At 33.8% G+C, this 115,343-nt stretch carries 107 protein-coding genes (1 of these 107 only partly in view); 61 read left to right on the top strand and 46 right to left on the bottom strand.

Annotated elements, in window-relative coordinates; translation table 11 throughout:
* From ACWGOQ_RS01110 to ACWGOQ_RS01085, 6 genes are all read left to right on the top strand, one after another.
* Positions 1-471: the 3' portion of a 50S ribosomal protein L25/general stress protein Ctc gene (locus ACWGOQ_RS01110; RefSeq protein ID WP_452056706.1), read on the top strand. Its footprint begins 156 nt before the window's first position; 471 of the gene's 627 nt are visible here — the last part of the coding sequence; its start codon lies beyond the left edge, outside the window; it ends in the stop codon at positions 469-471.
* Positions 472-712: 241 nt separating this feature from the next.
* Positions 713-1,087 (top strand): TM2 domain-containing protein, encoded by a 375-nt coding sequence (locus ACWGOQ_RS01105; RefSeq protein ID WP_452056705.1) that lies wholly within the window; start codon positions 713-715, stop codon positions 1,085-1,087.
* 87 nt (positions 1,088-1,174) lie between these two features.
* Positions 1,175-1,498, top strand: coding sequence for an ArsR/SmtB family transcription factor (locus ACWGOQ_RS01100; protein WP_452056704.1), 324 nt, complete (start codon positions 1,175-1,177; stop codon positions 1,496-1,498).
* Between the two features lie 31 nt (positions 1,499-1,529).
* Positions 1,530-2,015 carry a DUF6428 family protein gene (locus ACWGOQ_RS01095; protein ID WP_452056703.1) on the top strand — a complete coding sequence of 162 codons (486 nt, stop codon included), beginning with the start codon at positions 1,530-1,532 and terminating at the stop codon, positions 2,013-2,015.
* The gene (locus ACWGOQ_RS01090; protein WP_452056702.1) at positions 2,016-2,513 is read left to right on the top strand and encodes a GNAT family N-acetyltransferase; all 498 of its coding nucleotides are present in this window, start codon (positions 2,016-2,018) and stop codon (positions 2,511-2,513) included.
* A gap of 19 nt (positions 2,514-2,532) precedes the next feature.
* Positions 2,533-2,964: an arsenate reductase ArsC gene (locus ACWGOQ_RS01085; RefSeq protein WP_452056701.1), complete on the top strand. Its 432-nt coding sequence runs from the start codon at positions 2,533-2,535 to the stop codon at positions 2,962-2,964.
* 9 nt (positions 2,965-2,973) lie between these two features.
* On the opposite strand, the gene ACWGOQ_RS01080 is transcribed toward ACWGOQ_RS01085, so the two are convergent.
* The 5 genes from ACWGOQ_RS01080 to ACWGOQ_RS01060 form a co-directional block, all read right to left on the bottom strand.
* A complete protein-coding gene (locus tag ACWGOQ_RS01080; RefSeq protein ID WP_452056700.1) occupies positions 2,974-3,240 on the bottom strand; it encodes a hypothetical protein in 267 nt (88 codons plus the stop codon).
* The gene (locus ACWGOQ_RS01075) at positions 3,227-3,922 is read right to left on the bottom strand and encodes a mechanosensitive ion channel family protein (RefSeq protein ID WP_452056699.1); all 696 of its coding nucleotides are present in this window, start codon (positions 3,920-3,922) and stop codon (positions 3,227-3,229) included. The genes ACWGOQ_RS01080 and ACWGOQ_RS01075 overlap by 14 nt, the downstream gene beginning before the upstream one ends.
* Positions 3,923-4,230: 308 nt before the next feature.
* Positions 4,231-6,039, bottom strand: coding sequence for a lysophospholipid acyltransferase family protein (locus ACWGOQ_RS01070; RefSeq protein ID WP_452056698.1), 1,809 nt, complete (start codon positions 6,037-6,039; stop codon positions 4,231-4,233).
* Positions 6,040-6,092: 53 nt separating this feature from the next.
* Positions 6,093-7,346, bottom strand: coding sequence for an aspartate kinase (locus ACWGOQ_RS01065; protein WP_452056697.1), 1,254 nt, complete (start codon positions 7,344-7,346; stop codon positions 6,093-6,095).
* 45 nt (positions 7,347-7,391) lie between these two features.
* A complete protein-coding gene (locus ACWGOQ_RS01060; RefSeq protein ID WP_452056696.1) occupies positions 7,392-7,871 on the bottom strand; it encodes a GNAT family N-acetyltransferase in 480 nt (159 codons plus the stop codon).
* A 175-nt stretch (positions 7,872-8,046) separates the two neighbouring features.
* On the opposite strand from ACWGOQ_RS01060, the gene fbp reads away from it, so the two are divergent.
* The 5 genes from fbp (at position 8,047) to ACWGOQ_RS01035 (ending at position 12,484) form a co-directional block, all read left to right on the top strand.
* Positions 8,047-9,048, top strand: coding sequence for a class 1 fructose-bisphosphatase (gene fbp / locus ACWGOQ_RS01055; RefSeq protein WP_452057199.1), 1,002 nt, complete (start codon positions 8,047-8,049; stop codon positions 9,046-9,048).
* A gap of 219 nt (positions 9,049-9,267) precedes the next feature.
* Positions 9,268-9,621 (top strand): fructose 1,6-bisphosphatase, encoded by a 354-nt coding sequence (locus tag ACWGOQ_RS01050; RefSeq protein WP_452056695.1) that lies wholly within the window; start codon positions 9,268-9,270, stop codon positions 9,619-9,621.
* A gap of 17 nt (positions 9,622-9,638) precedes the next feature.
* Positions 9,639-10,463, top strand: coding sequence for a cell envelope biogenesis protein OmpA (locus ACWGOQ_RS01045; RefSeq protein ID WP_452056694.1), 825 nt, complete (start codon positions 9,639-9,641; stop codon positions 10,461-10,463).
* Positions 10,450-10,941, top strand: a complete 492-nt coding sequence (locus ACWGOQ_RS01040) for a Rab family GTPase (RefSeq protein WP_452056693.1) — start codon at positions 10,450-10,452, stop codon at positions 10,939-10,941. The genes ACWGOQ_RS01045 and ACWGOQ_RS01040 overlap by 14 nt, the downstream gene beginning before the upstream one ends.
* A gap of 4 nt (positions 10,942-10,945) precedes the next feature.
* Positions 10,946-12,484, top strand: coding sequence for an ATP-binding response regulator (locus ACWGOQ_RS01035; protein WP_452056692.1), 1,539 nt, complete (start codon positions 10,946-10,948; stop codon positions 12,482-12,484).
* A 35-nt stretch (positions 12,485-12,519) separates the two neighbouring features.
* Here ACWGOQ_RS01035 and ACWGOQ_RS01030 read toward each other — a convergent pair whose 3' ends face one another.
* On the bottom strand, positions 12,520-12,951 hold the full coding sequence (locus tag ACWGOQ_RS01030; protein WP_452056691.1) for a TerB family tellurite resistance protein: 432 nt from the start codon (positions 12,949-12,951) through the stop codon (positions 12,520-12,522).
* A 269-nt stretch (positions 12,952-13,220) separates the two neighbouring features.
* Here ACWGOQ_RS01030 and ACWGOQ_RS01025 point away from each other — a divergent pair, with 269 nt between their 5' ends.
* From ACWGOQ_RS01025 to ACWGOQ_RS01000, 6 genes are all read left to right on the top strand, one after another.
* A complete protein-coding gene (locus ACWGOQ_RS01025) occupies positions 13,221-14,249 on the top strand; it encodes a ligase-associated DNA damage response exonuclease (RefSeq protein ID WP_452056690.1) in 1,029 nt (342 codons plus the stop codon).
* Complete coding sequence (locus tag ACWGOQ_RS01020) at positions 14,246-15,901, top strand: ATP-dependent DNA ligase (RefSeq protein ID WP_452056689.1); 1,656 nt, start codon at positions 14,246-14,248, stop codon at positions 15,899-15,901. The genes ACWGOQ_RS01025 and ACWGOQ_RS01020 overlap by 4 nt, the downstream gene beginning before the upstream one ends.
* Positions 15,898-18,366 carry a ligase-associated DNA damage response DEXH box helicase gene (locus ACWGOQ_RS01015; RefSeq protein ID WP_452056688.1) on the top strand — a complete coding sequence of 823 codons (2,469 nt, stop codon included), beginning with the start codon at positions 15,898-15,900 and terminating at the stop codon, positions 18,364-18,366. The genes ACWGOQ_RS01020 and ACWGOQ_RS01015 overlap by 4 nt, the downstream gene beginning before the upstream one ends.
* Positions 18,367-18,434: 68 nt before the next feature.
* The gene (pdeM, locus tag ACWGOQ_RS01010; RefSeq protein ID WP_452056687.1) at positions 18,435-19,073 is read left to right on the top strand and encodes a ligase-associated DNA damage response endonuclease PdeM; all 639 of its coding nucleotides are present in this window, start codon (positions 18,435-18,437) and stop codon (positions 19,071-19,073) included.
* Positions 19,074-19,082: 9 nt separating this feature from the next.
* Entirely contained in the window at positions 19,083-20,222 is a 1,140-nt protein-coding gene (locus ACWGOQ_RS01005) for an aminotransferase class V-fold PLP-dependent enzyme (RefSeq protein WP_452056686.1), read from the top strand.
* 77 nt (positions 20,223-20,299) lie between these two features.
* A complete protein-coding gene (locus ACWGOQ_RS01000; protein WP_452056685.1) occupies positions 20,300-21,094 on the top strand; it encodes a TspO-related membrane protein in 795 nt (264 codons plus the stop codon).
* Between the two features lie 7 nt (positions 21,095-21,101).
* On the opposite strand, the gene ACWGOQ_RS00995 is transcribed toward ACWGOQ_RS01000, so the two are convergent.
* Positions 21,102-22,451, bottom strand: coding sequence for a dihydrolipoyl dehydrogenase family protein (locus ACWGOQ_RS00995; RefSeq protein WP_452056684.1), 1,350 nt, complete (start codon positions 22,449-22,451; stop codon positions 21,102-21,104).
* A gap of 161 nt (positions 22,452-22,612) precedes the next feature.
* Between ACWGOQ_RS00995 and mfd the strand changes: the two genes are divergently transcribed.
* The 5 genes from mfd to ACWGOQ_RS00970 all read left to right on the top strand — a co-directional run bounded on the left by mfd (position 22,613) and on the right by ACWGOQ_RS00970 (position 29,801).
* The gene (mfd, locus tag ACWGOQ_RS00990) at positions 22,613-25,966 is read left to right on the top strand and encodes a transcription-repair coupling factor (RefSeq protein ID WP_452056683.1); all 3,354 of its coding nucleotides are present in this window, start codon (positions 22,613-22,615) and stop codon (positions 25,964-25,966) included.
* Positions 25,967-26,156: 190 nt separating this feature from the next.
* The gene (locus ACWGOQ_RS00985) at positions 26,157-26,468 is read left to right on the top strand and encodes a hypothetical protein (protein ID WP_452056682.1); all 312 of its coding nucleotides are present in this window, start codon (positions 26,157-26,159) and stop codon (positions 26,466-26,468) included.
* 227 nt (positions 26,469-26,695) lie between these two features.
* Positions 26,696-27,607: a type II toxin-antitoxin system RelB family anti-toxin gene (relB, locus tag ACWGOQ_RS00980; protein ID WP_452056681.1), complete on the top strand. Its 912-nt coding sequence runs from the start codon at positions 26,696-26,698 to the stop codon at positions 27,605-27,607.
* An 88-nt stretch (positions 27,608-27,695) separates the two neighbouring features.
* The gene (locus ACWGOQ_RS00975) at positions 27,696-28,892 is read left to right on the top strand and encodes a serine hydrolase domain-containing protein (RefSeq protein WP_452056680.1); all 1,197 of its coding nucleotides are present in this window, start codon (positions 27,696-27,698) and stop codon (positions 28,890-28,892) included.
* A 3-nt stretch (positions 28,893-28,895) separates the two neighbouring features.
* Entirely contained in the window at positions 28,896-29,801 is a 906-nt protein-coding gene (locus ACWGOQ_RS00970) for a DUF2268 domain-containing putative Zn-dependent protease (protein WP_452056679.1), read from the top strand.
* Positions 29,802-30,160: 359 nt separating this feature from the next.
* Here the strand turns inward: ACWGOQ_RS00970 and ACWGOQ_RS00965 are convergent, their stop codons facing one another.
* The 9 genes from ACWGOQ_RS00965 to ACWGOQ_RS00925 all read right to left on the bottom strand — a co-directional run bounded on the left by ACWGOQ_RS00965 (position 30,161) and on the right by ACWGOQ_RS00925 (position 38,468).
* The gene (locus ACWGOQ_RS00965) at positions 30,161-32,365 is read right to left on the bottom strand and encodes a peptidase domain-containing ABC transporter (RefSeq protein ID WP_452056678.1); all 2,205 of its coding nucleotides are present in this window, start codon (positions 32,363-32,365) and stop codon (positions 30,161-30,163) included.
* Between the two features lie 46 nt (positions 32,366-32,411).
* Positions 32,412-32,927, bottom strand: coding sequence for a TlpA family protein disulfide reductase (locus ACWGOQ_RS00960; protein WP_452056677.1), 516 nt, complete (start codon positions 32,925-32,927; stop codon positions 32,412-32,414).
* A gap of 36 nt (positions 32,928-32,963) precedes the next feature.
* Positions 32,964-33,587: a hypothetical protein gene (locus tag ACWGOQ_RS00955; protein ID WP_452056676.1), complete on the bottom strand. Its 624-nt coding sequence runs from the start codon at positions 33,585-33,587 to the stop codon at positions 32,964-32,966.
* Positions 33,588-33,667: 80 nt separating this feature from the next.
* A complete protein-coding gene (locus ACWGOQ_RS00950) occupies positions 33,668-33,877 on the bottom strand; it encodes a hypothetical protein (protein WP_452056675.1) in 210 nt (69 codons plus the stop codon).
* A 203-nt stretch (positions 33,878-34,080) separates the two neighbouring features.
* Positions 34,081-35,001 (bottom strand): NHL repeat-containing protein, encoded by a 921-nt coding sequence (locus tag ACWGOQ_RS00945; RefSeq protein WP_452056674.1) that lies wholly within the window; start codon positions 34,999-35,001, stop codon positions 34,081-34,083.
* A gap of 79 nt (positions 35,002-35,080) precedes the next feature.
* Complete coding sequence (locus ACWGOQ_RS00940; RefSeq protein ID WP_452056673.1) at positions 35,081-36,199, bottom strand: helix-turn-helix domain-containing protein; 1,119 nt, start codon at positions 36,197-36,199, stop codon at positions 35,081-35,083.
* A gap of 93 nt (positions 36,200-36,292) precedes the next feature.
* Positions 36,293-37,189 (bottom strand): aldo/keto reductase, encoded by an 897-nt coding sequence (locus ACWGOQ_RS00935; RefSeq protein WP_452056672.1) that lies wholly within the window; start codon positions 37,187-37,189, stop codon positions 36,293-36,295.
* 20 nt (positions 37,190-37,209) lie between these two features.
* Positions 37,210-37,569: a YraN family protein gene (locus tag ACWGOQ_RS00930; protein WP_452056671.1), complete on the bottom strand. Its 360-nt coding sequence runs from the start codon at positions 37,567-37,569 to the stop codon at positions 37,210-37,212.
* A 2-nt stretch (positions 37,570-37,571) separates the two neighbouring features.
* On the bottom strand, positions 37,572-38,468 hold the full coding sequence (locus ACWGOQ_RS00925; RefSeq protein WP_452056670.1) for a S66 peptidase family protein: 897 nt from the start codon (positions 38,466-38,468) through the stop codon (positions 37,572-37,574).
* A gap of 103 nt (positions 38,469-38,571) precedes the next feature.
* On the opposite strand from ACWGOQ_RS00925, the gene ACWGOQ_RS00920 reads away from it, so the two are divergent.
* From ACWGOQ_RS00920 to ACWGOQ_RS00865, 12 genes are all read left to right on the top strand, one after another.
* A complete protein-coding gene (locus ACWGOQ_RS00920; RefSeq protein WP_452056669.1) occupies positions 38,572-40,116 on the top strand; it encodes a DUF1800 domain-containing protein in 1,545 nt (514 codons plus the stop codon).
* A gap of 7 nt (positions 40,117-40,123) precedes the next feature.
* Positions 40,124-41,758, top strand: a complete 1,635-nt coding sequence (locus ACWGOQ_RS00915; RefSeq protein WP_452056668.1) for a DUF1501 domain-containing protein — start codon at positions 40,124-40,126, stop codon at positions 41,756-41,758.
* Positions 41,759-42,443: 685 nt separating this feature from the next.
* Positions 42,444-43,604: a DUF1800 domain-containing protein gene (locus tag ACWGOQ_RS00910; RefSeq protein WP_458202228.1), complete on the top strand. Its 1,161-nt coding sequence runs from the start codon at positions 42,444-42,446 to the stop codon at positions 43,602-43,604.
* Between the two features lie 7 nt (positions 43,605-43,611).
* Complete coding sequence (locus tag ACWGOQ_RS00905) at positions 43,612-43,854, top strand: twin-arginine translocation signal domain-containing protein (protein WP_452056666.1); 243 nt, start codon at positions 43,612-43,614, stop codon at positions 43,852-43,854.
* Between the two features lie 101 nt (positions 43,855-43,955).
* Positions 43,956-44,153, top strand: a complete 198-nt coding sequence (locus ACWGOQ_RS00900) for a hypothetical protein (protein ID WP_452056665.1) — start codon at positions 43,956-43,958, stop codon at positions 44,151-44,153.
* Positions 44,108-45,223, top strand: a complete 1,116-nt coding sequence (locus ACWGOQ_RS00895) for a DUF1501 domain-containing protein (RefSeq protein ID WP_452056664.1) — start codon at positions 44,108-44,110, stop codon at positions 45,221-45,223. The genes ACWGOQ_RS00900 and ACWGOQ_RS00895 overlap by 46 nt, the downstream gene beginning before the upstream one ends.
* Positions 45,224-45,420: 197 nt before the next feature.
* Positions 45,421-47,487, top strand: coding sequence for a methionine--tRNA ligase (gene metG / locus ACWGOQ_RS00890; RefSeq protein WP_452056663.1), 2,067 nt, complete (start codon positions 45,421-45,423; stop codon positions 47,485-47,487).
* Between the two features lie 19 nt (positions 47,488-47,506).
* The gene (locus ACWGOQ_RS00885; protein WP_452056662.1) at positions 47,507-48,994 is read left to right on the top strand and encodes a hypothetical protein; all 1,488 of its coding nucleotides are present in this window, start codon (positions 47,507-47,509) and stop codon (positions 48,992-48,994) included.
* A 6-nt stretch (positions 48,995-49,000) separates the two neighbouring features.
* Entirely contained in the window at positions 49,001-49,903 is a 903-nt protein-coding gene (locus ACWGOQ_RS00880; protein WP_452056661.1) for a histone deacetylase family protein, read from the top strand.
* A gap of 270 nt (positions 49,904-50,173) precedes the next feature.
* Positions 50,174-51,664: a cellulase family glycosylhydrolase gene (locus tag ACWGOQ_RS00875; protein ID WP_452056660.1), complete on the top strand. Its 1,491-nt coding sequence runs from the start codon at positions 50,174-50,176 to the stop codon at positions 51,662-51,664.
* A 145-nt stretch (positions 51,665-51,809) separates the two neighbouring features.
* Entirely contained in the window at positions 51,810-52,160 is a 351-nt protein-coding gene (locus ACWGOQ_RS00870) for a hypothetical protein (protein WP_452056659.1), read from the top strand.
* A 256-nt stretch (positions 52,161-52,416) separates the two neighbouring features.
* Positions 52,417-52,713 carry a hypothetical protein gene (locus tag ACWGOQ_RS00865; RefSeq protein WP_452056658.1) on the top strand — a complete coding sequence of 99 codons (297 nt, stop codon included), beginning with the start codon at positions 52,417-52,419 and terminating at the stop codon, positions 52,711-52,713.
* A 167-nt stretch (positions 52,714-52,880) separates the two neighbouring features.
* Here the strand turns inward: ACWGOQ_RS00865 and ACWGOQ_RS00860 are convergent, their stop codons facing one another.
* Positions 52,881-53,351: a CBS domain-containing protein gene (locus tag ACWGOQ_RS00860; RefSeq protein ID WP_452056657.1), complete on the bottom strand. Its 471-nt coding sequence runs from the start codon at positions 53,349-53,351 to the stop codon at positions 52,881-52,883.
* A 315-nt stretch (positions 53,352-53,666) separates the two neighbouring features.
* Here ACWGOQ_RS00860 and ACWGOQ_RS00855 point away from each other — a divergent pair, with 315 nt between their 5' ends.
* Both ACWGOQ_RS00855 and ACWGOQ_RS00850 read left to right on the top strand, forming a co-directional pair.
* Positions 53,667-56,066: a M28 family peptidase gene (locus ACWGOQ_RS00855; RefSeq protein WP_452056656.1), complete on the top strand. Its 2,400-nt coding sequence runs from the start codon at positions 53,667-53,669 to the stop codon at positions 56,064-56,066.
* Entirely contained in the window at positions 56,050-56,862 is an 813-nt protein-coding gene (locus ACWGOQ_RS00850) for an NAD(P)H-binding protein (RefSeq protein WP_452056655.1), read from the top strand. Before ACWGOQ_RS00855 ends, ACWGOQ_RS00850 begins: the two co-directional genes overlap by 17 nt.
* Before the next feature lie 64 nt (positions 56,863-56,926).
* Here ACWGOQ_RS00850 and ACWGOQ_RS00845 read toward each other — a convergent pair whose 3' ends face one another.
* Together ACWGOQ_RS00845 and ACWGOQ_RS00840 are read right to left on the bottom strand one after the other, a co-directional pair.
* Positions 56,927-57,757: a DUF2306 domain-containing protein gene (locus ACWGOQ_RS00845; protein WP_452056654.1), complete on the bottom strand. Its 831-nt coding sequence runs from the start codon at positions 57,755-57,757 to the stop codon at positions 56,927-56,929.
* 25 nt (positions 57,758-57,782) lie between these two features.
* Positions 57,783-58,220: a hypothetical protein gene (locus ACWGOQ_RS00840; protein ID WP_452056653.1), complete on the bottom strand. Its 438-nt coding sequence runs from the start codon at positions 58,218-58,220 to the stop codon at positions 57,783-57,785.
* 248 nt (positions 58,221-58,468) lie between these two features.
* On the opposite strand from ACWGOQ_RS00840, the gene ACWGOQ_RS00835 reads away from it, so the two are divergent.
* Complete coding sequence (locus ACWGOQ_RS00835) at positions 58,469-59,620, top strand: sensor histidine kinase (RefSeq protein ID WP_452056652.1); 1,152 nt, start codon at positions 58,469-58,471, stop codon at positions 59,618-59,620.
* A 12-nt stretch (positions 59,621-59,632) separates the two neighbouring features.
* The gene (locus ACWGOQ_RS00830) at positions 59,633-60,352 is read left to right on the top strand and encodes a LytR/AlgR family response regulator transcription factor (RefSeq protein ID WP_452056651.1); all 720 of its coding nucleotides are present in this window, start codon (positions 59,633-59,635) and stop codon (positions 60,350-60,352) included.
* Between the two features lie 51 nt (positions 60,353-60,403).
* Here the strand turns inward: ACWGOQ_RS00830 and ACWGOQ_RS00825 are convergent, their stop codons facing one another.
* From ACWGOQ_RS00825 to ACWGOQ_RS00815, 3 genes are read right to left on the bottom strand one after another with little or no spacing between them, the layout of a single operon-like run.
* Positions 60,404-61,150, bottom strand: a complete 747-nt coding sequence (locus ACWGOQ_RS00825) for a succinate dehydrogenase/fumarate reductase iron-sulfur subunit (protein WP_452056650.1) — start codon at positions 61,148-61,150, stop codon at positions 60,404-60,406.
* Positions 61,151-61,157: 7 nt separating this feature from the next.
* A complete protein-coding gene (locus ACWGOQ_RS00820) occupies positions 61,158-63,161 on the bottom strand; it encodes a fumarate reductase/succinate dehydrogenase flavoprotein subunit (protein WP_452056649.1) in 2,004 nt (667 codons plus the stop codon).
* A gap of 14 nt (positions 63,162-63,175) precedes the next feature.
* Positions 63,176-63,835, bottom strand: a complete 660-nt coding sequence (locus tag ACWGOQ_RS00815) for a succinate dehydrogenase cytochrome b subunit (protein ID WP_452056648.1) — start codon at positions 63,833-63,835, stop codon at positions 63,176-63,178.
* A 397-nt stretch (positions 63,836-64,232) separates the two neighbouring features.
* Between ACWGOQ_RS00815 and ACWGOQ_RS00810 the strand changes: the two genes are divergently transcribed.
* The 4 genes from ACWGOQ_RS00810 (at position 64,233) to ACWGOQ_RS00795 (ending at position 67,833) form a co-directional block, all read left to right on the top strand.
* Positions 64,233-65,918 carry a helix-turn-helix domain-containing protein gene (locus ACWGOQ_RS00810; RefSeq protein ID WP_452056647.1) on the top strand — a complete coding sequence of 562 codons (1,686 nt, stop codon included), beginning with the start codon at positions 64,233-64,235 and terminating at the stop codon, positions 65,916-65,918.
* A gap of 133 nt (positions 65,919-66,051) precedes the next feature.
* Positions 66,052-66,210 (top strand): TIGR04149 family rSAM-modified RiPP, encoded by a 159-nt coding sequence (locus tag ACWGOQ_RS00805; protein WP_452056646.1) that lies wholly within the window; start codon positions 66,052-66,054, stop codon positions 66,208-66,210.
* Positions 66,211-66,419: 209 nt separating this feature from the next.
* Positions 66,420-66,617, top strand: coding sequence for a hypothetical protein (locus ACWGOQ_RS00800; protein ID WP_452056645.1), 198 nt, complete (start codon positions 66,420-66,422; stop codon positions 66,615-66,617).
* A 70-nt stretch (positions 66,618-66,687) separates the two neighbouring features.
* Positions 66,688-67,833, top strand: coding sequence for a methionine aminotransferase (locus tag ACWGOQ_RS00795; RefSeq protein WP_452056644.1), 1,146 nt, complete (start codon positions 66,688-66,690; stop codon positions 67,831-67,833).
* A gap of 1 nt (position 67,834) precedes the next feature.
* On the opposite strand, the gene dinB is transcribed toward ACWGOQ_RS00795, so the two are convergent.
* Positions 67,835-68,932, bottom strand: coding sequence for a DNA polymerase IV (gene dinB / locus ACWGOQ_RS00790; RefSeq protein WP_452056643.1), 1,098 nt, complete (start codon positions 68,930-68,932; stop codon positions 67,835-67,837).
* 202 nt (positions 68,933-69,134) lie between these two features.
* On the opposite strand from dinB, the gene ACWGOQ_RS00785 reads away from it, so the two are divergent.
* The 3 genes from ACWGOQ_RS00785 to ACWGOQ_RS00775 all read left to right on the top strand — a co-directional run bounded on the left by ACWGOQ_RS00785 (position 69,135) and on the right by ACWGOQ_RS00775 (position 71,556).
* Positions 69,135-69,647, top strand: a complete 513-nt coding sequence (locus tag ACWGOQ_RS00785; RefSeq protein WP_452056642.1) for a hypothetical protein — start codon at positions 69,135-69,137, stop codon at positions 69,645-69,647.
* A gap of 143 nt (positions 69,648-69,790) precedes the next feature.
* Positions 69,791-70,456 carry a Rossmann-fold NAD(P)-binding domain-containing protein gene (locus ACWGOQ_RS00780; RefSeq protein ID WP_452056641.1) on the top strand — a complete coding sequence of 222 codons (666 nt, stop codon included), beginning with the start codon at positions 69,791-69,793 and terminating at the stop codon, positions 70,454-70,456.
* Positions 70,457-71,088: 632 nt separating this feature from the next.
* Positions 71,089-71,556 (top strand): CYTH domain-containing protein, encoded by a 468-nt coding sequence (locus ACWGOQ_RS00775; RefSeq protein ID WP_452056640.1) that lies wholly within the window; start codon positions 71,089-71,091, stop codon positions 71,554-71,556.
* Positions 71,557-71,582: 26 nt separating this feature from the next.
* Here the strand turns inward: ACWGOQ_RS00775 and pbpC are convergent, their stop codons facing one another.
* Complete coding sequence (gene pbpC, locus ACWGOQ_RS00770) at positions 71,583-73,868, bottom strand: penicillin-binding protein 1C (protein ID WP_452056639.1); 2,286 nt, start codon at positions 73,866-73,868, stop codon at positions 71,583-71,585.
* 332 nt (positions 73,869-74,200) lie between these two features.
* On the opposite strand from pbpC, the gene ACWGOQ_RS00765 reads away from it, so the two are divergent.
* Positions 74,201-76,417 (top strand): response regulator, encoded by a 2,217-nt coding sequence (locus ACWGOQ_RS00765; RefSeq protein WP_452056638.1) that lies wholly within the window; start codon positions 74,201-74,203, stop codon positions 76,415-76,417.
* 42 nt (positions 76,418-76,459) lie between these two features.
* Here ACWGOQ_RS00765 and ACWGOQ_RS00760 read toward each other — a convergent pair whose 3' ends face one another.
* The 10 genes from ACWGOQ_RS00760 to ACWGOQ_RS00715 form a co-directional block, all read right to left on the bottom strand.
* Entirely contained in the window at positions 76,460-76,762 is a 303-nt protein-coding gene (locus ACWGOQ_RS00760) for a hypothetical protein (RefSeq protein ID WP_452056637.1), read from the bottom strand.
* A 62-nt stretch (positions 76,763-76,824) separates the two neighbouring features.
* The gene (gene ablB, locus ACWGOQ_RS00755; RefSeq protein WP_452056636.1) at positions 76,825-77,691 is read right to left on the bottom strand and encodes a putative beta-lysine N-acetyltransferase; all 867 of its coding nucleotides are present in this window, start codon (positions 77,689-77,691) and stop codon (positions 76,825-76,827) included.
* A 63-nt stretch (positions 77,692-77,754) separates the two neighbouring features.
* A complete protein-coding gene (locus ACWGOQ_RS00750) occupies positions 77,755-78,954 on the bottom strand; it encodes a glutamate-5-semialdehyde dehydrogenase (protein WP_452056635.1) in 1,200 nt (399 codons plus the stop codon).
* 16 nt (positions 78,955-78,970) lie between these two features.
* Entirely contained in the window at positions 78,971-79,741 is a 771-nt protein-coding gene (gene proB, locus ACWGOQ_RS00745) for a glutamate 5-kinase (RefSeq protein ID WP_452056634.1), read from the bottom strand.
* A gap of 1 nt (position 79,742) precedes the next feature.
* A complete protein-coding gene (gene proC, locus ACWGOQ_RS00740) occupies positions 79,743-80,549 on the bottom strand; it encodes a pyrroline-5-carboxylate reductase (protein WP_452056633.1) in 807 nt (268 codons plus the stop codon).
* A 54-nt stretch (positions 80,550-80,603) separates the two neighbouring features.
* Positions 80,604-80,795 carry a hypothetical protein gene (locus tag ACWGOQ_RS00735; RefSeq protein WP_452056632.1) on the bottom strand — a complete coding sequence of 64 codons (192 nt, stop codon included), beginning with the start codon at positions 80,793-80,795 and terminating at the stop codon, positions 80,604-80,606.
* 88 nt (positions 80,796-80,883) lie between these two features.
* Complete coding sequence (gene rpsU / locus ACWGOQ_RS00730) at positions 80,884-81,081, bottom strand: 30S ribosomal protein S21 (RefSeq protein WP_452056631.1); 198 nt, start codon at positions 81,079-81,081, stop codon at positions 80,884-80,886.
* A 21-nt stretch (positions 81,082-81,102) separates the two neighbouring features.
* Positions 81,103-81,966, bottom strand: a complete 864-nt coding sequence (locus tag ACWGOQ_RS00725) for a sigma-70 family RNA polymerase sigma factor (protein ID WP_452056630.1) — start codon at positions 81,964-81,966, stop codon at positions 81,103-81,105.
* A 278-nt stretch (positions 81,967-82,244) separates the two neighbouring features.
* Positions 82,245-82,400, bottom strand: a complete 156-nt coding sequence (locus tag ACWGOQ_RS00720; protein WP_452056629.1) for a hypothetical protein — start codon at positions 82,398-82,400, stop codon at positions 82,245-82,247.
* A gap of 232 nt (positions 82,401-82,632) precedes the next feature.
* Positions 82,633-83,676, bottom strand: coding sequence for a mechanosensitive ion channel family protein (locus ACWGOQ_RS00715; protein ID WP_452056628.1), 1,044 nt, complete (start codon positions 83,674-83,676; stop codon positions 82,633-82,635).
* A 407-nt stretch (positions 83,677-84,083) separates the two neighbouring features.
* On the opposite strand from ACWGOQ_RS00715, the gene ACWGOQ_RS00710 reads away from it, so the two are divergent.
* The 6 genes from ACWGOQ_RS00710 to ACWGOQ_RS00685 all read left to right on the top strand — a co-directional run bounded on the left by ACWGOQ_RS00710 (position 84,084) and on the right by ACWGOQ_RS00685 (position 87,546).
* Positions 84,084-84,578, top strand: a complete 495-nt coding sequence (locus ACWGOQ_RS00710) for a YybH family protein (RefSeq protein ID WP_452056627.1) — start codon at positions 84,084-84,086, stop codon at positions 84,576-84,578.
* Between the two features lie 190 nt (positions 84,579-84,768).
* Positions 84,769-85,206: a hypothetical protein gene (locus ACWGOQ_RS00705; RefSeq protein ID WP_458202222.1), complete on the top strand. Its 438-nt coding sequence runs from the start codon at positions 84,769-84,771 to the stop codon at positions 85,204-85,206.
* A gap of 78 nt (positions 85,207-85,284) precedes the next feature.
* Entirely contained in the window at positions 85,285-85,944 is a 660-nt protein-coding gene (locus tag ACWGOQ_RS00700) for an HAD family hydrolase (protein WP_452056625.1), read from the top strand.
* An 84-nt stretch (positions 85,945-86,028) separates the two neighbouring features.
* Complete coding sequence (locus ACWGOQ_RS00695) at positions 86,029-86,259, top strand: hypothetical protein (RefSeq protein WP_452056624.1); 231 nt, start codon at positions 86,029-86,031, stop codon at positions 86,257-86,259.
* Positions 86,260-86,331: 72 nt separating this feature from the next.
* A complete protein-coding gene (locus ACWGOQ_RS00690) occupies positions 86,332-86,616 on the top strand; it encodes a hypothetical protein (protein WP_452056623.1) in 285 nt (94 codons plus the stop codon).
* A gap of 201 nt (positions 86,617-86,817) precedes the next feature.
* The gene (locus ACWGOQ_RS00685) at positions 86,818-87,546 is read left to right on the top strand and encodes a DKNYY domain-containing protein (RefSeq protein WP_452056622.1); all 729 of its coding nucleotides are present in this window, start codon (positions 86,818-86,820) and stop codon (positions 87,544-87,546) included.
* 277 nt (positions 87,547-87,823) lie between these two features.
* On the opposite strand, the gene ACWGOQ_RS00680 is transcribed toward ACWGOQ_RS00685, so the two are convergent.
* A complete protein-coding gene (locus ACWGOQ_RS00680; RefSeq protein WP_452056621.1) occupies positions 87,824-93,352 on the bottom strand; it encodes an alpha-2-macroglobulin family protein in 5,529 nt (1,842 codons plus the stop codon).
* 140 nt (positions 93,353-93,492) lie between these two features.
* The gene (locus ACWGOQ_RS00675) at positions 93,493-94,476 is read right to left on the bottom strand and encodes a TIR domain-containing protein (RefSeq protein WP_452056620.1); all 984 of its coding nucleotides are present in this window, start codon (positions 94,474-94,476) and stop codon (positions 93,493-93,495) included.
* Positions 94,477-94,646: 170 nt separating this feature from the next.
* On the opposite strand from ACWGOQ_RS00675, the gene ACWGOQ_RS00670 reads away from it, so the two are divergent.
* The 3 genes from ACWGOQ_RS00670 (at position 94,647) to ACWGOQ_RS00660 (ending at position 98,149) form a co-directional block, all read left to right on the top strand.
* The gene (locus tag ACWGOQ_RS00670; protein WP_452056619.1) at positions 94,647-95,717 is read left to right on the top strand and encodes a PA0069 family radical SAM protein; all 1,071 of its coding nucleotides are present in this window, start codon (positions 94,647-94,649) and stop codon (positions 95,715-95,717) included.
* A 52-nt stretch (positions 95,718-95,769) separates the two neighbouring features.
* Positions 95,770-97,533: a tetratricopeptide repeat protein gene (locus tag ACWGOQ_RS00665; protein WP_452056618.1), complete on the top strand. Its 1,764-nt coding sequence runs from the start codon at positions 95,770-95,772 to the stop codon at positions 97,531-97,533.
* 235 nt (positions 97,534-97,768) lie between these two features.
* Positions 97,769-98,149 carry a hypothetical protein gene (locus ACWGOQ_RS00660; RefSeq protein ID WP_452056617.1) on the top strand — a complete coding sequence of 127 codons (381 nt, stop codon included), beginning with the start codon at positions 97,769-97,771 and terminating at the stop codon, positions 98,147-98,149.
* Between the two features lie 160 nt (positions 98,150-98,309).
* On the opposite strand, the gene ACWGOQ_RS00655 is transcribed toward ACWGOQ_RS00660, so the two are convergent.
* From ACWGOQ_RS00655 to ACWGOQ_RS00640, 4 genes are all read right to left on the bottom strand, one after another.
* A complete protein-coding gene (locus ACWGOQ_RS00655; protein WP_452056616.1) occupies positions 98,310-98,972 on the bottom strand; it encodes an HD domain-containing protein in 663 nt (220 codons plus the stop codon).
* Between the two features lie 7 nt (positions 98,973-98,979).
* Positions 98,980-99,981 carry an acyl-ACP desaturase gene (locus ACWGOQ_RS00650; protein ID WP_452056615.1) on the bottom strand — a complete coding sequence of 334 codons (1,002 nt, stop codon included), beginning with the start codon at positions 99,979-99,981 and terminating at the stop codon, positions 98,980-98,982.
* An 11-nt stretch (positions 99,982-99,992) separates the two neighbouring features.
* Positions 99,993-100,751 (bottom strand): lysophospholipid acyltransferase family protein, encoded by a 759-nt coding sequence (locus tag ACWGOQ_RS00645; RefSeq protein ID WP_458202221.1) that lies wholly within the window; start codon positions 100,749-100,751, stop codon positions 99,993-99,995.
* 188 nt (positions 100,752-100,939) lie between these two features.
* A complete protein-coding gene (locus tag ACWGOQ_RS00640) occupies positions 100,940-101,350 on the bottom strand; it encodes a BrxA/BrxB family bacilliredoxin (protein WP_452056613.1) in 411 nt (136 codons plus the stop codon).
* Between the two features lie 350 nt (positions 101,351-101,700).
* Here ACWGOQ_RS00640 and ACWGOQ_RS00635 point away from each other — a divergent pair, with 350 nt between their 5' ends.
* Both ACWGOQ_RS00635 and ACWGOQ_RS00630 read left to right on the top strand, forming a co-directional pair.
* A complete protein-coding gene (locus ACWGOQ_RS00635; protein ID WP_452056612.1) occupies positions 101,701-102,435 on the top strand; it encodes a TerB family tellurite resistance protein in 735 nt (244 codons plus the stop codon).
* 73 nt (positions 102,436-102,508) lie between these two features.
* A complete protein-coding gene (locus tag ACWGOQ_RS00630; protein ID WP_452056611.1) occupies positions 102,509-103,555 on the top strand; it encodes a transglutaminase domain-containing protein in 1,047 nt (348 codons plus the stop codon).
* Between the two features lie 5 nt (positions 103,556-103,560).
* Here ACWGOQ_RS00630 and ACWGOQ_RS00625 read toward each other — a convergent pair whose 3' ends face one another.
* From ACWGOQ_RS00625 to crtD, 3 genes are read right to left on the bottom strand one after another with little or no spacing between them, the layout of a single operon-like run.
* Positions 103,561-104,706 carry a lycopene cyclase family protein gene (locus tag ACWGOQ_RS00625; protein ID WP_452056610.1) on the bottom strand — a complete coding sequence of 382 codons (1,146 nt, stop codon included), beginning with the start codon at positions 104,704-104,706 and terminating at the stop codon, positions 103,561-103,563.
* The gene (locus ACWGOQ_RS00620; RefSeq protein WP_452056609.1) at positions 104,707-105,333 is read right to left on the bottom strand and encodes a carotenoid biosynthesis protein; all 627 of its coding nucleotides are present in this window, start codon (positions 105,331-105,333) and stop codon (positions 104,707-104,709) included.
* A 4-nt stretch (positions 105,334-105,337) separates the two neighbouring features.
* Entirely contained in the window at positions 105,338-106,819 is a 1,482-nt protein-coding gene (gene crtD, locus ACWGOQ_RS00615; RefSeq protein WP_452056608.1) for a 1-hydroxycarotenoid 3,4-desaturase CrtD, read from the bottom strand.
* Between the two features lie 99 nt (positions 106,820-106,918).
* Between crtD and ACWGOQ_RS00610 the strand changes: the two genes are divergently transcribed.
* The gene (locus ACWGOQ_RS00610; RefSeq protein WP_452056607.1) at positions 106,919-107,338 is read left to right on the top strand and encodes a hypothetical protein; all 420 of its coding nucleotides are present in this window, start codon (positions 106,919-106,921) and stop codon (positions 107,336-107,338) included.
* Positions 107,339-107,458: 120 nt separating this feature from the next.
* Entirely contained in the window at positions 107,459-108,382 is a 924-nt protein-coding gene (locus ACWGOQ_RS00605; RefSeq protein WP_452056606.1) for a DMT family transporter, read from the top strand.
* A 423-nt stretch (positions 108,383-108,805) separates the two neighbouring features.
* Here the strand turns inward: ACWGOQ_RS00605 and feoB are convergent, their stop codons facing one another.
* A complete protein-coding gene (gene feoB / locus ACWGOQ_RS00600; RefSeq protein WP_452056605.1) occupies positions 108,806-110,902 on the bottom strand; it encodes a ferrous iron transport protein B in 2,097 nt (698 codons plus the stop codon).
* Positions 110,903-110,916: 14 nt separating this feature from the next.
* On the bottom strand, positions 110,917-111,144 hold the full coding sequence (locus ACWGOQ_RS00595; protein WP_452056604.1) for a FeoA family protein: 228 nt from the start codon (positions 111,142-111,144) through the stop codon (positions 110,917-110,919).
* A 328-nt stretch (positions 111,145-111,472) separates the two neighbouring features.
* Between ACWGOQ_RS00595 and ACWGOQ_RS00590 the strand changes: the two genes are divergently transcribed.
* Positions 111,473-113,143, top strand: a complete 1,671-nt coding sequence (locus tag ACWGOQ_RS00590; RefSeq protein ID WP_452056603.1) for a hypothetical protein — start codon at positions 111,473-111,475, stop codon at positions 113,141-113,143.
* 35 nt (positions 113,144-113,178) lie between these two features.
* On the opposite strand, the gene ACWGOQ_RS00585 is transcribed toward ACWGOQ_RS00590, so the two are convergent.
* On the bottom strand, positions 113,179-113,856 hold the full coding sequence (locus ACWGOQ_RS00585) for an SCO family protein (protein ID WP_452056602.1): 678 nt from the start codon (positions 113,854-113,856) through the stop codon (positions 113,179-113,181).
* 158 nt (positions 113,857-114,014) lie between these two features.
* Between ACWGOQ_RS00585 and rseP the strand changes: the two genes are divergently transcribed.
* A complete protein-coding gene (gene rseP / locus ACWGOQ_RS00580) occupies positions 114,015-115,331 on the top strand; it encodes an RIP metalloprotease RseP (RefSeq protein ID WP_452056601.1) in 1,317 nt (438 codons plus the stop codon).
* Positions 115,332-115,343: the final 12 nt, after the last annotated feature.

The raw sequence follows: 115,343 nt of genomic DNA, 5'->3' as shown, positions 1-115,343 counted from the left end.
TACACTCCAGACGTTCATACCGTGGTAATAGCGTTGGATAATGGCACAAAGATAAACGCCATCCTACAGGATATCCAATTTCATCCTGTGACGGATCGAATTTTACACATCGACTTTATCCAAATTTTTGATGATAAACCAATCACTATTGCACTTCCTTTCAAAACGACTGGAAACTCTAAAGGTGTTCGTAACGGTGGTGTTTTGCGTTTCAATCTTAGACGTATCACAGTAAAAGGACTTGCTTCTAAATTGCCAGACTTTTTAGAAGCAGACATTACCAACCTTAAAATAGGAAACAAACTATATGTTACCGATGTAGCTAGTGAGGATTTCGCTATCCTACACCCGGATAATACTGTAATTTGTATGGTTAAAACATCTCGTACCGCTGTCGAAGACGAAGATGATGAAGAAGAAGAAACTGAAGGGGAAGCGCCAGCTGCAGAAGCACCAGCTGCAGAAGCTTAATCTCTTATTTACAGAAAAACAACCAAAAAGCACTTTGATAATATTTATCAAAGTGCTTTTTTTTATAGACATCTCTAATTAAAAGAAAAATTACTCAAATTCTGCCTTCTAAAGTATTTACATCTCAAAAATTATATAGACTTAAGCTACAAAACCTAAATAAACTATCCGTGTTTTTAGGGTGATTCGAACAAATAAATTTTGTAATTTACTCTTCAATTAACGAACGTATTACAAGTTTATGAGTGAAGAAAAAGGCAATTTAGGCGACAACATTAAAAAAGAAGCAGATGAAGCTGCTAAAAAGGTCAAGGAAACAGCAGAAAATTTCAGGGATGAAATGAAAGAAACAGTTAACAGCAACGAAAACAAAAAAATACTTGCTGGTATTCTGGCACTGGTAATTGGTGGATTAGGAATACATAAATTCATTCTGGGCTATAATAAAGAGGGTTTCATAATGCTCATTTGCACTATAATTCTGGGCACTTTAACCTGTGGACTCGCCGGATGGGTCGTTTGGGTAGTTAGCATAATAGAAGGAATTATATATCTTACCAAATCAGACGAAGAATTCTATCAAACATATCAGGCAAATAAGAAACCATGGTTCTAAAAATATAGCTAAGAGAGTAAGAAAACAATAATCTAACTTTTTTATTTAGTTTTATTATCGTAATATTGCGATATATTAATGAAAAACATGGGCATCACTAAAACTCAAATATTTGATAAACGGCAAAATGAGCTAGCTCAGTTGTTTAAAATACTAGGTCATCCGGCACGTATTGCTATACTTCAATATATCAGCAAACAAGATGCTTGTATCTGTAATGATTTGGTAGAAGAAATCGGGCTAGCACAAGCCACGATATCTCAACACCTCAAAGAATTAAAAAGTATAGGACTGCTAAAAGGAGAGATTGAAGGGAAAAGCATGTGTTACTGTATCAATATTGATCGATGGAACGAATTACAGCAAAACTTAAATACATTTTTTAATACAACCAAACAAAATTGTTGTTAGGACTACTAAAATTAATGATAATATCCATATTATGAAAACATCAGAATTTATATCTTTATTAGGAGAGCATCAAGAGAAATCGTTGCTATTCGAATATGCTCCAGGAATGTTAGTAGGTGCAAATTACCATATTACAGAGGTTAAACACCTTATTATAGACTCTGTAGATTGTGGAGCAGGAACAGACTCTTGGAAAGAAACAATAATTCAACTATGGGAAAGTCCAAGTGAATTCGGTAAACTTGATTATTTAAACGCGCATAAAGCCTTAGGTATTCTTCGTAAAGTCGGAAAAATGAAACCATATACTATGGATGCTCCTGTAAAAATTGAATATGGCAATGCCATGTTTCATACCGCTCATTTACATATCACAGGATTTACCAGCAGAGAAAGTCAGCTTATCATAAAACTTGCGGTTCAGCCTACAGACTGTAAAGCAAAAGAGACCTGTGGCGTACCTGAAACAGTCGAGGCAGAAACAGTATCTTGTGCTCCGGGAAGTGGCTGTTGCTAAATGAAACTCAAAGCCAAAATAAAACCCTTTAATCAATCAGACTGGTCTGATATTTCAAGAATCTATAAAGAAGGAATAGACACCGGTATTGCTACCTTCGAGACGACGGTTCCTGTTTGGGAACAATGGAATCGATCACATATAAAATCCTGCAGGTTAAAAGCAGTGATAAACAAGGAAATTGTAGGTTGGACTGCTTTAACTCCTATTTCAAAAAGAGAGGTGTATAAAGGGGTTGCCGAAGTTAGCATTTATATAACGTCAAAATATCAAAACTTTGGAATAGGAAAGCTACTTTTAGCGAACCTAATCGAACAAAGTGAAAAAGAAGGATTTTGGACACTGCAAGCAGGTATTTTTAGTGAAAACAAGGCAAGCATCATATTACACTCCGCTTTAGGTTTCAGAATAATTGGATATCGAGAAAAAATAGGTAAACTAAATCAAAAATGGTACGACAATACCATATTAGAAAGAAGAAGTAAAAAAATAATTTAATCACCAAAAAACCACCAGGATGAATATTTTAGTTTTATGCACGGGAAATTCTTGTAGAAGCCAAATGGCAGAAGGATATTTGAAAAATTTTGCACAAGATAATGCCACTATTTATAGTGCAGGCGTAGAAACGCACGGAGTAAATTCAAAAGCTATTGCTATTATGAAAGATGACGGCATTGATATAGCCAATCACACATCCAATAACCTAGAAGAATACTTGGATATAAATTTTGATTATATCATTACCGTTTGTGATAATGCGAAAGAAAGATGTCCGTTTTTTCCAGGTAAAGCAGAACGCTTTCATTATAACTTTTTCGATCCTTCAAAAGTAACAGGATCCGAAAAAGAAATTCATGAAGCTTTTACCAAAACTAGAAATCAAATAAAAGTATATTGTAAGGATTTTGTAGACAAAAATGTACTACAAACCATAAAAGTTAATTAAAAGGATTTTTTAATTTTCAATCTCAAATCCAGGTTTTTTATAATTTTCTGGAACATTTGAAGGCGGAACTGTTAGCATATTTCCATCTCTTACCGCATGATAATGCGGTGATAGGATTTCGATTCCGGCATGATGCAATTCATTTTTAAGATTTTCGTGTAATAACGAATAGATTACTGCAGATTTTTTAGGGTTTTTGGTGTAAGCATTGATTTCGTAATTAACATAAAAATCATCCATGCTTTTGATCAAAACAAACGGGCTAGGGTTTGACAAAATATGGTTCGTTTTTTTTAGCACCTTCAATAAGAGCTTTCAAAACTTCATTGCTCACTACATCATATCCAATAGTAACAGAAGTGTGTAGGATGATACCAACATCTTCTGTAGCATTTTTACTAAAATTTATAATATGGTTTCCTAAAATAGAAGAATTAGGAATTGTTATATCCAGGTTTTTTATAGTTTTCACTCTTGTAACTAATAGACTTCTTTCCGTAATATCTCCTATAGTTTCACCAATTTGCACTCTATCACCTACCTTAAAGGGTCTCATATAGATTATTACTATTCCCGCGACTATATTGGATATTGCAGACGTAGAACCTAATGAAAAAAGCACACCGAAAAAAATAGAAACACCCTTGAAAGCTGGCGAATTTGATCCAAGGATGTATGGAAATACGATAATGACTGCAAATGCTATAATAACCACTCTAAGCAAATTAAATGTCGGTCTTGCCCAATCTGCATGAAATCCATCAAGACGTACTGCCTCTCGTTCCAGTTCTGTTGTTACATATTTAAGGAACCGCAATAGATATTTTGTAACAAAGAAAATAACTACTATGAAAAACAAGTTGGGGATAAAGCCAATTAATCCCTCATAAATAAAAAGCAACGGCTTCTTCACATATTCCAATATTGCATCGGCATATTCTTTAGTTTGAGGGACCAAACTAAAGAAGAATGGTAAGTAAAAAATTAAAAACGTAATCCCTATCGAAATACGAAGAAGCTTGATAGCAAACTTTATGATATGACGCTCTCTTCTGGGCGTAATAAATCTAAAAAAACTGCGCTACCTTACTATTCCTGAAAAATATATTCCTTTCCTGAGAATCAGCCTTTTTTTGTAACCAACTAAAAAACTTACGTGAAAAAAAGAAAAAAAAATCCGAAAAGCGCAATTCCAAAATAAATATATTGAAGACCCAAGATATGTTATTTGTGAACGATACGTGAAGACCGCCATTTTCAGAGAAATCACTTATCCCCATTCTTAAAATATTTCTGCTCCAGTTCTGCCTGAAACTCCTCCATTACCGGTTTCACCGTACTTTCAGGCAAGTCAGCAATACGAATGTACATCAAACCATCTACTGCATTATTAAAAAGAGGATCTACATTAAATGCTACTACTTTAGCATTTTGCTTAATATATTTCTTAATTAAAACTGGTATGCGCAGACTCCCTGGTTCGATCTCGTCAATAATTTTATCAAATTTATTAAGATCACTCCTACTTTCATCAAAGACGAAATCTTTGTCGGCATCTTTCAACTTTATCTTAAACTCTTTTTTTGGTCTAACATACTGCGCTACATATGGGTCATAGTAATGCGATTTCATAAACTCTATCATCAATGACTTAGAGAAATTACTAAATTTATTGCTAATACTAACTCCTCCAATAAGGTATTTATGATCCGGAAAACGAAGTGTACAGTGTACAATACCTTTCCAAAGTAAAAACAATGGCATCGGTCGTTGCTGATACTCCTTAATAATAAATGCACGACCCATCTCAATGGATTCGCTCATCATCTTATGTAGTTCTGGCTCAAACCTAAATAAATCCTGTAAATAAAATCCATCAATACCAAAATTGGAATAAATCTCATTACCCATTCCCATCCGATACGCTCCAGCTATCTTTTTTGCTCCCGTATCCCATAAAAACATATGATGATAATAATCGTCAAACGGATCTAAATCTATAGATTGATTTGTTCCTTCCCCAATTTCTCTAAAAGTAATCTCTCGCAGTCTACCTATTTCGTGTACTACATTGGGAATCAACTCTTTTTTAGCCAGAAAAACTTCATAATTTTTACTCGCTAACAAGCGTTTATCATATTCCCGACAGTATTCTAATTCTGACTCGATAGAATTGATACTCCCTCCAGAAGCTATTTCTTTAGGTGATTTTGGTAATTTAAAGTTATGCGGAATAGACTCTCTAAGTGTCTTTTTTGCATAAGGATTAGCGAGCATGTAGGTTTTTTTTCGTAAAAAATTCGTGAAATCCTCGATCTTTTCATACTCATCCTGATCACTGACAGATACTGGGTTACCGATCCTAACTTTTATAATTCTATTTTCTTGTGAAAAAAGTTCGCTAGGTAATTTAGCTGTTCTTAAGGTATCACTTATAGAAGCCAGTTGATAAAACAATCTACTGTTTCTGGCGTGGAAATAAATAGGAATTACAGGTACTTTCGCCTTTTTTACTAATCGCATCGCTCCAGGCTCCCAAGGTTTATCAACATACTGCTTGCCATCTTTTGTTGTGGACACTTCTCCTGCAGGAAAAATCCCCAATGGTTTTCCTTCTTTAAGATGTAAAACAGCCTGTTTAACACCTGTAACACTCGATTTAGCGTTTTTCCTGTTTTCAAAAGGGTTAACAGGCATTATATATGGCTTTAATGGGGAAAAATTATGTAAAAGAAAATTTGCGATAATCTTATAGTCAGAACGATGCTCAAACATTAACTTAAGCAAAAGTATTCCATCAAGTCCTCCAAGTGGATGATTTGATAATGTTATAAAAGCACCTTCTTTAGGTAATCTTTTCAGGTCTTCTGGCGGAATTTCGAAAGTAACACCATACAGATTTAGCACCTCATTTACAAACTCAGTACCGCTAAGATGACTAATGTTATCATATTGACGATTAATCTTCGATAACCGTGTGATCTTCAGAATCAACCAGCCAACAAAAGTGCCAATAAAGCCAAGTTTATCCAATTTAAGCCCTTTGGCTACTTCCTTCGAGGTGACTACCGCCATTAAATACGTTTTGTGCTAACTACAAATATAACAAAATCATTGGATAGCATATCTTATTGTTTAGCAACCATTTGATAGGTTTCTTTAGTGCTTTGTTTAAGCAATATGTTCTTGTTTTCTTCTAAGGATTCAATAGATTCTGCATTAAAGTGTCTGATAGTAAACAAAGAGACATTCTTCTCATAGACCACCTTGAATTTTGCTTTTAAATATGGCAACAATTGTTCGAAGTGATTAAACTTATCATCCAGACATACAGAAAAACTAATTGCAGAATTCTGAATTAAATCTACTTTTAGATGATATTTGTGAAAAAGACTGAAAATTTCACTAACATTATCCTCTACAATAAAAGAAAAATCTAACGAAGAAAGTGACAGCATAATTTGGTTTTTCTTTACTATATAACAAGGCACATAAGGAACTAATCTTTGCCCTTTTTTAACAGATGTTCCTTCGTCAAGAGGATTAACGAATGATTTTACATATAAAGGGATTTCTTTTCGTTGTAATGGCTGTAACGTTTTTGGATGAATCACAGAAGCTCCGTAAAAAGCTAATTCTATAGCTTCTTCGTATGAAATTTGTGATAACAATTTTACATTATTAAAAACTCTAGGATCACCATTGAGAACGCCTGGCACATCTTTCCAGATAGACACACTATAAGCATTAGTACAGTATGCAAAAATTCCGGCGGTATAATCACTACCTTCTCTGCCTAAAGTCGTTGTGAAATTATTATCATCAGATGCTATAAAACCTTGTGTAATCGTCAAACCTTTTTTATTGACTCTTTTTGTAATGTTTTGCTGAGTAATTGCCCAATTAACAACTGCATCACGATAATCGTCATCGGTCTTAATAACATCTCTGGCATCCAACCACTTGTTTTTATAACCTTCTGAGTTCAAATACTCGCTCAGTATCGTTGTGGCAATTAACTCTCCATAACAAACAATTTGATCATACACAAAATCGTATCGTGTAGACTTATTTATTTTTAAGGTAGTTTGTAAGTCAGAAATAAGGGCATTAATCTTTTCAAAAATTGAATGTTGTTTATTTTGAAAAAGATCTTCTAGTATCTGAATATGATATTTTTTTATAAAATCTATTGAACCACTTAGTTCTTTAGTATCATTCAGATAATGATCTACAACAGTTTCCAAAGCATTGGTAGTTTTACCCATTGCAGAAACCACTATAATTATGTTAGAATCACCAACCTTTTGTAATACTCTTAATACATTTTTTACTCCATCGGCATCCTTAACTGATGCTCCACCAAACTTAAAAACCTTCATTAAAATAATAATTTAATGTTTTATTCTAATTCCAAGAGCTCTCTATTAAGTTTTTGAAACAAATACGTTTAATCCTTCTTCATCCATTTGCACCACTTGCCATCCTTCTAAAATTTTGGCACCGCTTTTAAGATAAAAATTTATAGCAGGTTTGTTCCAATCCAACACATTCCATTCTACTCTTTTTACACCTTGCTCTTTTGCATACCTCATAACCCTTTTATACAGTGCCATTCCTATACCGGTTCCTCTCTTAGATTCTCTAACAATTAGATCTTCTAAATGTACTGTTTTTCCTTTCCAGGTTGAAAACCTAAAATACACCAATGCCAAACCTACAATTTCATTTTTAGTCTGAGCAACAAAACAATGAAATAATGGTTGTTTTCCAAAACCATCCCTAACAAGTTCTTCAGTTGTAACTTCTACAGCATCTGGTTCGTTTTCAAACACCGCTAACTCTTCAATAAGTGAAAGTACTTGTGGCATATCTTTGGCCACTGCATCTCTAATTATATAGTCCATAGATCAAAAGTTTGTCAAAACTATAAAATATGTATCAGAAACCAGACAATTTTATAATCTTATGTATCGCTAGTTTAGGTTTTTATAATTCTTCAAAAAAATGACAAATTAGAAGCACGAAAACGTTATAGTTGTCTAAAAAATAATACTTTTGCACCAAATCAACGTAACCAATATGGCCGGAAAAAACCAAACCCTAGGAGAATTTATTATTGAAAACCAAAAAGATTTTCCTTATGCCAGTGGAGAACTTTCCCGATTGATCAATTCGATTCGTCTTGCTGCAAAAATGGTTAATCACCAAGTAAATAAAGCTGGTTTAGTTGATATTACCGGAGCAATCGGAGAAACTAATATACAAGGAGAAGACCAACAAAAACTAGATGTTCTAGCAAACGAAACCTTTATTAATACACTTACCAACAGGGAAATTGTTTGCGGTATTGCTTCTGAAGAAAATGATGACTTCATTACTATCAAAGGACAAAAAAGTGACCATAGAAATAATTATGTTGTTCTTATGGATCCACTTGATGGTAGTTCTAACATAGATGTCAATGTTTCGGTTGGAACGATTTTTTCCATCTACCGAAGAGTGACGCCAACAGGGACACCTGTAACATTGGATGACTTTTTGCAACCAGGTAATTTACAAGTAGCAGCCGGTTATATTATTTATGGAACTTCTACTATGCTAGTATATACCACGGGACACGGTGTTAATGGTTTTACATTGAATCCCGCTCTGGGAACTTACTATTTATCACATCCTAATATGACATTTCCTGAGGATGGAAATATTTACTCTGTAAACGAGGGTAATTATGTTCATTTTCCACAAGGAATTAAAGATTATATTAAATACTGCCAGGAAGAGAAGGAAGATCGCCCCTATACTTCCAGATATATCGGTTCTCTGGTAAGCGATATACATCGTAATATGATAAAAGGTGGGATTTATATGTATCCAAGCACATCTAAATCTCCTAACGGAAAACTTCGGTTATTATATGAATGCAATCCGATGGCGTTTATTGCAGAACAAGCCGGAGGATCAGCCATCGATGGATTCAGAAGAATTTTGGAAATCAAACCTACAGAATTACACCAGCGTACTCCTTTTATTTGTGGAAGTAAAAATATGGTAAAAAAAGCCGCCTCATTTATGAAAAAATAGTACTCATAAATACCCCTATTTCTCTAATCAATATATTCTTTACAACAAGAACTCCGAAAAGCTACTCTCTACACTTTTTTAAACTGGTTGTACTCATAAACATGTAATGGATATAAAAATAAAGAACTTTTAACATTATCCGTCTATATACCTAATTTTAGAGGTTTTTATGTTAAATTTACGTATAGCTTGTAAAACAACAACATAAATTGACCAAAAATGGCGAAAGAAAATAAGGCTGTTGAAGAAAAAGTGGCAAACGATCCTTCTTCAAAAATAGAAGCAATAAAAAACTTGATCTTCGGAGAGAATATCGCTGCCTATAATTCTGAGTTTGAGGCAGTAAAAAAGGATATCGCTGCAAAACGACAGGAACTAAGGGATTTTATCGAAGATACTAGCAAAGAATTAAATCAGGCCATTGATAATCTTAGCACTGATATAAATATCAGAATTACAGAATTAGAAGATAATCTGGCGGATAAAGTTGAAATGCTAGATGATAAAAAAGTGGATAGAAAAACATTAGGTGATCTCCTGATTGCCATGGGAGAAAAAATCAATAAGAAGTAATCCGTCCATCCAAGATTATGGAAGAGCAGGATAAACTTAAGATACTTAAAGAACTTCTTCTTACTGAGGAGAAAGAATATGCAGACTCCATTGCTAAAAAAGTTGATGCGCTCAGTAAAATCGTTTATCAGAAACAAGAACTTTCAAATAAGGTTGATCCTATCATAGATGACAAATTAGAGGAGTTTGTTCAGGAAATTCCTAAAACGTTGGGGCCAACTATTACTGCTGCTTTAAAAGAAGAAATCAAAAACTCGCAGGATGCTGTTGTAGAAGCATTGTTTCCAATCATTGGTAAAATGATCAAGAAATACATAGCTCACGAAATAAAACTATTAAGCGAAAACATCAATAAAAAAACGAGACAAGCATTTTCTTTTAAAAATTGGTTCAGACGAACGAAAGCCAGAGCAAACGGAATTAGTGACGGTGATCTGGCCCTATCGGATTATGGAAAACCAAGATTAATTCAAATGTTCGTTGTCGAAAAAGACTCTGGACTATTAATATCAGATTACAGCCCTTTACCTGATAATACAATAGACAAGGATATGGTTGCAGGGATGCTAACTGCTATAAAGAGTTTTGTAGAAGATGCTTTTCGAGGCGGGAATCAAAACTTGGAAGCTATTGAATATGAGCTATACACGATCCATGTGCAAAATTTTTATTCTTACTATATTGCCGCTGTTATTTCTGGAGCATACAATATAATGTTCAAGGAAGTGCTGGAAGATCAAATTATCGATTTTGCCCAGCATCATATTTCTAAGAAGGATTTAGAAAATAGCGAGCTTTTTACTAAAAAATTAAAAAAACATTTTGAAGATGAAATTGTCTAAAAAAGTAGTGCTTTTAGGACACTTTGGAGTTGGAAAAACGTCTTTGTTCAGGCGTTTTATTAACAACCAATTTTCTGAAGATTATAAAGTTACACTTGGGGTTCAAATTAAAAAGAAAGTAATTGAACTGCCCGATGGTCGCGAACTTTCCATGATCATTTGGGACACTGAGGGTCATACTGACATCGAAGATACCAGAAAATCCTACTTACTTGGGTCGAGTGCATTTATCTATGTATTTGACCTAACCAGGATCGAAACGTACAAGGATTTGAATGAAGACCTAGCTTATTTATCCAAAAACCACAATAAAGTAAAGATCAAAGTTATTGGTAATAAACTGGATTTGGTTAATGAAAAAGATACCATAAAGAAATTAGAACAACAGCATATTGCATTTGATTGCTTAACCAGTGCTAAGACAAATAAAAATGTGCAGGACTTCTTCCTGGATCTTGCCGAGGAAATAACAACATAAAGTGATGACATATCAAGAAAAGGTGTTGCTACATAATCAAAGAACTCAACATATTATTGTTGATCTTAATGGTATGATTAAAGAAACTGACACCAATGTATTCAAGTGGAAAGTAGCAACGTCAATATATGATGCCCATCCATTTTTTGAAATAGTAAAGAGTTTTATTGAGGTTTTTGAAAAAGAAGAAACTACATATGACTTTCCTTGTATACATCTCGAAGATACAAATCAAGAAAAAATATGCGACACTACCATTATAATAAATTCTGAAGAGGTTACTATACTTTTATTTGATTATACTTCTAAATATCATGAGCTCAATAAAATTGCTCAGCAAAAAAATGAATCAATCCTCAGAGCAAAAGAATTAGAACTTAAAAATCGGTTCCTACTTGAAAAGGAGAAATTCAAAAATAGTTTTATTTCTAATATCAATCACGAGATCAGAACCCCACTAACTAGTATTTTAGGATTTATAGAAGTTCTGGAAAAGACGAGCTTAAACTTTGAACAAGAAGAGCTAGCGAGGATTATAAAACGACAAAGCTTACACCTCAATACCTTGATTGAGGATATGGTAGATATTGCTAAAATAGAGTCTGGTAAAATTAAAATTATTGAAGAAAAGTTTCTGTTCACCAATATCATAGAAGGTTTTAAAGAAACATATTCAAAGCTGGCCGAGGAAAAAGGAATACATTTTGAAACCTATATAGACAATAATATACAGGAATATCTTATCGGTGATAGCACACGTGTTTTTCAGATTTTAAATAACATTCTCAATAATGCTTTTAAGTTTACGGAAGAAGGTAGTGTGGGGCTTTCAATAACTAAAAATTATCAACGCACCAATAAATTAAGTATCAGTTTTAAGATTACAGATACAGGACTCGGGATACAAAAAGAAAATCTTTCAACTATTTTTGACAGATTTACTCGCTTTAATGAGGACAAACAGGTGTCGGGTACCGGATTGGGTTTGGCTATTGTAAAAGATTTGGTTGACCTACTTGGTGGAGAAATTAAAGTGTCGAGCCAACCTGAAAAAGGCACAACATTCGACATTAAATTACCATTCAAATTTGAGATTACAAAATCTGCTCCCGAAAAGAAAAAGAAAAAATACAGTCTGCCCGCATCTAAAAAGAAGTTTAGGGTACTGGTAGTTGAGGATGAAGAAGCTACTCAATTTTTGATTATGAAAATATTGATTCGTCACGGCCGTTTTTTTGTAGATGTAGCAATCAATGGAGAAGAGGCTATTAATTACATCGAAAGAAGAAACTATGATTTAGTCTTAATGGATCTTAAACTAACTAAGATTGATGGTTATCAGGCAACACATATGATCCGAAATAATTATGGAGATAAGGTAATTTCTGAAGTACCTATCATTGGTTTTACTGCAAAATCGAGTCAAATAGAAAGAGACAAGTGTCTTCGGTCCGGAATGGATGACTTTATCGCCAAACCATTTGAACAAGAAGATTTACTGTACAAAATAGTAAAACAAATAGCTAAAAAAGCCGCTTCATAAAAGCGGCTTTTTTTATAGTGATTGAATTAGAAAAACTATTTCTTCATTTTTTTTATCTCTTCTACAAAAGTATCGCCATCTACTCCTTGATCAACTAAAGAAAGTGCCTTATCGACAATACCTTTAGCATTATCTGAATTAAAACCTAACCCGATGCATAGCTTTTCTAATAAAATAACTTGATCTTGTCCTTTTATTTTATCAGCATACACCATTCTTGCTAAATCAAAAAGCCTCTCTAATCGTGCATCATAACCCGTAGGAGGATTGATAGGCCGGGAAGCATAGTCCTTTAAAATTTCCTTGTAATCGTTTTCAGAAATATTAAGATTTCGAGCTAGTCGATCTAAGAATGCTTTCTCTTCATCCGTTATTACTCCGTCACTCATAGCCACTCTAACAATGGCAGCAAAATGGTCTTGATTTCGTTTTTGAAAACCACTATCAAATAAATCAGATATAGACATTATGTACTTTTTTAATTTGCCGCAAATATAACTAAACTCTTCACCTTTTAAAATTTAAAATACCAGATTTTTACAATCCTAACATATTCCTTGTAAACAGCTATAGATACTTATCTGTCAGAAAAACATCTTACCTCTTATACTTCGTAAAAAATACTTTAATAGATTATTTAAAATAAGTATAACAGTTCCTAATATTTTCAAAAACGTGCGTATGTATAAAATCTTATAATTAACTTTCTGATGTTATTTCAATTTAGGATATCATTATGAGTAAAAAGCCTTTATTAGCTTTTACCGAAAAAGGGATTTATTGTGAGGCTGCAAAGGTGTATTTGGATCCTTGGAAACCTGTAAACAAAGCCATAATCACACATGGTCATGCAGATCATAGCAGGTGGGGACACAAACAATACATTACACACCATACCAATGTTCCTATTATTAAGCATCGATTGGGAGATATTAACGTAAGTGGTAAAAATTATAATGAAACATTTTTTATCAACAATGTGAAATTCAGTTTTCATCCTGCCGGTCATATAATCGGAAGTTCGCAGATCAGAGTAGAGCATAAAGGAGAGGTCTGGGTTTTTACAGGAGATTATAAAATTGAAAATGATGGCGTGGCTATCCCATACGAACCTATACAATGTCATACGTTTATCACCGAATGTACTTTTGGCTTGCCCGCATTTAAATGGACTCCACAAACCGAAGTATTTAAAGATATCAACCAATGGTGGGCTGAAAATAAAGCTGAAGGAAAAACCTCTATTCTATTTGGATATTCTCTGGGGAAAGCACAACGTCTACTCAAATATCTAAACCCTGAAATTGGTCAAATTTTCACACACGGAGCTATAGAAAATATGACGAATGTTATACGACCGATGATTGATTTTCCTAAAACTACCCTCATTGCAAGAGACACAAAGAAAAACGACTTACTGGGGAATATTGTTATTGCTCCCCCCAGTGCTCATGGATCCCCCTGGATAAGAAAAATGGTGCCATACGTCACGGCTTCTGCCAGTGGTTGGATGGCTTTTAGAGGTGCCAGACGCAGAAGAGCTATAGACAAAGGTTTTGTGCTATCTGACCACTGCGACTGGAGTGGGTTGTTAACTGCTATTCAGGAAACAGGAGCTACTAAGATTATCAGCACTCACGGTTATACTGATATTTTCTCAAAATATTTACGAGAGCTTGGATATGATGCCCGTACCGAAAAAACTCAATATGAAGGAGAACTTGAAGAAATGGAAACCAAAAAAGAAGGTGAGGTTATAGAATGAAGTTATTTGCAGACCTGATTAAAACGCTGGACAGCACCAATAAAACAAATGTTAAAGTGGCCGCGCTAGCCTCCTATTTCGAGCAGGCACCTACAAAAGATAAGGTTTGGACTATCGCTATACTTTCTCATAGACGTCCGCCAAGACCTGTAAATACAACATTACTGAGACATTGGGCTTCTGAACTGGCCAATATCCCTCTATGGCTTTTTGAAGAATCCTACCATATCGTAGGTGACTTGGCAGAAACTATAGCTTTGGTTATCCCAGCCTCTTATGAGACCTCACAAAAAAGTTTGACCACCTTTCTAGAAGAAATTATTGCCTTAAAGAAGCAAGAGGATACCGTTAAAAAAGAATATCTCCTTCAGAACTGGAAATCTCTCAATTATTATGAACGATTTGTGTTTACTAAACTCATTACAGGAAGCTTTAGAATTGGTGTCAGCCAAAAGCTAATGACCAGAGCCCTTTCAAAAGCTACTCAGATTGACGAAGATATTTTAGCATACAAATTAATGGGAAACTGGGATCCTAATACGATTTCGTTTCAAGATTTAGTTTTAGAAGAAAAAGAATCTGATTTTCTTTCTAAACCCTACCCCTTCTATCTTGCGTATGCCATGGAAAATGAAGTTTCAGACTTAGGTAATGTTGAAGATTGGTATGCAGAACACAAATGGGATGGAATCAGAGCACAAGCGATCATAAGAAATAAGGAACTTTTTGTATGGAGTCGTGGTGAAGAACTGGTAACTGATAAATACCCGGAATTTCAGGAGTTTTTAAATCGTATACCTGATGGCACCGTCCTTGACGGAGAAATCCTACCCTTTCCGAACGGAGAAATCGGAACTTTTAATGATTTACAAACCAGAATAGGGAGAAAGAATGTCTCCAAAAATTTGCTTCAAAAAACGCCGGTAATTCTAAAGGCCTATGATATTTTAGAATGGCAAGGAAAAGATATTAGAAACCTGCCGTTTTCTGAAAGAAGAGAAATTCTAGAAAAACTTTATCATCAAATTCATCAAGCTGAGCCTATCCTATCGGCAGATGGATCAATTGAAAAACAAATCAAAACCATTCCTCTGCATCTATCAGAAAAAATGAGTTTTACTTCCTGGCAGGAAGTAGCTACAGAACGTGAACGATCACGTGACCTACATTCTGAAGGTTTAATGTTGAAAAGAAAAAATTCACCTTATTTGGTAGGTCGGAAAAAAGGGGACTGGTGGAAATGGAAGGTAGATCCTCTAACGATCGATGCCGTTTTAACCTATGCGATGAGAGGACACGGTCGCCGATCGAATTTGTTTACCGATTATACTTTTGGATTATGGAATGACGAAAAAACCGAATTGGTTACTTTTGCAAAAGCATATTCTGGTCTTACTGATACAGAGTTTAAACAAGTTGATAAGTTTATCAAAGCACACACCTTAGAACGCTATGGACCAGTACGAAGCGTAACTCCAGAATTAGTTTTTGAAATTGCTTTTGAAGGCATTGCTCTATCCAAAAGACATAAAAGTGGCGTTGCTACTCGCTTTCCTAGAATTTTACGTTGGCGGAAGGATAAAAAAATCGAACAAGCTAATTCATTAGAAGATTTGAAATTGTTGATTCCGAATGCAGTGAAAGAAATATGACACAAAAAGAACTTTTTTATATCGCTGAATCTTGGTTTATACAACAAGACTGGAAGTCATTTCCGTTTCAAAAAAACAGTTGGAAGGCTTTTTTACAAAATAAAAACGGGCTATTGAATGCTCCAACCGGAAGTGGAAAAACATATGCTTTATGGATTCCGATAGTTCTTCTGTACATTAAAAAAAACCCTGACTATAAAGTTAAGCATAAAAAAGGATTAAAGGCTATTTGGATCACTCCACTTAGAGCATTATCACAAGAAATAAAACAGGCAGCAGAAAGATTTGCCGATGATCTAGACACCCAGCTAACAGTGGGCATAAGAACCGGAGATACTTCTACAAAAGAACGAGCGGCACAGAAAAGAGCAATGCCGGACTTGTTAATTACTACTCCGGAAAGTTTACAATTACTCCTCGCCTCAAAAGGATATGATAAGACATTTAAGGACTGCTATGCCATCATTATTGATGAATGGCACGAATTATTAGGTACTAAAAGAGGTGTCCAGATCGAGTTGGCTTTATCACGATTAAAAACGATATCAAAAAACTTAAGAATTTGGGGGATTTCTGCAACTATCGGCAATCTTGATCAGGCGCAAGAAGTATTATTAGGGCACAAATCCGAGGCGCTTCAGAATTCAGTATTAATTAAGGCTAACATTCAAAAAAAAATAAAGGTAAAAAGTATTATTCCTGATACCATGGAAACATTTCCCTGGCGAGGTCATTTAGGTATTCATCTTTTGGATGAGGTGGTTCCTATTATCAAAAAAAGTACAACCACTTTGCTTTTTACCAATACCCGAAGTCAATGCGAAATTTGGTTTCAAAGAATTTTACAAAGATATCCAGAGTTTGCAGGAGAAATGGCTATGCACCACGGGAGTATTAATAAAGAAACCCGCTTATGGGTAGAACAAGCAATCCGTAATGAATCCTTAAAAGCTGTGGTTTGTACGTCTAGCTTAGACTTAGGCGTTGATTTTGCTCCGGTTGAAACCATTATACAAATTGGAGGTCCTAAAGGTGTAGCTCGATTTTTACAACGTGCCGGTCGTAGTGGACACCAACCGGGAAAAACCAGTATGATCTATTTTCTCCCTACTCATGCCATTGAATTAATCGAAGCTTCGGCCTTACAGCAAGCTGTAAAACATCAGGCAGTAGAAGATCGCACTCCTTACATTAACAGTTATGATGTATTAATTCAATATCTTACTACATTGGCAGTATCTGATGGTTTTTACCCTGCTGATATTTATCAAGAAATTAAAAGCACATTTTGTTATCAGGCTATCTCTGAAGATGACTGGAGATGGATCCTAAACTTTATTACCATAGGGAGTCAAAGTTTGCAAAAATATGATGAGTATAAAAAAGTTGAAATTCTGGAAGATGGATTGTTTAAGGTAAATAGTAGGGCGGTTGCTATGCGACATCGTCTTCAGATAGGAACCATTGTAAGTGATGCTGTTCTTATGGTAAAATATATGAAAGGAGGATATATAGGGAGTATTGAGGAGTGGTTTGTCTCAAAACTAACACCTGGTGATGTGTTTACCTTTGCAGGTAGAAACCTCGAACTAGTACGTATTAAAGAAATGCAGGTTCTCGTCCGAAAATCTTCAAAAAAAACTTCAAAAATCCCTAGTTGGATGGGCGGGCGACTAACATTAACTTCTCAAATGTCTGAATTGTTAAGAAATGAACTTTATAAAGTCTCTCCACAAAGTACGCAACCGTTATCAGTAGAGTTAAAGGCACTATCACATATTTTTGAAAGACAACAATTAGAAAGTATTATACCTGGATCTGATGAGTTTTTGATCGAGACATTTAAAACAAGAGAAGGATACCACGCTATCTTCTATCCTTTTGAAGGTCGCTTTGTTCATGAAGCCTTAGGAAGCCTGTTAGCATATCGCATTAGTTTGCTCTCTCCTATCTCATTCTCCATCGCTTTTAATGATTATGGTTTTGAGTTATTATCCGATCAAGAGATTGATATACAACAAGTAATTGATAATGATCTTTTTACAACCTCTCATATGCATAGCGATCTTCAGAAGAGTTTAAATGCTACAGAAATGGCACGACGTAAATTTAGGGATATTGCAGTCATATCAGGCATGGTCTTCACTGGTTATCCCGATAAAATGATCAAGAGCAAACACCTGCAATCAAGCTCACAATTACTGTTTGATGTTTTTAAGGATTATGAGCCTGAAAATCTATTGTTTCAACAGGCTTTTATAGAAACATTTGAACATCAGCTGGAAGAAGGTCGCCTTCAAAAAGCCTTGGAAAGAATAGAAAACCAGACAATAGTTTGGAAATCATGTAAAAAAGCTACTCCTTTCTCATTTCCCATTATTACTGATCGATTACGAGAAAAATTATCCAGTGAAAAGTTAGAAGATCGTATCAAAAGGATGGTTGCTATTCTCAATAAAAGGTAGCCACTGAGATCAATTGATATATAATTACTTTTGATGTATTCTAGTAGAAGCATACTTTTGAAAAAATAATGACGCAACTAATAACAATACATCAGCAATCATTCATACTACATCCTTGTGGGGTTGTTTTTTGGAAAGAGAGAAATATACTATTAATCGCAGATGTTCATCTGGGCAAAATTTCTCATTTCAGAAAACACGGGAGTGCTGTTCCTTCAAAAGCAATATTAAAAAATTTTGAACAACTGGATACCGTTATTGACTTTTTCAATCCAGATACTATATGTTTCCTAGGAGACCTGTTTCATAGTTATATAAATACGGAATGGAATCTTTTTACATCTTGGAGAAATGATCAAGAAGCCAAGATTATTCTTATCACCGGAAATCACGACATCATTTCTGAGCACAAGTATGAAAAATTAGGGGTAACCACCGGTACAGAATTAATTCTTGATGATTTTTTATTGACTCATCATCCGGAGGAAAGAGAAAGTCTATTTAACTTTTGTGGGCATATTCACCCTGGTATACGACTACAGGGACTCGGAAAACAGAGTATAAAATTACCTTGTTTTTTCCTGAAACCCAATCAAATGATTATACCTGCTTTTGGAGAATTTACCGGTATTTATATTCTGGAACCTGCAGAAAATGATAAAGTTTTTGCCATGACCGATAAAGAAGTTATTTTAGTATCTCACTAAAATCATCGTATGCAACTTCAAAAACATCTTTTTGATCTATCCCCAGAAATAATATATCTCAACGGAGCCTATATGTCTCCGCAATTAAAATCAGTGACTGAAGTAGGTTTACAATCCGTTAAGAAAAAAGCACACCCTAACGAAATTTTACCAAAAGATTTCTTTACTCAAAAAGAAACGCTAAGACAACGTTTTGCTACGCTGATTGATGCTCCTGATTACAAAAACACCGCCATCATTCCTTCTGTATCTTATGGAATTGCTAATGCCGCTAATAATATTCCCATCAAAAAAGGAGATGAGATCATTTTAGTTGATGAACAGTTTCCTAGTAATGTTTATATATGGCAAGAAGTTGCAAAGAAATATGAGGCAATCATCAAAATAGTTAACCCACCAAAAAGCTTCCAAAACCGTGGAAAAGTATGGAACGAAAATATATTAAAATCTATTACAGAGAATACTGCAGTTATAGCATTACCCCACGTTCATTGGGCTGATGGAACTTTATTTGATCTTAAGGCAATTCGGGAAAAATCAAAAGCAGCACGGGCGATGTTAGTTATTGATGGAACCCAAAGTGTTGGTGCTTTACCATTTTCTGTACAAGAAACTGAACCTGATGCGCTGATTTGTGGTGGTTATAAATGGTTATTAGGTCCATACTCAATTGGAATGGCGTATTACAGTGATGCTTTTAATAACGGCACACCAATCGAACATAACTGGATGAATCGATATAACAGTGAAGATTTCTCTGGTCTTACAAATTATGAAGATCGATATAAGGAAAAAGCAGCGAGGTATTCTGTTGGAGAATCCAGTAACTTTATATTAACACCCATGATGATTAAAGCTATCGAACAGCTAATCAAATGGCAACCAAAAAATATTCAGAAATATGCAAAGGGTATTTCGAATCGTACTGTTCAAAAACTTAGAGAATTAGGTTGCTTTGTAGAAGATGACTACTACAGAGCACATCATCTCTTTGGAATCTATCTTCCAAAAAACATAAATGACGAGGAGTTAAAAACCAAGCTAAAAGAAAAACAAATCTTCGCTTCGTTTCGTGGCAATGCAATCAGGATATCTTGTAACCTCTATAATACAGAGGGTGATTTTGATAAACTAATAAGCTGCTTTTGATTGGAACAATGATTAATTCGTTTACGTTAAACCCTGTAAAAAAATACCCCTAATTTTAAAATAGGAATAATAATTTTATGAAAAAAACATTAGCGTTACTCAATACTATATCTGTTCTGCTTGTAATCGGTATAAACTATGTTTCACAAACGCTACGTTTTAATAACACCACAGTAGGCGAAGTCAGCAAAATACATGACAACCTTTTTACACCCGCCAATTATGCCTTTAGTATATGGATAGTGATATTTGCAGGCCTTATCGCCTATTCTATTTATCAAATTCGAAATGCTTTTTTTAAACCGGAAAAATCCGAATACATCCTGCAAACAGGATATTGGTTTTTTATTGCAAATCTATTAACTGGCTGCTGGGTTCTTGTATTTACATATGAATATATTGGTTTATCTGTATTAGTAATGCTGGGTATTGTATTCTCTTTAAGTAAAATTGTAATCAATACAAATATGGAGCGATGGGATGCGCCGATAGGTGTTATCGTATTTGTTTGGTGGCCCATTTGCCTGTATATAGGATGGATTTCTGTGGCTACTATAGCTAATTTTTCTATCTATCTTACTAAAATTAATTGGCAAGGACTTGGTTTGTCCGATACTACCTGGACCATCATTATGGTTATTGTAGCTGTTTTATTAAATCTATTGATGATTATTAAAAGAAATATGCGAGAGTTTGCTATGGTGGGTGTTTGGGCTTTAGTTGCAATTTATATAAGACACCACGGCGATTATAATAATATAGCATATTCTGCACTATCCGGGGCTATGATATTAGTAATAGCTGCTGGTATTCATGGATTTCTAAATCGCGCTACTAATCCTGGAAAAAAACTGATGGAACGGTTTAAGTAGAATTTTGCTAGAACATATATTGAATATCTCCTGCCCAACTTGGGTATGTGAAAATCATATCTTTAATCTCTGAAATTGTCATTTTATTATACATCGCCATTGCAAAAAAGTTAATTACTTCGCCTGCTTCAGGTCCTACTAGGTGAGCTCCTAGAATTCTACCCGTATCATTTTCTACAATGGTTTTGTAAGCATAAATTTTCTCATTAATTCGTTTTGCATTATAAAAACCCGAAGCATCTCTGTTAAGAATTTCTACGTTATTGCCTAATTTTTTTGCCTGCTGTTCAGACAATCCAACAGAAGCAATATTGGGCAATGTAAATGCAACAGAAGGAGTTTCTGGAAACTCAGCTTTCTTATGGTTACCATAACGTATATTATGAGCTACGATTTTTCCTTCACGAGATGAAAAAGGAGTTAATGGTAACGCATTATCCGAGATATCACCACAAGCATAAACATCCTTATTAGTAATATTTTGTAAGTATTTATCTACGTTGATCCCTTTATTTGAAAAAGAAATATTACCATTTTCCAATGCCAAATTATCAAATGAAGGCACTCTTCCTGTAGTATTAAAAATGACTTCTGCTTTTACTTCTTCATCCTTTCCATCCAAATGATAGTATACTCGTTTATTTTTTCTTAATTCTTCAATTTTGGTAACCTTAGCATTAAAAATAAAGTTGATCCCTATATCCTTAGACGCTTTAATTATATATGCAACCATATCCTTGTCAAAAACAGATAATGGTCTATCTCCTGATTCTATGACAGTAACCTCAACTCCAAACCTTGCTGCCATATGGGCAAATTCCATTCCTATATAACCTCCTCCGATAAAAATCATAGATTTAGGTAGTTCTTCTAATGTTAGAAAATCATCGCTTAACGAAGTTAATGAGCTACCTTCTATGTCCAAAGGTTTTGGTGTTAATCCTGAGGCAATTACTATTTTTTTAGCTTTTATTGTTTTTCCTTCTACAGAAAGCGTATTGGTATCTATAAATTTTGGTGATTGATGGTATAACGTGATACCAAGATCGCATAGTTTATCCTCTGTACTCGGTGGAACAGCATCAGTAAATTCGCGTACAAACTTTTGTATTTCTTTCCAGTCTAACTCTGGTAGCTGAAAAACACCTAAGTTGTATACGCTTTTCGATCTTTTTACTATTTCGGTGAAACCAAGGATCACTTTTTTTGGATCACACCCGCGATTTGCACAAGTCCCTCCAAATTCTCTTTTATCAGCAATTCCTACTGTATTCCCATTTTTTATACAAGCCTTTGCGACAGTTTGCCCAGCAATCCCGCTTCCAATCACAAATACATCAAACTCCTTAATCTCCATGAAAATTTTCTGATTTATTTTATTTGTTTTAAAATAGTTTCAAAATACCAAACAATGAAGTATTTTTTGAATGCTTTAAAGAATATTTAGCACTTAATCACTATTAACAGGTTTGTCATAACTAAAAGAATGATAGTATATTTGTCTAAAATTATTGCTACGTGAGTCAAACCTTAATCACGCAAACTTTTGCACAGTCTCCGCTATTGCAGAAACTGGGAAATGCTATTGCTCAATCTGAAAGCAAAACCCATCTGCAAGGCCTTACCGGATCATCATTATCTTTTGTCATCGAACACGCTTTTAAACAAGTTGACAAACCTTTTCTATGTGTTTTAAATGACAAGGAAGAAGCTGCTTATTACCTTAATGATCTAGAACAATTATTGGGTGATAAAAATGTATTGTTTTATCCTGGTAGTTATCGCAGACCCTATCAAATAGAAGAAACCGACAATGCCAATGTTTTATTACGAGCAGAAGTTCTAAACAGGATCAATTCTCGTAAGAAACCTGCATTGATTATTACCTACCCCGATGCCTTGTTCGAAAAGGTAGTCACCAGAAAAGAGCTCGAAAAAAACACATTGAAGATCGGGATTGGAGATACATTATCACTCGATTTTGTAAACGAAGTATTATTTGAGTATCAATTTCAAAGAGTAGATTTTGTAACCGAACCTGGTGAGTTTTCTGTTCGCGGTGGTATTGTTGATGTATTTTCATTTAGTAACGATGAGCCTTATCGTATAGAGTTTTTTGGCGATGAAGTAGACAGTATCAGAACCTTCGATGTCGAAACACAGCTGTCTACTGATCAAATCAAAAAGATTTCGATCATCCCCAATGTAGAAAACAAAGCTATGCAAGAAACTCGTGAGAGCTTTCTAAAATATATCACTTCTAAAACAGTGGTTTTTACAAAAGATATTGACTTATTATCTGCAAGAATTGATAAAAATTTTGAAAAAGCCAAGGAAGCGTTCAAAACTCTTTCTAAAGATATTAAACATGGAACTCCGGATGAGCTTTTTGCTTCTTCAGAATTAATTAAAAAACAGTTGCTAGATTTTACCTTAGTAGAAATTAGTAACAGACCTGTTACCAAGGCTGATTATTCAATTAAATTTAATACCAAACCTCAACCATCTTTTAATAAACAATTTGATTTACTGATACAGAATCTGAATGAAAATCAAGAAGACGGGTATAAGAACTATATTTTTTGTGTCAGCGAACAACAAGCCAAACGTTTTCATGATATTTTTGATGATGCAGATCTAGATGTAAAACAATACGAAACTATTGTTTTCTCAGCCTATCAAGGATTTATTGATCACGATCGAAAGATTGTATGTTACACGGATCATCAGATTTTTGAGCGTTATCATAAATTTAGTTTAAAAAGTGGCTATGCAAAAAAACAAGCGATCACCTTAAAAGAACTTACGAACCTAGAGGTTGGTGATTATGTGACTCATATTGATCATGGAATAGGAAAATTTGGCGGACTTCAAAAAATCGATGTCGAAGGAAAAAAGCAAGAAGCTATCAAATTAATTTATGGAGAAAGAGATGTCTTATACCTCAGTATTCATTCACTTCATAAGATTTCAAAATTTAATGGAAAAGATGGCAAACCGCCACAGATATATAAGCTTGGTTCTAAAGCCTGGAAGACACTAAAACAAAAGACTAAAGCAAGAGTAAAACACATTGCTTTCAATTTGATCCAGTTGTATGCAAAACGAAAATTACAGAAAGGTTTTCAATACAATCCAGACAGTTACTTGCAACACGAACTAGAAGCTTCTTTTATTTATGAAGACACTCCTGATCAGAGTACCGCCACAGAAGACGTTAAGGCCGATATGGAGAGTGAAAGACCGATGGATCGATTGATCTGTGGCGATGTAGGTTTTGGTAAAACTGAAGTTGCGATAAGAGCAGCTTTTAAGGCAGTAGATAACGGAAAACAAGTGGCAATACTTGTCCCTACCACTATTCTAGCATTTCAGCATGCTAAAACGTTTAGAGAACGTCTCAAAGATTTTCCGGTAGTGGTAGATTATGTTAATCGTTTTAGAACAGCAAAGCAAAAAAGAGAAACATTAGAAGATCTTGCGGCTGGTAGAGTAGATATCATTATTGGAACCCACCAATTAGTCAATAAAAATGTAAAATTCAAAGATCTTGGATTACTTATTATTGACGAAGAACAAAAGTTTGGTGTTTCGGTAAAGGATAAATTAAAAACCATTAAAGAAAATGTCGATACACTTACGTTAACTGCTACTCCAATCCCGAGAACGTTGCAATTTAGTTTGATGGCAGCACGCGATTTATCTACAATTACTACGCCTCCACCAAACCGATACCCTATTGAAACCCACGTGATTCGATTTAGTGAAGAAACTATCAGGGACGCAATTAGCTATGAAATCCAAAGAGGTGGTCAAATTTTCTTTATCCATAACCGAATAGAAAACATTAAAGAAGTTGCCGGAATGGTACAGCGCCTCGTTCCTGATGCCAAAGTAGGTATTGGTCATGGGCAAATGGAAGGCAAGAAATTAGAAAGTCTTATGCTCTCTTTTATGAATGGAGAATTTGATGTGTTGATTTCTACTACCATTGTAGAAAGCGGATTGGATGTCCCTAATGCTAATACTATTTTTATTAATAATGCTAATAATTTTGGTCTTTCTGATTTACACCAAATGCGAGGTCGTGTGGGTAGAAGTAATAAAAAAGCTTTTTGCTATTTTATTACACCTCCATATTCTGCTATGACCGATGATGCCAGAAAACGAATTACCGCGTTAGAACAGTTCTCTGAACTGGGTAGTGGTTTTAATATCGCTATGAAGGATCTGGAAATTCGTGGTGCCGGAGATTTATTAGGTGGCGAACAAAGTGGCTTCATCAATGAAATTGGTTTTGATACTTACCAAAAAATCCTGAACGAAGCTATTGAAGAACTTAAGGAAAATGAGTTCGCAGAGCTATATGAAGATGAAACAAAGGAAAAGGTGTATTTAAAAGACACTCAAATTGATACAGATTTTGAACTGCTTTTTCCGGATAGCTATATAAACAATATTACAGAACGGTTAAATCTATATACAGAGCTTAACAATATTAAAGATGAAAATGAACTTCAGGCATATGAGAACCGTTTAATCGATCGTTTTGGCGAATTGCCAGATCAGGCAATAGATCTTTTAAACTCAGTTCGCATTAAATGGATTGCTACTTCTTTAGGAATTGAAAAAATTATCATGAAACAAAACAAAATGATTGGGTATTTTATTAGTGATCAACAATCAAGTTTTTATCAAAGTCCTGCATTTTCTAAAGTTTTACAATTTGTACAACAAAACCCAGGTAAATGTAAAATGAAAGAGAAAAATACCAGAAATGGATTGAGATTATTACTTACTTTCGAAAGTATTCATTCTATTAACAAAGCTCTCGAGGTGTTACGACCCCTAAAGTTTGAGACAAATGAATAATAGATTCCGAAATACATATACGTACAATCGTTAAATAACCGTTACAGTAGAACAAAAAAATTAAATTCCATTCGGCTACACAAAAGTGCATTTCGTCGACAGTTTAACTATCGTTGGCTTTCAAAAAATTATAAAGTAGTTTTTATTTTTAATTTCATACCAGATTACAAGAATAAAACCAACTTAGATTATGGATAGAAAAGAAAAATTCAGTTTTCTGAAGAGACCTTTACTTTTGAAACTCAACAACAAAGATAATCAGGCCTTTCAGCGTTTACCTAGTCATAAACTTTATGTACTCAATTATTCTTATATCAAAAGAAGATTTATAGAAGAAATAGAAAATTATAAAACCTGTCCGGAATTGATTGATATTAATGAGTTTTCAATGAACTATTCTTTTGGTTATCATTTCAGTAATAACATCGATAACCTATACAGTAAAGAAGCGATGTACATCGAAGTTAAACGTTTCCTTAAAAATTTAAAAGTTAAGGTATAAAAACTTTTAAAAGTCCAGACGCTGCATGCCTAAATCCTTTATAAAGTTATAGTATCTAAAAATTACACATAGATACTATAGAATAATTCTTATATTTCCTACTCGAAAAATAGACTAAAAAACCTTCTGAAACCTTTATGATGCTTATAATGTCAGGTTAATGACGGGTCAAAGTCAAATCTAAAAATTTGAGATTGCATCTCTTCCAACTAATATTGCTGTATTAAATGAAAACAAGTTCTAGTAATTCTACTGCAGAGAATATTACTTCAAAAGAAACTAAAAACTTAAAGATCATGGAACAACCAGCATTAGGCATAAAAATTTCGGAACTCAGAAAGTCTAAAGGACTGACTCAAGAAGAGTTGGTAGAGCAATGTAACATAAGTGTTAGAACTATTCAAAGAATTGAAGCGGGCGAAGTTACACCAAGAAGTTACACCATAAAGACCATTCTATCCGCACTGGACTATGATTTGGAAAAAATACAAACCGAAAATTCTAAAGTAACAAAAGAGTTTAAAAAACTTTTTCTTCTCGAAATAGATGACGAAAAAGAGGCGAGTTTCTTAACAAAACAACTTACAGTTGCATGGATTAGTGGTATTGTATATTTCATTCTAAGTTTTGCAGAGTTTGTAATTGACTATTACCGACTAGAACAAGGTGAAATGATTATCGGTGAACTAATATATATATTATTAAAAATAGTCATACTAATTTCCATTGTACTATTTACTCGCGGCTTTGTTCTTACTGGGAAAATCTTCAAAAACTACTTGCTTAAGATAACAGCATTCATGTTTATTTTTGTAACTGTACTTTTTTATTCCTTTGATATTATCTCTTTGTATATAGGTGTTTTTGATTATCGCATCGTCATAGGAGCAGAATCGATGACATACGGAATCATAGGAATCTTATTTGGTGTATCTATATTCAGACTTCAGAATGCTCTGGGTACTATTGCAAAAGTTACAGCAATTTTTGAAATCATTACCTATGGATTTATGACTACAATATTCCTTTCTATTGTTGGTTTGCTATTTCTTACTCCAACGATTCTACTAGAAATCATTTTGCTTTTTAAAGTTTGTGAAATGATTAAGGAAAAAGAGAAAACATTCCTGGATATATAACCAAAATATCAATTATCCATCAACAATATCATTGAATATTTATTCAATGAGCGGAAATCCTATATCAAATTTTAAGCTAAAAACAGTCATGAAAAAATGTATCATAATTGCATCTATAGTCCTACCAGTACTAGTCATTTGCTTCTTTCTTTTTGAGCCTATGATGACCTATACAACCGGATGGAATAAATTTCCTAGTACTACCAAATTAAAACCGATAAAGCATCATAAAAACAAACTTTCAATAAAAGCTGACCGTATTTTAACCGAAATGTTTTCCCTTCTTAAAGCACCTGGATTTTCTGCTGCTGTTGGAATGAATGGAAAAGTTATTTGGTCTAATGCTATTGGATATCAGAATATTAAAAATAACACAAAGTTAAATATCAATACAAAATTCAGAATTGGAAGTACATCTAAAGCAGTAACATCTTTAGGAGTAGGTGTACTTCTGCAAAATCATAAATTAAACCTAGATTCTAAAGTCAGAGAATTTGTTCCCTATGCGAACGAAACGCTCTCTGAGATAACTATGCAACAACTGGCATCACATACTTCAGGAATACGAAACTATGGTACATGTTTTTGTTTTCCCATTTGGGAACACCAAAATAACGATGAGTATACTTCAGTTCAAGAAAGTGTAGGAATATTTAGTAACTCTCCTCTACTTTTTCTTTCTGGTTCTGATTTTAGCTATAGTTCCTATAATTATACTTTGTTAAGTGCTATGATAGAAGGTGCTTCTGGTAAAGACTTTCTAAGTTTTATGGATGAGGAGGTTTTTAACCCTTTAGGTCTTAACAACATAAAAGGAGAAACAACCTCTTTATCACCAGAAAATGTTTCAAAGTTTTATGAGGTTGATGAAAATATGTACAAAGAAACTTTTAAAGTCAACAATAGTAACAAATGGGCTGGTGGAGGATTTGTTGCTACTCCCACAGATCTTGTAAAACTTGGAAATGCATTTCTCAACTATACACTCTTACATAAAGAAACCACAGAGATCCTTATCCAACCAGTGGCATTGGATTCAGGCAACATAAATGAACAAAATTATGCAATAGGGTGGCGTAACGACTTAACCGAAAAAATATTCGATCATAACCAGAAAGTACAAATAGTTCATCATGCAGGAACAGCTGTAGGATCGACTTCTGTATTTATTTTATTTCCAGAATATAACCTATCGATATCACTACTAATGAATAGAAGTGGTTCAGTATCAGATTTATTCACCTACTCTTATGAGTTAGCAAAAATATTCATTACTAAAAACTAAGACATGAGAAAGTATATTATTTATGCATACATCGCATTGACGAGCCTTTCATCAGTAAATGCTCAAGAAAAGAATCATCAGGTAGTCTTTATGGAAGAATACTACACAGAATATATAACTGCAGCTAAAGAGAATAGCGGAAATCTAAAAAAACTCTATCTCGAAAAAGTAAGACTTCCTATTTTTAATACATTCTTTAAGAGCAGTGAATATGCTTCCTTTGTGTATGATGACCTGGCCAGACCTTCATTAGACATTACATTTCTGGAAAAATCCCTTAAAGGAATTAATAGTCATAAAAAACAGATTGAAAAAATCATTTTAGAAGCACTCGAAAAATCTAATCAATTGCTCAAAAATGAAGGAATCAAAGTATATATATTACCTCCCAGTTCTGAACGGAAAATGATGGCAAAAGATATGAATGGTATTTTTGGTTTTACAGCAGGAAGTAAACAAATTCTAATTAATATCAATACCTACATCAAAGATTGGAAAGAAGCACTATCATACGCAATTGCTCATGAGTTCAATCATACCTGTTGGACAAAAGAAAACTTGGCAAAAATTACCAAATGGACGTTACTAGATTATTTAGTTTTTGAAGGAAGAGGGGATTACTTTGCCAAGTTATTATATCCTAAAGCTAAAACTAAATGGACAGAAACCTTAAACCAAAAAAAGAAAAAAGAACTATGGATCAGTTTACAACCTCATTTGGAGAATCAAGATTTTGGGTTTCAGGCAGAAGTCATGTTTGGATCAAATAAATTTCCTGTTTGGGGAGGTTACAGCTTAGGGTATGACATCGTAAAAAGTGGGTTATCTAAGAATAAATCAGTTAAGCCTGAAATCTGGATTAATTTTAGTGCAGAAAAAATGTTAGAATTCAGTAAATATGGTAAGTAGGAAAAAGATCGACACTTTAGGGTGTCGATCTTTATAGTATTTGAATTCGCTTAAAAAATAGTATAGAGAATTAAAACGGTCCTCCAACAGGCCTACAGAAATACCCTGCACAAATAAGAGGATAGTTACATTCACTGTCCGAATGACAAAAGTCATATAGTTCACCACCTCCACCGTTAACAGCTTATTGTTGTAATTTGTTTAACTGTTTTACTCCTTGCCGAGTTAAAATTGATTTTAACATAATAAAATGGTTTTAAGATTAATTTTTATGACCTTAAAAGTAACAGAATTAGGGAATATTCATCCTTTTATGTCGTATTTATTTTGATTCATCTACCGTATAGCTTTTCAAAGATTTAATTAACCAGTGTATTTTTGACTGATCTTTGATTAAACTCTAAATCTTTCCAAAAACTACTATAAAAATTAGTGGTGGCTAACAACTTTTCATGCGACCCGGAAATTTGAGTTTCTCCATTTTCAATTACATAAATTCTATCAACCATTTTTGGTAAGGAATGTAATCGATGAGATATAAAAATAATTCCTATTTTTTCTTTTATATTTTTTAATAAATCTAGGGAAAACTCCTCAGTTTTTCTATCCATTGCAGAAGTATATTCATCAAGAAGTAATAACTGAGGTTTTTTATATAAAGCTCTAGCAAGTGCTAAAATTTGCTTTTGTCCTCCTGATAAACTAATTCCTTCTTCGCCTATTATAGTTTCATATCCTTGGGGAAATTGTGTAATATATTTATCAAAGCCATATTCTTTACAAAATGAAATAATATTCTCAGGAGTATCTTTACTTCCTAAAATAATATTATTCAATACATTATCATTAAAAATTTTGATATCCTGTTCTATTACCCCAATTTGCTGTCTCCAAGAATCTAAGGTAATATCTTGCAATCTATAACAATTGTTTACTATAAGTTCTCCTTTCTCTTGTTGATAAAATTTCTGTATGATTTGTCCTAGCGTACTTTTACCTCCTCCACTTTCTCCAACTATTGCTATAATTTCTCCTTTTTTAACTTCTAAGGAAACATTTTTCAACAACAAACTCCTCCCTGCAAAACGAAAAGACATATTACGAATTGATAACGAATCAAAATTAAGGATTTCCTGATAACCTTCATTTTCTTTGCCCATTGCTGTAAATTCATACATTCGATTAAAGGCAACTGTTGCTTCATTAATTGGAATAGAAATCAATGCTAAACTCGCTACAGATGGCAATAGAGATCCCGCAACCCCAAGAATGGCGATAAGCTCTCCTAATTGTAGAATACCATAATATACTTTGAAGGAAGTGAAACTAAGTATACTGATCAAAAACAAAACACTAAATATTCCTGAAAACAAGGATAATTTAATATTTATTTTCCTCAAATTCATAACTTCATTTTGATAACTTCCATATATTATTTTGTTTGTTTTCCGAAATAAAAATTGCTTATTATTATTTTTTATGGTTGCAATTCCATTCATTGTCGAAATATAATTACTTTGACTATGAGCTCTAGTTTTCATTACATCTTTTTGCGCCCTGATAATTTTATTATTAAAACCATAAATCAAAAAGAAATAAAATGGTAAACTTATTAGTGCAATCAATCCAGTTTTCCAGGAATAGTAAAACAGAAAACCTAAAGAAACGAATGACACTAAAAGATTTATTACGAAAGTATTAATAACCGTTTGTATAACTTGTTGTATTCGCTTTGTATCATTAAGTCTCGATACTAATTCTCCTATTTTACGAGTATCAAAAAAAGGTTTAGGCAAATACAATAACGAATTGTAAAAACTATCAATGATACGATTATTAAAATCTTTAGCTTGATGCATAAGAAAATAAGACCTTAATACTTGTACAAGTGTTTTAACAATTAACAAAAAACCAACTAAAACAATTCCTGTAACCAATTTATTATAGTCATGTGATGGGAGAATATCATCAATGAGTTTTTGCGAAAAAACAGCCATAACCATTCCTAACACAGCAATAAACAACCCTAATATACCGCTAAAAAAAAGTAGCTTAAAATCTTCTTTTATCAAATTTATAAACCATTCTCTTTTTGCAGACTTCTCTGCCTTAAATTTTATGAAATTTTTATTAGGTACTAGAGTTAAACAAATATTGGATTTCCATATAGTTTCTAACTCTTCTTTAGTGTAATAATCTATGCCTTTGGCTGGATCTCCAATAGTAAATTTATCATTATGATATCCATAACAGACAAGGTAATGATGTAATCTTTCATCGATAATTACATTTAGAATTACTGGCTTATTATGATTTATTAAAGATTGTATATCTGCTTCACACCCTTTAGAATCGAACCCTAATTTATTTGCTGTTTGGTGTAAGCCTAATAATGTAGTCCCTTGTTTTGTTGTACCACTAAATTCTCTGAGTTTTTCCAAAGAACTATTTCCCTCATAGTACTTAATTAAAGATAGTAAACACGCAACTCCACAATCGCTTTCATCATGTTGTAATGTTAGTGTTTTTTGTATCTTTTTTTTATTTATATACTCTTCGTTCATACTCTAAAATTTTACTTAGAATGGCTTTACTTTTACACCTAAAAAACTATTCTAATACATCCAGTATTGAACTTACACTAAGCTGCCCTTTATGTTTTCTTACTAATTCCTGATCCGAATTATAAACTAAAACATAGGGAATTGAAGTAGCATCAAAACGATCTGTAAAATCATCTTTTGTATCAGAAAGGAAAATAACGTTCTCATATTTGTTTAATTTATATCGCTTAGCGAATTCATCAATGAACTCCCTATTTTCTGAGGATACCCATAGTAATTGTACCTTCTTAAACAGTTCTATATTTTCATGAATAGATGTTGCTTCATGTTTACAAAAACCACATGCACTATTGAAATAGATAAAGATTGTCGACCTTGCTTTTGTAAGATTTTTATTAGAGAACTCCTCTCCTTTCAAGGTTTGAAATGAAAATTGAGGAATGTTTTGTAATTTTTTTTGAATTTCAGCCTTATAACTAATTCCAGTACATAGCTCATACCCCATAAATAATAGTAACAAACCCAAAAAACTTATGATGCCTATTTTAAGATATTTTTTCATATGCTATATCGTTTATTGATTTTTTGAATAAATATTTTAACTGGCGTTCAGAGTAAAAAACATTACAGTAACTACCCAAATTAATAATGCTGATCCATAACTACTTGCTACGATCTTTAATGCTTTATCAGTTGAGATTTTAATCTGTTTTCCTAAGAGATATGATAACACAAACCAATATGCTAATTCAAAAAGATTAAGCGTCTGAAACGGATAGATAAACCAAGGAGATAATCCTTCATAACCTACAATATGCAATGCAGAGAAAGGGTAAAAATATTGTACATTTTGATAATCATAATTATTAAAAACGAAAAGCCACAATAACTTTATAAACATTACGATTACAAAAATAAATTCAGCTTTAGCAACTATTGAAAACACCTTTTTGTATTTTATTTCAATATTGAATAGAAATAATCCAACGTACAATATTAAACTTATACTGCTAACCTTTATCAATAGAAAAAGAGCAAAAAAGCAGTATCCTAAATACTTCCATTTTTGTTTTGCTTCCATTATGTCATCTAATTGCTCTAAGGTCAACTGTTCTGACATACTATTATAAAATAACTCATCAACACCCAAAACAAAATTCGAAATAGCAGTAATTATTAAAGATGTGGATACAAGAATGATAAAATTTAATTTGTTTTTCATTTTATTACGGGAATAATGTTAAAGTTGCGATCGATAATAATCTTCTGGACATAAAGAATGTCCAGAAGATATATCCTCTGTTAATCATCACAGCCGAAAACAGCAGGGTTAGAGCTTTCCACATCTTCCCAAGTGGCAGCACAAGCAAGACCTACTCCTGCTCCTAAAGCCCATCCAATAACAGGAACGAAGCCAAACGCTAAGCCCATTCCACCGCATACAAGGTCCGAAGCTCTTAAACAAGTTCCTCCTTGCACATTTTCCATTTGATTAAAATCTAAAGTTTTCATTTTTAAATAATTTTAATTTATGTCTACTCTATTACATGGTTTTCGACTTCCCCAATAGTTAAAAACAAGTCTTTACGACACTCATTACTTGTCTTTCTGATTAGTAGTTCAGAATCAAACAATCTGTTACCCAAAAAAATTAATTACTATATCGAGAATCTTTGTGAGTAAGCAAAAATTCAGTCCTTAGGGATAGTTTAAAATTAATATCCAATCTTACTTTCTATAACCCTTAGATTACTGGTACCTGCATCCGATACATATAATTTCTTACCATTGGGACTTGCCAATATTCCATTTGGAAAATTGAATGTAGCTTCAGAAATATCTCCGTCGTCATTGCCCAAAACACTTCCCGCAAAAACCTCAACATCATTTTCTTTTTTTGGATTGATTTTATAAACTTTATGCTCCCCTAGTTGGGTTGCAAAAAGAAACCCTTTGGCATATGTTAGAAACCCTAAGAAGTTTGCATTAGGAGCTTCTGCTGGTAATTGAGCAATAAAAGACAGCTTTCCATCTTTATATTTATAAATCTTTCGATCATTAAAGTTTCCTATAAAAGCAGCACCCTTTCTATCAAAAGCAATTCCTGCAGGCCCGTTAATTGGTGCTCCTTCATACAATTCTGAAATGGCATGATCTTCTGATAACACATTGATTGTGTTTGTATTATACTCTACAAACAACATATCGTTCGTGCCTGGTATTCTTTTGATACCCGCTGGTGATGTAGCCGGAATGCTATCTAGTTGGATTCCTTCTTCTGAATATTTGTAAATCGTATTTCCGAAATGATCACAAACATACACTTCATCCTTTTTATTAAGACCTATGCCATTTGGAGAGACCAAATTAGTTACGAAAACAGTGACTTCTTTAGATGAATTCATTTTATAGACTGTATTTCCAACAAAATCAGATCCATATAAATTTCCTTTGCTATCTATTCCCAACCCATCATAAAATGAACCTTCTGTTACAGTTTCAACCGTTGTTATTATATTAGGAACTTCTCCTGGTCTACAACCTAGTAAAGAAATGCAAAAAACAAGTGTACATGGTATCGTTGAAAAGTGTACTGCTTTTGTGAGTGCGAAAAAATAATTAACTGATCGTTTCATTTGATATAATTTTTAAAGTTTTACTCAAAATTGAGTTAAAAGTCTTTAAGAATCGACCGAATGTGTACGTTGAAACGTTTTATGAAATTTTTAATGTTTTAATGTAATTACTGGGAGTATCATTCTTAACCATTTTGAATGCTTTATTAAAAGTAGATTTCGAATTAAACCCTGAATCTAAGGACAAGGCTAAAATGGTATGATGAAAGTGTTCTCCATTTTGGATTTTGGAAATAAACTCCTGAACTCTATACGTATTTACATAATCATAAAAGTTACAATTATGTATATTATTAAGTAACCAAGATATGTTGTTAGTAGATGTATTTAACTCTTCTGAAAGATCCTTTAGTGTAAGCGTATTATTGAGGTATATTTTCTTATTAATCATCAGATCTTCTAAGTTTTTTCTCAATACTTCCAATTCTTCTCCGACCAGTCGCTCTTTCTGATCCGTTTTTTTCTTTATGCGCGGAATTCTGAACACTTCGGGTTGTCTAAGGCTAAAAAAACCGATAACATAAATAAATCCCGGTATAGAAATCCAAATCAAATGATAACTTATAAAGCGTAATTCTTGAAGTCTAAGAAAATAGTTCGTATAACTTATGATCCATAGTATCAGAAATACCATAATACCAAGCAAGAAAACTTTACCGAAAGAATATACTTTCTGAGAATAAGAGAGCAGGTTACCTTCTTCTCGTTTATATTTTCTCAGTAATTGATAAGATATAAAAGTGTAAAAAATGTTAGACAACAGACCCACAGTCTCTACAATAAAATAGATTGGGTTAAAAACTCCTTGATTAATCATTATTCCTATTTCTTCTTTAGAATAGTTTAATGTCCAACTAAAAAAGACTATATGAAGAATTGCAGGAATAAAATGATACTTCGGGATCTTGTAATCTGGAGATTCGTAAAAAGTCAATCTTCTTACATAAGTATATAACAAAGGCCCAAAAACAAAAATAAGCGTATCCACAAAACCTGCTATTCTGAAGAAGAAAACATCCTGAAATCTTGGGTAAAATATCCTGCCAACGAGCATTAAAGATGCTATCAGCAATAAAATAGACAAAATCCTATTGGCTGCTTTATTTTTATTGTGAAGTATTGAAAGTGTAATCGCTAGAAAAATACCCTGACTAATTCCTAAAAACAATATTAAATCAATAATTCCGAATGAATTCATACTTGTAGTTTAGAGTTTTCTTTCAAATTTAATCGAAAATCGAAATAAGAGCGACCGATTGGGTACACTCATACCTCTTTATGAAATATAAAACTATCTATGATTTTTATACGAATGTCTTTTAACCTTCTTCTGAAGCTCCATATACGCTTCATTTGTTAATGAAGTAGCATCTGAGGCCTGTATACATTCAAGTAATTGTTCTTTGGTACGGATACCAATAACAGCAGAGGATATTGATGGATGCCTCAATACATATTGAATTGCAGTCTGACCGATTGATTTATCTTCTCCAGATACATTTTTTAATACTTCAATTGTGTTTTTCACTTGGGAAGAAGAGTAATCCAGATATTCTTTTATCGGTTTACCAGCTAACAGTCCTTTGGCAATGGATCCTCTTGCAAGTATACCAATGTTATTTTCTTGTAATAAATTTAAACATGATTCTTCGGGTCTTCTATCCAAAAGACTATACTGCATCATTACACTAGAGATTGTAGACTTTTTTACATACGCTCTGATTACATTGGGACGAATAGAAGAGATACCATAATATCTAATCTTTCCTTCCTGTTTTAATGTTTCAAAAGCATCGATAGTTTCGTCTATTGGATCTTCAATTGTTCCTCCATGTAATTGATATAAATCAATATAATCCGTTTGTAATCTTATTAAACTTTTTTCTACAGATCTTACTATATGTTTTTTACTAGGATTCCAGTCCCAGCCATTACCATCTTCTCTAAGTTGGTTTCCTACTTTTGTACCAATAATCACTTGATCTCTTACTTCTTTAATAGCGGCACCTAGCATCATTTCATTTTGGCCATTCTGGTATAGGTCTGCAGTATCAAAATAGTTAATTCCTTTCTCAATTGCCAAATGAATTAATTCCTTTGTGTTTTCAATATCTTCTGATAGTGACATACATCCAAACGAAATTTCGCTAACCTTCAATTCTGAATTCCCCAGTTTACAATAGTTCATCTCCTTTATCTTATTTTGGATTAAAAATGGTAAAATGCATCCTCAAGATGCTCTATTTTGGTTCCCAGTTTATTCTTTATGATGGCAACAATATCAAAGCGAACTTCGACATCCAGATCATTCTCTACTATATAATGATCAATAGCTTTTACTAATAATTGTATTTGTTTTGGCTTCACAAAATCCTGAGGGTCTCCAAACTCAGGAGTACTTCTGGTTTTTACTTCAGCGACAATAATGATATTTCCTTTTTGGGCGATAATATCAATTTCGGCTTTTTGATATCTGTAATTCTTTTCCAGAATAGTATACCCATGCTTTTTCAGAAAATCAACGGCTAGTTTTTCACCTTCTTTTCCAAGCGCATTGTGTTCTGCCATACTTATTTATACTTTAATATTACTGTTTTATCAGAAACATCTAACCCAACTTCTGCTCCTAATACCAGTGCTCTATTATCTTCTATATGACCCATAGGGAAATCAAATGCCACCGGGAAATCGTATTCTTTTACAATGTCCAAAATAATTTCTTTAGCGTTCTTACCAAATGAAACATTATTATCGTGCATTTTTGTCATTCCACCAATAATTAACCCTGATAATTCATTAAAATATCCATTGCGCTTTAAATTCTGTAGCATCCTGTCGATATGGTATAAATATTCGTCCAAATCCTCAATACAAAGTATCTTTCCCTTGCAGTTAATAGCTGATTTGGAACCGCAAATCGAGTATAAAATTGACAAATTTCCGCCTATCAACTTACCATTACAATTACCTGATTTGTTCCATTTCGAAGAAGGAATAATATAATCTTCTTTTCCTCCAAATAAAGTTTCACAGAGTGATTGTCTGGATGCCTCAGTACACTTATGAATATCTACAGGCATTGCAGCATGTATGGTTGAAATGTTTAAATTATGTATATGAGCATGTAATACCGTAATATCAGAATATCCTATGATCCACTTAGGGTGTTTGATAAATTTAGAAAAATTCAGGTGATCTATGATACGTACTGTTCCGTACCCTCCACGAGCGCACCAAATAGCTTTGATTTCTGTATCATCCAACATGGCCTGAAAGTCCAATATCCTATCGTTATCGCTTCCTGCAAATTGATTGTTTTTCAATCCTATAGTTGCACCAATAACAGGACACAAGTCCCAGTTTTTCAGAATATTAATTGCTTCATTAATTTCTTTCCGGGTAATTTTTCTTGCTGTAGAGACTATTGCTATTTTATCTCCTTTTTGTAAAAAATCAGGGGTCAACATTTCTTAAAATTTCAATTTAAGATACTAATTAACAAATGTTTTCGTTCTAAACTATTATATTACAGTGAAAATCGTCCCTTAACACTAATAAACCTATTTGCCTATGATCTCTGATACTTCTTGTAACTTAGCATCCTTGGATCCCTATGTTCCGACCGCAGAGAACCCTTGGAATGTAAGTAAAATAAATCATTTATACCGGCGGGTCGCCTTTGGAGCCTCCAAACAACAAGTAATTGATGCTTTAAACCAAAATAATCCATCAGCGTTAGTTGATTCGTTAATTGATGAAGCTATTGCATTAGCCCCTAACCCTGCTCCAGAATGGGGTTTCTGGAATCGTGATCAGTTTGAAGCTGCCGAAATGGCCAATGAAGATAACGACATTCGATTTTACCAACGAGAAGGTAAAAGACAAATGATCTATGATTTCTTACAAAATGGATTGAGAGATCGGCTGACCTTATTTTGGAGTAATCATTTCGTTACTGAAGATCAAGTCTATAGAAGTCCAGCGTATCAATATCAATATTATAACCTGCTGCAATTACATGCACTAGGTAATTTTAGGGAGTTTGTGTTCGATATCGGTATATCTTCTGCCATGTTGGTATATCTAAATGGTAATGAAAACACTAGAGATAGACCCAATGAAAATTATGCACGAGAGCTTTATGAGCTATTTACGTTAGGTGTGGATAATGGATACAATGAAGATGATATTATAGAAACCGCTAAGGCCATTACTGGTTGGGTAGAGACGAATGATATTCCTTGGGGACCTATTACATTTAATCCTGGACAGTTTAGCAACGAAACTAAAAGTATTTTTGGACAAACGGCTAATTTCGGATATTATGGCCTTGGTAGTCCTGATGATGTAATCGCTCATTTATTTACGCAGCGAGAATTACTAATTGCTAATTATATCTGTGGTAAGTTATACACGTATTATGTAAGTGCGACATGTAATGAAGCAATAGTTGCACAAATGGCACAGACGTTTATTGACAATAATTTTGAAATAGCCCCAGTGCTACGTCAGCTTTTTAAAAGCGAACATTTTTTTGATCAAGATGCAATAGGCGCAATCATTAAAAGCCCTATAGACTTATTTGTTTCTTTTTTCAATCAGCTACATTTCGAATCACCACCTACAATTGATTCTTTAAACTCTTTATTGGGGAGAACCACAACTATCGGTCAAGAAGTTCTTAATCCAATTGATGTAGAAGGCTGGCAAGGCGATGAAGATTGGATTAGTCCGGATTATTTAATTGGAAGATGGGAAGGTGTTCAAAATATTCTTAATACTTTTTACTCACAGAACCAAACACAATTTGGTGATTTCCTAAATGGCCTGCCTATAGGGACATTGGCAGATGGCTTTGTAAATAATAGTTTACAAGGAGAACAGGTAGACATTGTCGTAAAAGCAATTCTGGATTATTTCCTTCCAAGAGGACTGGAGGATCAAATCTTATTTGACGAAGCCTTGGCTATTTTTAAAGAGTTTTATCCTGAGAATTATTATGAGCCAGATGCTGTTGCTCCCTTTATTTGGACATTGGATTTACCAGGAGTTCCTGATCAATTCTACGCCTTACTGAGCCATATAGACGAAGTTCCTGAATTCCAACTTAAATAATAAACTTATGTGTAGTACACACCAACATAAAAATATAAAAGAAACAAAACACACTTCAAAAGAAGGGGTTTGTAATCCGGATGAACACAAAAAATGGAACCGTAGATCTTTTTTACAGGCCTTAGGTCTTGTAGGAGGAGGATCTATGATGCTCGCAAATACTAATCTTACTGTTTCCAGGCCATCTCCGCTATCATTAGCCTTGAGTCAAGCCGAAACCGACAAAATATTAATCATTTGTAGATTGGGAGGAGGAAATGATGGTTACAATACCATTATTCCTGTAAATCAATATGATATTTATGCAAACGCAAGACCTCTAATTAAAATTCCTCCCAGTGAGTTTATAAATCTGGAAGAAAATGAATACGCTATGCCTAAGCCTATGAATAAATTAGAAAATTTATGGGGTGATGGGATGATGAAAGTAGCTCACGGAGTTGGTTACGAAGACCAAACTTTATCGCATTTTAGGGGAACTGATATCTGGGCGAATACAAATCTTGTAGAAGAAGAACGATCTGGTTTTATGGGCAGGTACTTTCAGGACTTATATCCTAGCTATATTACGAATCCGCCAGAAAGTCCACCGTCTATCCAGATTGGTAGCCTTGGTAATCTTATTTTTAGAGGTCCTGAAAATGACTTTTCTTTTGCTATTTCGGATCCAAGACGATTAGAAGAATATATAGACAATCTCGGTTACAGCTTAGATCCTGCTCCAGATTGCACATATGGAGATCGACTCAATTTTATACGGGAAAGCACTAATGTTACCTATACGTATGCCGAAGCAATTTCTGCAGCTTTTAATCGATCAACTGATTTTGGCGGATATCTGGAAGATGACAATTTTGCAAGGCAAATGAGAATAGTTGCTCGATTAATTAAAGGAAATCTTGGAACGAAAGTATATATGGTTACCCTAGGTGGCTTTGATACTCATAACAATCAGATACAACGCCATCAAGAGTTACTAAATTCATTTTCAGAGGGCATCAGTAACTTCTATGCAGATTTGCAGGCCTCTGGATGGGATGATAAGGTATTAACAATGACGATCTCAGAATTTGGAAGAAGATTAGTAGAAAATGGTTCTCTAGGAACAGATCATGGAACTGTAGCCCCTATGATGTTTTTTGGAACGGGATTGAATGGTAACGGTTTTATCGGAGAACACCCTACACTCCCATCAAATCCAACCGTTGGTTTTAACGCAGAAAGTACCAATGATTTCAGACAGATTTATTCTACTATCATGAAAGAATGGTTGTGTATTGATGAAGATACCGTTAACAGAGCGCTGCTCGGGGCAGAATTTGAATCCTTGGATTTAGGCTTTACCTGTGGTGGAGTAAGCCCCAACATCCCCGGTGATGGAGAAACACTGTCGCATATAGTAACTTATGATGGTGGACAAACCTTTATTAATATTAATAACCCAGAAACGACTCATGTCGATATTACATTATTTAATATCATTGGACAAAAAGTAGCAACGTTACGAAATGAAATGCTTTTGGAAGGAGATCATATTATCGATGTTAAAGAGTCCGCAGGCACTCGGTTAAGCACGGGTCAATATATATACAGAATTGAAACCGGAACAGGAGAGTTCAGTAAATCTCTGTTGATTTCTTAAAAAGGAAAATATTACTTTTTTAAAAAGCGCTAATTATAAAAATTAGCGCTTTTTTGCGTTACCACAAGTTTGAACATCTGAATTACAAAAATCTGATTTTAATAAAATTATAGGTTTTTTAGCATTTTTTAGTAGTCAAATAACTGTCAAAAAAACAAATACTAACTATATGGCAACGGATACTAAAAACATTACCCCATATCATCACGAAATTCATAGGTTTATAAAGATTGTTCTAGGCAGTATAACTGTTTGGCAGAAATAGAAAACAAAACCAAAAATTATCCCAATAAGAGCTAAACGTTTCTTAACCAGAAACTAACTATCAAATAATTACGTTTCAAAAACTAAACTAACAGAAATACTCTTAACTAACACAAACTTCTATGTTGACAACAAATAGTTCATGTAATGTTGCTTCATTAAATGTCTATTCTCCAACAAATACAAATCCCTGGAATAGACAAAAGGTTACTCACATGTATAGAAGACTTGGTTTTGGTGCATCTCCAGAGATGGTAAATAGTGCTCTTAATCAAAACCCTTCCATTCTCATTGACAATCTAATTGATGAAGCCCTAATCTAAACCCAACTGCCGCACCTGAATGGGGTTACTGGATAAAAGATGACTTCGACGCTACGCCTGAAAATGCTTTTGCATACAGAAGGGATTGGAAAAATCAAATGGTAGCAGACATGTTTCAAAACAACCTTAGAGACCGTTTGACTTTGTTTTGGAGCAATCATTTCGTTACTGAAGATAACACCTATCAAAGTCCTGCCTATCTATTTCAATATTACAATCTGTTGCAACTCCACGCTTTGGGAAATTTCAAAGACTTTACAACAGATATTGGGCTTTCTTCTCCTATGCTCATTTATCTCAATGGATATGAAAATACAAAAAACAGCCCTAATGAAAATTATGCCCGAGAGCTTTATGAGCTATTTACTTTGGGTGTAGATAATGGATATACTCAAAATGACATTGTCGAAACTGCAAGAGCCTTAACGGGCTGGAACAAAAGAGAAGTGCGATGGGAACCAATTACCTTTAATGAAAGTAAATTTGACAATGAAGAAAAATCAATTTTTGGTCAAGTTGGTAACTGGGATTATTATGAAGTGATCAGAATTTTGTTTGAGGAGAAACCACAACAAATAGTAGAATTCGTATGTACTAAACTCTATCGGTATTTTATTAGTCCTTCGGTAAATGAAGATATTGTAAACCTATTAGCTCTTGTATTTCGAGATAATAATTTTGAAATAGCACCAGTATCGAGAAAATTATTCAAAAGCGAGCATTTTTTTGACGAAAAGAGCCAAGGTGTTTTTATCAAAAGTCCTGTTGATCTTCAGGTAAATTTTTTTAAAGATCTAGACTTTGAGCTGCCAGTAGATTTTGATTTTAATAATAAAATACGAAGTGGATGCCAGGAATTAGGTCAAGAATTGTCAAAACCAATTGATGTTGCTGGTTGGCAAGGAGATAAAGATTGGATAGACTCTAGCACCATTACTACAAGATGGGACAGAATAGGTTGGTATTTATGGAGATCATGGAGACATGATGAAGAAAAATTTAGGACACTTGCAATAAATATTATGAGCGGTAACTCTAATGATGTGGAACTTATCTCTAGATCAATTTTAGATAATTTCCTTTCTAAAGAACTACTTAGTGCCACCGAATATGATCAAGGTTTAGAAATTTTTAAAGATCAAGTTCCTGAAAACTATTTCGAAGATGGTACCTGGAGTCTTAATTGGGATACTGCTCCCAGACAAGTCTACCAGCTTTTACGGTTTCTCATAACAATTCCTGAATTCCAACTTAAATAAAAAAATCATGTGTGATACTCATTATAAAAACTTCACTCCAAAACCTGGTAGTTGTAATAATCAGGAACATAAAAAATGGAACCGACGGTCTTTTTTGCAAGCTTTAGGTATTATAGGTGGTGGTACAGTAGCATTTGCTAATACAGCCTTATCTGTATCAAAACCATCACCATTATCAGCTGCACTAAGTGACTCAGAATCAGATAGAGTCTTGGTAATTGTAAGACTTAAAGGGGAAACGACGGTCTAACCACTGTAGTTCCTATTAACCAATATGATACATACGCTACTGCACGTCCTAATATAAGAATAGCAGAGAATCAACTGTTTAAACTTAATGATGATTATGGAATGCCCAATTATGCGAATAAATTCGAGAAGCTATGGGGAGAAGGTCAAATGAAAATAGTGCACGGTGTTGGGTATGAGGAAAGTGCCCTATCTCATTTTACAGGCTCTGATATTTGGGCAACCTCTGATGTGACCGATCAAGAAAGTACCGGATGGATGGTAGATACTTCGAAAACCTATACCCAGATTATTTACTAAGTCCACCAGAACGACCAGCAGCTATTCAGATAGGAAGTACTGGTAACTTAATATTTGATGGTGATCAAAATAATTTTGCGTTTTCTGTGGCAGATCCCAAAAAGCTGTATGAAATTGCTCAAAACGGATCTCTTTATGATCTTAGCAACCTTCCAAATTGCACGCACGGAGAAAAGGTGGGGTATCTAAAAGGTGTTGCAAATACTACTTTTACTTATGCTGGTGTCATCAATGATGCGTACGAAAGTACTTCTGATTTTGGAAATTATCCGGATAATAAATTATCACAACAATTAAGTGTTGTTTCTCGACTCATAAAGGGTAATTTAGGAACAAAAGTATATTTTGTAACCTTAGGAGGTTTTGACACTCATAACAATCAATTAGAAAGACAACAGGAACTGATGACCCAATTATCAGAAACTATGTCTTATTTTTATGATGACCTAAAGGATGCCGGGTGGGACGACAAAGTTGTTTCAATGACCATTTCAGAGTTTGGAAGAAGAGCAAAAGAAAATGGATCCCGCGGAACTGACCACGGTACCGCCGCACCTATGATGCTTTTTGGAACTGGGTTGGACGGTAATGGTTTTATTGGAGAGCACCCTGATCTATCCAATTTAAATAGAAATGGAAACCTTTATAACACCAATGATTTTAGACAAGTATACGCCTCAATAATGAAGGAGTGGTTATGTATTGATGCTAATATCGTGAATCAAGTACTGCTTGATCAACAATATAATCCGCTCGATTTAGGTTTTAACTGTAATAGTCTCGGAACAGATGAAGAAATACCAAATCCTACAAACTTCAACCACGTAGTAACCTATTCTAATAATCAATCTTTTATTCATATAACCAATGCTCAGGCAGGTCATACCAATATCGATTTATTTAGTATGACAAGACAGAAAACAACTAACTTAAAAAGTGAAATCCTTTTAGAGGGAGCACATGTAATAAATGTTAAAGAAGCTACTCGAACAAGACTATCTGAAGGGTTTTATGCCTATAGAATAACAAAGGGTAAGCACCGATATAGTAAGTCTATAATCATTTTGTAATTGGATTAAAAACATCTAATTATATCGTAGACAGTATCAGGTTTTTTTCTGAATCTAAAACCGTTATTCCTTTATGTCCAAAAAATTCCAAAATTCATTTCATATAAAAGCAGGACATAAGATTCGTATTAATTAACTAAAGCCTGCATAATTTAACATAGTCTTTATTACCTTTGTGCCTTATTTTTACAAGCATTATGAGCGTACCTAAGAGATACACAATTACATCAGCATTACCATATACTAATGGACCTATTCATATTGGACATTTAGCAGGAGTTTATGTTCCTGCGGATATCTATTCTAGATATCTTAGAATTACCGGAAATGACGTAGCATTTATTTGCGGGAGTGATGAGCACGGTGCTGCGATACCAATGCGTGCAAAAAAAGAAGGAGTTTCTCCTCAAGTAATTATTGACAAATATCACGCGATCATCAAAAAATCTTTTGAAGATTTTGGAATTACCTTTGATAATTATTCTAGAACCTCTGCTCCTATACATCACGAAACGGCTTCAGAGTTTTTTACGAAGTTATACGAAGATGGAAAATTTATTGAAGAAACTTCGGAACAGCTATATGATCCAGAAGCGGATCAATTTCTTGCAGATAGATTTGTAACAGGTACATGCCCAAAATGTGGAAATGAAGAAGCATATGGAGATCAATGTGAAAATTGTGGTAGTTCGCTTAATGCAACGGATTTAATCAATCCAAAATCAACCATTTCTGGTGCAAAACCCACATTAAAACAAACAAAACATTGGTTTTTACCACTAAATCAATATGAAGATTTTCTGAAAGAATGGGTGCTGGTAGGTCACAAAAAAGATTGGAAAACTAATGTATATGGACAAATAAAATCATGGATAGACGATGGTTTACGACCAAGAGCTGTAACACGTGATTTAGATTGGGGGATTCCTGTTCCTGTTGAAGGTGCAGAAGGAAAAGTATTATATGTCTGGTTTGATGCTCCTATTGGATATATATCCTCTACCAAGGAGTGGGCAGAAAGAGAAGGAAAAGACTGGGAACCATATTGGAAAAATAAAGATACCAAGCTTGTACATTTTATAGGTAAAGATAATATTGTATTTCACTGTATCATATTCCCTAGTATGCTAAAAGCAGAAGGAAGCTATATTTTACCAGAAAATGTTCCTGCCAATGAGTTTTTAAATCTGGAAGGGAATAAACTTTCAACTTCTAAAAACTGGGCAGTTTGGCTACACGAGTATTTAGAAGATTTTCCTGGCAAGCAAGATGTATTAAGATATGCGCTTACTGCCAATGCTCCGGAAACTAAAGACAATGATTTTACTTGGAAAGATTTTCAGGATAGAAACAACAATGAATTAGTCGGAAATTTCGGAAATTTTATCAACCGCATTGTTGTATTGACCAATAAATACTATGAGGGCGTAGTACCTGCACCAAACGAATTTTCTGAAATAGATCTGCAAACCTTAACCGAGTTAAAGGCCTATCCAAGCGTTATCAGCAGTTCAATAGAACGGTATCGTTTTAGAGAAGGTTCACAAGAACTACTAAACGTTTCCAGGTTGGGTAATAAATACTTGGCGGACGAAGAACCATGGAAATTGATGAAGACGGACCCAGAACGTGTAAAAACGATTATGTATGTCGGACTACAGATAGCGGCAGCTTTAGCTACACTATCAGAACCCTTTTTGCCGTTTACTTCTCAGAAATTAAGAAATATTCTGGCTGTCAATTCTGATAATTTAAATATAAACTGGAATGATATTTCTACTAAGGAAGTTTTACTCCAGACAGGTCATACAATAGAAAAAGGAGAACTTTTATTCTCTAAAATTGAAGATGTAGCTATCCAAAAACAACTGGATAAATTAGAAGCAACTAAAAAAGTAAATGAAGCTGAAAACAAAACCGTAGCACCACAAAAAGAGACTGCAACTTTTGAGGACTTTACAAAAATGGACTTACGGGTTGGTACCATTGTTCAAGCTACAAAAATGCCAAAAACCAAAAAACTATTGGTACTGAAAGTAGATACTGGAATCAATATCAGAACGATCGTTTCAGGAATTTCAGAACACTTTAAACCAGCAGATTTGATTGGTAAAAAGGTAACTGTTCTGGTAAATCTCGCCCCGAGAAAATTAAGAGGTGTTGAAAGTGAGGGAATGATTTTGATGACAGAAACTCCAGATGGAAAATTAGTATTCTTAAATCCTGATGAAAATAATGTGAGTCCCGGTGCTATGATTAGTTAATTATTTTAGAATAGATCTTATGAAAAAACATTTTTTTTTCCTTCCATTTCTTCTCACTGTTCAACTATCCTTTGGCCAGGAAAAAGTTTTTGAAATCACAGATGCTTTTTCAGAAAAGTTTTTGACATATAAGGAATCTTATGCAATCCCTAATGAGGAAAATAAAAATTTGTTGATCTTAACAGAAGAAGATTTCAAATTATCTGCGTATTTATTAGATTCTCAATATGGACCAAAAGCAAAAATAGAAACCAAAGCTTTACCTCCTCGTTATAAGAATTTAATTGGTTATGATATTCGAGATAATCTATATTCAGTATTCTTCACTAATAGCAGGAACACCAAATTTGGTGTTTTACAATTTGATATAAATAAGCAAACAGCTACCCAAAGAATATTAAATTTCAAGTTAAAAAAAGAAAAATATATAGAAAGCGTAATCTATAAAAATAAAATATATCTATTATCTATTACGAAAAGATCATCTGATCTGAATATATATACTTTTAATGATTCCTTTACCGCTGAAAAAAAAGTCATTTCACTAAATAGTGTTGAATATCCAAGCGAATTAACACAAGGTATTACAAGAAAAGTATATAATATGCTTACAGCGGGATCAACTGACATCTTTAATCCGACGGTCAATATTGCTAAAATTGAATCAAGAAATCCAAACGTTATAGAGACAACCTCTAAAAAAATTAAGTTATATCGATCTGATAATGAGATTGCAATAAGTTTCGATAATAGTGTAAAGGAAACTAAAGTGTGTTTTATTAATCTTGACACCTACGAATTGACTTATAAATCATATGATCAACCTGCAAAAACTGAACAAGGCTTTGCGAAAAGTAACTCTTATATTTTTGATAATAAACTTTTTCAAATTTCAAGTTCACGTCAAAAAATGAAATTTCGTGTATCTGATATTGAAACTAAAGAAATTATAAAGGAGTATAGATTGAACAAAGAAGATACAATCGATTTCAAAAATTCCCCTATTCTACAAGAAGGAGGGGGAATGTTTCCTAGTATTACCTCGAATCGAGTTCGAGAAATGGAAAAAACTGCTAAGTATCTAAGAAAAATTACCGCTGCAGATCTAGGGATATCCGTTTACAAATTAGGAAATCAATACAACATCGTTCTTGGTGGAACTAAAGAAATAAATGGTGGTGGCGCAATGACCATTGGTTTTGGAGGTGCAGTAGGCGGCGCTGTCGCAGGTTTTGGAAACATTACTGTAGGATTTAATCCAACTTTTTATGGGTACAATGGATATTCTACTTCTAAATCAACCTACATTAATTGTCTATTTGATGAAAATTTTGATCATTTAGAAGGTGATATTCAAAAAAACAAATATGATATAATTAATGATTTTGAAGATACATTGAGCGAAAATATTGAAGCGGTGAATGTTTTTTTACACGATAACCAAATTCATTATAGTTTTGCAGATCCGAAAGATCATAGTTATCAATTATATAGGTTTAAAGAATAACTGCCTATGCTCAAAATAGCATATCATCCAATTTATAACCATCCGCTACCGGAAGGGCATCGATTTCCGATGATCAAATACGAATTACTACCCAAACAATTATTGTACGAAGGAACCTGCAGTCAGGAACACTTTTTCGAACCACAAATACCGAATTCGAGTACCATTTTAGCCGTTCATACAGAAGCATACTACAAAGAGCTAACCGAACTTACCTTAGACCGAAAAGCCGTGCGTAAAATTGGATTCCCCTTATCTCAAGAATTAGTAGATAGAGAGGTGATTATTGCAGACGGAACTATTAAAGCTTCAGAATACGCCTTAAAGCACGGAATTGCTATGAATATCGCGGGTGGAACACACCACGCATATACTAATCATGGTGAGGCATTTTGTTTATTAAATGATCAAGCTATTGGAGCCAGATATTTGCTTCGTAACAGTTTGGCCAAAAAAATACTGATTGTAGATTTAGATGTACATCAAGGTAATGGAACTGCCGAAATATTTGAAAAAGATATTGATGTTTATACATGCTCCATGCACGGAGCGAGTAATTATCCGTTTAAGAAAGAGCAATCTGATCTAGACATTCCTCTTGACAGTGGAACTGAAGATGCAGCATACTTAAAAATACTAAAAGAAACACTTCCCAAGCTGATTGAAACGCAACAACCTGATTTTATCTACTATCTCTGTGGGGTGGATATTTTGGCTTCAGACAAATTAGGCACATTAGGGTGCACCGTTGAGGGATGTAAAGAAAGGGACCGTTATGTATTACAAACCTGCAAAGATCTTTCCATCCCGGTTATGTGTTCTATGGGAGGTGGATATTCTCCTGATATTAAGATTATCATTGATGCTCATGCAAATACCTTTAGATTAGCACAAGAAATCTATTTCTAATCGGATTGAAACTTACAAATTTCAAAAAATATAAGTTTTATAATACACCCTATTGTCATAGTAAGCTTACAAATGAAAAAAATTGCTCCTTTCTAGTTACTGAATTCGCAAATGAAACAACAACTTACTATGTAAAATATTAAAAATCAATCCTATTAAAAGGATTTTAATAAAAATTCAATTTAGATAAAATAGCACTACTACTAAAATACTAAACGTTTTTATGCAATCGTTATAAATGTTTTAGTAACCATAACACAAATCTCTAAAATGAAAACTTTTTACATTACCCTATTGAGTGTATCACTCCTGTTCCTCAATATGCACTCTCAAACTGATGATTGTCGAGGAAATTGGCTATCCACTAGTGGCAATAAATTATTAGATGCTGACGGAAATGAAGTATTACTTGCTGGAGTTAACTGGTTTGGGTTCGAAACACAAAACAATCTTATTCATGGACTGTGGTCTAGAGATATGTACTCGGTATTGCACCAAAGTAAAGAGTTGGGATTCAACTGCTTTCGTATTCCCTGGCACAATCTTATGCTTCGAGATGGTGTGGCAATTTATGAACCAAATGAATGGGTACAGGATATTCTAACTGACAATAGTGGTTCTGGTCCATACTCTAATTTATATTTGCAAGGTGTTACAAAACCCATCGAAGCATTGGATAAAATCGTAGAATGGTGCCAGGAAAACGATATGAAGATAATTCTGGATTGTCATTCTCGAAACCCAGACGGATATCTTGCAGAAAACCTGTGGTATACTGATAGTGTTTCTGAAGAAGAATGGATCGCGGATTGGGTTTTTATAGCAGAACGTTATAAAAATTATGACGCTGTTATCGGAATGGATCTAAACAATGAGCCTCACGGAAAAATTGATGACCCCACTGGAGCCAGATGGGGAAACAATGATCCTGCAACTGACTGGAAACTTGCTGCGGAGAAATGCGGAAATGCAATTCTTGAAGTCAATCCTAATGTATTAATTATTGTCGAAGGAATTGAGGCTTACACCAAGCCTGACGGTACCAATACAACCTACTGGTGGGGAGGAAATTTGCAAGGCGCAAGAGATTATCCAATTACCCTAAGCAACCCAAACAAGTTAATGTATTCACCCCACGAATACGGTCCGACAGTGTTCGAGCAAACTTGGTTTTCAGCTTCTGATTTTCCAGAAAATATGCCTGCAATCTGGGAAGAACAATTTAATTTTTTAACAACAAACGGAACTTCTCCATTGTTTGTTGGGGAACTCGGTATTCAGGGACAAGGTGGAAAAGATGAAATTTGGTTTGCTAAATTTATTGATTTTATCAAAGAACAAAAATTACACTATACATTTTGGTCACTAAACCCAAATTCTGGAGATACAGGAGGTATTTTAAACAATGATTGGAGTACCGTAGTACAATGGAAAATGGACTACTTACAGCCTATTTTATCCAATCCAATACCTAACTGTTCTGCTTCAGTTTTGAGCATAGATGATCTCTCGGATATCTCCTTTAGAATATACCCGAACCCAGCATCTAAAATTCTGAATTTTAATTTTAAACGAGGAACGATTAAGTCAATTGAGATTTATGATGTAAACGGAAGAAGGATCGATTTAATTCGTGATCAGATCATATCTTCTGATAGCTTTATCTACGACATTTCTAAACTAGCTGCCGGAATGTATCTTTCTAAAATTACAACTACAAACTCAACAAGAACATTTACAAAGAAAATAATTCTTCAATAGGTAAGTTACCTATCGTTATAAAAATGCAGCTTACTTAAAAGTAAGCTGCATTTTTATAACGATTCAAAACAAAAAAAATATCAGAAAAATCCAATTACAAATGATTACATCTGATTATTGTATATTGCTATTTAAATAAAATAATATGCAAAAGGACTGTCCAGAATGTGGTGAAAAAATTATCGGTAGAGCTGATAAAAAGTTCTGTAGTGATTATTGTAGAAATGCTTTCAATAACAAAATCAACAAGGACAGTAAAAATTTAGTTCGAAATGTGAATAATCGTCTCAGAAAAAACTACAGGATACTTGAAGAACTTAATCCCAATGAAAAAACAAAAACTACCAAATCAAAATTAATATCCAAAGGTTTTGATTTTCAACATTTCACAAGCATTTATACCACCAAGGTTGGCACGATCTATTATTTTGTTTATGATCAGGGGTATCTGCCTTTAGAAAACGAATATTATGCATTGGTAAAAAGAAATAGTTGATATGTATGATTTTGTAATTCCTTTTCAAATACATTCGAATGGTTATTTTTTGATAGTAATTTTTATCATGGTCATTGTTTTATTAATTTTTATAGGATATTTTTTTAGCCATAAAAACAGAATACTTAGATAATTAAAACAAGTTAACACAAAAAGAATTCAGCTTGTTAAGGACAAAGAGTACGTTAAAGTAATCGGAAAAGCACATTCCATTATTGAAGAACCTCTCGTCTCTCCAATTGGGAAAAGAAAATGTTTGTATTATCAGGTTAAGGTTGAAGAAAAACGTGGTGGCAAGAATCAATCTTGGCATACTATTATAAAAGAAGATAAAGGAACGGACTTCGTTGTTGAAACTTCTGGGGGAAAAGCTGTGGTACTAGCCAGTTTATCTCCTAAAACTAAAATGGTTTATTTAGTTAGGGATGTAAAGCAGTTATCAGGAACGTGGAATGATCCTCCTGAACATTTGGAAAAATTTCTAAATTCCTACGGTAAAGACAGTAGTGGGTTATTTGGTTTTACAAAAGCATACGCTATCAAGAGGGAGTAATTGACATAGGAGAAAAAATCACCGTAGCAGGTATAGCAAATTGGAAAAGATCTGCTCATAATTTTGACCGATACTCTTCTAAAAGCTTGTATCTATCCGGTTCTATTAAAAACAAACTCATTATAACCGATGATCCCAAAGCACAACTATCGAAAAATACTTAAAATTTATTTATCTCTCCAATTTTGGCTATTCATTTTTAACGCAGCTTTCATAACATCTTTCTGACTAATCTGCCCAACTAATTTTCCTTCTTCCAGAATTGGAAATCGTCTTCTTTTGGTTTCTAAAAACTTATTGGCAGCATCAAAAATACTAACATTACCATCTATTGTATCTACATTTTTAACCATAAACCTTTCTACATTAGCGTCATCAATCGGCATATTATAGTAACGACTTTCATTTAATTGTTTAATACAATCTCCTTCAGAAATAATTCCTAATAACTCATTCTTCTCGTTAACTACCGGACCACCAGAAATTTTATGTTTCACCAGCTTTTCCATCACCTCCAAAACGGACTGTTTAGGGGAGAAAGTAATCAAGTTTCTCGTCATGTAATCTGATACTTTAATCGGTGTATTGTCCTGCTTTTTAATCTTTGTTCTCGCGCCCTGAAAACTTATAATTCCCATAATAATAGTGATTTAGTGAATATTAAATATAGTCATTTTAGATTACTTATTCAACAGAATTTTAACATTAGTGATGATAAAATCATATTTCATTATCTTTATCAAAACCAATAAAGCGGTTAAAATTTAGTTATTATTTAAAATAGCTTATACTTATGACACGTACCTTACTAGATTTTAAATAAATGAAGTGGATTGAAATCAATTTAATAAAAGTAACGTTATAGACATTTCTTTTATAAGTTTGTCTTTTTGCTACAAAATCTTACTACGCTACGAATCTTCATACAAGCTAACACAAACTGATTATCACTGATGAAAAAAATTCTTTCATTACTCACACTTTTATTTATTCTGCTCTCGGTTTGGTATACGTTTTATAGTAGTATGCCACAACAAATTACGGACCTTGATGCTTCTGAAAAGGAATTTTCGACCCTAAGAGCGTTGGAACACGTTAAAAAAATTTCTGAGAAACCTCATTACCTAGGTAGCTCTGCTCATGATGAAGCAAAAAACTATATTATACAAGAACTTAAAGAAATTGGTTTGTCACCAAAGGTGCAAGAAGGTTTTTCTATTGGGGATGGTGGTAGTATGAGCAAACCAGAAAATATTATTGCCAAAATTAAGGGCTCCGAGAGTGGGAAAGCATTGCTTCTACTCTCTCATTATGACAGTAGTCAACATTCTTCTTATGGAGCAAGTGATGCTGCCAGTGGTGTTGCTACAATTTTAGAAGGTATCCGAGCGTACTTGACTCAAAATATTACTCCCAAAAATGATATTATAGTTTGCATTACGGATGGAGAAGAATTGGGTTTAAACGGAGCAAATCTATTTGTATCTGAGCATCCTTGGGCTAAGGATATAGGTCTTATTCTAAACTTTGAAGCCAGAGGTAGCGGAGGTAATTCTTACATGCTTTTAGAAACTAATGGTAAAAACGGAAAAATGATTGAGGAATTTAAAAAAGCTGATCCAGAATTTCCAGTTACGAACTCATTAGCATATAGTATTTACAAACTACTCCCCAATGACACTGATTTAACAGTTTTTAGAAAGTACGGTGATATTGACGGTTATAATTTTGCCTTTATTGATGACCATTTTGATTACCATACCGCTAATGATACCTGGCAAAACCTTGATCTAAACACGTTACAACATCAAGGGAGTTATTTGATGCCACTATTATCACATTTTGCCGATGTGGATTTGACTGATCTAAAATCTAAGGAAGACTTTTTATATTTCAATACACCGATATTTAAAATGATAACATATCCTTACAGCTGGATTTATCCATTATTAGGGTTTGCTATTTTTCTTTTTGTAGTTTTGATAATTCACGGAAAAGCTAAATCCCGTATTTATCCTGCCGAAATCGGAAGCGGTTTTTTAGCATTTATTATTGCTACAGGTTTAGCCGGAGTGCTGGGATTTGGACTCTGGAAATTGGTGTTGATCCTATACCCAGCATATAATGATATACTACACGGTTTTCCTTATAATGGATATTATTATATCGCTGCGGCTGTATTACTAGGAATCGCAGCTTTTTTTAAGGTCTATAGTATTTTTGACAATGTTGAGCAATTACCAAGTATACTGATAGCGCCTCTGTTTTTCTGGATTGTAATATGTGGAGCTGCAGCTTTTTATTTAGAAGGTGCTAGTTATTTTATTATTCCGGTTATACTTTGTCTTTTATGTCAGTTTGTTTTAATTAATCAAAAGAGACCATTTCCAGTATTAATGCTTATTTTGTGTCTACCCTCGATTTTTATGATCGTACCGTTTATAGCTTCATTTCCTGTTGCTTTAGGGTTAAAAATAGCCTTTGCTTCATCGGTGCTTACTGTGTTACTATGCACATTATTATTACCAGTGATCGGGTTTTACGCTAAAAAAAGCATGCTTGGAACGCTTGCCTTTGTTTTAGCGCTCGTTTGTTTAGGTACATCCCATTTCAAATCTGATTTTACAATAGAAAGGCAAAAACCCAATAGTTTAGTATACATCCTACACGAAGATGAAAATAAAGCATATTGGGCATCTTATGATCATACATTGGATTCCTGGACCAAAAATTACATAGATCGGCTTGAAAATCTAGCAAAGGACTGGAACCAAAATACTGTTGAAAGTAAGTATAGTACTTCTTTCAATTATGTCAATAATGCTCCGTTGAAAGAACTAAAATCTTCAAAAATAGAAATCTCTTTCGATAGCATCCAGAAAGATACTAGAATACTGGATATATGTATACGTCCCCAGCGCGATATTAATAGAATTGATTTATTTATGGACAAATCCTTTACTTTTAGAAGTATGCTGGCAAATGGAGTGGCACCAAAAGACATCATTCGTAGAGACGGATCCGTGTACAACGCATTTACCAAACGCTGGAATAACCGGTTACTAACATATCACATAAAAGATAAGGAACCTTTAGAATTAAGGATGCAATTTCATAAGGATTCTGTTCCCGAAATTGTTTTATATGAATCCTCTTACGATTTATTAGAAAACGATCAATTTTCTATCCCAGAAAGAAATGAAACGATGATTCCAAAACCCTTTGTACTTAATGATGCTGTTACAATTAAGAAAACATTGCGATTAGAATATGTGGAAAAAACTGTGGATTCTGCATCTTTGCACACAAATCAATTTCAGAATCGAATAGAAGGTAATGCACAAACAAATTAGTATTCTTGGTACCGGATGGTTGGGGTTACCATTGGCAAACGTTTTACTTGAAGAAAAACACAAAATAAAAGGCTCTACTACCTCCGAAGACAAACTAGCATATCTTAAAAACAACGGTATTGAACCATACCTTCTAGAACTTAAAGAAGAAGGGCCTAGTGATCAAATTGATTTTTTTTTAAGTAGTAGTGAAATCCTTATTATTAATATCCCACCAGGTTTAAGAAGAAATCCGGAAAGTAATTTTGTAAGCAAAATCCAAAATCTAATTCCATCAATCGAGCAATCTACCGTCAAAAAAGTGCTTTATATTAGTTCTACATCCGTTTTTGAAGATCAGCAGAGCTTTCCTTTAATTACTTCAGAAAGCATCCCAAACGCCTCTTCGAATTCGGGTAAACAATTAATTGAGACGGAGCAAATTTTACAAAACCACCAAAAATTTAACACTACAATTCTTCGCTTTGCAGGTTTATTTGATGCCAGAAGGCATCCCGCAACTATGATTTCGAAAAGAAAAAACATTAAAAACCCACTAGCTCCAGTAAATTTAATCCACAGAGAAGATTGTATTGGTATTATCAATAGAATCATCAAAAAAAATCTCTGGAATGAAGTTTTTAACGCCTCTTATCCTGATCATCCCAAGAAGGCAGAATATTACAGTACAATCTGTAAGAAAATGGGGTTATCCATCCCCGATTATGATTTCGAAAGTTCCTCTAAGGGTAAAACTATTGATAGTAATAGATTAATTAAAGAGTTACAATATAGATTTATTACAGGGCTATATTAATTATAAATTTCCATTTAGATCTAGTTTTTTGATCAACGATCATTTTTATTATATCCGTATACGTCTACAATCTTGGTAACCACATCCCTGTAGTGGCCGCAAAAACTCCGATCCCGGTCAAAATAGTGAGTCCAAAAATACTGATGGCCATTATAGATTTAACATATTTGTTTCCATTATCCTGAATTCTTAAATAAGCCTCTAGAATTAATAATGGTACTACATATTGCCCTATTCCTAAAAAAGTAATGAAAGGTCCTCTAAAAGTTTCTGGATCAAAACCGACAGCTTCTCCGTGAATAAGCAACCACAACATCATTCCAATTCTAAAAAACCAAACACCATTCACTACCAAAAATAAACGAAGCGCCCAGCGTTGATGTGCATTCATATCTTTTCGAACTGCTGTTTGCCAAGCCAGTAAAGCAAAAAGCATGATAAGAACTCCATTAAAACTTATACTTATATCACCGATAAATCCAGTAACACTTCCTTTACTAAATATCAGATACATACCGCTTAGGCTGGCTATAAAAGCAGTGATAATATATATTTTTCCATTTAACCGATGAAAAGAACGCGCTTTGGCTCTAAGTTTAGGAACAAATTGAAGTGGCCCACCTACCATAATAATTACAGCAAATAATAAATGTATTCCCATGACCATATTGTTCATCGTTTCTCCTTTAGTGTATCCATGAGGTAATACAAGATTCCATCTTACAAAATCACCATCAATGGCAGCACCTCCGTAAAAGGTCGCTACATAATAGGCAAAAATCCATTGACCTAACACTGCTACTATAAACCATGATTGAGCTGCAATATCTAATAATCGTTGCGACCATAAAGCTGTATTCTTAGTAGGGTGCATTGCGCTTTCCTGTATATTCATATCGTTAATAAAATTATTACTTGTGTTATTTAAATCTAAAAAACTCCTTGATAAAAGTTCTAAAAACGTACATCCATGGTATTATTAATAAATTCAAGAATATCCCTGCTATACAAACCCAGAAAAATTCTTCTAAAGAATCATTTAAAAGATTATTATTTCTAGCAGGAATATAAGTACCTATCAACCATGCGGTTTTATATAAAAGCTGTAATAATAAAATCGGTAACATTTTTATAGGGAATCTGATGGCTAATAGATTCAATATTGAAAATCCAGCCCAAAAGCTAATTGCTACCCCACTTAACGTATCCAATTGTTGTTGTGGAAAAAATATCCTTGACCAATTATCAAGAGCTAGACTGATAAAATTTAAAAAATATAAGCCTCTCATAAAATACAATCGAAACTTTGGTAGTATTACCCTTTCAGGGTCATTAGTACTTATAATTGTAGTGTTCATTTCTTAATGCTTTTCCAAGGTTGTTCATTTTTACACAAAAGAATCATAGGAAATATTGACAGCAAAAAGTCTTTGACAAGAGGAAACATATTTTTGATAACACACAAGAATGGAGCATTCACCTTTGTGTACTGTTAAAAAAACACTCGATACTACCAGTTGTACCTTTAAAAGGGTATTTAATCAAAAAATCAGGGGATTTGATAAAATAGAAATTTAAATCTCATAGTTTTTTATATCTTTTACGCATGTTATTTTCGCATCCTATAGAGCAATATTGGTTTTTTAGATATAAAGTATATCACTTATTATTTTGGGCTTTATATTTTTTTGCCTGGGGTGTGGTAGAACTTAGTTTGCCAATAGCCTTTGAAGCTATGTTCTTTTCACCACGTTTTTTGATCTTTTTATTTTATGTTTTTATACACACCTTTGCGGTTTATTTTAATTTGTATGTGCTATTGCCTAAGTACCTGTATAAAGGAAAGCTAACACAATACATTCTATTTCTGGCAATGTGGATTATAATTACTAGTGTTATTATGTTAGGTTGTTATTTCCTTAGTGCACATCTCATTGGCGAACCTTTAGATTATTTTTGTGTTTTTGATGCAGAAAAGAACGAAACATATTTTCATATTCTTTCTTCAGAAATATTACCCGCGACGTCTGGTACCATATTACTTGGATTGTGCATTAAACTTTCCAAAAACTCTTTACTTGCCCAAAAGAGACAGCAAATACTTGAAAATGAAAAATTAACAACAGAATTAAATTTCCTAAAACATCAGTTTAATCCTCATTTTCTGTTCAATACAATCAATTCTATTTTCTTTTTAATTCATAAAGCTCCAGAACAAGCCTCAAATGCTTTGGCAAAGTTTTCAGATTTACTTCGTTATCAGTTGTATGAATGTAATGAGCAACAAATCCCATTAGATCAGGAAATTACTTATTTAGAAAATTTTATTGCCCTAGAAAAGCTAAGAAGAAATCAAGATTTAAAAGTGGATCTTCATATACATATTACCAATAAAGTACCGTTAGGCATCGCGCCTTTTGTCCTGGTAACTTTTGTCGAAAATGCTTTCAAGCACGTATCTACAAATAAAGATATGTCTAATTGGATAGAAATTAAAATACAACTTGATAAAGATCAATTCTTACATTTTGAAGTCGCTAACAGCCAGGCAACAGATGATGTATGCTTAAAGCAGGATTCGTCTTATGGCGGCATTGGGTTACAAAACGTACAGCGCAGACTCGATCTTGTGTATCCTGGAAATTACAACTTGAGCATTAAAGATAGGCATACTCTGTTTAAAATAGATCTTCGTCTACAACTTTCAGAACTTACAATCGTCGAAGAGTTACTTCATCATAAAAAGATAGTTTCATAAAATGAAAAGCATATGATAAAAACAGTGATTGTTGATGATGAACCTCTGGCAAGAGAAGGCTTGTCTAATTATGTCAATGAAGTTGACTTTTTGAAACTTATTGGTATTTGCGAAAATCCGTTAGAATTAATTCTGGTTCTGGATAATGAAACTGTGGATTTAATTTTTCTTGATATCCAGATGTCTAAGATGAACGGAATAGATTTTCTGAAAATCTCAAAAAATCTTCCTATGGTAATTATTACCACTGCCTATCCTAGCTACGCAATAGAAGGGTTTAGATTAAATGTATTAGATTATCTTTTAAAACCAATTACATTTGATCGATTTATACAAGGAGTACATAAAGCCAAGGAACACTATCAACTAATCTCAAATAAAAATGGATTAGAAATCCAAAAGAGCGAAAAGTATTTCTTCGTGAAATGCGATCAGACATACGCCAAAATATATTTTGAAGATATCCTATATATGCAAGGTTTACAAAACTATGTGGCTATACATACGGTAAAAGGCAAGTATATTACATTACTCAACTTAAAAAATATTGAAGAAAGCCTTGATCCGATGAGATTTATTAGAGTACATAAATCATATATAATTGCCATTTCAAAAATAGATGCAGTCATTAGCCATGAAATCAGAATTGAGTCCGTTAACATCCCTCTAAGTCGAAACTATCGTGAAAATGTTATGAAAAAAGTAGTTGGCGGCAAACTATGGAAGAAATAAAAAAACCGGAGCATCTAAATACTCCGGTTTCTATATAATTTATAAAAAAGATTACCCTTTCAAGCTTGCTTTTAGGTATTCACGGTTCATACGTGCAATGTTCTCTAAAGAAATTCCTTTAGGACATTCGATCTCACAAGCTCCGGTATTCGTACAATTACCAAATCCTTCTTCATCCATTTGATTTACCATAGCCACTACTCGTTCAGTAGCTTCTACTTGCCCTTGAGGTAATAATGAAAATTGTGATACTTTTGCCGAAGTAAATAACATCGCTGATGCATTTTTACAAGCAGCAACACAAGCTCCACAACCTATACAGGTTGCAGCATCCATTGCTTCATCTGCATCTTCTTTACGAATAGGAATTGCGTTCGCATCAATGGTATTACCAGAAGTATTTACAGAAATAAATCCTCCTGCCTGCTGAATACGGTCAAAAGAACTACGATCAATCATCAAATCCTTTATAACAGGAAATGCTTTTGCTCTAAATGGTTCGATATAAATAGTATCGCCATCATTAAACTTTCGCATATGTAATTGACAGGTAGTAACCAGACGATCCGGTCCGTGAGGTTCTCCGTTAATCTGTAACGAACAAGACCCACAGATTCCTTCTCTACAGTCGTGATCAAATACTACCGGTTCTTCTCCTTTGGTTATCAATTCTTCATTTAACACATCTAGCATTTCTAAAAAAGACATGTCTCCTTCAATTCCAGATATTGGATATTCTACAATCTTTCCTTTGGATTGAGCATCTTTTTGACGCCATATTTTTAATGTAAGATTCATAGCTTTTTTATTTATAAGAACGTGTTTTTAATTCAATGTTTTCATATACCAAATCTTCTTTATGAAGTACAGCATCTTTTGGTTCACCTTTGTATTCCCAAGATGATACAAACTTAAAGTTTTTATCATCTCTAAGTGCTTCCCCTTCTTCAGTTTGATATTCTTCTCTAAAGTGACCACCACAAGACTCATTTCTCGTTAGGGCGTCTTTGGCGAACAACTCTCCTAATTCTAAGAAATCAGCAACTCTACCTGCTTTTTCTAATTCAGGATTCATACTATCTGGGGTTCCAAGAACTTTTACATTCTTCCAGAAGTCTTCTCTCAAAGCTGCAATTTCTTCAATAGCTTCTTTAAGTTCTTTTGCGTTACGAGACATACCACACTTGTTCCACATGATCTTACCTAGTTTTTTATGGTAGTAATCAACGGAATTAGTTCCCGAAGCTGTCATTAATTTCTCGATTCGATCTTTAACCTCTTTCTCCGCCTGATCAAACTCTGGTGTATCCGTTGGAATTTCACCTGTACGTATATCTTTCGATAAATAATCTCCGATAGTATACGGCAACACAAAATATCCGTCAGCCAAACCTTGCATTAAAGCTGATGCTCCTAATCTATTCGCTCCGTGATCCGAGAAATTAGCTTCTCCCGCAGCATAACATCCGGGAACAGTTGTTTGTAGATTATAATCAACCCAAAGTCCACCCATCGTATAATGTACCGCTGGGTATATCATCATTGGTGTTTTATATGGATTCTCATCAACAATCTTCTCATACATTTGGAATAAGTTACCATACTTGGCTTCTATTACTTCTTCACCTAATTTGGTCATTTGTTCCTTTGTAGGATTATGAATTCCTGATGTTAGAGCTTTTTCTTTACCATATCGTTCTATAGCCGCAGCAAAATCAAGATATACTGCTTCTCCGGTTTTATTTACCCCAAAACCAGCATCACAACGTTCTTTTGCCGCTCTGGACGCAACATCACGTGGCACAAGATTACCGAATGCCGGATATCTTCGCTCTAAATAATAATCTCTATCTTCTTCTGCTAATTGTGTAGGTTTTAGTTTTCCTGTACGAATTGCCTCAGCATCTTCTTTTTTCCTTGGTACCCAGATACGTCCATCATTTCTTAAAGATTCAGACATCAACGTTAGTTTAGACTGATCTTCTCCAGAAACAGGAATACAAGTTGGGTGAATTTGAGTAAAGCAAGGATTTGCAAAAAAAGCTCCTCTTCTATGCGCTCTCCAGGCAGCCATTACATTACTTCCCATAGCGTTGGTACTTAAGAAAAATACATTTCCGTATCCACCGGTAGCTAATACTACAGCGTGAGCCGAATGTCTTTCTATTTCCCCTGTAACAAGATCACGAGCTATAATTCCTCTTGCTTTGCCATCAATTTTCACCAAATCTAACATCTCATGACGATTAAAGGCCTGTATTTTTCCACGATTTATCTGACGGTTCATTGCTGAATATGCTCCAAGCAATAACTGCTGCCCGGTTTGTCCTTTTGCATAAAAAGTCCTGGAAACCAATACGCCTCCAAAAGAACGATTGTCCAGTAGACCACCATATTCACGAGCAAATGGAACTCCCTGTGCTACACATTGGTCTATAATATTACCAGAAACCTCAGCTAAACGATATACGTTTGCCTCACGAGATCTATAATCCCCTCCTTTTACTGTATCATAGAAAAGACGATAATCAGAATCACCGTCTCCCTGATAATTTTTAGAAGCATTAATTCCTCCTTGCGCCGCAATAGAGTGTGCCCGGCGTGGAGAATCCTGGTAACAAAATGTTTTTACATTATATCCAAGCTCAGCCAACGTAGCAGCTGCACTTCCTCCTGCCAGTCCCGTACCAACAACTATCACGTCAATATTACGCTTGTTTGCAGGATTTACAAGATCAATTGTGTTTTTATGTTTTGTCCACTTATCTGCCAGTGGACCTTCAGGTATTTTAGAATCTAAAATTGACATAATAGTGGTATTTTTTAATGATTAAAATGATGAATGATTGCGATTAGAACAAAACCTAGCGGAATCACAATTGCAAAAGCTTGTGCAAATTTAGTAGCACCCGTAGCATATTTATTATTAAAACCTACTGATTGAAATGAAGAAGCAAAACCGTGCCATAAATGTAACGCCAAGAACACAAAAGAAAGCACATACAAACCTGTACGAATCGGACTTTCGAACTTATGAACCAGTTCTTCATAGTATCTTGTAGGAAGTTCTGGATTTACTTCTACATATTTGTATACAATTTCAGGAACCCAGAAATCATAGAAATGTAATCCTAAAAACGCTAACACTACTAACCCTGAATAAATCATGTTTCTAGATACCCAAGAAGCATTCGCTCCTCCATTGTACTTAGCATATTTAACAGCGCGCGCTTTGTTATTCTGAAGCTCTAAAACGAATCCCATCACAAAATGAAAAATAACGGCAAAGATCAGAACTGGCTGCAGTGCAAACTGTACAATAGGATTAGTACCCATAAAATGAGAAATCTCATTAAATGTATCCGGACTAAAAACCGATGTAAAATTTATACTGAAATGCTGAAGTAAGAAGAATACTAAGAAAAGTCCTGAAAGTGCCATTGCAACTTTTCTAGCTATTGAAGATTTTATCAATCCACCCATTTTATAAAATGTTTAAAATTTCGATAACAAAAGTAAGGCTCGCAGGTCTTTTTAACAACATTTTCAGTCGCTTTATATGGTATTTATAATGAATTTAAAATATGGCTCCCTTTTGTTTAAGCTTTGCTTCGAAATCGTTTGAGTACCGCTTTCAACATTGAACAAAAAATACGTGATTTTTCATAATAATGCTTTTATCTGATAAAATGTTTAATTCATATGTTTCACGGATCTTTTAGACAAATGCCGTATTCAATAATTTCTATCACAATACGCTTCAGAAATCATTTCTTGTGAAAAAAAATGTAAAAAAGACTACTATATTCAAAAAATTTAAAAAGAGGTAAAAACATTACTTTTGATCAATTATCGAATTTTTAAGAAAATGACTTTTTTTGTGAAACAATTTCTATCAATAAGCTTTTTTATAATAGCTATTTTTTTAAACAAAAGCGTGTTAGCCTATGAAATTCAATCGATTATTCCTGATAGTTTAACGACCAAATCACCAAAACAACTAATCGAATACATTAAATTATCTGAACTCAACGAAAGTAAAATCTATGAAATTGTTCTTTCTCATCTTTCTAAGGATGACCTAATTCTCGCACGGCACTATTATGCACTAGCCACATTTTTTTACACAAAAGAGCATTATGGGCGTAGCATTTATTATTTAGAAAAAGCCATTACTCGCACAAAAGAACTAAACGAACCCAAATTTTTATGTACTCTTTATTTAAAATTGGGTAATGCCTATTTAAAAGATTGGCAAAATCAAAAATCTCTTGATTGCTACAACCAAGCACTAACTATTGCTCAAGAAAAAGGAAGTATTGATCACCAACTTATCGCCAATTCTGGAATATCCATTATTCTCAAAAGAATGGGACAGCTCGATAAAGCTTTAAAAGTTTGTAAAAACTCATTAGTACTTACAGAAAATTCGGATGATAAGAACACTGCAAATCATGTGAGGCTTCTTACCATCATTAGTGAGGTTTATTTGGATCAACAGAAATATGATTCCGTTTTACATTACGCTGATATAGGTTTAGCAATATCTAAACCACTGGATTATTCTATTGGATCTATTGACCTACTTACGAAAAAGGGAATCGTTGCTTTATACAACAACAAACGAACTAAAGCCTTAAAATATTTCTATGAAGCCAACAATATGCTTGACACTAAAGGGGTTCAACAGAAAAAATCGAAATTAAATCTTAATTATTTTCTTGCAACGCACTTTTATCAGGAAAAAAAGTATAACACAGCGATTTCTTATTTAACTAACAGCGTGTCTATGCTGGAAGAAAAAGATGCGCGAAACATTAGAGTACTAGAGACATACATCCTATTAGCGAACTGTTACACCGAAATTGGTAAAACTAAGGAGTCCATATACTGGTTTCAAAAACTCATTACATTACAAAAAGAGTTTCAGGACGCTAAAAATAAAACTATAACTAAACTACATAATCAAGGTATTAATGAACTAGAAAATCAAATAGCAGTGCTGAAAAATGAAGAGATGAAAGAAAAACGATATAAAGAACATTTCTTATTTATCTTATTCTTTGTCTGTTTTTTGCTGATTTTTTTAGTTTTCAAATACATAAGAAAACAGAAAAGTAACACTTTACGGTTCAATACGTTAATGGAAAAAATAGACGCTTTAAAATCTAAAGAAAAAAACATCTTGCAACCTGTAGTGATTAACGATACTAAGGTTAAAGCTGTACTGGATGGTTTAGATAAACTCGAAAAACAGGAATATTTTTTACATACCGACTGTGATCTTAGGTCGATGTCTAAAAAAGTAAAAACAAATACTACCTATCTATCAAAAATCGTTAAAGCCAACAAAGCCAACAGTTTTAATGATTACATTAATGATTTAAGAATTGAATACGCTTTGAAAAGATTAAAAAATGATAAAAAATTTAGATCATTTTCGGTTAAATCAATTGCTCTGGAAATAGGATATAAAACTGACAACTCTTTTACAAAACATTTTAAATCGAAAACAGGCTTAAACCCATCTTATTATATCAAAAAAATAAATAATCACCATGATTAACTTAGCCAAGAAACCTTACCTTAATTTCTTTAAAATACGGTTACTAATTTATGATTTAACGGGTATTCAAAGTACCTTGAAATTATGTTGATACTAAACATAGAAAACAAGTGTTCAATCTAAATAATGTATTATGAAATCAAAACAAAAAAACACAATCACCTTAAAAAAGCTTACAATAGCTAAGATTAATCAAAATACAATGACAAAAATAAAAGGTGGGGATTGTGACGTTACTGAACCTGATACAGGAACGCACTGGAGTCATTGCAATTGTCCAAATGTATTTTAAAACACCACATACAACAACCAGGATGGTATGCCGCTATTTTACTTCCGTATTTTTCGAAAAATACGGAAGTATCATTTTTATGGGCATTTATTTCAATCTACCTTGGGTTGAAAATCAGTATATGATAGGTACTTGATTTTTAACAAGGGAAAACCGAAAACCTTTTAACAGAGTAGGTATGTAAGATCAATAATTTAAAATACAAGGTTATGCTTTCTAAAATTCTAAAGTTAAAAGATGTAGAACAACTGAACAAAAAACAGCAACAAGGTATTAATGGTGGCGGTTTACAATTTCCTATTGGATGCCGAACAAAAAGAGATTGCTTTATAGCAACTGGAGAACGTGATTGGATATGTGCGATTGCATACCCATATGCAACGCATAAAATATGCAAACCCGTTTAGAACAGTATTTTTATAATAAACCCTGATATGTTTCAGGGTTTTTTTATACCTTCTTCTTTTTGTTTAAACTATGAAGAATATCCACACAAAATTACCAAATGTGTCTACAACTATTTTTAGTGTAATGAGTAAACTGGCAGCAGATCATAAAGCCATAAACCTCTCTCAAGGTTTTCCAGATTTTGAAACGGATAAAAAACTAATTGATTTGGTTTCCATAGCTATGCAAAAAGGATATAACCAATACCCTCCTATGCCAGGTTTATTATCGCTTAGAGAAGCAATTGCAGAAAAAACCAATATGCTATATGGTAGTACTTACCATCCTGAAACAGAAGTAACTATTACCGCCGGCGCAACACAAGCAATTTTCACCATTATTTCCGCATATATTCAACCAGAAGACGAAGTAATTATTTTTAAACCTGCCTATGACTCCTATGAACCATCCATAAAACTTTTTAATGGAACGACCATTCCTGTTCAGCTTTCAGCTCCTGATTTTAAAATTAACTGGCAAGAAGTAGCTGGCAAAATCACTTCTAAAACCAAAATGATCATCATTAATACTCCACACAACCCAAGTGGCACTATATTATCTAAAGAAGATATGTTTCAATTAGAAGCTTTGATAAAAAACACCAATATCATTTTACTAAGCGACGAAGTATATGAACATATAGTATTTGATGGTAAGGAACACCAAAGCGTTGCCAGATTTCCTGGATTAACAGAAAGAACCTTTATTACGGCTTCTTTTGGTAAAACTTTTCATACAACTGGTTGGAAAATGGGTTATTGTATTGCTCCCAGAGACCTCATGTCAGAATTTAGAAAAATACATCAATTTAATGTTTTTTGTTGTAATCACCCTATGCAATATGCACTAGCAGAATATTTAAAAAACTCTGATCATTATATGTCTTTGTCAGGTTTCTATCAAGAAAAAAGGAATTTATTCTTGTCATTTATCAAAGATTCCAGATTTTCATATACTCCGGCAGCAGGAACGTATTTCCAATTATTGGATTATTCCAAAATTACTGATGAAGATGATGTGACTTTTTCCAAAAGGCTCACTAAAGAACACAAAATAGCTTCTATTCCTATTTCCGTTTTTAATATCAATCAACAGGATGATAACGTACTGAGATTTTGCTTTGCGAAAAAAGATGATACGTTGAAACAGGCTTCGGAGATTTTGTGCAATATCTAATCTAAAAATCAAATTTCAACTGTATAATCTCTACTTCTTCTTTATCTTTTTTCTTTACATCTTTCTTACCTGTATTTAAATTAGAAAGTGAAATCCCTAATAACCGAACAGAGTTCTTCATTTTAGATTGGTACAGCAGTTCTCTTGCGGTTTCTACTAATATGGCCGCATCACTCACATAATATGGCAATGTTTTACTTCGGGTTTGGAGAGTGAAATCACTGTATTTGATTTTCAATGTTACGGTTCTTCCTGCTACTTTATTTCGTTTTAAACGTTTTTGTAATTCTTCAGCAATATTCTCCAGGCGTTCTAACATATAAATTTCAGAAGAAATATTCTCACTAAAGGTTCTTTCTGCTGCCAGCGATTTTCGTTCGCGATTGGGTTTTACTTCACTTTTATGAATTCCCCTTACGATACGGTAATAATGCCCACCGGATTTACCAAAATGCTTTGTTAAAAAACCTTCTGATTTTGCTTTTAAATCTTTACCAGAATAAATCCCCATCTGATACATTTTTGCCTGTGTCACCTTCCCTACTCCATAGAATTTTTTAACATCTAAATCTTCCAAAAACCCAACCACTTCTTCTGGATTAACGGTTTTCTGACCATTTGGCTTATTGTAATCACTCGCTATCTTTGCTACAAACTTATTAATAGATATACCCGCAGAAGCAGTTAGTCCAACCTCATCAAAAATCTGCTTTCTGATCTCCTGCGCGATCAAAGAAGCGCTTGGATTTCCTTTTTTATTTTGGGTGACGTCCAGATAAGCTTCATCTAATGACAAAGGCTCCACCATATCCGTATATTCAAAAAATATTTTTCGAATTTGCTTAGAAATCTCTTGGTAACGATCAAATCTTGGACGTACAAATAGTAAATCAGGACACAGTTTTCTTGCCGTAAATCCAGGCATTGCAGAACGAACCCCAAATTTTCTGGCTTCATAACTTGCCGCACTCACAACCCCTCGTTTCCCACCACCACCAACTGCTAAAGGCTTTCCTCTAAGCGCGGGATCATCCATTTGCTCCACAGAAGCATAAAATGCATCCATATCTACGTGTATAATTTTTCTGTAGTTTTCCATTATATCGATCTCACAAAAATAAGAGATATTGCTTGTCCAAAATGATTTATATTTCTCAGGGTCTTATACTTTAAAAGGTAAATATGTGATCGCTAAGCATTTCTAAAAAATGATATTAGTATATTTGTATAGATTTTATCAGATAAAAATAATATCTTGCTTTATTGATCCCAATCAATTTTGAACTAAATATATTTAAAAAATGAAAAATTATACCCTACTGCTACTCTTTGTATTCATCTGTTGTAAATCAGAAAGCAAATCTTCTGACGATCTAGAAAATACTACTAAAATTACAACCACAGAGACGGTCAGCGATACAAGTGTTGAAACCAATGATGGAATACTTACACAGAAAACATACACAGCTACACAAAAAGATGCGAATGGTAGTTTTACTCAAAAGTTATCCGTTTCTTGGTTAACAGAAGATACCATACAATATACACTGGTGTTTGAGAATCAGTCCTGCCAAAAAAGAACTATAAGTGGAAAAGCAACCGCTTTAAAACCCAAAGAAGAACCTTTTATGATTAGTTATAAGGGAGCCTCTATTAAAGTTAAAAAATATGTCTACAGCAAACAAGGCTATGAAATTGAATTACAAATAGATGCTGTAAACAAAGACAAAGCTATTGTTGAGTTGGATTTAAACGAGAATAGTGAAAATGAAAACTGCACACCAAGCGATGTGGTAATGATAGCGCAAAATTAATAGCAACTTTTTTTGTTTTCCTTAAAAAGGAAAATGATTCTACAGTGATTATGTTGTAATAGCTATTGAACATAAAAGAAATTAACAGCAATACTTACGAGCGATCCGATGGAATTTATGGTTTGTGTTGTTAAATTTAGAATTTGGCTAAAACAGCAATCATATTAGGCGCGACAGGATTAACTGGAAGTAGTCTTCTAAGCATATTACTTGATGATGATCGATACACTAGAATTAAATTATTTTCAAGAAAAACAGTCGGAATATCGCATCCAAAAATAGAAGAACACCTGATTAATTTGCTACAATTAAAAACTGAAGCAATTGATTTTATGGGCGATGATGTGTTTTGCTGTATCGGAACAACACTTGCTAAAACCCCAAATAAAGGATTGTATCGTGCTATAGATTATGGAATTCCAGTAACGGCAGCCCAGCTTTGTCAACTAAATAACATGAAAACGCTCATAGTTATATCCGCTCTGGGAGCAGATCCTAAAAGCAGAGTGTTTTACAATCGTACCAAAGGCGAAATGGAAGAAGCTGTCTTAATGCTTAAAATTCCTAAAACACACATTTTACAACCGTCATTAATTAGTGGTAAAAGAGATGAGAAAAGAATTGGTGAATATGTTTTCAAAAAAATAATGAAACTGGTTAGTCCGCTTCTTATAGGTTCACTTAAAAAATATCAAACCATCAACCCGCAAACCATCGCTACTGCTATGGTATGGTTAGCAAATAATCATTATGACCATAAAAGGATCCTCTCTGACGAAATCAAAGAGATCGTTACTTCTTTGAAGTAACCCACATTTTTTTCGTTATCTATATATACGATTTACAAAACCGATAATCTACCTTAATTTTAAGGTCAAATAGATACACATATGGTATATGTACTTTTTGCACCTTAATTTTTATCGGCTTATTGATAGCTGAGGTTACATTTGTTTTCATAGTAATTTTTTAAAAATATTTGAAACTTTGGAAGTATGTTCATGCTTTTTTATTGGAGTTATCTATAGCAGCTAACTCCTTTACTGGCAATACACAATCAAAAAAGAAGTCTTATTCGATTACAAAAGTATAAGTCCTAGATATAATACTTCTCACCACAAAATCCAGTGCCGAACAAAAACTGCAGAACTATCTTAAAACTGTATTTTCCGTTGCCGAAGAGCTAGAGTATCATAACTTAAAAGGATTTACAGTTAAAGAAAGTCCAACATTAGGAAATTATTATCCTCAAGTTATGGTTTTTGGATATTGGAACTAATCGGAAGGAAGGCAAAAAATCTTAGAAATCGTTGAAAAAACCATGTATAGATTCAATGGGGACCACTCCAAAAAGAATATTTCACCAAGGGTATTCTATAAATAAGTTTTAATTTTGTAATCGGTTTTCTGTATGATTAGAAAGGCTTTTAAATGTTTAAATATGATTGAAATAGAACGTAAATTCTTAGTTACATCGGAGTTATATAAGCAGGAAGCTCAAAAAAGCACCTTAATTGTACAAGGATTTCTAAATACGGATCCAGAGAGAACGGTTCGAGTTCGAATTAAAGGAAAGCAGGCTTTTATAACTGTAAAAGGTATTGGAAATACATCAGGTACTACACGTTTTGAGTGGGAAAAAGAAATACCCACGAATGAAGCTGAAGCATTGATGAAAATTTGCGAAAAAGGAGTGATCAAAAAAACCAGATATGAAATAAAATCTAAAAACCATACAATCGAAGTAGACGAGTTTTTTGGTAAAAATAAAGGGCTAACCATTGCTGAAATCGAGCTTACTAAAGAGGAAGAAAAATTTTCGAAACCCGATTGGTTAGGAGAAGAAGTAACAGGAGATACCCAGTACTATAATTCTCAATTGAGTAAGAAACCATTTACTACTTGGTAATTGTACCTCTTTTAGTACTGAATTAATCATTCTTTTACTTCAATCTTCCTTCTTAATTCATTCCCCTTTTCATCCAAAACAGTAATAAGGTGTTCTCCTGGCGCTGGTTTTACAGCCATTTCATGAAACTGTTTGGTCACACCTACAAATTGATTATCTATATACCAAAACACTCTTGTTTCTGGTTGAGTGTGCGCTATTTTAAGCACTACTTCATTAGTTTTACCATCGAACCCTTTAGGTAAATATACACCGCCACTACCCTTTGGAAAAATAAAGTCCATACTTGCTAATAACTCTTTTGTACAATCAGATCGATAAGGAGGCAAAGATCGATAATCTGCATTTTTAGTTTTAAAATAATATGCCTGTAAAGGAGGTAATACAAACCACGGTTCGTGAATCATAGCATCTATAGATTCGCAAGAAGAATTGACCCTATATTGACGAGTAGGATCTAAATGAATCAATTGGTGGTATGGGCAGGGTTTTGTTTTAACACCTAATATTGGAATATAAGTTTCTCGACTAATACAAGCTGATGCAGCCAAAAAACCACTTTTAGAGCAAACATTTGCGGTTACTAAGTCGTCATATGGAGTCGGAAACCATTTAGAATTTGGTAACAAGTTAACCACATCAAATAAAACCGGGGCTGCCGAATTTAACCCGGTAAGCTCAGGTCTACCTTCTCCATCTGCATTACCAATCCAAACACCAACAACATACTCTTTGCTTGCTCCAATCGCCCAAGCATCTCTATTACCAAAGCTGGTTCCCGTTTTCCAGGCAATTTCTTTTGAAGAATCATAAAACTCCCAAGCTTCATCCCCTTGCGGTCGATTTACTTTTTTTAAGGCGTCAAAGGTTAACCAAATGCTCCCTGCACCAAAAACCTGTTTTTGTGTTACTTTTTCTCCAAAATCAACTTTTTTATTTGTCATGAGTATTGGTTCAGCAAATTCTTGGGTAAAGTATTCGCTGGAAGATTCCTCGTAATGGTTAAGTGTCCCAGCAAGTCCTGCATACGTTTTACAGAGATCCCAAAGACTCCCCTCAGCCCCTCCAACTATTAAAGATAATCCATAGTGATCTGCACTATAGCTAAGATTCTTTATTCTAAAAGCTTGTAATTCATCTCGAAAACGCTGTAATCCGTATTGCTGTAAAAGTCTGACCGCAGGAATGTTTAAAGATCTTGCCAATGCTCTATTTGCTGGTACCGCTCCACTAAAAGTTTCATCATAATTTGTTGGCGAATACCCGGCAATAACGGTAGGAACATCAGATACCAGTTGGCTTGGTAACAACTCACCTTTGTCCATCATCGCGGCATACAACAACGGTTTTAATGTACTACCTGCACTTCTTCCTGCCTGTATGATATCTACATCCTTTTGATGTGCCTTATCTGTTGGCGCATTACCCACATAACTCAAAACCTCTCTGGTATGAACATCTATTACCAAGACGGCCATATTATGCACTTCATTTTGTTGTAATGATTGATAATGCAGCTTCACTTGCTGATTAATTTGCCGTTGTAATGTTGCGTTTATCGTTGTCTGTATGCGTTTACCTTTGTTGTCTTTTGCTAATTGATCAAGCAGATGAGGAGCTGTCTGAGGAAGTCTATATGGTTTTTGTGGTAAAGGTTCACTGATAGATAAATTGTAAGTTAAGGAATCAATAGTGTGTTCTTCTAGTAAGGTTTTTAACAATCGGTTCCTTTTTTCTAATAGTTTCATCTGATTTTTGCCGGGATAAATAAGGGAAGGTGCGTTGGGTAAAACCGCCAGCGTTGCGCTTTCTGACCAAGACAGTTGTTCTGCAGATAACCCAAAATACCTCCAGGCAGCCATATCTAAACCAACTACATTTCCTCCAAAAGGAGCATGAGAAGCATATAGTTTTAAAATATTCTCCTTAGAAGTGCCTAATTCCAAACGTGTAGATAAAATTAGTTCGATTAATTTTTCGAAATAGGTTCTTTTTTGACCTTTGCGTGCTAATCGTATAACCTGTTGAGTAATTGTACTACCACCTCTTACTACTTTACCTACTTTTATATTTTCTATAATAGCTTTTGTCATCGCTACAGGATTAAAACCAAAGTGCCGATAAAATTGCTGATCTTCGAACGCCAGAATACAGGATTTAAATTTATACGGAACACTATCTGTTTCAGGAAACCTCCATTGTCCATCTTCTGCTATTTTGGCTCCTAGTAATTCTCCGGTTTTGGTTTCTATAACCGTTGCGGTAGGATTATTAAATAACGGTTTTGACAAGGAAAAATAATACCACGTCATCAATATTGCGATGATGATGCATTTTTTAGGGTGCTTTCTGATATAATTTTTGAATCTATTAAACACTATTTAAAAAATTGACACATACATATAATACCACTAAATCTTTTGTAAATCTAAGACTCTTTATATTCCTTAAAAGAATTCTTTATCTAATTTTTCTTATTTAATTGTATCAAAAATATTTTAAATTCACTAAATTATATCGATTTTAAAATATCGACTTATATTCTTCACACGAATTATTCTAAAAAAGACAGTTTAAATCAATGCTTTTTTTAAGTATCGCTGGTTTAAAGTATTATAATTTGTTTCGTAAAATCGTTTTTATATTGAAAAAAATTTATACTCTTTTTATAATTATTATTTCGTTTTCTTCTTTTTCTCAAGAAGCAATGTCGTTCAAAAAAAATGACAGTATTGATAATCTGCTAAAAACTGCAGAAGCATTGAGCCTAAAGAATGATATGTATAAAGCTCTGGAATATGCCTTTAAAGCTGTCAGTTATGCTCAGGAGTTACAAGATAATTATTACATATCAAGCTCCTATATGATGATGGGGACAATCCAACACGAAATAGTGGATTATAAAAGTGCTAAACAAAACCTATTAAAATCGCTAGAGTATGCTGAAAAAACAGAAAGAAAATTACTTTTGCCCGCTATACTGCACAGTTTAGCAAATATATACTATGATGATAATAAAGATTATAAAAATGCTTTAACCTATTACAAAAGAGCATTTGAGCTAACGAACAAAGAATTATATGCTGATAATTATCAAATTACACTACACTGCTTAATATGGACACTTATGGATCTAAATAGATTTGAAGACGCCAAAGCATACCTCAAAATAGCGGATAGTATAGAAAAGACTATTCCAGACTCCTTACAAATAGACCGAAGCTCGTTCCTCATTCTTAAGGCGAGAAGTTTAAATAAAGATAAGAAGATTGTCAAAGCTGAAGCAGCGTTTAATGAGTCTTTAGAACAATTAGAGAAAGAGAGTTATTGGGTTAAGGGTAAAAGCTATTTTTATAATTATAGATCTCAAATGTATGAGAATGCTGGGGATTTTTTCAAAGCGACTCAGGATCTCAAAAAATTACTTAAAAATGAACGCAAGATATTTGAAAACACAAGAACTAAACATGAAGAAATTACTAAGTTTAGATTTAAGGTAGATGAATACGAAAGAGAACTGGAAGCCGCTAAAAGAGAGAAGGCATTACTTCTAGATATTGACAAAAATAACAAAACGATTATTTTTATTTCCTCCATAGCTTTACTACTATTAGCAGGTATTGTTTTCTTTTATTATAGAGGCTATCAGTCCAAGAAAAAAATAAGCCAAATTCTAGAAGTGAAAAATGCAGAATTGTATGAAGCTAAATCTGAAGCTGAGCAACTAAGTAAAATTAAATCACAATTTATCTCTACCATAAGTCACGAATTAAGAACTCCTCTTTATGGTGTGGTAGGAATCTCATCCATCTTAATGGAGAATGAAACCAATTCAGAAAAAGACAAAAAACTGTTTAATTCGTTAAAGTTTTCTGCGGATTATCTTTTAGATTTGGTTAACAAAGTTTTGAAAATTAGTAAAATAGACTCTGAGAAAAAAGAACTTATCAAAACACCCACAGATTTGTTTACACTATCTCAAAATATTTTACAGTCGTTCGAGTACCAAGCACAGAAAAAAGAAAACGAACTAATTCTGGAGCACCACGATCAGATCCCTAAACTAGTAAATATAGATGCTTTACGTATCTCTGAAATCCTAATTAATCTAATTGGAAACGCCATAAAATTTACAGAGAAAGGAACCATTTGGCTTCGAATTAAACTAATATCCACTCAACAAAAAACCATCAAAATCAGATATGAAGTTGAAGACACTGGTGTGGGAGTGCCAGAAAGTCAGAAAGAATACATCTTTGAAGAATTTTCACAGATAGGAAGCGTTTATGATAATAAACAGGGAACTGGCTTAGGATTATCGATTGTAAAAAACCTGGTGCAGGTAATGGAAAGCCAGATTCATTTCGAAAGTAAAAAAGATATTGGATCAATCTTCTATTTTGATTTAGATGTAGAAGCTTCAGAAAATACGGAGGATCAGAAAGGCAAACAAGATAATCCAGAAAAAGAGGATGTACTATCAGCAAAAATTTTAGTGGCCGAGGACAATAAGGTAAACCAGCTAGTAACTAAAAACTTACTAAAAAATATTGGATGTGATTGTCGCATAGTTGAAAATGGTATTGAAGCAGTCAAAATATTAAAAAAGGAGCGATTTGATTTAGTGCTCATGGATATTAATATGCCGGTGCTTGATGGTATGCAAGCAACTCTAGAAATCAGGAAGTTTGATACAACTACCCCTATTATTGCTCTTACGGCATCAGAACTCAGTGAAGTAGCTAACGATTGTAAAAAAGCGGGTATGAATGACCTGATCAACAAACCACTTAACAAAAAAGATCTTCGATACGCTATAGAACAAAATCTGACAGTTAAAAGTTCAGAAACGAATACCTAATAATTCGCTGCATATACTATTAAATTTGCAAAATTTTTGAGATCAGTAACTAATCAATTCTTTACCCTTACAACGCATCCCCAATAATAAAATGGATGTTGCGTTTTCTACTAAAATCTTTGAAATATTGGAATAAAACGGTTCTGGTGTTTTGGGGGAAACTTCGATTAGTTTTTGTTTCAGACAAAAATTTAAATTTATTAAACTCAGGTCTTCCAGATCTACTTCTTCAGTTGATCTCAGTAGAGCTTTAGTGATCAATCTTCTAAAATTATACTCCAAATTTAGTAAGGATTGTGCTTCTAAGGAGTCCTTAATTTCCCCATTGATCCAATTAATTTTCACGGTTTTGTAGAATAATATTGAATTGCAAAAGTAAAGTATTTTACAATTAATAAACAACTAATTTACGTTAAGTTTACATTGTGTTTTAAGCTCAGGTACCATACATTCATACTTTCTAATACTTCTTTTACTCTGGAATTATTTGTTAACATCCCGCCATATAAAAAACCGTGCTTACATAACGTAATGTTTAAACCATAAGAAGTAGCTCTCACTAGAGAGTATAATGTCCTAAAACTTTTTTGTTCTAAGCTTTGGATAATAAATTGCACCAAATAATAAGAGAGGTTTTGCCCTCTGTAGCTTGGGTGTGTTGCAAAATCAACGATTTCTGCATACCACTCTTCTCTATTCAGTTTTAGATTTGCTGTAACAATTAAAGTGCCTTTTTCAAAAAGCCCGTAAAACTCATAATTGCCCTGTAGACAATCTTGAAGATAAGATGTTTCAAAAATCGGAAAGGGATATTTCTTAAAAACTTTTTTATTAAAATCGGACAGTGTTTCTAAATCTTCAATTTCTAGTTTTCTAATTTCAAAATCATCCGGAAGACTAATGTAAGCATCTTGCGAAGTGCTATTCGAAGCCAACGCAATTGTTTTTACTGAATTTATGATTTTCAGTTTCTGTTCATCACAACGAAATCGTTCTTTACTCAAAAAATCGGCTAAGAAATAACCATCCTTTGTTCCTTTATAAAGATTCGGAATTTTAGCTTCTACTTTAAATCCACTGGACACAAAAGTTTCTTTAGCATCTTCAGGAACAACTCCTAAGATTTTATCATACTCGTGATGAATAGCTACATCCCTTATCGTGTTTAGATGAAGATCCCAGTTATCGTGATCTGCTTGCATAAGGTATACCCGATTATTAGCGGCACCGTGATGCAATAACGCTCCGTTAATTTTTTCAGTTACATCGAACATAGAAATGAATGAAGATTTTATTATAAGTTAAACGATTGTATTTTTTTGTGAAATTCATATGCATTACTTTCTGGTATGACCATCGCCGTATACATAGTATTTATTAGTTACCAATTGATCAAGACCTAAAGGACCTCTGTGATGCAACTTATCGGTGCTGATAGCAAGTTCTGCTCCTACCCCCATTTGTCCGCCATCTGTGAATCTGGTTGAAGCATTTTGATAAACTGCGGCACAATCTACTTCTTCCATAAACAAGGATGCAGTTGTATCATTATTCGTCATAATACTTGCCGAGTGTCCACCTGAGTATTCATTAATTTGCTGTATAGCTTCTTTTGTAGAGCCTACTGATCCGATACAGCATTTCATTGCTAAAAATTCTTCTTTCCATATAGATTTTTCTAAAATCAATGTCTCTTCTGTGAGTATCTCTTTTACATTAGCGTCTACCAAAATGGATACTCCACTATCCTTAAGAACATTCTTGAGAGCATTCATTTTACTATGGTAATCAGATAGGTTAGTGTTAACCAATATTTTATCCAGCGCATTACAAGCAGATATTTTATCTGTTTTTGCATTCAGGATTACTTCTATGCTTTTTTCCCAATCTGCATCTTGATCCACATACAAGAAGTTATTCCCACGACCGCTAACCAACACTGCACATTTTGCGTGTTCTTTTACAAAAGATATGAGTTGTTCTCCACCTCTGGGTACAATTAAATCCAATGGTTCTGTAGGGTTTTTTAAAAATTCCTGAGTTTTTTTTCTATCCATTGTCAATAATTGGATATGATCTGTGCTCAAGTTATTTTCCTCTAAAGCCTGATGCCAAAAATCTACAATCACTTTATTACTACGTATAGCTTCTTTTCCTCCTTTAAGTAATATTTTATTATTTGCCTTAAAAGCAAGTACTACAGCTTCTACAGTAACATCAGGTCGGGATTCATAGATAATCATAATAGTTCCGAAAGGAGCTGTTTTGTTCACTATCTGTAAGCCATTTTCAAGCTTCTTTTCGGTAATTACTTTGTTTATTGGATCTTGCTGAGAACGAACTTGCTTAATCGCTTGTATCATTCCATCAATTTTTTTATCATTTACAACCAATCGATCATACATCGCCTGATCTTTCTTATTGAAAGCATCAAGATCATTTTTATTGGCTTCTAGTAATTGTGCCCTGTTTTCATTTAATATGCGAATCATGCGCCCCAAGACGTTATCCTTTATTTCTGTATCTATAAGTTTCATTTTATTTTATTTTTGATTAGAGGGATACTTTTGTACCTACTTTCTTCCCATCTATGATATCAATGATCGTATTGTCCTTTTTACCATTCGCAATAAAGGTTGGAATGCTACTTGCGGCGGTTTGCTGTGCATAACTAAGTTTAGAACCCATTCCTCCTCGTCCTTCTCCTTCTACCTTACCACTATCTTTAATAAATTTATCAAGATCGTCGTTGGGATCAACATTCTGTATAAGGTCGCTACTTTCCGAGTCGGGATGCCCAGTATATAATCCATCGATATCTGTCAAAATAATTAATCGATCTGCATTAATTAATTGTGCAATAAGACTTGCAAGTTCATCATTATCAGAAAACATCGACATGGTAACAGATACTGCGTCATCTTCGTTTGCAATAGGAATCACCCCTTCAGACATTAATCCTTCACAACAATTAATCATGTTCTCTCTGTGTATTCCAGGGGTAAAATCACGTTTGGTCGGCAATACTTGGGCACATTTCATTCCGTAATCTTGAAAAATATTATAATATAGACTCATCATTCGTGGCTGGCCAATTGCCGAATATACTTGTCTTTTTTGTGTTTTGTTTTTGATTTTAGAATTTCCTAAAACCTCTTTTCCCGCTATCACAGAACCTGATGATACTAATATGGTTATGATATCTCTTTCGTATAATTCTGCAATCTGCTTCACTAACCTTCTTAATACAGGTCTTACGATTCTATTATCTTTGTTGGTCATTACATTGGTACCAACTTTAATAACAATTTTTTCTTTGTACATTTTAGTTTTCTTTACCCAATTCGATAGCACGACTAAATGCAGCGAATGCGGCTTCTTTAATTAATTCATTTACATTATTATCATCCATGGAATCTAACGCTGCCTGGGTAGTACCTCCTTTTGATGCTACTTTTTCCATCCAGGAATTAGGAGATAAATTTGATTGATTAAAAAGCTCTATAGCTCCTGTAAATGTTTGACTTACCAACACCGTTGAAACGTTTTTACTGAATCCCATTTGCAAGGCTGCCTCCATCATACTCTGCATAAAATAAAATACGTATGCCGGACCACTACCTGAAATACCTGTAGAAGCATCTATAAATTTTTCGTCGCTAACTAGTATGGATTTTCCTGTTGTATTCAATAAACTTTCTACAGTTAACAGTTCGATTCTCGATACTTCTGTGGATGCGACATAAGAGGTTAATCCAAGACCTACTTTTGCAGGTAAATTGGGCATTGCCCTGACTACCTTTTTTAGTCCAGACAACTCACTGATCATCTCTAACGTCACACCTGCCATTATTGATATAATAATTTGATCTGGTACTACCAGTGCACGAATTTTCTTAAATAGGTCTTCAGCATGGTGTGGTTTTACGGCTACAAATATGATATCTGCTTTGGGCACACAGTCCTCTAATTCTTTATATGCATCAAAATGGGAAATTTGATGAAGTTCTTCTACCCTTTCATCAGATTTGTCCAAAACCATTATATTTTTTTTCTTGAGCAGTTTGGATTTGGACATTCCTTCGGCATATGTAAGTCCCATATTACCTGCTCCAATTACTAATACCTTCATAGTATATTTTTGGTGATTGATTATTGGTTAATTCTTTTGTGTACTTAAAAAAAGTTATACAAACAATACACAATCATCATAATTTCGTGCTTCGCTATAATACGATTCATTGTATTTGCGCAATGTCTTCACTGGCAATCCAAGAAAGTGTTTTTTAACATAAGTAACTTTGGTTGTAAGCTTACCTATTTTTGTGCTATATGATATTTTGGTTTTTGTTTTTCTCTTTACATTAATTACTTTCATTAATCTTTACTAATTTTTGGTGCTTTTTTGAATTTAAAGTTGGTTGTGGTGGAAAAAATCATACGCTTATAAGTGATCATATTCATCATTACAGCTCACTATTTTCTCTAATGTACTTCTCTCTATATTGAGCTTTCTTTAACTGCTCCCGTCTTTGCGTGGATTTTTTGGTGTAAAAGTTGCGTGCTCTCAACTCTTGTAATTGTTTCACATTTCTATACTTTCTTTTGTATCGTTTTAATGCTCTATCTATACTTTCTCCTTCTTTTACTTCTATTCTTAGCATATTTTTATCTGTTTTTTTGGTTTACCCTAAATAGGTTTTTAATATTCTTGTGTCTGATGATCTTCTTAATCGTTTTATGGCTCTATCTTTAATTTGTCGTACCCTTTCTCTAGTAAGGTCAAACATTTCTCCAATTTCAAAAAGGCTTACAGCATCAAAAGGACCAATTCCATAATAAAGGCGTACAATATGTGCTTCTTTATCTGATAATCGGTCAAGGGCATTTTCAATATCAGACCGTAACGAATCTTGTAATAACCCTTTATCTGGGCTGGTCGATTCTTTGTGAGCTACCAATTGATACAAATTTGATGTCTCTCCTTCTTTTAACGGAGCATCCATAGATAAATTTTTACTTCCATTTCTAATGGATTCCTCTATGTTTCTTACCGAAAGGTCTAACTCATTTGCCAATTCCACATTACTAGGTGGACGCTCATGTTTTTGTTCTAATGAAGAAACCGCTTTTCGAACCTTGCTAATTGTATTTATTCTATTGAGTGGCAATCGTATGACTCTTGATTGTTCTGCCAGCGATTTTAAAATAGATTGTCTAATCCACCAAACTGCATAGGAAATAAATTTAAATCCTCTGGTCTCATCAAAGCGTTTGGCTGCTTTTACCAATCCAATGTTACCTTCGTTAATAAGATCTGAAAGTGTTAATCCCTGATTTTGATATTGTTTTGCAACTGAAATAACAAAACGTAAGTTTGCACTCACCAATGTATTTAAGGCTTGTTGATCACCCGTTCGTATACGTTGTGCCAATTCTACTTCTTCATCTGCAGTAATCAATGATACTTTACTTACATCCTGTAAATATTTTTCAAGTGATTTTGACTCCCGGTTGGTAACCTGCTTTGTAATTTTTAATTGTCTCATTCTTTATGTTTTTAAATTTATCTACAGAAACTAATACATCATTCTAATCCTAAAAACCATAGATAAAAGATCATTTTGACATTCTGTAAACAACGGACGAAGGATATTTCTCAAAAACGACAAACCCCTTAACAAAATCCTGTAAAACTTTATGGATACTCCTCTTGATAATTAAAGTAGCGGGCAATTAATTAAGATATAACAAAAACGAAATATAACGGACAAGAGGAAATCAAACCATTTCCATACGCATTCTTGTTATTTATAGCCCAAGCGAGTTAGAACACACAAACCATACCAGCTACAGTGACCAAACCTACATCAGAAAATTTCAGGTCTTTCATCCTCCCGGTTTGACGATCCATGTAATTAATTTGCGGTAATACTCCTAAAGAGCCTTTATCTTTTTCAGGTAGCCCTGTTTTTTGAGGCATATTTTTTATTTTCTATGCTACTGAAATATTTCAGAAAACGCTTATATAACAACGATTTCTGCAAAGATACAAAAAAATAGTTTCTATAGAAACTGTTTAACAAAAAAGTAAAACAAATCATGCCCTAACATCCTGTTATTAGTGCTTGTAAACCTTCATAAAAAATAAAAACATTTGTTCAGTACGATGTCTCAGGTGTCTGAGCTTTTGGTTTGTTTCAGACAAAATCTCACTAGTTTCCTTTATTATTATCCAGTAAAACCCTTGTTTTTGGGATGCTATCGGGATAATTTTCTTTTAAAAAAGAAATTAATTTCTCACGTACATATACTCGTAAGTCCCAAGCAGTAGGAGAATCCACAGCACTTACCAACGCCCGTAATTCGACAGAATCTCTTTTGGCATCTGTAACCTGAATGATATTAACATTTCCATCCCATAAATCGGTGGCCTGTAAGATTTTTGTTAATTCTTCTCTTAAAAGATCCACATCAATCATGTAATCCGTATGTATAAAAACCGTTCCTAAAAGTTCCGAAGTACTCCGGGTCCAGTTCTGAAAAGGTTTTTCTATAAAATAGGTTGTAGGAACGATCAACCTTCGTTTATCCCAAATTTTAATCACCACATAGGTTAAGGTAATTTGCTCAATAGTTCCCCACTCTCCTTCGACAATAACCACATCGTCCAATCGTATTGGTTGTGTAAACGCAATTTGGATTCCTGCCAACAATGTTCCCAGCGCTTTTTGCGCAGAGAACCCAATTATAATACCTGCAACCCCAGCAGATGTAAGCATGCTAACCCCAACACTGCGAATACTCTCGAAACTCATTAAGCCAATTCCAATAGCAAAAATAATAATGATGAAAATTACTATTCTTTCTAAAATATTAAATTGAGTTAACACTTTTCTGGCTTTGAGATTGTCTTTTGCATTTATGTCATAACTCTTAACCACCTGATTTTTTAATACCCTTATTAAAACAATAATAGCCCAAGTAAATGCAACAATGTACAGCACCGTTATTATTCCTTTTATCACTCTAAATTGCTCTACCGTAAAGATATCTTTTATGAACTTTAGCTGCAAAACAGTTATAAGCAATAACAGAAAAAGAGGAATCTTAACACGCTTTACAAATTCTATCGGCAGCAAGGTTCTTTTATTTTTGCCAATTACTTTTAAAATAAAAAAGATCACAAAAAAACTTAGAAACAGTACTCCTACTCCTATTGAAATCTTTTTCAGCATTTCTATATCAAATTCTGGCATATTTGTGTCGTGGTTTTATATATGAGATCGTAAGTCTATCAAAAATAAGGTGATATCCAAATTATTTTTAATAATAAAATGGTAAAATATGAAGCATAGACCTTATTTACTGGTGCTCTATACTTGATAAACATAGTTATTAAGAATGTAGATAGTTCTAAAACGTAGAATGAATTATGCTATGATTGGGCTAGAAAATCCCACTGCTTACAGCTACAACAGGTATCCCCAACAAAGCCATTACATATAAAAAGAATGAATTTTTTTTGTATATGAGAAACTTTACATTATTTTTCATCTCATAAGGTTAGAATAGCAGTAGCACAAACAGTTACAATTGAATATATAATAGAAATATAGCTGGTTGATATGCAACTATACTATACGCAAGCTAAAACTGAAGACCTATGAAGTATTTTCTACGCTACCTAATTGTCCTATATTTTATTTGTTCATTGAATTCCTGTAAGGATAGGAACATACTGAATGACGATGAGAATAAAATTGAACAAGATGAAAAAATGTTCATAGCCACAATGCAAAAACATTTAAACTCTGTTTCAAACCGTGATTTATCTTCATTGGAAAGTACCATGAATCCTAATGGAAAAATGCAATTAATCCTTCCCGGATCTGAAATCATAAATGGCGTTGATGGTTTTATCGAATATCATAAAGCGTGGTTTAATGACAGTACCTGGACATTCGAAACCAACATTCTGAACACTAATATAGGTAACAAATTTGGGATGGCTATAACGGAAATTGTTTATCGAGAACCCTTAAGAGATGGCAAACCTTATTACAACAGAATGATTGTAAGTTATGATTTAGAAAAAGTTAACGGAAATTGGTACATCATAAAAGACCACGCCAGTTCTGTAGAAAAATCAACTGATTAGAAATAATAATTTTTAGAAAGCCAAGCGTACAACATTACACACATGGTCATAGCAGCAAAGTAATAAATCAAATGGTCTGCTTATTTTTGTAACGGCGCATTAATTACAAAAAAAAGTTAGCAATCAATGTGTACAAAAACCGAAAAACAAGGTAACCTTTTGCTCTACTACGAAACATATATTAAACGCTATGAAAGTCTCAAAAATTAATTTTCAATTATTTCTTATAAAAAAACCGATTAATTATTTTCTTACGCTTCTTTTTATATCATTTTCGATTTATTGCCAGACCCCAACTTATAATCAAACGGCACCAACAATGGATTCCAAATATGGAGTGAACATAAAACTAACTATACATGAGGAAGTTCAATTTGAAGATGATCTGTTAATCGTATTGACATCTTTTTCTCATAAGCATTCTTTTCTTGGTGGCCCTACAAAAGCAACAGCACATATAACCCTTTTCAAGAATAAAACACCTGAAGAAAAATCACTTTCTGTTCACGGAATTGAAGGCAAACCTGACCTAACCTATGATACTTTACGTTGGAATGAATATGAATTTCATCTAAAAGCTTTCAATTATGATGAATCTATAGAAATAATTGTTCATAAAGTGAAATAGTAGAATTTACTAATAAACACATTAAAATGCACGTTACATTTACAATTAGATCCAGATTTGAGAAAACACCACACCCGAATGAAATATAAAACGCTTATTCTAGACTTTGATGGCACGTTAGCGGATACTAAAGAAAGTATTATACAGTCCATGAGATTCGTGGCACATCACTTTAACATCAAAAATTTTGACGAAAAAATAATAGAAAGTTTGATAGGGCTACCTTTAAAAACTACCTTCGAAAAAGCCCTTTCACTTGATGAAAAATTAATTCAAGAGGCAACTTTGGTTTATCGTAAACATTATAATGAAATTGTAATCGACACCATTTCTCTTTTTGATGGGGTGAAAGACACATTAAGAAATTTTCATCACAAAGGAATAAGTTTGAATATCGCATCAAGCAAAGGAAAGGAAACATTAATTAAGATTCTCAAAAAACAGAACATTTATGATGTTTTTTTATTTGTAGGTGGTGAAGAAGATGCGAAAAACAAAAAACCTGCTCCTGATATTGTAAATCTCATAATGGATAACTTTAACTATGACCCAAGTGACTGTTTGGTTGTTGGTGATACTATCTATGACATTGAAATGGGACAAAGAGCGAATTTGGATACGTGTGGAGTTACGTATGGGAACAACGCAAGAAAAAAATTAGAAAAACAAAAACCAACCCATATAATCGATAGTTTTAGGAATCTCATTGAAATCGTCGAAATAATAACATTGCAATAATAAGTATGTCAAAAGAATGTTGTTTCTCATCTAAAAAATTGTTGCGACCTTTAGAATCTAGCGCTGTTCTGAGAACCCCAAAAAATGAAAATAACAAAAATAAAAGGAATAATCGATCGACGGATCCTTATCAATTATCAAGTTGATAAGGGTATTTTAGAAAATTACTTACCTAAGCCATTTAGACCCAAAATGTTCAATGGCAAGGGGATTGCCGGAAATTGTTTAATTAGATTAAAAGAAATCAGACCCAAAGGGTTTCCAAAACAAATCGGAATATCCCCCGAAAATGGAGCTCACAGAATTGCGATATAATGGAACGAAAACGGAACATTAAAAGAAGGTGTCTATATTCCGAGAAGAGATACTTCTTCTAAACTAAATTCTTTGGCAGGAGGAACTATTTTTCCAGGGATTCATAACCTTGCTCAATTTACAGTGAACGAATCTGATGGGAATTATCATGTGGAATTTGTAAGTGATGATGATACCTCTTTATCCATCGACGCAAGTGAGACTGAGAATTGGAACGAGAAAAGTATATTCGAAAACCTACAATGTGTTTCGGACTTTTTCCAGAATGGCGCAATTGGTTATGCTCCTGATGAAAATGAATTTGATGGATTAGAACTCAAAGCATATAATTGGAAAATATCTCTTTTTAGATGTTAAGAAAGTTCAATCTAGTTTTTTTGAGAATACAACCATATTCCCAAAAGGCTCTGTTAAATTTGATAACGCACTTTTAATGAAGGATATCGAACATGAATGGATCGGATTAAAAAAAAACCAACTGTTTTATAAAAAATGAATTAAACCAAGTTCTACATAAACCGTTACAAACAATACAAACCTTAATTAAAACTTCATTTTATGAGTTGGAAAAAATTAACTGATTTCCCTGATAACAAAGTTATAAAACCATCATACGGTTCCACCATAGCTTATTGGAAGATAGAAAATGGAAAAATCTGGCATCAGTGGAAAAAGCTCATGAAAGCTGATATTGAAAGCTTTGAGATTTATGAAAGTAGTCACTTTGTAGCAAGGGATAAAGACTTTGTTTATCACGCTTGGACAAAATTATCAAAGGTTGACAGAGATACTTTCCGAGAAGTTGGTGACTCATATTGGAAAGATAAAAACTATGCTTATTTGAAATATGAAACATCGATTAAACCATTGAAACGACTCGATGTTTCAAGTTTCAATTACTTGGGTAGTGGGTACGCTTATGATAAAAGTTTTGCGTATTTCTATGGTAAGGTAATTAAAAGCTGTAAGCATCCAACAACACTAAAAACTATTAAGAAGAATACAAATTTTGCCAGAAACATTGAGAATATATTTTATGAAAATGCTGTATTAAAGAACGCTGATGTAAAAACCTGGAAACTTCTTAAAAATGCATTTTCTAGAGATGATAAAAGAATTTACTTTACCGCAAGAAAATTACCTAAGGTAGATATAGAAACATGGGAACATATTCATAGAGCATTCTCAAAGGACAAGAACAACGTGTATTGCGTGGAACAAATACAAGAGGACAAATCACCTAATGATTGGGGTAAAGAAAAAGTAATGGAACAATATAAGAAATAGTACCATTTACAATAATTTATAATGTGCTTATACACCCAAAGAATATTACTGTCTCGACTAATTAATGCTAATCAAACCTTTTAAAATAAATCAACAAAATCCACATTCTAGCAACCTTACTACAACAACGCCTAGCAAAAAACTGATACGTAAGAGAATAGAGTAGTACAAAAAATAGTTCATAATATCGTATGATAAACGATTCCTATTTTCCTACGAAATAGAGACCGCATATATATGATCTCTTATAAAAATCCAAATCTTCCAAATTTCATCCCTATTTTACAACCTCTACCCATTGACCTTTAGTCCGCACCTGATAATCATTATCATACATTGCCTCACATTGAATACCCGGTAAATAATACTTTCCTAAATACGAAGCATTCAATAGTAATGTTACTGTTTTGCTTTCTCCTGGTTTTAGATCAAAATAAAAATTGACACGATCATCACGGATATCTGTATAAGTAACTTTATTCGCTCTAAACGATCCAAAATCTGTAAAACGCGTATTGACCACTTCCCATCCGGATGGAAAAATCTCTGTTAAGGCAATATCTTTTACCTTACTTCCGGTAGTATTGGTGATAGTAATCTCTGCCACAAAATCAGTTCCTTGTTGTAGTTGATTAATATTGATAACTTTCCCTTCTCTATTTTTATAATCTGTAATCGCCTTAAAATTGCTTTGGATTACTTTTTCCTCACCCACAGGTAAAATTCCACTGGTTGCCAATTGCACAAAAACGGTATTATCCCTATTGTTTTTGAGAAGTAGTTTGTTGCTTTTAGCAATAGATAATTCTCCAGAAGATGCCAACGTTTTATTGGTTTCTACGTTTTTAGAGTTTCCATTTAGTGTATAGCTTACTGATACACCTTTTCCACCAACATACGCTGCATACTTAGCCATGGCCATCAGTGCATAAGAAGTAGTTTGCGTACTCATCCATTTATTGGAAGCCAATTCTTTAGCCAATGCTGATGCAATCTTTTGTGCTTTTACTTTCTCATCCAATAATACTAAAGTTTCGAGTGCCATAGCACGGTTACGATTGGTCGACCCATACGTATAATAGTAGTTTTTCCTAGGTTGAAAATCAATATTTGCACTCCTAAGTAATTCGTCTGCTGCAGTTTTTTGCCCAACTAATCCATAGGCAGCAGCAAGTCTTAATTTTGCATCATTAGAAAGGTCTGACGCCTCTCTTAAGCGATTCATAGAGGATAGATCAGGAGTTTCTGCCAACGCCAGGGTATATAATCGATATGCCTGTGCCAAATCACTACCACCACTTCTCCATCGTTTTGACTGTTGTCGCTGATAATTGATCCAACTGCTTTTAAAACCAATTGGCAAGACATATCCTTTTTTATTGGCTTCTAACAAGAAGTGACCAGCGTAACTTGTTCCCCAATCATCTGTATTTCTATATCCCGGCCAGTATGACAAGCCTCCGTTGGGTTGTATAAAGCGTTTGAGTCTATAAATAGCTGCTTCCATATTGCGCTGGATTTTCTTTTGCTGATCAGAAGGTAAAGTAAACACATCGCTTAAGTATAACTGCGGAAATGCAGCCGAAGTAGTTTGCTCTACACATCCATGTGGATACCGTATTAAATATTTCAATCGTCCTTCAAAATTCATCGGTGGTAATGAAGACATTTCCACAATAGCACCATTACTCCCATCTACCCCAAATGACGCAAAATCAATTTCCTGCTGGCTATTAGGTTCTAAAACTATAGAAGTAATCTCTGTAGTCACGGGATTGGGGTTGATTATATCGATAGGAACGCTATAGGAAGCTTTTTCCCCATTACCACTTGCGACTACTTCGATATCTGTAATAGAAGCTCCTTCTAGTATTTCTATATCAAAATACACCATTTTTTCGTCAGGCTGTGAGAAATTAAGCACCTGTTTGGTATCCCCAACCACCGTAAAACCTTTATTAGGTCTTAGTGTTACACTTACGTTTTTAACCTTTTTTTCCATAGCAAAAACGGTAACTGGAATGGTTACTTTTTCACCAGGAGTAATTTTTCTGGGAATCGAGGTCAATACCATTAATGGTTTTCTAACCGGAGTCGTTTTTTCGGTACTTCCATAAGCTGCTTCTGTAGCATCTGAAGCCACAATCATCGTTCTAACAGAACCGATATATTTAGGAATTTTGATCTTATGGATTTTAGTTTCTCCTTCGGCAAGTATAAAAGGTCCTTTGTACACCACCATTGGCTTAAACCGATTGGCTTTTTTGGCTTTGCTTCCACCCGCTTCAGCATCACCACCAATTGCAAAAATCTGATTAATGCTTCCGCCATAGGCTCCTATAACATCATCGTATACATCCCAAGTCTTTACTCCTAATGCTTCTCTTGCGTAAAATGTATCCCATGGGTTTGGTGTTTTGTATCGGGTAAGATCCAGCAGGCCTTCATCTACAATAGCAACCGAATATGTCATGGCTTTACCATTGGTTTCACTAACCTTGATAGCAATCGTTTCTTCAGGTTGCAAAACATCCGGCATCTTTACCACTGGAGTAATTCTTGTGGCCGGATTTTCTACAGAAATCGGAATTACCCCATACATACGTATCGGTAAATCATTAGTTGTCGAACTATGCGGTTGCAAAAGTGTAATATGTATGTATACGTTGGGTGTATATATTTCATCTATAGGTAATTCGAACTTAGTTTCTCCTTTTTGTGGAGTTACCCATTGTGATGCTAGTACTTCTGTACCATTTTCTACAGAGACTAAAGCTCTTCCTCCTTCACTGGACGGAAAAGTAACTGTTGCTTTTTCTCCTACATCATAGGTGTTTTTATCAGTAGAAAACAACAACATCGTAGCTGCAGAAGGGTCATTTTTATTAGCTCTACCTGCCCAACCCGGCCAATCTATATAGATCGCTTTTCCGGTAGCATGCCCCCCATTAGGATCAACCACCCTTACCAGGTATCTACCCCATTCGGGATGTTTTATTTCAAAGTTAAAATTAGCTTGTCCACTACTATTTGTGGTTACTTTTGTGTTAAATACTTCGTTACGATAGGATCCTCTGTTGTAAGATGAAAGATTATCTTCTGAAGTGTCCCACCACCATCTCCAGTTTACCTTATATACATGAACTTCTAAGTCTTTAACCGCTTTTGGTTTTCCTTCTTTATCTACTGTGACTACTTCAAAATTATGTTGCGTATCTGTCAGTAACATTCCGCGCGCTTTATCACCTTTTGGAACATTTAATCCAATATAGGTATCATAGGGAGAAAAATCTTTTGAAAGTGCGTCCGTACTAAAATCACCACCATTTTCATAAACCTTAGTAATGAATGACGCTTTTAGCATTCCGGCAGCTTTATTTTCTAGTTTTGGTTTCAAAGAGAAGTTTACTTTCCCTTCTGGAGAAAGTCTCCCTTTAAACACCTCTTGTTCTTCGGTTCCAAACCTTCTGGATGGATCATCAAAAATATATCCCGGGAATGTTTTAAAACTAGTTCTTTTAGGACTAAAACGAACATTAATATCTGTTTGAAGGCTTTTGGCTACTGCTCCGTGCAACCATAAAACTTCTAAATTACCGGTAATGCTTTCCTTAGCACCTAATATTTCGTCTGCAAAATTTGTTTTGATCTTAAGACGGTTAGGTTTAATGGTTTCAATTTTTAATGCATTTGTAAAACTGGCACCTCCCACGTTAACTTTTGCCTGCCAATTTCCAGTAGGAGCTTCATCCGATGTTTCTACAATAAACTTGTAGAAATTTCCAGTTCCTTCTGTTTTGGTTTCCTGATGTACAACTTTACCGTAAGGATCTTTGAGCTCAAATTTTACCGGGTGTCCTTTTGGTAATTTATTAGCGTTATCATTGAGCATAAAGGATAGAAATAAGGTGTCTCCTGGTCGCCAAACACCACGTTCTCCATAAAGATATCCCTTAATCCCTTTTTGTAATTGCACGCCCGAAACATCAAATTTACTAACAGATAATGCATTACCGTCATTCAATTTTACATAGGTTTGTTGTTTCCCTGTTCTGGCTATCGCAAAAGATGCCTGTTTATCTGCATCGAACCCAGACATTCCTTCAGCGTCTGTGGTCGCAAAACCGATTTCTTGTTGCTGATAGTTGTAAAAAGTTACTTTTGCATTAGCAATCGGGTTGGTAGTAATAATATCATTAACAGCAATAGAATACGAATTGTTTAACCCTTTTTTGATCACTACTCCCAAGTTAGAAGCCAATATGTTTGCTGCAACTTTTTTATTTACATAAAACGAATTATTACAGGGATTGTCTCTTTCGTTCCAATCATAATCATAATAATATTCATCATAATAGTACTGAGAGCTATCCCAAAAACTAGACTCCATCTCTGTATCATAAGAATCTGCAAGTTCATCTATTGGCGTATCATCTGTAGCAGTACCATCACATTTGTAAATAGAATATGCTTTTTTGTAATTGAGTTCTACTCTATAAATTGCTCCGGGATCTGGTGTAATCAATTCTTTTAGATCGATGGCAAAGGCATTCCATTTACTTAAATTTAAGGAAGCATTTTCTTGAAGATTGATCAGTTTTTTGGCTATTGGTCGGGCAACGGTTCTAAGATTAGCATCCCCATTGAGATTATTATTTTGTAAAAATTGCAGGATATTATTCTCAAAAACTTTTACCACCTGAACCTCTACGGCACGCAGGTTGATCGCTTCAAAATTAAATTTCAAATTATCAGAGGTTGGCAGGATCACACCACTCTGCAATAACTTAATTTCTGGTTTTGGCTGCTGAAACGAAATATTCTCTGAATACGTATTTTTTAGTTTATAATTATCAAGGCTTTTGATTCCTTCAAAAACGGTTACCTCCAAAGTCCCTTTTAACTCTTGTTTAGGATACACCTTTAGGTTCTGTCCTTTTACAGTATATTTAAGATCTTTGGTTCCTGCTATGACCACTAAACCGTCGAAATTTTGATTTTTCTTTAACGGATCAGAAAAATTAATTTCTACATACTGATCTTGAAAATTAGAAACAGACACACTGATTACCGAAAAGTTGTTTTTTCCAGGCACCAGTAAAATGTCTTCACCTTCAGTATCGATATCGAATGATTTTCCTGACCATTGTATTGCTACTTCAGAATCATCTTCAAAACGTTGAATACTGTCAATCCTAAAACTAAACTGCCGGCTTTTGACCAATGATTCTCCAAAAGTAACCGGAACATTTCTACCTTTTTGCGTTGCAGTAATCAACTGCTTTGCTGTATCAAAACTTAATTGATCACTAGCCGTTATCGTACCATTAAGATATTGCCAATTTTTATTATACGATTGCAGATTGTCTGTTATGACAGAAAACTGTTGCTTTAATGTCTTTACACTAAAAACAAACTTTTCATCGAGATCCTCGTTTAGATCTTTTACTAAATTCTCTAAGTTAAGGGTGAATGTATATTCTGTGTCTTCTTTAAAACCTTCTGCTGGTTGAAAAGAAATAGTTTGATTGTTTACCGCAAATACTCTACCCTTCACCTTTGGGGATACAGAAAGTATATCATCAGAGAGTTCCTGATTATCATCCCATCCTTCTATCGGTGTTTGCAGTACCACGTAGACATTGTCTAAAACTGAAATCACCCCTGTAGAAACATCCGAAATATAATCTTGATATTTGGAAAGTTCTGAAGCATTTGCTTCTGCTATTGCCTTGGCATCTTTCTTTTTACAAGAAAACACAATGGCCGTACATATAAATAAACACAGGATCCGTGATAATCGCATATCGAATGGTTTTAGTTGACCAGATAAATGTAAGACATTTTTACAAGTGGTGATCCCCTGAAAATGGTGAATTTTTTGTTTTAATTGCTAGAAATCTTCTTTTAAATCAGAAAAACACTCCATTGCAACACATCCTGTTCTTACACAACGATGTCCTTATGAAAATCAATCAAAGCAATTCTACCTTGAAAAAATCGAAACGTAACCTGCACTATATTTCCCTCATTATCCTCTAAAGAAATAGACGTATCTAATTTAAAATCATACGGTTGATGTTTTCCTCCATCGACTGCAATATTATCCGCGTACAAACTCAATACCTTATCAGGTTTTTCTTTAGGTTCAATTTTTCCAGAAATCCCAGGGATATTTCCTGATTTATTAATAATCACCGAACCCGAATTGTTTGCTTTCTCGATAGTAACTTCAATATCCTCTTTGGGATTGATATGATGGAAAACTACAGCCGGATACTCAGAATGTGCGATCAGTACGGTATACATTTTTCTTGTTCTAATGACAAAATGTGCCAACCCTTTTTCATCTGTAAATCCTTCCAAATATGTAGAATTATTTGCTATTAAAACCACTTTTGCATGTTTAACCAACTGCTTTTTTTCATCTACCACTTTGATGGTAAACACAAAAGGTTTTGGATTGATCATGGTAGAGAGTTTCGACCATCGGTTTCTAAGAAATGTCTGATCCTTCTTTACCTTATTTTCGATCAGAATGGCTAATTCTTCAGGAGTCTTGTTTTCCAGATTGATATAACCGATTGTTTTGAGAATTCCAGGAATCTCTGTATTATCAAATCTAGCAGGCAATATGTATTCCTTGCTTTCCTGGAATGCTCTCGCTTGCATCGAAACTCTCTCATGATTTGTCCATAATTTCTTATTGTAAAAACTGGATACAAAAAGTACCGTGTACCTTGCTTTATTTTGATAAATTTCTGATAAATACTCATATAAGTTTTTACCCCATAAATTAGCCTCTTCAAACAAATCATAAAACACCTTAACACCCTTAAGTTGTAAGCTATTTGCCACCTTCTCTACATATGCCCTATTCTCTCCTGCAAAAGATAAAGCAACATCATATTCATACCTTCTATTCTTCATCACTTACTATTTTTTTAACCTAAACCAGACTTAAAGCACTCCTCCAGTCTTCATATTATCCTACAAGAGTAGCTACTTACAAAATTACTTTCTTTATTTGGAATTATTCCATTTTTTATTGGAAATATTCCAACAAAAGTTTTACTTTTAAACCGTAAAAACCACAACTTTTGGATCAAAAAAAATTTATAAAAGGAAGAGGTGCTCAGGAAAACGTACACAATCGTTTCTCTGCGAACCAATATGAACTGCGGGATGATTTTCTTAATTATTTACAAAAAGAAGGCGAGTCTATTGAGCATAAAACTGCATTTATTGAAACGTTTCCTAAAACAATTGTGAATAAGGTATCCAGTCCGGATGTAGGTATGATGTATTCATTAAATCCATATCAGGGGTGCGAACACGGCTGTGTATATTGTTATGCGCGAAACTCTCATGAATATTGGGGGTATGGAGCAGGGTTGGATTTTGAAAGTAAAATATTAGTGAAGAAAAACGCTCCAGAGTTATTAGAGAAGAAACTAAAAAGTAAAAATTGGAAAGCCTACCCCATTGCACTTTCTGGAAATACAGATTGTTATCAACCTATAGAAAAAAAGCTTAGAATCACCCGAAGACTATTGGAAACATTCTTAAAATACAAACACCCGGTTGGGATTATTACTAAAAATGCCCTGATTCAAAGAGATACTGACATTCTTTCTAAATTGGCAGAAGACAATTTGGTGTCAGTATTTTTATCCATAACTACGCTTCAAGAAGAAACAAGGAGAATATTAGAACCGAGGACTGCAAGTATCAAAAAACGCCTGGAAACGCTGCAGAAATTAAATTTATCAGGGATTCCCACAAGTGTGATGATGGCACCGATTATTCCGTCTATCAATAGTCACGAAATACTGAAACTTTCTGAAGAAGTTTCAAAAAGAGGTGCAAGAAGCTTAGGGCACACTGTTGTTAGGTTAAATGGAGCCATCGGACAAATTTTTATTGCTTGGTTAGAAAATGCACTTCCGGATCGCAAGGACAAAATACTCCATCAGATTATGGAATGTCACGATGGAAACCTGAACGACAGTGTGTTCGGTAGAAGAATGAAGGGTTCCGGAAACATAGCCGATCAGATCCATCAAATGTTTTCTATTGCCAAGCACAAGTATTTTCAGAAAGAAGATAAAATCTCATTAAACTGTGATCTACATGAATCCTATAAAGATGGCCAATTAAAGCTTTTTTGAAGCTTTTTTGGTTATTTTTGGGACATCATCCTAAGTGCTGTATCCATTCTATATGAAATTGTATCGCTTATTTATCTTTTTTGCATGGTTATTTTCTTACAATCTTGCTGCCCAGGTTGATAACATGATAGTTGCCAAAAATACCGAGGGTATACGACTTCAACTAGAGGCTTTGGATGACAGCAAAGTAGAAGAAATTATTTCTTTGAGCAAGATCTTGTATAAAATTGCTTTTGATAATGAGGATCCCAAAGGAATGATAGAGGCTCTAACTTATCTCAGCATCGCTAACCTTAATTCGGGAAATAACAACTTGGCCATAGAATATCTCCAAAATGCTTCTGACATAGCGTTAACCGAAAAATTATTGGATGACAATATTTTGATTACCAATCTAATTGGAAACCACTATTTTGATATTGAGGAATATGACAAGTCCAGCGCTGCCTATTCTAAGGCGCTTTCTCTGGCCGAAGAAATTAATAATCCACGGTACGTGTCTACAATTAAAACAAACTTAGCCTTTATTAAACTCAGAACCGGAGATTACAAAACAGCGTTGAAGGAACTCAAAGACAGTGAAAATGAATTACTAAAAAACTTACATCAAAATTCAGAAAAAAGAGTCTATACAGGAATAATGCTTTTTAATGCCAGAATCTCTGAAGCATATATCAAACTTCATCTACTCGATTCAGCTCTATATGCTAATGATAAAGGATTATCATTAGCAAAAAAGGTGAAAATTGATAATATTCATATCGACCTTCTGATGCACCGAGGAATTATATTTAAGAATAAGGAAGATTATACAAATGCACTTTATTTTTTGAATAAAGCTAAAGATCAGTGTTACAACGCAAACGATATTGTCTTTTTAGGAAAAATTTTAAATCTGATCGGGGAATGTTTATTAAAATTGGGAAAATACACAGCGAGTATTGAAGTTCTTTCTGAATCACTGGAAATATTAACAAAAAAATATAGTAACTCTGATGAATTAAGTAGGTGTTATAAGTTACTTGGTCAAGCACACAAAAAGAATGGTGATCTCGAAAAGTCCAATTTCTATTTTGAAAAATATATTTTGAGCCTAAGTAAGCTGAATAATAAAAAATCACTGGCCTCCAAAAAAGTTCAAGATATCGCTATGAGTGATTATCAAAATGAAATAAATAGCCTAGAAACTCAAAAACAGCAACAAAAAAATAGGCTTACCTATTCTAAAATCGGTTTATACGTAATTGGATTAGGGTTAGTGCTGGTTGTATTTCTCTTTCAAAGAACAACAAAGAAAAACAAAACTAAATTTGAAGCCTTACTTGCTAAAATAGAAAATCAGGAAAACGAACAATCTTTATCTATACAAGATAGTAATAAAAAGGGGGCTTCTCCAATTATTGACACTAAAGATAGTCTGCTGGAATCACAGTCTAAAGAACTGGATATTAGTGATGAATTACACGAACAAATCCTTGCCGGTTTAAAAAAGATAGAATCACAAGAGTACTATCTAAAAACTGAATGCAATCTCTATAATGTTGCCAAAAAAATTCAAACCAATACTTCTTATCTATCTAAAGTAATCAATTCTCATTTTGGAAAAAACTTTAATACCTATATCAATGACTTAAGAATAAATTATGCTATCCTTAGGTTAAAAAATGAATCTAAATTTCGTTCATACTCCATAAAATCAATAGCCGAAGAGGTCGGCTACAAAAGTGCAGATTCTTTTACAAAGTACTTTAAAATCCAAACAGGATTACTTCCTTCATTTTATATCAAACAATTGAAATCAAAAAATCAATCTTGAAATATTCCTAAAAAACATTTTTAAAAGAACCTAAATTGATAAATATAGGGTTTTGTGCCCTGCTCTTACGTCAAACATAATTATAGTTATAACTATTTGATTTTTAATTATTTAACTATTAAAAAACAACCCGTTTTTCTTTAAAATGGGTTTGCTTTTCTTGTAATAACAGTTTTTTTAAAAGTACTTTGATCTTGTAATGAAAGAAACAATAATTACGCTAAAACATTAATAAGTGAAAAAGCAACTTATTTTACTTTTTATAGGAATGATGGCTGGACTTCTAACGTACGCAGTCATCGTAGGGGGTAAAGTAGAAGATAAATCAAACGCTATTCTAAAGGTGCTGCAATCAAATTGTGATTGTGATCAAATAAAACAGTTTCTATATGTTAAAGGTCTAGCGGTTTCTGAGAATGGAATTTCTACAGAAACAGCAGAGTACGAACTAAAAAACTGTAAGTATGCTGATGTACACAAAGAAGCTACTAGAATTAACCAATTATTAATTAAAAAAGTAGCAGGGTACCAAGACATTGATCGCTTTACCTTAGCGTTTGTTAATCGAAATTCATCAAAACTAGTAACTATTAATAACGGAACCATAAATCACTGATTATGATAGCACTTACAAAACTATTTATAGATTTCATTCTTAGCTACTTTCTAGTTGTGGTAGAATTTGTCATCAACATCTTTGCTTAATCAAAAAACGAACTGATATCAATCAAAAAATGGGCGTTGGAATACTAGGCAGGTAGACATCTCATCAATGTCTACCTTCTCTTTCCTTCCCATTCTTTATAAAACTGTTCTAAAAAAGTTTCCATAAAAAGATGCCTATTTTCTGCAATGCTTCTACCTGTTTTGGTATTCATTCTGTCTTTAAGAAGTAACAGTTTTTCATAGAAATGATTGATTGTTGGCGCAGTAGATTTTTTGTATTCTTCTTTAGTCATCTGTAAATTAGGGACTATTTCGGGATCGTATATAGCTCTATTCTTAAAACCTCCATAGTTAAAACATCTGGCAATTCCTATAGCACCAATAGCATCCAAACGATCAGCATCTTGTACGACATCTAGTTCTGAAGATGTAAACTTTTGTACACTATTTCCGCCTTTAAAAGAGATATTTTCTACTATAAGCACCACGTGATCTATAACTTCTTTTTCTATCGCTAAACTTTCTAAAAAACCCCTTGCTACTTTAGGACCAATCGTTTCATTACCGTTATGAAACTTAGCATCGGCAATATCATGAAGTAATGCTCCAAGAGCAACTACAAAAACATCAACATCCTCGTTTTTAGCAATCGTTAGTGATGTTTTATATACTCTTTGGATATGAAACCAATCGTGTCCTCCTTCTGCTTCTTTTAGCGTATTTTTTACGAAGTCAATAGTTTTATAGATGATCTGATCTTCTGGTATACGCATTCGCTGTTTATTTTACCAAAGCTGGTTGTACCCATTTAAATTCAAAAACTTCTTCGGGGATTACCAACCGCTCACTAATTCGTTGCATTCTGGCAGGTAATTTCATAACATAATCCCTTGCTTTTTCAGCCTCATCATTAAGGTCTACGAGTTTATCGATTTCCCATTTATCGATCAAACGTTGCATAATATCTATGTAATCTTGTGAAGTATAGACTCCTAAACGTTGTGCTGCATTAGAAAATTCTTCAAAAGCCGTTCCGATAGCATTTCCAGATTCTCTTAGAAAAACTGCTGGCATCACAATTTTATGCTTCATCATATCGCTAAATGCAACCATCATTTGGCTTGGATCTACTTCGAAAATATTTTTCACAAACTCACTATACGCGTTAAAATGGCGCATTTCATCACCTGCAATAATTTTGCACATTTTTGCCAGTGATTTGTTTGAATAACCTCTTGCTAACTTAGCCACTCTACTATGAGAAACATTAGTGGCCAATTCCTGAAAACTGGTATATATGAAATTTTTATAAGGGTCTCTATCTGTTCCTATATCAAAACCATCATTAATCAAATGTTGGGTAGTACGCTCTACCTCTATCATATTAACTCTTCCGGATAGATATAAATATTTATTTAAAACATCTCCGTGCCTGTTTTCTTCACTAGTCCAATAACGCACCCATCTAGACCAGCCGTTTCCTCCCTCTCCTTCGTGCTGATTAATACCTTCTACGTCCATTAACCAAGATTCATAGGTAGGAAGTGCCTCTTCAGTTATAGTATCCCCTACTAAAACTACCCAAAAGTCATATGGAAGTTCCTTGGCTAACTCTCTTAACTCCCTTACCTCATCGAAGAATGTATCTTCATTTTGCGAATCTGGCAAAAAATCTGTTGGTTGCCATACTTTATCTATCGGGATCAAAAATGTATCTATAAAAGACTCTATCTTTTTTTCCAATAACTGCATTACCTCTAATCTAATATTGTCTATAGCCATGACTATTCTATTTAGGTTTTTATCGTTGAGATTACTCTCCTTTCTGTTATATCCAGTATTTCTTCTACTGTTAATTTTTCTACCACAACAGGTTCATTCACTTCCAACGTTAAGTGTATTCCTATTCCCATTGGAAAATTGCCAAATCGCACTATTTTCCAGCTATTATTAATTGTAACAGGAACCACCAAAGACTCAGGAGCATTTTTAAGCAATATTTTTAATCCTGTTGGTGCAAATTGCTTTGGTTTTCCATTTTTACTTCTTGTTCCTTCGGGATAAATTACTGCGGAAAATTTATTTCCAGCAATAAATCTTGCAAATTTAGAAATTTCAGGGATTGATTGTTTTGCGTTTTTTCGATCAATTAGTGCATGTCCTCCATGTCTTAAATTATAAGAAATACTTGGAATCCCTTTTCCCAATTCCATCTTTGAAATAAACTTTGGCTTATGTTTATGCAAGTACCAAGATATTAAAGGAACATCAAACATACTTTGATGGTTTGATACAATAATCAAAGAACGGTCTTTAGGTAACTTGTATTGGTTTTTAAAACTAATACGTACTCCTAAAACATGTAAGCAGCGTAGTAGACAAAGATTCATCATGTTTATTACACTTCTATGCCCTTTTGCTCCGCCCAATTTTACTCCAAGCCACTGTAGTGGGTGAAAAACCAACAATGTTAATCCAAAAAACAAATAGAAAACTATTGAAAGCGGATACGAAACGATCCTTTTTAAAGCCCTCATATCTTCTCTTAGCAATTAATTATTTTGACTTATGTTACTATAGTGCAAGGTCTGATATTATTTTTAGTTAGCCAATTGTTTGCGCATAAAATTACGATCTCCAAAACGTTATCAGAAAATCGTAAAATAGAACGAACCATATCTAAACATAAAACCGCCTGCCAATGCCTGCGGTTCTATGCTTTCAGAATTTACTTTGATCCCTAACAGTGTTCGTTATAAGCATCTTTAAGGTTTTCTGCAATCATATCTGCCGGTCTTCCTTCTATATGGTGACGTTCTAGCATATGCACCAACTCTCCATTTTTAAATAAAGCCATAGAAGGAGAAGAAGGTGGAAATGGAATCATATAACCTCTTGCTTTGTCCGTAGCTTCTCGGTCTACACCTGCAAAAACAGTTACTAAATTATCTGGTTTTTTGTCATTTATCAAAGAAGCTTTTGCTCCTGGTCTTGCGTTTGCCGCAGCGCAACCACAAACTGAATTTACAACGACCAATGTTGTTCCCTCTTTTATAATAGCAGCTTCTACATCTGCTGCTGTTTGTAGCTCATTGAAGCCTATACTTGTTAGGTCTTCTCGCATTGGTTTTACTAAATCTGCTGGATACATATTTCTTAACTATTTTTATTTAAAACTTTGATACAAAGATACAAATAATGTACCACATCCATAGAACTGTCAAGTAGTCGTAAAAAAATCAAAACCAACCTCGAAAACATTTTACTTACTGAATCGAACATCCGAAAAGCAGAAGATGTGGTCCTATCCTTTCTTAACTATTTCTAAAGGTTTCTGCTAGACAGACATAAATAACATTTATGATAGTCAGTATATCTAATACTAGTTTCTAGCCATATTAAATTTTTTAGTAACAAAACTCTTTAGAATCTTACTAATCTAGTATAATCAAAATCGTGTAAATAATTCAATTATATTTACACCGTCAAAATTGAAGATGAATGATTAAATGGATTGCCGCATTAGTAGGAGGTATATTTTTTAGATTCCCTGGAGCTATATTGGGTTTTATACTTGGTAGTTTATTAGATGCAACTAGAACCAAAGGTAGTGGTGTGTTTACCAAAGTCTTTACTCAAGAAAAACAAGTAAGTCCCGGAGATTTTGAACTAAACTTACTTTCACTATCATCGATTGTCATAAAAGCAGATGGTCGTATTAATCAAACAGAGTTAGATTATGTACGACAATATTTCGTAAGTGCTTATGGAAAAGAACGAGCAAATGCTACCTTTAGAACATTTAATGAGATCATAAAAAATCGCGAGATTTCTGCTCAACGGATCTGTATTTTTCTTACACAGCGTACTCGATATGCTGCACGGCTACAGATTCTTCACTTTTTATTCGGAATTGCCAATGCCGATGGAAGTGTTAGTCAAGCTGAAGCAAGAGAAATTCAGAAAATGGCTGGTTTTATGCGCGTCAATTTTAGTGATTTTGAAAGTATTAAAGCGATGTTTTTTAAAACAGGTGGTCATGCTTACAAAATATTAGAGATTGAAAAAACCGCGACGGATGCTGAAGTAAAAAAAGCCTATAGAACTATGGTCAAAAAATACCATCCGGATAAAGTCCAGCATATGGACCCAGTACATATCAAAGGAGCTGAAGAAAAATTTAAGGAGGTGCAAAAAGCATATGAACAAATCCAAAAAGAACGTGGTTTGATATAATTCATAGTTCGCTTTCAAAATCAAACTATTAGTCGTAACTTCTTTGGTTCAATAATTGATGCTACAATAACATATGCGTACGCTATTATTTTTATTTATTATATCAAGCTTCCTGTCTATTCATTTCTCCTATTGTCAAGATTTTGATAACATTGACGCGATTGTACAAGAATATCCTAAAAAATTTAAAACTTCTAAAAAGCTTGCTAATCAAATTGAAAAGGACTTTGAGTCTGAAATAGACAAAACCAAAGCTTTGTTTTCCTGGATTACAAAAAATATATCATACGATTATAAAGAATCTGGAAAGTATTACACTGATTACGCCAACTCCTACAAATCTGTGCAACACAACCCTTTTCCAAGTTTTAGATCCACAAATTATATGGATTATGAAAAAACGAAATCCGGCTCTAAACAACATCTAAAAACTGAAAAAAAATATAGAGAGAAAATTGCTAAACGGGTAATTTCTAATGGAACAGCAGTGTGCGAGGGTTATACACAGCTTTTTAAAGATGTATGTGATCATCTGGGTATTACTTGTTTTTATGTATTAGGAAAGGCTAAGAATCAAATAAGCCACATTGGAAAAAGCTATCGTGTCGATCACGCCTGGAACATTGTTGAAATTGATTTTAAAAAATATCTAATAGATGCGACCTGGGGAAGCACGGGGTATTATGATATCAAAACCAAACAGTTTGTGGATAAGCCTAATTATTTTTATTTTGGAACTCCGCCTGAAATATTCATCAAAGAACATTATCCTGATTTTTATGAAAATAGTTTATTAGAAAACCAAATCAGTAAAGAAGCTTTTTCAAATACTCCAATGTTCTTTAACCACGAAAAATCTGACAATTTTCGTTTAATAAAACCGGTTGATGGAATTCTGAAAAAAAAGGATGATACTGTAAGGGAGTTTGTGGTTGCATACGATCAACCTGTATATTCTATTATCTATGTAATTAATAACCGACAATTTGCTTATCGAGGTAAAATTGTGTCGGACAAAGGAAAAATCCGACTAAATATTGATCTATCTAACCCTCCCAATGCTAAAGAATTAATCTTGATAATTAATGAAATCCCAATGGTTGGTTTCAAAATCCAATAGCCTTTTTACTTTCTTAATAACCGATTCCAAGCTATCTTTAAAAATTTCACCGCTGGCATTGTTGACATAATTTTCAACTCTTCAATGAATGACGTTTCCTCGTCTAAAAACTTGAGGATGCTAGTAATTTCATTTCTTTTAAACAAGCCTGTGAATAACCTCGCTCCATTTTGATTTTCTTTGGATAAAAGATCCAGCAACAACAAGTCATAGTACCAAAACTTTCTTCGCTTTCCAAACTTAGTCAAATCATTATTTTTCTTTAGAAACTTTATAAGTTTTCTTACTTTTTTCTGGGTGTTATAAAATGTAAAACCAGTACTAGGTTTTGTCCATCCACCAGCTGTTCCAACGTGCAAGACATTTTTAGAATTATGCTTCCTAAATTCATAACTTGTCATTGGTATACACCCTTTTTCTTTTTTGGTAATTTGATATTCTTTGATTCCTTGGGACTCTAAGTATCTTTTAATTTCGGTTTCATATTCATCATTCGAAAGCATCTTTTTAGAAAACAAAGTATACTCAAACAAAGCTTCGGTTTCAGAAAAAGGCAATACATACATAAACCGCGTATTCCCTTTCTGGTCTATATTAAAATCCATAAAAGTGGCCGTTTCTGCCCTAAAAGCAGGCACTTTGGTCCTTATAAACCACCCAATAAAATGTTGGTTTAAAAGTGGATATTTTTTTTGGGTTTTAAATTTTGTAGACAATAACACACTACTAAAAACCTTCTCACATAGATGTATAGCGTTATCAGTCTCTACTTTTACAATAGTACCTTCATCCACAAAATTAATTAAGGTTTCCTGAACAATCGTAATATTAGGTTTTTCTTGTAAGATATTGAAAATAAAATGGTAAAAATCGTTGCTTCTTATGAGCTTATATTGATAAGGAGCAATCTGTATCTTTTCAGAGAAATCGGCACTACCAAAGAAGATATGATTCCATTTTTTGGAAACCACCGCATCCCAGCTCCCCTTTTCTTTTTCCCAAAAACACCAGGTTCGATCATTTTGATTCTTTACCTCTTTATCTATTAAAAGAATCTTCTTTTGATCAAAAAAAGTATCTTTTACCATATAATACGCCAGCATCAAACCTGATGCTCCAGTACCTGTTATAATATAATCGTATTTCTGCATCTAAAAAAATAGAAAAGTCGTAAAAAAGATAAATATAGCTATGAAAATATGAATCGACAGCGCATATTGCAAGGTTTTATACACTTTTTGAAATAACAGATGCGCCAAGCTTGCAGTAATGAACCATCCGATATAGTTTTGTAATGGAACAACCTCGTCTTTAAACTCCCAAAAATCAAATCGAGGAGCAGAAACTTCGATGATTACATCTAGTGCTACCATTAATACACCTCCTATACACGAGGAAACAATAACATTATGATGAATTTTTTTTGAGATCGCAGCTGTACCATAGACTAATAATGTCCAATTTACACCTATAATCCAAGGCACTCCTAAAACCTTACTACCCAAATTGTTGCCATACTTATAATTTCCAAAAATCAATCCATAATTCACTCCTAAGTATTCTGTAATCATTCCGATAAAAAAAGGAATCGATAAAGCCAGAATTAGTTTTTTATTCAAATTAGAATTCCAAAGAATCAACCCCAAATACAACAATAAATTAAGAGGAGTTAAGGGTAAAAACCAATTCTCATATCCGCTCAGGATCCCAATAATTCCTGAAACATTAAATAACCAAATAAGTATAATAGAAATGAGTAGCTTTCTTTCTGGATGCATATTTTTAAGGGTTACAATCTTTATAAATTAATTCGGAAACTATTTTTCCGGATAAGAGGCATAATGGAATGCCTCCACCTGGATGCACACTACCCCCACAGAAATACAGGTTTTTAATTTTTTTTGAAAAATTAGGGTGCCTTAAAAATGCTGCGTATTTATTGTTACTGCTTGATCCGTATAGTGATCCTTGATACGATTGAGTGCTACTTTCAATACTTCTAGGATCCAACACCTCTTCTGTTTCAATTAAACCCTCTACATTCGTATCTAATAATCTCGATAACTTACCTAATATATTTGTTCTGGATTGATCAATAATATCGTCCCATTCTTGTCCTACATTACCTGGAACATTAATCATTACAAACCAGTTTTCGCAATCTTTTGGAGCATCTTTTGGTTCATTCTTGGCAGTGATGTTGATGTAAACCGTAGGGTCTTTAGAAACTTGTTTCTTTTCAAAAATATAATGGAATTCTTTTTTATAATTTTTTGTAAAAAATATATTATGTAAATCCAATTCTGGAAACTTCTTTTTAACTCCCCAATAAAAAATAAGTGCAGAACTTGATCTGGGTTGTTTTAAGGTTTTCTCCGGAGGTTTTTGATCAATCAATAGTTTACGATATGTAGGAACCACATCCATATTGGATATAACCGTATCTGCTTTTATTAGCCTGGTTCCAATACGAATACCTATTGCTTTTTTATGTTCTACAATAATCTGATCTACTTTTGACTCAAAATGAAAAGTAACACCCAAATCCAATGCCAACTGATACAAACTTCGGGTTATATTATACATTCCTCCTTTTGGAAAAAATGTCCCATAGTGTTGTTCCAAATGTGGAATCATTGACATAATACCAGGTGTAAGATACGGTGATGATCCATTATAGGTTGCAAACCGATCAAAAAACTGAACCAACTTTGGGTCTTTAAAACATCTGCTGTTAAGATCATGCAAATTCGTATGAATGCCCAGATTATTAATTCTTGTAACAGCCTTAATGGTATCTAAAGAAAGATACGTAGATAATTTGTGTAATGATTTTTCTAAAAACAACGAGGCTGTTAGATCATATTTGAGTTTGCTATTCTCAAAATACTCAAGAATTTGAGATTTTTCTACTTCAAATGTATTTTCAGCTTCTTTTGCAAAATCTTTGGTATCTGCCAGGGCTGAAAACTGTGTTCCATCTTCATAGAAATAATTACACACTACTTCCTTTTTTGAATATTCAAAATAATCCGAAATTCTCTTATTAGAAAGATGGAATAATTCCTCTACAAACTGAGGCATTGTAAATAATGAAGGACCACAATCAAATCGGTATCCATTCGTATGAATTTCAGTTAATTTACCTCCTGGATACGAGTTGGCTTCATATACCGTTACATCAAAATTCTGATTACGCAAGCGAATCGCCGAAGCTAATCCTGCAATACCAGATCCTATAATTACTACTTTTTTATTAGTCATGTTGTGAGCATAAAGATATTGGGAAAAATTAGAAAGTAGTCATATTTTATATTATTTGGTATGGTTTTTATATACCTTTAGCATTAAATAGTTTTAACGATGAAGCATATTCTTTTTATTCTTTTAATTGTAGTTCAATCATCTTTTATTTCAGCACAAGATACTGGCAAAGAAACAAAACCTCCTCAGATAATCACCAAACTACCAACAGGTAAAACAATTAATTTTAACGATGTCCGTGTGCAATTTTTAAAAGTACTTGAAGATTCTCGTTGTCCAAGCGGCGTAAACTGTGTTTGGGAAGGGCAGGCAAAAGTGCTGATAGGTATCTATAAGGATGATACACTTATAGAAGAAAAAGAAATAATTATTGGAGCAAAAGAAATTAGACCTGATAACCCTAAAGAACTTTTAACGTTCAATGATAAAGTTGTTTATATATATAATCTGAGTCCATATCCATCCAGTAATAAGAAAACAAATCCTTTGGATTACTACTTGGAGTTGCTCGTTAAATGAATGATCTATCAAAGATTTGCCTTTCTCTACAAACTAGGCTTTATAATCAAATGAATTCAATGGACTATTTAAATGGTGTTTTTCTCACTTTTTAAAACAGTGTTTTATTAACTTTGCCAGATGATTTCTAACAACGCCAAAGCGCATATGGCATTATTAAGTGTAAATATGATCTATGGTGCAAATTATCTAATCGCCAAAGGATTAATGCCTCATAAAATAGGTGCATCGGCTTTGGTTTTCCTTAGAATTAGTGGAGCTGGTCTTTTATTTTTCGTACTAAAGCTTTTTATTAAAGAAACCGTTGAAAAGAGAGACATTCCCAGATTAGTCCTGTGTGGATTACTAGGTGTTGCTACAAATCAATTTTTCTCAATGAATGGCTTAAGTTTGACTTCTCCTGTGGATGCTGCGATCATCATTACAGCAATGCCAATTTTTACGGTGATTATCAGTTATTTTCTATTAAAAGAACCGCTGACTATTACTAGAGTTATAGGTATTAGTATTGGAGGCTGTGGAGCCGTTTTATTAATTTATCTGGGAAATTCTGGTTTAGGAACAGGATCTTTAAAGGGAAATATGTTTATAGGAATCAATGCATTGGCTTTTGCTTTTTATTTGGTTATTGTAAAACCAATGATGGTAAAGTACAAACCCATTACAGTTATCATTTGGACCTTCTTTTTCGGATTTATTTTTATGTTCCCTCTTTGTATTAATCAATTACTGGAGACCAATTTTAACTCTTATCAAACTTCTGATTGGATATCTTTATTGTACGTAGTTATGGGGCCAACATTTCTAGCATATTTACTTAATATGTTTGCATTACAATACGTTAAACCCACTGTTTCTAGCAGTTATATTTATGTGCAGCCTGCAGTAGCTATGTTATTGGTAGGGAGTATTGCATATTTTGTGGTCACCAGTCAGTATAAAAGTGATATTACATCTGGAAAACTATTTTGCTGTGTTTTAATTTTTGTTGGCGTATACTTAATTAGTAATAGCGGTTCCTTAAAGTGGTTTCGAAGAAAATAAGTGGTTTTTCAAAAAATGTTTTACAAACAAACAAAAAGGGATCATCACACCAATTGTTAAAATAGCATATACAATTCCTATCTTTAGGATGAAATATACCAGGGAAAATGCAACAAACAATAAAAGCAGAAATAATAACCCACCTTTAAAATCTGAAACAAAACTCATTTTTCCTTCATTGTAATCAAACCAATACGCTATTAAAATAATTATTGTTGTCATTATATTATAGTTAGTGACAACCGCATCCGTTTTTACCACAGGAGCCAGGCAACTTCTTATTTTCAGAAGAAATTTGAGGCTTCCAAAAGAATTTTTTAATCAAAAATCCCAGTGCCGTTATAAATACTATAAGTACTAATATGTTTTGTACAAGAATATTCATATATCATAAGTTGATTAAAGATACGAAAACTTATTTTTTTATTTTAAAATTTGATACACTATAAGCGCTACACTATATGCCAATACACTCATAAATACAAGTTGTGCCATCGGCCATTTCCAGCTATTGGTCTCTCTCTTTACAATAGCTAAGGTACTCATGCACTGCATGGCAAAAGCATAAAACAATAATAAAGAAATTCCGCTGGCTAAATTAAACAAAGGACCACCAGTTACCGGATTTACCTCAGCGGCCATTCTATTCTTAATGGTTTCTTCCTCATCACTTCCTACGCTATAAATTGTTGCCAATGTTCCCACAAAAACTTCCCTGGCAGCAAAAGAGCTTATAATTCCGATTCCTATTTTCCAATCATATCCAAGAGGAGCAACTATAGGTTCTATTGCTTTACCTGCATACCCTATAAAGGAATACTCTAGCTTATATGAGGCTATTTTTTGATCCAGTTCTTCTTGTGAGAGATCCGTATATTGGGACGTCACTATCTCCTTAGCGTTACTAAAATTTTCATTAGGTCCAAAACTGGCTAAAACCCATAAGACGATAGAAATTGCTAAAATTATTTTACCTGCGCCAAAAACAAATGCTTTTGTCTTTTCCACCACATTAATGATCACATTCTTTAGCAAAGGAATTTTATAACCGGGCATTTCTATAACAAAATAGTTTTTGCTTTTGATTTTTAGCATTTTATTAAGCAACCACGCAGATCCTACAGCAGCTCCAAAACCAATAAAATATAGCAACATCAGTGTAAGGCTTTGATAACTAAAGATCCAACCTACTTTTTCGTTCGGTATTACTAATGCGATAATAATTAAGTATACTGGTAATCTCGCGGAACAGGTCGTAAACGGAACCACTAAAATTGTAATAAGACGCTCCTTCCAATTTTCAATATTTCTAGTTGCCATTACTGCCGGAATTGCACAAGCAGTCCCTGATACTAAAGGAACTACACTTTTTCCGCTTAAGCCAAATCGACGCATCACCCGATCCATCAGAAATACTACACGACTCATATAGCCACTTTCCTCTAAAATGGAAATGAAAAGAAACAAAAAGGCTATCTGAGGTATAAATATTACAATACCTCCTAATCCAGGGATGATACCATCTGTAATCAAATCTACAAATGGGCCAGATGGCAATGCTGATTTAGTGGTTTCACTAAGCCATGCAAACCCTTCATCAATTAAATCCATTGGATAAGATGACCAGTCATAAATTGCCTGAAAAATTAACAAAAGAATAGTAAAGAAAATGAAATATCCCCAGAATTTATGAGTCAAAACTCTATCTAATCTGGCTCGCATTCCTGTTGCCGCTCGTTCATCAACAATTAACCCCTTTTTTAGTACTGCATTAATGAATTGATATCTTTTAATTGTCTCTTTTTGTTGAAATCGCTTTAGTTCACTTTCAGATTTAACCTCAAAATCAGGTGTCACTGTGGGTTTCTTTTTGTCGATTTTTCTGAAATTAACATCCTGTGTAATAACTAACCAAAGCTTATAAATGGATTGGTTAGGAAATGTTTTCTTCAACCTATCAAAATACTCTGGAGCAAATGTTAAGGCTTCAACACAAGGTTTGGTTGGCAGCGATGTATAAGAAAGAATTAATTTTTTGAGCTCATCTATACCTTGATTTTTTCGAGCACTTACCAAGGCTATTTTAGTATTTAATTCTTTTTCCAGCAAAGAAATATCCAGCGAAATTCCTTTTCTTTTCATCCGATCTGCCATGTTAATGACTAAAATCGTTGGAATTTCTAAATCCTTGATTTGGGTAAAAAGCAGTAAATTTCTTTTAAGATTCTCTACATCACTTACTACAATGGCTACATCAGGAAAATCTTTGTCTTTTTTATTTAATAAAATCTCGATTACCACATTTTCGTCTAATGAGGAAGCATTAAGACTATATGTTCCAGGTAAATCCAGTATATGTGCTTTTACACCACGAGGCAGTTTACAAATTCCTTCTTTCTTTTCTACTGTAATACCGGGATAGTTACCTACTTGTTGATTTAATCCTGTTAGCAAATTAAAAACAGATGTTTTACCTGTATTAGGGTTTCCGATAAGTGAAACTTTAATTTGCTTAGCCATAAAAAATAATTCGGTTAAATAATTTCAATCTCAATCTGTGAAGCAATTTCTTTCCGTATGGCAAGATAGCTGCCATTAATCGTAAGATACATAGGGCATTGAAACGGTGCTGTCTGTAATAACTTAACTTCATTACCCGGCAAACACCCCATTTCTAATAACTTAAGGGGAATAATATCCGAAGTTATTTCTTTAATCAGTCCTCTTTGACCGCGTTTGAGATTTGCAATAGTTATCTTCAAGTGTTTATTTAGATTAATTTTAAACAAGGCAAAAGTAGTGGAAAAATATGTATTGGAAAAGCTATCTTTTAGAAAAACGATTTGCAAAAAGTTAAAAAACACCTATCCTATTCTCTTATGAATCCGCGGGATAATAAAATCCTAGTTCTTAACCCTACTTAGAAAAGGGTAAACAACCCAAAATACGTCCGGAATCATTGAATTTCAAAATTTTCGGATAGTCATCAATACTTCAGCTACTAATTTCATCCTATCTAAATTTAGAAAAGGCGGAAACTGAAAAGCCTTTAAATAGAGTAAGTATTGCAACTCATAAAACCTTAAAATCATGAGAAAATTAAATATCAACATATGGATGTATTCGTTTATACTCCTTCTGATTTCATGTGAAAAAACGGATATACAAGAATCAAGAATCAAGAATCAGGAACAGCTTTCAAAAGTCTCTGACACCGAAGCAAAGATCACCTTATCTAACGGAAACATTATTCGTTTTCATCAAATTGATGACGGAGAGCTTCAAGGTGCATTTATTCTGGAAGAAAGTGACTGTAATGAATGTTCTGTACTGAACAATATTACCCAAATCGCTGGAAAACAATTATCTGAGCAAGAAGCTTTCTGGGCGCTTTCTGAAGCAGGAACCGAGGTTCCAGCTTTTCTAAAACTGAAAAAAGAAGAATTTACTTCTAAAAACAATGGACTACAAGAACAAGGATGGGCAAGGAATGTAGCGTTAGATCTTCCTATTGGTAGCGAAGGGACTCCACGCAGAGTCATCGCCTGTAAAAATAGTGACTTCACCAGTTCCATAGCGTATGGATTTTTAGGAACTCCAGAATTTGTAGCATTGGATAAAACACCAAACAACTATAATGGTTTTGTAAATGATTGTGCTAACATACCTGCTTCCTATTGCAATAAAGGTCCAAGATACAAGCTGCACGCTGTGATGAATAAAATCAACAAATGGAAAGGCAAGATTTGTGCAAAAGCAGTGCAAAACAGCAACAATGATCATATCGCTTCTAATATATCCGGAAGTTTTTGTCAAAGTCCTCCTTGCTCTGCATATGTCGGACCCGAATTATACTTTGAATACTACTCTAACGGCAAGTGGAAATCAATGAAAAATCCTAATGGAGCATATCCTGAAGGTTTTGAGGTGCCTGCAAACGCAACAAAAGTATATACATACTCTTGGAAGACAAGCACAAACACTTCATTTCGTCTGCGTGTAAAAAATGCTATGGGCAAGGATCAATTTGATTTTATGATGGATCAGGAAGATGTGGTTATTGATGATGGAAATGATGGAGATGGAGGCAACGGAGGTGGTTCTGTAACGCCAGAAGATTTTCCTCAATTACCATCTCATATTGAGTTATCTTATGGCACTCTAGGAAATCAAAATTATAGAATAGTTGTTGATTTTACCACAATTATAGATGAGAAACCAAGAATCACTCTTCCGGTACAGTTCTTACCCACGCTTCCTTTTTATGAAGACGAAGTAATAATACCTAATAATTTTTGTGGGATGAGAATTAAAAAACCCTCTAGATTCATCTGGGAGACTCAGGACGGACAATTAGTACAAACTGACCCTTATAATTATGTTCCGGAAAATGGTCCAAACAGCTCCGTATTAAATTTGTTTGGTCAAGATATCTACGGTGATGGAATAGAGTTCACAGGACCTATCGGTCCTTGTTCAGATAGCAATGAAAATTGGGCATTCCCTTTTCCATTTACTGATACCGGGAGTCTTGACAACCAACAACTAAGACTAACCATTGAGTTGGAAGGGGATTCAGAAATTGAATTTCTAAATTATACTATTCATCAACCTGAGCCTCTTGAAGCTCATGAACTATTTGAAGATGTAGACTTTAATGAGCTTATAGAATTCTTTAATGAAACCTTTTATGACGGATTCGAACAATGGGTTGACTCCGTATGTCAGGCTAATCCAGATGATTGCCCACTACAAGATTAAATAATAATAAAATAGTACTGTCGTATTAAATCGTATTAATGCGGCAGTTTTTCTTTTTTCAAAATCTCAATATCTTCTAGTAAGCGGTCAATTTCCTCCTCCTTTGTTCCGTCATAAAATCCACGAATACGTTTCTTCGTATCTACCAAGACAAAATTTTCTGTATGGATCATATCATAAGGACCTCCATCTCCATCGGTTTTTGCAACCAAATAAGATTTTCTTGCTAAATCATAAATGTGTTTTTTATTTCCGGTTACCAAATTCCATTTGGCATCATCCACCCCTTTTTCGACAGCATACTTTTTTAATTGTGGTACATTATCAGTCTCAGGAATAACAGTATGGGACAGTAACAGGACCTCTGAATCATTTTTTAATTCCTCCTGAACTGCTTTCATATTACCCGTCATTATCGGACAAATAGTCTGACAAGTGGTGAAGAAAAAATCAGCTACATAAATTTTATTAGCATAGTCTGCTTGTGTCACCTCTTCCCCATTCTGATTTATCAAATTAAAATCTGCTATTTTATGGTATTTACGAACATGTTGCACTGTACTATCCACTAATTCTGTACTCACCATATCCGGTTCATAAACTTGTAACACACGTTTTGGTTTTAAAACATAATAAATAATAGAAATGATAATAGCCGATAAAACCAACAGGACTATGGCAAAGAATTTATATTTCGCAAAGAATTGAAGCATACGTGTCATTTTATGAGTTGCAAAATTACATGGATAATCTTTTGCATAATTAAGGTTTTCGCTAAAAAAATATTAAAACCAGAATCTGTCTACCAGATTTCTTTCATAAACTACTCTAAAAGGTTACTTTTGCGTGATTTAATTTTGAATAAGACCATATGAGTCCGATTATTGTAAAAGCATTACAGCTGTTATTAAGTTTGTCCATTCTAATCGTTTTACACGAACTAGGACATTTTATTCCTGCTAAGTTATTTAAAACCCGAGTAGAGAAATTCTATTTATTTTTTGATGTGAAATATTCTCTGTTTAAGAAAAAAATTGGAGAAACAGTGTATGGTATCGGTTGGTTACCGCTAGGTGGTTACGTAAAAATTGCCGGAATGATCGATGAGAGCATGGATAAAGAACAAATGGCAGGACCACCACAGCCTTGGGAATTTAGATCTAAACCTGCATGGCAACGTCTGATTATCATGCTTGGTGGTGTTACTGTAAATATCATATTAGGGTTTCTAATCTATATGGCCATTATTTTTACTTGGGGAATTTCTTATGTTTCTGCAGAGGATATTCCTGGAGGCTATGAAGTTGCCGAAATTTTTGAAAAATACGGATTTCAGGATGGCGATAGAATTTTAAAAGTCAATGGAGAAGATTTTAAAGATGCTACGGATATCAATATGTTTCTTTTCTTAAGAGATGTAGAAAATATAACTGTTTTATCTCAGGATGGAAACACAAAAACAATAGATATTCCTGAAGATATTGGCCAAACCATGTTCGAAGCAGGTGTAATGGAGCCTTTTAATATCAGGTTAAAACCTGTTCTGGATACCGTAGTGGCTGATAGACCTGCATATAAAGCCGGACTAAGAAATGGAGATGAAATCTTATCGGTAAATGATAAAAAAATTACTTGGTGGTCCGAATTTCAAAATGAAGTAAAACCAAAGAAGGAACAAGAAATTGATATCACTTTTCGTAGAGATGGATCTGAACAGACAATTTCTGTAAAAACAGATGAAGAAGGAACGATAGGTGTTTTACCAATTTTCTATAAGATTAATAAAGAGGAATACTCCTTTACAGAAAGTATTAGTAAAGGGTTTGACTATAGTTACTGGAAGCTTCACGATTATGTAGCACAGTTTAAATATGTTTTTACTAAAAAAGGAGCTACACAAATTGGTGGTTTTGCTGCAATAGGTAATTTATTTCCTCCCGTTTGGGATTGGGCTGCTTTTTGGAGCACAACTGCATTTATTTCTATTATTTTAGCTTTTATGAACATTTTGCCAATCCCTGCATTAGATGGTGGACACGTCATGTTTTTATTATATGAGATTATTGCTGGCAGAAAGCCAAATGATAAGTTTATGGAATATGCACAATTGGTTGGGTTCGTGATATTGATCGCTTTGCTTCTTTTTGCAAATGGTAATGATATTTATCGCGCAATTTTCGGAAAGTGATAAAAAATTAAA

Source organism: Aquimarina ulvae (assembly GCF_053613295.3).
Note: the sequence above shows the minus strand (reverse complement) of the source record. Positions and strands in the feature narration are given on the sequence as shown.

What these genes read in the sequence shown, in the direction of transcription:
- ACWGOQ_RS01105 (WP_452056705.1), top strand. Translation starts at nt 713, where the DNA reads ATGAGTGAAGAAAAAGGCAATTTAGGCGACAACATTAAAAAAGAAGCA.
- ACWGOQ_RS01100 (WP_452056704.1), top strand. Translation starts at nt 1,175, where the DNA reads ATGGGCATCACTAAAACTCAAATATTTGATAAACGGCAAAATGAGCTA.
- ACWGOQ_RS01095 (WP_452056703.1), top strand. Translation starts at nt 1,530, where the DNA reads ATGAAAACATCAGAATTTATATCTTTATTAGGAGAGCATCAAGAGAAA.
- ACWGOQ_RS01090 (WP_452056702.1), top strand. Translation starts at nt 2,016, where the DNA reads ATGAAACTCAAAGCCAAAATAAAACCCTTTAATCAATCAGACTGGTCT.
- ACWGOQ_RS01085 (WP_452056701.1), top strand. Translation starts at nt 2,533, where the DNA reads ATGAATATTTTAGTTTTATGCACGGGAAATTCTTGTAGAAGCCAAATG.
- ACWGOQ_RS01070 (WP_452056698.1), bottom strand. Translation starts at nt 6,039, where the DNA reads ATGGCGGTAGTCACCTCGAAGGAAGTAGCCAAAGGGCTTAAATTGGAT.
- ACWGOQ_RS01065 (WP_452056697.1), bottom strand. Translation starts at nt 7,346, where the DNA reads ATGAAGGTTTTTAAGTTTGGTGGAGCATCAGTTAAGGATGCCGATGGA.
- ACWGOQ_RS01060 (WP_452056696.1), bottom strand. Translation starts at nt 7,871, where the DNA reads ATGGACTATATAATTAGAGATGCAGTGGCCAAAGATATGCCACAAGTA.
- fbp (WP_452057199.1), top strand. Translation starts at nt 8,047, where the DNA reads ATGGCCGGAAAAAACCAAACCCTAGGAGAATTTATTATTGAAAACCAA.
- ACWGOQ_RS01050 (WP_452056695.1), top strand. Translation starts at nt 9,268, where the DNA reads ATGGCGAAAGAAAATAAGGCTGTTGAAGAAAAAGTGGCAAACGATCCT.
- ACWGOQ_RS01045 (WP_452056694.1), top strand. Translation starts at nt 9,639, where the DNA reads ATGGAAGAGCAGGATAAACTTAAGATACTTAAAGAACTTCTTCTTACT.
- ACWGOQ_RS01040 (WP_452056693.1), top strand. Translation starts at nt 10,450, where the DNA reads ATGAAATTGTCTAAAAAAGTAGTGCTTTTAGGACACTTTGGAGTTGGA.
- ACWGOQ_RS01035 (WP_452056692.1), top strand. Translation starts at nt 10,946, where the DNA reads ATGACATATCAAGAAAAGGTGTTGCTACATAATCAAAGAACTCAACAT.
- ACWGOQ_RS01030 (WP_452056691.1), bottom strand. Translation starts at nt 12,951, where the DNA reads ATGTCTATATCTGATTTATTTGATAGTGGTTTTCAAAAACGAAATCAA.
- ACWGOQ_RS01025 (WP_452056690.1), top strand. Translation starts at nt 13,221, where the DNA reads ATGAGTAAAAAGCCTTTATTAGCTTTTACCGAAAAAGGGATTTATTGT.
- ACWGOQ_RS01020 (WP_452056689.1), top strand. Translation starts at nt 14,246, where the DNA reads ATGAAGTTATTTGCAGACCTGATTAAAACGCTGGACAGCACCAATAAA.
- ACWGOQ_RS01015 (WP_452056688.1), top strand. Translation starts at nt 15,898, where the DNA reads ATGACACAAAAAGAACTTTTTTATATCGCTGAATCTTGGTTTATACAA.
- pdeM (WP_452056687.1), top strand. Translation starts at nt 18,435, where the DNA reads ATGACGCAACTAATAACAATACATCAGCAATCATTCATACTACATCCT.
- ACWGOQ_RS01005 (WP_452056686.1), top strand. Translation starts at nt 19,083, where the DNA reads ATGCAACTTCAAAAACATCTTTTTGATCTATCCCCAGAAATAATATAT.
- ACWGOQ_RS01000 (WP_452056685.1), top strand. Translation starts at nt 20,300, where the DNA reads ATGAAAAAAACATTAGCGTTACTCAATACTATATCTGTTCTGCTTGTA.
- ACWGOQ_RS00995 (WP_452056684.1), bottom strand. Translation starts at nt 22,451, where the DNA reads ATGGAGATTAAGGAGTTTGATGTATTTGTGATTGGAAGCGGGATTGCT.
- ACWGOQ_RS00985 (WP_452056682.1), top strand. Translation starts at nt 26,157, where the DNA reads ATGGATAGAAAAGAAAAATTCAGTTTTCTGAAGAGACCTTTACTTTTG.
- relB (WP_452056681.1), top strand. Translation starts at nt 26,696, where the DNA reads ATGAAAACAAGTTCTAGTAATTCTACTGCAGAGAATATTACTTCAAAA.
- ACWGOQ_RS00975 (WP_452056680.1), top strand. Translation starts at nt 27,696, where the DNA reads ATGAAAAAATGTATCATAATTGCATCTATAGTCCTACCAGTACTAGTC.
- ACWGOQ_RS00970 (WP_452056679.1), top strand. Translation starts at nt 28,896, where the DNA reads ATGAGAAAGTATATTATTTATGCATACATCGCATTGACGAGCCTTTCA.
- ACWGOQ_RS00965 (WP_452056678.1), bottom strand. Translation starts at nt 32,365, where the DNA reads ATGAACGAAGAGTATATAAATAAAAAAAAGATACAAAAAACACTAACA.
- ACWGOQ_RS00960 (WP_452056677.1), bottom strand. Translation starts at nt 32,927, where the DNA reads ATGAAAAAATATCTTAAAATAGGCATCATAAGTTTTTTGGGTTTGTTA.
- ACWGOQ_RS00955 (WP_452056676.1), bottom strand. Translation starts at nt 33,587, where the DNA reads ATGAAAAACAAATTAAATTTTATCATTCTTGTATCCACATCTTTAATA.
- ACWGOQ_RS00950 (WP_452056675.1), bottom strand. Translation starts at nt 33,877, where the DNA reads ATGAAAACTTTAGATTTTAATCAAATGGAAAATGTGCAAGGAGGAACT.
- ACWGOQ_RS00945 (WP_452056674.1), bottom strand. Translation starts at nt 35,001, where the DNA reads ATGAAACGATCAGTTAATTATTTTTTCGCACTCACAAAAGCAGTACAC.
- ACWGOQ_RS00940 (WP_452056673.1), bottom strand. Translation starts at nt 36,199, where the DNA reads ATGAATTCATTCGGAATTATTGATTTAATATTGTTTTTAGGAATTAGT.
- ACWGOQ_RS00935 (WP_452056672.1), bottom strand. Translation starts at nt 37,189, where the DNA reads ATGAACTATTGTAAACTGGGGAATTCAGAATTGAAGGTTAGCGAAATT.
- ACWGOQ_RS00930 (WP_452056671.1), bottom strand. Translation starts at nt 37,569, where the DNA reads ATGGCAGAACACAATGCGCTTGGAAAAGAAGGTGAAAAACTAGCCGTT.
- ACWGOQ_RS00925 (WP_452056670.1), bottom strand. Translation starts at nt 38,468, where the DNA reads ATGTTGACCCCTGATTTTTTACAAAAAGGAGATAAAATAGCAATAGTC.
- ACWGOQ_RS00920 (WP_452056669.1), top strand. Translation starts at nt 38,572, where the DNA reads ATGATCTCTGATACTTCTTGTAACTTAGCATCCTTGGATCCCTATGTT.
- ACWGOQ_RS00915 (WP_452056668.1), top strand. Translation starts at nt 40,124, where the DNA reads ATGTGTAGTACACACCAACATAAAAATATAAAAGAAACAAAACACACT.
- ACWGOQ_RS00910 (WP_458202228.1), top strand. Translation starts at nt 42,444, where the DNA reads ATGGTAGCAGACATGTTTCAAAACAACCTTAGAGACCGTTTGACTTTG.
- ACWGOQ_RS00905 (WP_452056666.1), top strand. Translation starts at nt 43,612, where the DNA reads ATGTGTGATACTCATTATAAAAACTTCACTCCAAAACCTGGTAGTTGT.
- ACWGOQ_RS00900 (WP_452056665.1), top strand. Translation starts at nt 43,956, where the DNA reads ATGCCCAATTATGCGAATAAATTCGAGAAGCTATGGGGAGAAGGTCAA.
- ACWGOQ_RS00895 (WP_452056664.1), top strand. Translation starts at nt 44,108, where the DNA reads ATGGATGGTAGATACTTCGAAAACCTATACCCAGATTATTTACTAAGT.
- metG (WP_452056663.1), top strand. Translation starts at nt 45,421, where the DNA reads ATGAGCGTACCTAAGAGATACACAATTACATCAGCATTACCATATACT.
- ACWGOQ_RS00885 (WP_452056662.1), top strand. Translation starts at nt 47,507, where the DNA reads ATGAAAAAACATTTTTTTTTCCTTCCATTTCTTCTCACTGTTCAACTA.
- ACWGOQ_RS00880 (WP_452056661.1), top strand. Translation starts at nt 49,001, where the DNA reads ATGCTCAAAATAGCATATCATCCAATTTATAACCATCCGCTACCGGAA.
- ACWGOQ_RS00875 (WP_452056660.1), top strand. Translation starts at nt 50,174, where the DNA reads ATGAAAACTTTTTACATTACCCTATTGAGTGTATCACTCCTGTTCCTC.
- ACWGOQ_RS00870 (WP_452056659.1), top strand. Translation starts at nt 51,810, where the DNA reads ATGCAAAAGGACTGTCCAGAATGTGGTGAAAAAATTATCGGTAGAGCT.
- ACWGOQ_RS00860 (WP_452056657.1), bottom strand. Translation starts at nt 53,351, where the DNA reads ATGGGAATTATAAGTTTTCAGGGCGCGAGAACAAAGATTAAAAAGCAG.
- ACWGOQ_RS00855 (WP_452056656.1), top strand. Translation starts at nt 53,667, where the DNA reads ATGAAAAAAATTCTTTCATTACTCACACTTTTATTTATTCTGCTCTCG.
- ACWGOQ_RS00850 (WP_452056655.1), top strand. Translation starts at nt 56,050, where the DNA reads ATGCACAAACAAATTAGTATTCTTGGTACCGGATGGTTGGGGTTACCA.
- ACWGOQ_RS00845 (WP_452056654.1), bottom strand. Translation starts at nt 57,757, where the DNA reads ATGAATATACAGGAAAGCGCAATGCACCCTACTAAGAATACAGCTTTA.
- ACWGOQ_RS00840 (WP_452056653.1), bottom strand. Translation starts at nt 58,220, where the DNA reads ATGAACACTACAATTATAAGTACTAATGACCCTGAAAGGGTAATACTA.
- ACWGOQ_RS00835 (WP_452056652.1), top strand. Translation starts at nt 58,469, where the DNA reads ATGTTATTTTCGCATCCTATAGAGCAATATTGGTTTTTTAGATATAAA.
- ACWGOQ_RS00830 (WP_452056651.1), top strand. Translation starts at nt 59,633, where the DNA reads ATGATAAAAACAGTGATTGTTGATGATGAACCTCTGGCAAGAGAAGGC.
- ACWGOQ_RS00825 (WP_452056650.1), bottom strand. Translation starts at nt 61,150, where the DNA reads ATGAATCTTACATTAAAAATATGGCGTCAAAAAGATGCTCAATCCAAA.
- ACWGOQ_RS00820 (WP_452056649.1), bottom strand. Translation starts at nt 63,161, where the DNA reads ATGTCAATTTTAGATTCTAAAATACCTGAAGGTCCACTGGCAGATAAG.
- ACWGOQ_RS00815 (WP_452056648.1), bottom strand. Translation starts at nt 63,835, where the DNA reads ATGGGTGGATTGATAAAATCTTCAATAGCTAGAAAAGTTGCAATGGCA.
- ACWGOQ_RS00805 (WP_452056646.1), top strand. Translation starts at nt 66,052, where the DNA reads ATGAAATCAAAACAAAAAAACACAATCACCTTAAAAAAGCTTACAATA.
- ACWGOQ_RS00800 (WP_452056645.1), top strand. Translation starts at nt 66,420, where the DNA reads ATGCTTTCTAAAATTCTAAAGTTAAAAGATGTAGAACAACTGAACAAA.
- ACWGOQ_RS00795 (WP_452056644.1), top strand. Translation starts at nt 66,688, where the DNA reads ATGAAGAATATCCACACAAAATTACCAAATGTGTCTACAACTATTTTT.
- dinB (WP_452056643.1), bottom strand. Translation starts at nt 68,932, where the DNA reads ATGGAAAACTACAGAAAAATTATACACGTAGATATGGATGCATTTTAT.
- ACWGOQ_RS00785 (WP_452056642.1), top strand. Translation starts at nt 69,135, where the DNA reads ATGAAAAATTATACCCTACTGCTACTCTTTGTATTCATCTGTTGTAAA.
- ACWGOQ_RS00775 (WP_452056640.1), top strand. Translation starts at nt 71,089, where the DNA reads ATGATTGAAATAGAACGTAAATTCTTAGTTACATCGGAGTTATATAAG.
- pbpC (WP_452056639.1), bottom strand. Translation starts at nt 73,868, where the DNA reads ATGACGTGGTATTATTTTTCCTTGTCAAAACCGTTATTTAATAATCCT.
- ablB (WP_452056636.1), bottom strand. Translation starts at nt 77,691, where the DNA reads ATGTTCGATGTAACTGAAAAAATTAACGGAGCGTTATTGCATCACGGT.
- ACWGOQ_RS00750 (WP_452056635.1), bottom strand. Translation starts at nt 78,954, where the DNA reads ATGAAACTTATAGATACAGAAATAAAGGATAACGTCTTGGGGCGCATG.
- proB (WP_452056634.1), bottom strand. Translation starts at nt 79,741, where the DNA reads ATGTACAAAGAAAAAATTGTTATTAAAGTTGGTACCAATGTAATGACC.
- proC (WP_452056633.1), bottom strand. Translation starts at nt 80,549, where the DNA reads ATGAAGGTATTAGTAATTGGAGCAGGTAATATGGGACTTACATATGCC.
- ACWGOQ_RS00735 (WP_452056632.1), bottom strand. Translation starts at nt 80,795, where the DNA reads ATGAAAGTAATTAATGTAAAGAGAAAAACAAAAACCAAAATATCATAT.
- rpsU (WP_452056631.1), bottom strand. Translation starts at nt 81,081, where the DNA reads ATGCTAAGAATAGAAGTAAAAGAAGGAGAAAGTATAGATAGAGCATTA.
- ACWGOQ_RS00725 (WP_452056630.1), bottom strand. Translation starts at nt 81,966, where the DNA reads ATGAGACAATTAAAAATTACAAAGCAGGTTACCAACCGGGAGTCAAAA.
- ACWGOQ_RS00720 (WP_452056629.1), bottom strand. Translation starts at nt 82,400, where the DNA reads ATGCCTCAAAAAACAGGGCTACCTGAAAAAGATAAAGGCTCTTTAGGA.
- ACWGOQ_RS00715 (WP_452056628.1), bottom strand. Translation starts at nt 83,676, where the DNA reads ATGCCAGAATTTGATATAGAAATGCTGAAAAAGATTTCAATAGGAGTA.
- ACWGOQ_RS00710 (WP_452056627.1), top strand. Translation starts at nt 84,084, where the DNA reads ATGAAGTATTTTCTACGCTACCTAATTGTCCTATATTTTATTTGTTCA.
- ACWGOQ_RS00705 (WP_458202222.1), top strand. Translation starts at nt 84,769, where the DNA reads ATGAAAGTCTCAAAAATTAATTTTCAATTATTTCTTATAAAAAAACCG.
- ACWGOQ_RS00700 (WP_452056625.1), top strand. Translation starts at nt 85,285, where the DNA reads ATGAAATATAAAACGCTTATTCTAGACTTTGATGGCACGTTAGCGGAT.
- ACWGOQ_RS00695 (WP_452056624.1), top strand. Translation starts at nt 86,029, where the DNA reads ATGAAAATAACAAAAATAAAAGGAATAATCGATCGACGGATCCTTATC.
- ACWGOQ_RS00685 (WP_452056622.1), top strand. Translation starts at nt 86,818, where the DNA reads ATGAGTTGGAAAAAATTAACTGATTTCCCTGATAACAAAGTTATAAAA.
- ACWGOQ_RS00680 (WP_452056621.1), bottom strand. Translation starts at nt 93,352, where the DNA reads ATGCGATTATCACGGATCCTGTGTTTATTTATATGTACGGCCATTGTG.
- ACWGOQ_RS00675 (WP_452056620.1), bottom strand. Translation starts at nt 94,476, where the DNA reads ATGAAGAATAGAAGGTATGAATATGATGTTGCTTTATCTTTTGCAGGA.
- ACWGOQ_RS00665 (WP_452056618.1), top strand. Translation starts at nt 95,770, where the DNA reads ATGAAATTGTATCGCTTATTTATCTTTTTTGCATGGTTATTTTCTTAC.
- ACWGOQ_RS00655 (WP_452056616.1), bottom strand. Translation starts at nt 98,972, where the DNA reads ATGCGTATACCAGAAGATCAGATCATCTATAAAACTATTGACTTCGTA.
- ACWGOQ_RS00650 (WP_452056615.1), bottom strand. Translation starts at nt 99,981, where the DNA reads ATGGCTATAGACAATATTAGATTAGAGGTAATGCAGTTATTGGAAAAA.
- ACWGOQ_RS00640 (WP_452056613.1), bottom strand. Translation starts at nt 101,350, where the DNA reads ATGTATCCAGCAGATTTAGTAAAACCAATGCGAGAAGACCTAACAAGT.
- ACWGOQ_RS00635 (WP_452056612.1), top strand. Translation starts at nt 101,701, where the DNA reads ATGATTAAATGGATTGCCGCATTAGTAGGAGGTATATTTTTTAGATTC.
- ACWGOQ_RS00630 (WP_452056611.1), top strand. Translation starts at nt 102,509, where the DNA reads ATGCGTACGCTATTATTTTTATTTATTATATCAAGCTTCCTGTCTATT.
- ACWGOQ_RS00625 (WP_452056610.1), bottom strand. Translation starts at nt 104,706, where the DNA reads ATGCAGAAATACGATTATATTATAACAGGTACTGGAGCATCAGGTTTG.
- ACWGOQ_RS00620 (WP_452056609.1), bottom strand. Translation starts at nt 105,333, where the DNA reads ATGCATCCAGAAAGAAAGCTACTCATTTCTATTATACTTATTTGGTTA.
- crtD (WP_452056608.1), bottom strand. Translation starts at nt 106,819, where the DNA reads ATGACTAATAAAAAAGTAGTAATTATAGGATCTGGTATTGCAGGATTA.
- ACWGOQ_RS00610 (WP_452056607.1), top strand. Translation starts at nt 106,919, where the DNA reads ATGAAGCATATTCTTTTTATTCTTTTAATTGTAGTTCAATCATCTTTT.
- ACWGOQ_RS00605 (WP_452056606.1), top strand. Translation starts at nt 107,459, where the DNA reads ATGATTTCTAACAACGCCAAAGCGCATATGGCATTATTAAGTGTAAAT.
- feoB (WP_452056605.1), bottom strand. Translation starts at nt 110,902, where the DNA reads ATGGCTAAGCAAATTAAAGTTTCACTTATCGGAAACCCTAATACAGGT.
- ACWGOQ_RS00590 (WP_452056603.1), top strand. Translation starts at nt 111,473, where the DNA reads ATGAGAAAATTAAATATCAACATATGGATGTATTCGTTTATACTCCTT.
- ACWGOQ_RS00585 (WP_452056602.1), bottom strand. Translation starts at nt 113,856, where the DNA reads ATGCTTCAATTCTTTGCGAAATATAAATTCTTTGCCATAGTCCTGTTG.
- rseP (WP_452056601.1), top strand. Translation starts at nt 114,015, where the DNA reads ATGAGTCCGATTATTGTAAAAGCATTACAGCTGTTATTAAGTTTGTCC.